General features: G+C 57.8%; 127 protein-coding genes, 5 tRNA genes and 3 pseudogenes (1 of these 135 only partly in view). 92 read left to right on the top strand and 43 right to left on the bottom strand.

The features are described from left to right. From KGB20_RS04885 to KGB20_RS04835, 11 genes are all read left to right on the top strand, one after another. Positions 1–555, top strand: partial view of a phosphoribosylanthranilate isomerase gene (locus KGB20_RS04885; protein ID WP_150812503.1) — the 3' portion only. 72 nt of this gene lie to the left of the window's left edge; the window shows 555 of its 627 coding nt (coding positions 73–627); the start codon falls outside the window, past its left edge; the stop codon is at positions 553–555. A 191-nt stretch (positions 556–746) separates the two neighbouring features. Next, positions 747–1,667, top strand: a complete 921-nt coding sequence (gene accD, locus KGB20_RS04880) for an acetyl-CoA carboxylase, carboxyltransferase subunit beta (RefSeq protein WP_008047319.1) — start codon at positions 747–749, stop codon at positions 1,665–1,667. Further along, entirely contained in the window at positions 1,664–2,971 is a 1,308-nt protein-coding gene (folC, locus tag KGB20_RS04875; RefSeq protein ID WP_150812504.1) for a bifunctional tetrahydrofolate synthase/dihydrofolate synthase, read from the top strand. Before accD ends, folC begins: the two co-directional genes overlap by 4 nt. Next, entirely contained in the window at positions 2,955–3,623 is a 669-nt protein-coding gene (locus tag KGB20_RS04870; protein ID WP_150812505.1) for an SPOR domain-containing protein, read from the top strand. The genes folC and KGB20_RS04870 overlap by 17 nt, the downstream gene beginning before the upstream one ends. A gap of 98 nt (positions 3,624–3,721) precedes the next feature. After that, positions 3,722–4,282, top strand: coding sequence for a CvpA family protein (locus KGB20_RS04865; protein WP_007975669.1), 561 nt, complete (start codon positions 3,722–3,724; stop codon positions 4,280–4,282). Between the two features lie 41 nt (positions 4,283–4,323). Then, positions 4,324–5,829 carry an amidophosphoribosyltransferase gene (gene purF / locus KGB20_RS04860; protein ID WP_007975670.1) on the top strand — a complete coding sequence of 502 codons (1,506 nt, stop codon included), beginning with the start codon at positions 4,324–4,326 and terminating at the stop codon, positions 5,827–5,829. A gap of 81 nt (positions 5,830–5,910) precedes the next feature. Then, positions 5,911–7,122, top strand: coding sequence for an O-succinylhomoserine sulfhydrylase (locus KGB20_RS04855; RefSeq protein WP_057715568.1), 1,212 nt, complete (start codon positions 5,911–5,913; stop codon positions 7,120–7,122). Next, on the top strand, positions 7,119–7,895 hold the full coding sequence (locus KGB20_RS04850) for an SDR family oxidoreductase (RefSeq protein WP_150812507.1): 777 nt from the start codon (positions 7,119–7,121) through the stop codon (positions 7,893–7,895). The genes KGB20_RS04855 and KGB20_RS04850 overlap by 4 nt, the downstream gene beginning before the upstream one ends. 256 nt (positions 7,896–8,151) lie before the next feature. Then, positions 8,152–8,227, top strand: a tRNA-Val gene (locus KGB20_RS04845). Positions 8,228–8,280: 53 nt separating this feature from the next. Further along, positions 8,281–8,357, top strand: a tRNA-Asp gene (locus KGB20_RS04840). A 105-nt stretch (positions 8,358–8,462) separates the two neighbouring features. Beyond that, positions 8,463–8,539 (top strand) — tRNA-Asp (locus KGB20_RS04835). Between the two features lie 180 nt (positions 8,540–8,719). On the opposite strand, the gene aldA is transcribed toward KGB20_RS04835, so the two are convergent. The 4 genes from aldA to KGB20_RS04815 are packed head-to-tail and all read right to left on the bottom strand — an operon-like array spanning position 8,720 to position 13,485. Beyond that, a complete protein-coding gene (gene aldA / locus KGB20_RS04830; RefSeq protein WP_154910084.1) occupies positions 8,720–10,153 on the bottom strand; it encodes an aldehyde dehydrogenase in 1,434 nt (477 codons plus the stop codon). A 19-nt stretch (positions 10,154–10,172) separates the two neighbouring features. Further along, positions 10,173–10,973, bottom strand: a complete 801-nt coding sequence (locus KGB20_RS04825) for an aldolase/citrate lyase family protein (RefSeq protein WP_154910085.1) — start codon at positions 10,971–10,973, stop codon at positions 10,173–10,175. Positions 10,974–10,987: 14 nt separating this feature from the next. Next, on the bottom strand, positions 10,988–12,172 hold the full coding sequence (gene rhmD / locus KGB20_RS04820; RefSeq protein ID WP_154910086.1) for an L-rhamnonate dehydratase: 1,185 nt from the start codon (positions 12,170–12,172) through the stop codon (positions 10,988–10,990). Positions 12,173–12,189: 17 nt separating this feature from the next. After that, positions 12,190–13,485 (bottom strand): MFS transporter, encoded by a 1,296-nt coding sequence (locus KGB20_RS04815; protein WP_090454238.1) that lies wholly within the window; start codon positions 13,483–13,485, stop codon positions 12,190–12,192. 125 nt (positions 13,486–13,610) lie between these two features. On the opposite strand from KGB20_RS04815, the gene KGB20_RS04810 reads away from it, so the two are divergent. The 5 genes from KGB20_RS04810 (at position 13,611) to KGB20_RS04790 (ending at position 20,306) form a co-directional block, all read left to right on the top strand. Next, positions 13,611–14,552 (top strand): LysR family transcriptional regulator, encoded by a 942-nt coding sequence (locus KGB20_RS04810; protein WP_154910087.1) that lies wholly within the window; start codon positions 13,611–13,613, stop codon positions 14,550–14,552. Positions 14,553–14,728: 176 nt separating this feature from the next. Continuing rightward, positions 14,729–17,560: a xanthine dehydrogenase family protein molybdopterin-binding subunit gene (locus KGB20_RS04805; protein WP_090454239.1), complete on the top strand. Its 2,832-nt coding sequence runs from the start codon at positions 14,729–14,731 to the stop codon at positions 17,558–17,560. After that, positions 17,553–18,092 carry a (2Fe-2S)-binding protein gene (locus KGB20_RS04800; RefSeq protein ID WP_015095868.1) on the top strand — a complete coding sequence of 180 codons (540 nt, stop codon included), beginning with the start codon at positions 17,553–17,555 and terminating at the stop codon, positions 18,090–18,092. The genes KGB20_RS04805 and KGB20_RS04800 overlap by 8 nt, the downstream gene beginning before the upstream one ends. A 2-nt stretch (positions 18,093–18,094) precedes the next feature. Next, positions 18,095–19,333: a cytochrome c gene (locus KGB20_RS04795; RefSeq protein WP_154910088.1), complete on the top strand. Its 1,239-nt coding sequence runs from the start codon at positions 18,095–18,097 to the stop codon at positions 19,331–19,333. 1 nt (position 19,334) lies between these two features. Beyond that, positions 19,335–20,306: an XdhC family protein gene (locus tag KGB20_RS04790; protein WP_154910089.1), complete on the top strand. Its 972-nt coding sequence runs from the start codon at positions 19,335–19,337 to the stop codon at positions 20,304–20,306. A 117-nt stretch (positions 20,307–20,423) separates the two neighbouring features. Here the strand turns inward: KGB20_RS04790 and KGB20_RS04785 are convergent, their stop codons facing one another. Continuing rightward, positions 20,424–21,707: an NAD(P)/FAD-dependent oxidoreductase gene (locus tag KGB20_RS04785; protein ID WP_154860604.1), complete on the bottom strand. Its 1,284-nt coding sequence runs from the start codon at positions 21,705–21,707 to the stop codon at positions 20,424–20,426. Positions 21,708–21,890: 183 nt separating this feature from the next. Between KGB20_RS04785 and KGB20_RS04780 the strand changes: the two genes are divergently transcribed. Continuing rightward, positions 21,891–21,967 (top strand) — tRNA-Val (locus KGB20_RS04780). Between the two features lie 113 nt (positions 21,968–22,080). Here the strand turns inward: KGB20_RS04780 and KGB20_RS04775 are convergent. After that, positions 22,081–22,629 carry a tyrosine-type recombinase/integrase gene (locus KGB20_RS04775; protein ID WP_223518142.1) on the bottom strand — a complete coding sequence of 183 codons (549 nt, stop codon included), beginning with the start codon at positions 22,627–22,629 and terminating at the stop codon, positions 22,081–22,083. Here KGB20_RS04775 and KGB20_RS04770 point away from each other — a divergent pair. From KGB20_RS04770 to KGB20_RS04745, 6 genes and pseudogenes are all read left to right on the top strand, one after another. Further along, positions 22,553–23,110 (top strand): annotated as a pseudogene (locus tag KGB20_RS04770) (hypothetical protein); the annotation flags it as partial. The gene KGB20_RS04775 and the pseudogene KGB20_RS04770 overlap by 77 nt on opposite strands. Positions 23,111–23,167: 57 nt before the next feature. Next, positions 23,168–23,674, top strand: a complete 507-nt coding sequence (locus KGB20_RS04765) for a hypothetical protein (protein WP_154910091.1) — start codon at positions 23,168–23,170, stop codon at positions 23,672–23,674. A gap of 2 nt (positions 23,675–23,676) precedes the next feature. Next, complete coding sequence (locus KGB20_RS04760; protein WP_154910092.1) at positions 23,677–24,054, top strand: hypothetical protein; 378 nt, start codon at positions 23,677–23,679, stop codon at positions 24,052–24,054. A 486-nt stretch (positions 24,055–24,540) separates the two neighbouring features. Then, positions 24,541–24,987 carry a cell wall hydrolase gene (locus KGB20_RS04755; RefSeq protein WP_154910093.1) on the top strand — a complete coding sequence of 149 codons (447 nt, stop codon included), beginning with the start codon at positions 24,541–24,543 and terminating at the stop codon, positions 24,985–24,987. Then, a complete protein-coding gene (locus KGB20_RS04750; protein WP_154910094.1) occupies positions 24,963–25,280 on the top strand; it encodes a DUF6527 family protein in 318 nt (105 codons plus the stop codon). The genes KGB20_RS04755 and KGB20_RS04750 overlap by 25 nt, the downstream gene beginning before the upstream one ends. A 36-nt stretch (positions 25,281–25,316) precedes the next feature. Further along, complete coding sequence (locus KGB20_RS04745; protein WP_154910095.1) at positions 25,317–25,769, top strand: DUF2514 family protein; 453 nt, start codon at positions 25,317–25,319, stop codon at positions 25,767–25,769. Between the two features lie 479 nt (positions 25,770–26,248). Here the strand turns inward: KGB20_RS04745 and KGB20_RS04740 are convergent, their stop codons facing one another. The 4 genes and pseudogenes from KGB20_RS04740 to KGB20_RS04725 all read right to left on the bottom strand — a co-directional run bounded on the left by KGB20_RS04740 (position 26,249) and on the right by KGB20_RS04725 (position 28,484). Next, entirely contained in the window at positions 26,249–26,686 is a 438-nt protein-coding gene (locus KGB20_RS04740) for a glycine zipper domain-containing protein (RefSeq protein ID WP_150812517.1), read from the bottom strand. Between the two features lie 348 nt (positions 26,687–27,034). Next, a pseudogene (locus KGB20_RS04735) lies at positions 27,035–27,243 on the bottom strand (hypothetical protein). Between the two features lie 343 nt (positions 27,244–27,586). Then, complete coding sequence (locus tag KGB20_RS04730; protein ID WP_223473717.1) at positions 27,587–27,859, bottom strand: integrase; 273 nt, start codon at positions 27,857–27,859, stop codon at positions 27,587–27,589. A 484-nt stretch (positions 27,860–28,343) separates the two neighbouring features. Then, positions 28,344–28,484 carry a hypothetical protein gene (locus tag KGB20_RS04725; protein WP_159389615.1) on the bottom strand — a complete coding sequence of 47 codons (141 nt, stop codon included), beginning with the start codon at positions 28,482–28,484 and terminating at the stop codon, positions 28,344–28,346. Between the two features lie 547 nt (positions 28,485–29,031). Here KGB20_RS04725 and KGB20_RS04720 point away from each other — a divergent pair. Next, positions 29,032–29,688: a trypsin-like peptidase domain-containing protein gene (locus tag KGB20_RS04720; RefSeq protein ID WP_150812518.1), complete on the top strand. Its 657-nt coding sequence runs from the start codon at positions 29,032–29,034 to the stop codon at positions 29,686–29,688. A 250-nt stretch (positions 29,689–29,938) separates the two neighbouring features. Here the strand turns inward: KGB20_RS04720 and KGB20_RS04715 are convergent, their stop codons facing one another. Next, positions 29,939–30,145, bottom strand: coding sequence for a hypothetical protein (locus KGB20_RS04715; protein ID WP_150812519.1), 207 nt, complete (start codon positions 30,143–30,145; stop codon positions 29,939–29,941). A gap of 251 nt (positions 30,146–30,396) precedes the next feature. Here KGB20_RS04715 and KGB20_RS04710 point away from each other — a divergent pair, with 251 nt between their 5' ends. Next, entirely contained in the window at positions 30,397–30,591 is a 195-nt protein-coding gene (locus tag KGB20_RS04710; protein WP_056722222.1) for a hypothetical protein, read from the top strand. Positions 30,592–30,665: 74 nt separating this feature from the next. Here the strand turns inward: KGB20_RS04710 and KGB20_RS04705 are convergent, their stop codons facing one another. Then, positions 30,666–31,418 (bottom strand): carbonic anhydrase, encoded by a 753-nt coding sequence (locus KGB20_RS04705; protein WP_154860600.1) that lies wholly within the window; start codon positions 31,416–31,418, stop codon positions 30,666–30,668. A 203-nt stretch (positions 31,419–31,621) separates the two neighbouring features. Between KGB20_RS04705 and KGB20_RS04700 the strand changes: the two genes are divergently transcribed. Then, the gene (locus tag KGB20_RS04700) at positions 31,622–32,077 is read left to right on the top strand and encodes a DUF2214 family protein (RefSeq protein ID WP_150812521.1); all 456 of its coding nucleotides are present in this window, start codon (positions 31,622–31,624) and stop codon (positions 32,075–32,077) included. 185 nt (positions 32,078–32,262) lie between these two features. On the opposite strand, the gene csrA is transcribed toward KGB20_RS04700, so the two are convergent. Continuing rightward, positions 32,263–32,454 carry a carbon storage regulator CsrA gene (csrA, locus tag KGB20_RS04695; protein ID WP_007975691.1) on the bottom strand — a complete coding sequence of 64 codons (192 nt, stop codon included), beginning with the start codon at positions 32,452–32,454 and terminating at the stop codon, positions 32,263–32,265. 250 nt (positions 32,455–32,704) lie between these two features. Between csrA and KGB20_RS04690 the strand changes: the two genes are divergently transcribed. Continuing rightward, positions 32,705–33,070, top strand: coding sequence for an SPOR domain-containing protein (locus KGB20_RS04690; protein ID WP_150812522.1), 366 nt, complete (start codon positions 32,705–32,707; stop codon positions 33,068–33,070). Between the two features lie 84 nt (positions 33,071–33,154). Here the strand turns inward: KGB20_RS04690 and KGB20_RS04685 are convergent, their stop codons facing one another. The 3 genes from KGB20_RS04685 to KGB20_RS04675 form a co-directional block, all read right to left on the bottom strand. After that, complete coding sequence (locus KGB20_RS04685; protein WP_154860599.1) at positions 33,155–33,844, bottom strand: endonuclease; 690 nt, start codon at positions 33,842–33,844, stop codon at positions 33,155–33,157. A gap of 4 nt (positions 33,845–33,848) precedes the next feature. Continuing rightward, complete coding sequence (locus KGB20_RS04680) at positions 33,849–34,118, bottom strand: DUF1654 domain-containing protein (protein WP_046041595.1); 270 nt, start codon at positions 34,116–34,118, stop codon at positions 33,849–33,851. A gap of 181 nt (positions 34,119–34,299) precedes the next feature. Next, entirely contained in the window at positions 34,300–35,388 is a 1,089-nt protein-coding gene (locus tag KGB20_RS04675) for an asparaginase (protein WP_057715549.1), read from the bottom strand. A 350-nt stretch (positions 35,389–35,738) separates the two neighbouring features. On the opposite strand from KGB20_RS04675, the gene KGB20_RS04670 reads away from it, so the two are divergent. From KGB20_RS04670 to KGB20_RS04635, 8 genes are all read left to right on the top strand, one after another. Beyond that, the gene (locus tag KGB20_RS04670) at positions 35,739–36,200 is read left to right on the top strand and encodes a hypothetical protein (RefSeq protein WP_154910097.1); all 462 of its coding nucleotides are present in this window, start codon (positions 35,739–35,741) and stop codon (positions 36,198–36,200) included. Between the two features lie 191 nt (positions 36,201–36,391). After that, positions 36,392–37,348, top strand: a complete 957-nt coding sequence (locus KGB20_RS04665) for a sugar ABC transporter substrate-binding protein (protein ID WP_154910098.1) — start codon at positions 36,392–36,394, stop codon at positions 37,346–37,348. Positions 37,349–37,403: 55 nt separating this feature from the next. After that, positions 37,404–38,957: a sugar ABC transporter ATP-binding protein gene (locus tag KGB20_RS04660; protein ID WP_154910099.1), complete on the top strand. Its 1,554-nt coding sequence runs from the start codon at positions 37,404–37,406 to the stop codon at positions 38,955–38,957. After that, positions 38,954–39,931: an ABC transporter permease gene (locus tag KGB20_RS04655; RefSeq protein WP_154910100.1), complete on the top strand. Its 978-nt coding sequence runs from the start codon at positions 38,954–38,956 to the stop codon at positions 39,929–39,931. Before KGB20_RS04660 ends, KGB20_RS04655 begins: the two co-directional genes overlap by 4 nt. A 3-nt stretch (positions 39,932–39,934) precedes the next feature. Next, on the top strand, positions 39,935–40,954 hold the full coding sequence (locus KGB20_RS04650; protein WP_150812527.1) for a LacI family DNA-binding transcriptional regulator: 1,020 nt from the start codon (positions 39,935–39,937) through the stop codon (positions 40,952–40,954). Between the two features lie 91 nt (positions 40,955–41,045). Beyond that, positions 41,046–41,963: a ribokinase gene (gene rbsK / locus KGB20_RS04645; RefSeq protein ID WP_057715543.1), complete on the top strand. Its 918-nt coding sequence runs from the start codon at positions 41,046–41,048 to the stop codon at positions 41,961–41,963. Then, entirely contained in the window at positions 41,960–42,364 is a 405-nt protein-coding gene (gene rbsD, locus KGB20_RS04640; protein WP_150812528.1) for a D-ribose pyranase, read from the top strand. The genes rbsK and rbsD overlap by 4 nt, the downstream gene beginning before the upstream one ends. A gap of 64 nt (positions 42,365–42,428) precedes the next feature. Beyond that, positions 42,429–43,436 carry a nucleoside hydrolase gene (locus tag KGB20_RS04635; RefSeq protein ID WP_154910101.1) on the top strand — a complete coding sequence of 336 codons (1,008 nt, stop codon included), beginning with the start codon at positions 42,429–42,431 and terminating at the stop codon, positions 43,434–43,436. Positions 43,437–43,469: 33 nt separating this feature from the next. On the opposite strand, the gene KGB20_RS04630 is transcribed toward KGB20_RS04635, so the two are convergent. Continuing rightward, positions 43,470–43,682, bottom strand: coding sequence for a hypothetical protein (locus KGB20_RS04630; protein WP_057715541.1), 213 nt, complete (start codon positions 43,680–43,682; stop codon positions 43,470–43,472). Positions 43,683–43,814: 132 nt separating this feature from the next. On the opposite strand from KGB20_RS04630, the gene KGB20_RS04625 reads away from it, so the two are divergent. Next, positions 43,815–44,120: a hypothetical protein gene (locus tag KGB20_RS04625; protein WP_007975706.1), complete on the top strand. Its 306-nt coding sequence runs from the start codon at positions 43,815–43,817 to the stop codon at positions 44,118–44,120. A gap of 165 nt (positions 44,121–44,285) precedes the next feature. Beyond that, entirely contained in the window at positions 44,286–44,606 is a 321-nt protein-coding gene (locus KGB20_RS04620; protein ID WP_008047240.1) for an I78 family peptidase inhibitor, read from the top strand. A gap of 70 nt (positions 44,607–44,676) precedes the next feature. On the opposite strand, the gene KGB20_RS04615 is transcribed toward KGB20_RS04620, so the two are convergent. Together KGB20_RS04615 and KGB20_RS04610 are read right to left on the bottom strand one after the other, a co-directional pair. Continuing rightward, on the bottom strand, positions 44,677–44,889 hold the full coding sequence (locus KGB20_RS04615; RefSeq protein ID WP_003179963.1) for a cold-shock protein: 213 nt from the start codon (positions 44,887–44,889) through the stop codon (positions 44,677–44,679). Between the two features lie 292 nt (positions 44,890–45,181). Next, entirely contained in the window at positions 45,182–45,484 is a 303-nt protein-coding gene (locus KGB20_RS04610) for a hypothetical protein (RefSeq protein ID WP_057715540.1), read from the bottom strand. A gap of 375 nt (positions 45,485–45,859) precedes the next feature. On the opposite strand from KGB20_RS04610, the gene thrS reads away from it, so the two are divergent. From thrS to KGB20_RS04565, 9 genes are all read left to right on the top strand, one after another. Continuing rightward, the gene (thrS, locus tag KGB20_RS04605; protein ID WP_090454263.1) at positions 45,860–47,782 is read left to right on the top strand and encodes a threonine--tRNA ligase; all 1,923 of its coding nucleotides are present in this window, start codon (positions 45,860–45,862) and stop codon (positions 47,780–47,782) included. Next, positions 47,782–48,333, top strand: coding sequence for a translation initiation factor IF-3 (gene infC / locus KGB20_RS04600; protein WP_172435703.1), 552 nt, complete (start codon positions 47,782–47,784; stop codon positions 48,331–48,333). Before thrS ends, infC begins: the two co-directional genes overlap by 1 nt. Before the next feature lie 60 nt (positions 48,334–48,393). Next, entirely contained in the window at positions 48,394–48,588 is a 195-nt protein-coding gene (gene rpmI / locus KGB20_RS04595; protein WP_002553160.1) for a 50S ribosomal protein L35, read from the top strand. Positions 48,589–48,616: 28 nt separating this feature from the next. After that, positions 48,617–48,973: a 50S ribosomal protein L20 gene (gene rplT, locus KGB20_RS04590; RefSeq protein WP_007905879.1), complete on the top strand. Its 357-nt coding sequence runs from the start codon at positions 48,617–48,619 to the stop codon at positions 48,971–48,973. Positions 48,974–49,082: 109 nt separating this feature from the next. Further along, positions 49,083–50,099 carry a phenylalanine--tRNA ligase subunit alpha gene (gene pheS / locus KGB20_RS04585; protein WP_007975711.1) on the top strand — a complete coding sequence of 339 codons (1,017 nt, stop codon included), beginning with the start codon at positions 49,083–49,085 and terminating at the stop codon, positions 50,097–50,099. Positions 50,100–50,125: 26 nt separating this feature from the next. Further along, a complete protein-coding gene (gene pheT / locus KGB20_RS04580) occupies positions 50,126–52,504 on the top strand; it encodes a phenylalanine--tRNA ligase subunit beta (RefSeq protein WP_154910102.1) in 2,379 nt (792 codons plus the stop codon). A 3-nt stretch (positions 52,505–52,507) separates the two neighbouring features. Then, positions 52,508–52,810, top strand: coding sequence for an integration host factor subunit alpha (ihfA, locus tag KGB20_RS04575; protein WP_002553164.1), 303 nt, complete (start codon positions 52,508–52,510; stop codon positions 52,808–52,810). Next, positions 52,791–53,147, top strand: a complete 357-nt coding sequence (locus tag KGB20_RS04570) for a MerR family transcriptional regulator (protein WP_003179985.1) — start codon at positions 52,791–52,793, stop codon at positions 53,145–53,147. The genes ihfA and KGB20_RS04570 overlap by 20 nt, the downstream gene beginning before the upstream one ends. An 89-nt stretch (positions 53,148–53,236) precedes the next feature. Beyond that, a tRNA-Pro gene (locus KGB20_RS04565) sits at positions 53,237–53,313 on the top strand. 89 nt (positions 53,314–53,402) lie between these two features. Here KGB20_RS04565 and KGB20_RS04560 read toward each other — a convergent pair. The 5 genes from KGB20_RS04560 to KGB20_RS04540 all read right to left on the bottom strand — a co-directional run bounded on the left by KGB20_RS04560 (position 53,403) and on the right by KGB20_RS04540 (position 56,221). Beyond that, positions 53,403–54,515, bottom strand: coding sequence for a tyrosine-type recombinase/integrase (locus KGB20_RS04560; protein WP_223532135.1), 1,113 nt, complete (start codon positions 54,513–54,515; stop codon positions 53,403–53,405). Further along, on the bottom strand, positions 54,515–54,727 hold the full coding sequence (locus KGB20_RS04555) for a hypothetical protein (protein WP_150715352.1): 213 nt from the start codon (positions 54,725–54,727) through the stop codon (positions 54,515–54,517). Before KGB20_RS04555 ends, KGB20_RS04560 begins: the two co-directional genes overlap by 1 nt. Positions 54,728–54,771: 44 nt before the next feature. Beyond that, positions 54,772–55,518 carry a hypothetical protein gene (locus KGB20_RS04550; RefSeq protein ID WP_223532132.1) on the bottom strand — a complete coding sequence of 249 codons (747 nt, stop codon included), beginning with the start codon at positions 55,516–55,518 and terminating at the stop codon, positions 54,772–54,774. Continuing rightward, positions 55,515–55,760: a hypothetical protein gene (locus tag KGB20_RS04545; protein ID WP_223532130.1), complete on the bottom strand. Its 246-nt coding sequence runs from the start codon at positions 55,758–55,760 to the stop codon at positions 55,515–55,517. The genes KGB20_RS04550 and KGB20_RS04545 overlap by 4 nt, the downstream gene beginning before the upstream one ends. 212 nt (positions 55,761–55,972) lie before the next feature. After that, on the bottom strand, positions 55,973–56,221 hold the full coding sequence (locus KGB20_RS04540) for a hypothetical protein (RefSeq protein ID WP_223532128.1): 249 nt from the start codon (positions 56,219–56,221) through the stop codon (positions 55,973–55,975). A 109-nt stretch (positions 56,222–56,330) separates the two neighbouring features. Here KGB20_RS04540 and KGB20_RS04535 point away from each other — a divergent pair, with 109 nt between their 5' ends. Together KGB20_RS04535 and KGB20_RS04530 are read left to right on the top strand one after the other, a co-directional pair. Beyond that, entirely contained in the window at positions 56,331–57,026 is a 696-nt protein-coding gene (locus KGB20_RS04535; protein WP_223532126.1) for a hypothetical protein, read from the top strand. A 329-nt stretch (positions 57,027–57,355) separates the two neighbouring features. After that, positions 57,356–57,997 carry a hypothetical protein gene (locus tag KGB20_RS04530; RefSeq protein WP_223532124.1) on the top strand — a complete coding sequence of 214 codons (642 nt, stop codon included), beginning with the start codon at positions 57,356–57,358 and terminating at the stop codon, positions 57,995–57,997. A 42-nt stretch (positions 57,998–58,039) separates the two neighbouring features. On the opposite strand, the gene KGB20_RS04525 is transcribed toward KGB20_RS04530, so the two are convergent. Further along, positions 58,040–58,963 (bottom strand): DNA cytosine methyltransferase, encoded by a 924-nt coding sequence (locus KGB20_RS04525; protein WP_223532122.1) that lies wholly within the window; start codon positions 58,961–58,963, stop codon positions 58,040–58,042. Positions 58,964–59,029: 66 nt separating this feature from the next. Here KGB20_RS04525 and KGB20_RS04520 point away from each other — a divergent pair, with 66 nt between their 5' ends. Together KGB20_RS04520 and KGB20_RS04515 are read left to right on the top strand one after the other, a co-directional pair. Beyond that, positions 59,030–59,725 (top strand): hypothetical protein, encoded by a 696-nt coding sequence (locus KGB20_RS04520; protein WP_223532121.1) that lies wholly within the window; start codon positions 59,030–59,032, stop codon positions 59,723–59,725. Between the two features lie 130 nt (positions 59,726–59,855). Further along, complete coding sequence (locus KGB20_RS04515; protein ID WP_223532119.1) at positions 59,856–60,683, top strand: hypothetical protein; 828 nt, start codon at positions 59,856–59,858, stop codon at positions 60,681–60,683. A gap of 30 nt (positions 60,684–60,713) precedes the next feature. Here the strand turns inward: KGB20_RS04515 and KGB20_RS04510 are convergent, their stop codons facing one another. The 7 genes from KGB20_RS04510 to KGB20_RS04480 all read right to left on the bottom strand — a co-directional run bounded on the left by KGB20_RS04510 (position 60,714) and on the right by KGB20_RS04480 (position 64,894). Then, complete coding sequence (locus tag KGB20_RS04510; RefSeq protein WP_223532117.1) at positions 60,714–61,022, bottom strand: hypothetical protein; 309 nt, start codon at positions 61,020–61,022, stop codon at positions 60,714–60,716. An 81-nt stretch (positions 61,023–61,103) separates the two neighbouring features. Then, a complete protein-coding gene (locus tag KGB20_RS04505) occupies positions 61,104–61,418 on the bottom strand; it encodes a hypothetical protein (protein WP_223532115.1) in 315 nt (104 codons plus the stop codon). Further along, positions 61,415–61,696, bottom strand: coding sequence for a hypothetical protein (locus tag KGB20_RS04500; protein WP_223532113.1), 282 nt, complete (start codon positions 61,694–61,696; stop codon positions 61,415–61,417). The genes KGB20_RS04505 and KGB20_RS04500 overlap by 4 nt, the downstream gene beginning before the upstream one ends. A 313-nt stretch (positions 61,697–62,009) precedes the next feature. Continuing rightward, complete coding sequence (locus tag KGB20_RS04495; protein ID WP_223532112.1) at positions 62,010–62,171, bottom strand: hypothetical protein; 162 nt, start codon at positions 62,169–62,171, stop codon at positions 62,010–62,012. 420 nt (positions 62,172–62,591) lie between these two features. Next, the gene (locus KGB20_RS04490) at positions 62,592–63,470 is read right to left on the bottom strand and encodes a hypothetical protein (RefSeq protein WP_223532110.1); all 879 of its coding nucleotides are present in this window, start codon (positions 63,468–63,470) and stop codon (positions 62,592–62,594) included. Next, a complete protein-coding gene (locus KGB20_RS04485) occupies positions 63,451–64,266 on the bottom strand; it encodes a hypothetical protein (RefSeq protein ID WP_223532109.1) in 816 nt (271 codons plus the stop codon). The genes KGB20_RS04490 and KGB20_RS04485 overlap by 20 nt, the downstream gene beginning before the upstream one ends. Continuing rightward, positions 64,223–64,894 (bottom strand): hypothetical protein, encoded by a 672-nt coding sequence (locus tag KGB20_RS04480; protein ID WP_223532107.1) that lies wholly within the window; start codon positions 64,892–64,894, stop codon positions 64,223–64,225. Before KGB20_RS04480 ends, KGB20_RS04485 begins: the two co-directional genes overlap by 44 nt. A 106-nt stretch (positions 64,895–65,000) precedes the next feature. Here KGB20_RS04480 and KGB20_RS04475 point away from each other — a divergent pair, with 106 nt between their 5' ends. The 38 genes from KGB20_RS04475 to KGB20_RS04300 all read left to right on the top strand — a co-directional run bounded on the left by KGB20_RS04475 (position 65,001) and on the right by KGB20_RS04300 (position 92,346). Next, complete coding sequence (locus KGB20_RS04475; RefSeq protein ID WP_223532105.1) at positions 65,001–65,204, top strand: Cro/CI family transcriptional regulator; 204 nt, start codon at positions 65,001–65,003, stop codon at positions 65,202–65,204. Positions 65,205–65,272: 68 nt separating this feature from the next. Continuing rightward, a complete protein-coding gene (locus KGB20_RS04470) occupies positions 65,273–65,695 on the top strand; it encodes a phage regulatory CII family protein (protein ID WP_223532103.1) in 423 nt (140 codons plus the stop codon). Positions 65,696–65,972: 277 nt separating this feature from the next. Beyond that, a complete protein-coding gene (locus KGB20_RS04465; RefSeq protein WP_223532101.1) occupies positions 65,973–66,674 on the top strand; it encodes a phage antirepressor KilAC domain-containing protein in 702 nt (233 codons plus the stop codon). 11 nt (positions 66,675–66,685) lie between these two features. After that, complete coding sequence (locus tag KGB20_RS04460; RefSeq protein ID WP_223532133.1) at positions 66,686–67,456, top strand: helix-turn-helix domain-containing protein; 771 nt, start codon at positions 66,686–66,688, stop codon at positions 67,454–67,456. Continuing rightward, the gene (locus KGB20_RS04455) at positions 67,453–68,124 is read left to right on the top strand and encodes a replication protein P (RefSeq protein WP_223532100.1); all 672 of its coding nucleotides are present in this window, start codon (positions 67,453–67,455) and stop codon (positions 68,122–68,124) included. Before KGB20_RS04460 ends, KGB20_RS04455 begins: the two co-directional genes overlap by 4 nt. Next, the gene (locus KGB20_RS04450; protein ID WP_223532098.1) at positions 68,117–68,326 is read left to right on the top strand and encodes a hypothetical protein; all 210 of its coding nucleotides are present in this window, start codon (positions 68,117–68,119) and stop codon (positions 68,324–68,326) included. Before KGB20_RS04455 ends, KGB20_RS04450 begins: the two co-directional genes overlap by 8 nt. Beyond that, positions 68,317–68,619, top strand: a complete 303-nt coding sequence (locus tag KGB20_RS04445; RefSeq protein ID WP_223532096.1) for a nuclease domain-containing protein — start codon at positions 68,317–68,319, stop codon at positions 68,617–68,619. The genes KGB20_RS04450 and KGB20_RS04445 overlap by 10 nt, the downstream gene beginning before the upstream one ends. Then, positions 68,616–68,990 carry an endodeoxyribonuclease RusA gene (locus KGB20_RS04440; RefSeq protein WP_223532094.1) on the top strand — a complete coding sequence of 125 codons (375 nt, stop codon included), beginning with the start codon at positions 68,616–68,618 and terminating at the stop codon, positions 68,988–68,990. The genes KGB20_RS04445 and KGB20_RS04440 overlap by 4 nt, the downstream gene beginning before the upstream one ends. Then, positions 68,987–70,267 carry a tyrosine-type recombinase/integrase gene (locus KGB20_RS04435; protein WP_223532092.1) on the top strand — a complete coding sequence of 427 codons (1,281 nt, stop codon included), beginning with the start codon at positions 68,987–68,989 and terminating at the stop codon, positions 70,265–70,267. The genes KGB20_RS04440 and KGB20_RS04435 overlap by 4 nt, the downstream gene beginning before the upstream one ends. Before the next feature lie 2 nt (positions 70,268–70,269). Further along, positions 70,270–70,584, top strand: a complete 315-nt coding sequence (locus KGB20_RS04430) for a hypothetical protein (protein WP_223532090.1) — start codon at positions 70,270–70,272, stop codon at positions 70,582–70,584. 3 nt (positions 70,585–70,587) lie between these two features. Further along, positions 70,588–71,151: a hypothetical protein gene (locus KGB20_RS04425; RefSeq protein WP_223532089.1), complete on the top strand. Its 564-nt coding sequence runs from the start codon at positions 70,588–70,590 to the stop codon at positions 71,149–71,151. 140 nt (positions 71,152–71,291) lie between these two features. After that, the gene (locus tag KGB20_RS04420) at positions 71,292–71,789 is read left to right on the top strand and encodes a hypothetical protein (protein WP_223532087.1); all 498 of its coding nucleotides are present in this window, start codon (positions 71,292–71,294) and stop codon (positions 71,787–71,789) included. Continuing rightward, on the top strand, positions 71,776–71,910 hold the full coding sequence (locus KGB20_RS29015; protein ID WP_263293050.1) for a hypothetical protein: 135 nt from the start codon (positions 71,776–71,778) through the stop codon (positions 71,908–71,910). Before KGB20_RS04420 ends, KGB20_RS29015 begins: the two co-directional genes overlap by 14 nt. Before the next feature lie 169 nt (positions 71,911–72,079). Continuing rightward, entirely contained in the window at positions 72,080–72,409 is a 330-nt protein-coding gene (locus KGB20_RS04415) for a phage holin, lambda family (RefSeq protein WP_223532085.1), read from the top strand. Between the two features lie 3 nt (positions 72,410–72,412). Beyond that, positions 72,413–72,607, top strand: coding sequence for a hypothetical protein (locus tag KGB20_RS04410; protein ID WP_223532083.1), 195 nt, complete (start codon positions 72,413–72,415; stop codon positions 72,605–72,607). Positions 72,608–72,677: 70 nt separating this feature from the next. Beyond that, positions 72,678–72,857, top strand: coding sequence for a YebO family protein (locus KGB20_RS04405; protein WP_223532081.1), 180 nt, complete (start codon positions 72,678–72,680; stop codon positions 72,855–72,857). Beyond that, complete coding sequence (locus tag KGB20_RS04400) at positions 72,848–73,222, top strand: HNH endonuclease (RefSeq protein WP_223532079.1); 375 nt, start codon at positions 72,848–72,850, stop codon at positions 73,220–73,222. The genes KGB20_RS04405 and KGB20_RS04400 overlap by 10 nt, the downstream gene beginning before the upstream one ends. A 159-nt stretch (positions 73,223–73,381) precedes the next feature. Continuing rightward, entirely contained in the window at positions 73,382–73,867 is a 486-nt protein-coding gene (locus KGB20_RS04395) for a phage terminase small subunit P27 family (protein ID WP_223532077.1), read from the top strand. Continuing rightward, complete coding sequence (locus KGB20_RS04390; RefSeq protein WP_223532075.1) at positions 73,867–75,594, top strand: terminase large subunit; 1,728 nt, start codon at positions 73,867–73,869, stop codon at positions 75,592–75,594. The genes KGB20_RS04395 and KGB20_RS04390 overlap by 1 nt, the downstream gene beginning before the upstream one ends. A 7-nt stretch (positions 75,595–75,601) precedes the next feature. Further along, complete coding sequence (locus tag KGB20_RS04385) at positions 75,602–75,766, top strand: hypothetical protein (RefSeq protein ID WP_223532073.1); 165 nt, start codon at positions 75,602–75,604, stop codon at positions 75,764–75,766. Next, positions 75,759–77,096 (top strand): phage portal protein, encoded by a 1,338-nt coding sequence (locus KGB20_RS04380; RefSeq protein WP_223532071.1) that lies wholly within the window; start codon positions 75,759–75,761, stop codon positions 77,094–77,096. The genes KGB20_RS04385 and KGB20_RS04380 overlap by 8 nt, the downstream gene beginning before the upstream one ends. Beyond that, positions 77,093–77,794, top strand: coding sequence for an HK97 family phage prohead protease (locus KGB20_RS04375; RefSeq protein ID WP_223532069.1), 702 nt, complete (start codon positions 77,093–77,095; stop codon positions 77,792–77,794). Before KGB20_RS04380 ends, KGB20_RS04375 begins: the two co-directional genes overlap by 4 nt. A gap of 9 nt (positions 77,795–77,803) precedes the next feature. Continuing rightward, positions 77,804–79,063, top strand: a complete 1,260-nt coding sequence (locus KGB20_RS04370) for a phage major capsid protein (protein WP_223532067.1) — start codon at positions 77,804–77,806, stop codon at positions 79,061–79,063. Between the two features lie 59 nt (positions 79,064–79,122). After that, positions 79,123–79,350 (top strand): hypothetical protein, encoded by a 228-nt coding sequence (locus tag KGB20_RS04365; protein ID WP_223532065.1) that lies wholly within the window; start codon positions 79,123–79,125, stop codon positions 79,348–79,350. A gap of 2 nt (positions 79,351–79,352) precedes the next feature. Then, complete coding sequence (locus KGB20_RS04360; RefSeq protein WP_223532063.1) at positions 79,353–79,829, top strand: head-tail connector protein; 477 nt, start codon at positions 79,353–79,355, stop codon at positions 79,827–79,829. Further along, complete coding sequence (locus KGB20_RS04355; protein ID WP_223532061.1) at positions 79,829–80,167, top strand: phage head closure protein; 339 nt, start codon at positions 79,829–79,831, stop codon at positions 80,165–80,167. Before KGB20_RS04360 ends, KGB20_RS04355 begins: the two co-directional genes overlap by 1 nt. After that, positions 80,160–80,645: an HK97-gp10 family putative phage morphogenesis protein gene (locus tag KGB20_RS04350; RefSeq protein WP_223532059.1), complete on the top strand. Its 486-nt coding sequence runs from the start codon at positions 80,160–80,162 to the stop codon at positions 80,643–80,645. Before KGB20_RS04355 ends, KGB20_RS04350 begins: the two co-directional genes overlap by 8 nt. Further along, a complete protein-coding gene (locus KGB20_RS04345; protein WP_223532058.1) occupies positions 80,645–81,010 on the top strand; it encodes a DUF3168 domain-containing protein in 366 nt (121 codons plus the stop codon). Before KGB20_RS04350 ends, KGB20_RS04345 begins: the two co-directional genes overlap by 1 nt. A gap of 56 nt (positions 81,011–81,066) precedes the next feature. Continuing rightward, positions 81,067–81,564, top strand: a complete 498-nt coding sequence (locus KGB20_RS04340; RefSeq protein ID WP_223532056.1) for a phage tail tube protein — start codon at positions 81,067–81,069, stop codon at positions 81,562–81,564. A 9-nt stretch (positions 81,565–81,573) separates the two neighbouring features. Then, complete coding sequence (locus tag KGB20_RS04335) at positions 81,574–81,999, top strand: phage tail assembly chaperone family protein, TAC (RefSeq protein WP_223532054.1); 426 nt, start codon at positions 81,574–81,576, stop codon at positions 81,997–81,999. An 80-nt stretch (positions 82,000–82,079) separates the two neighbouring features. After that, positions 82,080–82,208 (top strand): hypothetical protein, encoded by a 129-nt coding sequence (locus tag KGB20_RS29010; protein ID WP_263293054.1) that lies wholly within the window; start codon positions 82,080–82,082, stop codon positions 82,206–82,208. Between the two features lie 50 nt (positions 82,209–82,258). Further along, on the top strand, positions 82,259–85,150 hold the full coding sequence (locus KGB20_RS04330) for a phage tail tape measure protein (RefSeq protein WP_223532052.1): 2,892 nt from the start codon (positions 82,259–82,261) through the stop codon (positions 85,148–85,150). Further along, positions 85,147–85,626: a DUF1833 family protein gene (locus KGB20_RS04325; protein ID WP_223532050.1), complete on the top strand. Its 480-nt coding sequence runs from the start codon at positions 85,147–85,149 to the stop codon at positions 85,624–85,626. The genes KGB20_RS04330 and KGB20_RS04325 overlap by 4 nt, the downstream gene beginning before the upstream one ends. Further along, complete coding sequence (locus tag KGB20_RS04320; RefSeq protein WP_223532048.1) at positions 85,623–86,003, top strand: nitrite transporter; 381 nt, start codon at positions 85,623–85,625, stop codon at positions 86,001–86,003. The genes KGB20_RS04325 and KGB20_RS04320 overlap by 4 nt, the downstream gene beginning before the upstream one ends. Further along, positions 86,000–89,002 (top strand): host specificity factor TipJ family phage tail protein, encoded by a 3,003-nt coding sequence (locus KGB20_RS04315; RefSeq protein WP_223532046.1) that lies wholly within the window; start codon positions 86,000–86,002, stop codon positions 89,000–89,002. The genes KGB20_RS04320 and KGB20_RS04315 overlap by 4 nt, the downstream gene beginning before the upstream one ends. Before the next feature lie 9 nt (positions 89,003–89,011). Further along, positions 89,012–89,476 carry a hypothetical protein gene (locus tag KGB20_RS04310; protein ID WP_223532044.1) on the top strand — a complete coding sequence of 155 codons (465 nt, stop codon included), beginning with the start codon at positions 89,012–89,014 and terminating at the stop codon, positions 89,474–89,476. A gap of 87 nt (positions 89,477–89,563) precedes the next feature. Further along, on the top strand, positions 89,564–91,648 hold the full coding sequence (locus tag KGB20_RS04305; RefSeq protein ID WP_223532042.1) for a hypothetical protein: 2,085 nt from the start codon (positions 89,564–89,566) through the stop codon (positions 91,646–91,648). Between the two features lie 59 nt (positions 91,649–91,707). After that, on the top strand, positions 91,708–92,346 hold the full coding sequence (locus KGB20_RS04300) for a glycoside hydrolase family 19 protein (protein WP_223532040.1): 639 nt from the start codon (positions 91,708–91,710) through the stop codon (positions 92,344–92,346). 35 nt (positions 92,347–92,381) lie between these two features. Here KGB20_RS04300 and KGB20_RS04295 read toward each other — a convergent pair whose 3' ends face one another. Beyond that, positions 92,382–93,158, bottom strand: coding sequence for a hypothetical protein (locus KGB20_RS04295; protein WP_223532038.1), 777 nt, complete (start codon positions 93,156–93,158; stop codon positions 92,382–92,384). Between the two features lie 820 nt (positions 93,159–93,978). Here KGB20_RS04295 and KGB20_RS04290 point away from each other — a divergent pair. Beyond that, positions 93,979–95,313 (top strand): PIN-like domain-containing protein, encoded by a 1,335-nt coding sequence (locus tag KGB20_RS04290; RefSeq protein WP_223532036.1) that lies wholly within the window; start codon positions 93,979–93,981, stop codon positions 95,311–95,313. A gap of 232 nt (positions 95,314–95,545) precedes the next feature. Here KGB20_RS04290 and KGB20_RS04285 read toward each other — a convergent pair whose 3' ends face one another. The 3 genes from KGB20_RS04285 to KGB20_RS04275 all read right to left on the bottom strand — a co-directional run bounded on the left by KGB20_RS04285 (position 95,546) and on the right by KGB20_RS04275 (position 96,605). After that, positions 95,546–95,755 (bottom strand): hypothetical protein, encoded by a 210-nt coding sequence (locus KGB20_RS04285; RefSeq protein ID WP_223532034.1) that lies wholly within the window; start codon positions 95,753–95,755, stop codon positions 95,546–95,548. Positions 95,756–95,963: 208 nt separating this feature from the next. After that, on the bottom strand, positions 95,964–96,251 hold the full coding sequence (locus tag KGB20_RS04280) for a hypothetical protein (protein WP_223532032.1): 288 nt from the start codon (positions 96,249–96,251) through the stop codon (positions 95,964–95,966). A gap of 12 nt (positions 96,252–96,263) precedes the next feature. Further along, entirely contained in the window at positions 96,264–96,605 is a 342-nt protein-coding gene (locus KGB20_RS04275) for a hypothetical protein (RefSeq protein ID WP_223532030.1), read from the bottom strand. A gap of 348 nt (positions 96,606–96,953) precedes the next feature. On the opposite strand from KGB20_RS04275, the pseudogene KGB20_RS04270 reads away from it, so the two are divergent. After that, positions 96,954–97,336, top strand: a pseudogene (locus KGB20_RS04270) (IS66 family transposase); the annotation flags it as partial. On the opposite strand, the gene KGB20_RS04265 reads toward KGB20_RS04270, so the two are convergent. From KGB20_RS04265 to KGB20_RS04235, 7 genes are all read right to left on the bottom strand, one after another. Continuing rightward, positions 97,337–97,726, bottom strand: a complete 390-nt coding sequence (locus tag KGB20_RS04265; RefSeq protein ID WP_077182741.1) for a hypothetical protein — start codon at positions 97,724–97,726, stop codon at positions 97,337–97,339. A 64-nt stretch (positions 97,727–97,790) separates the two neighbouring features. Continuing rightward, the gene (locus KGB20_RS04260; RefSeq protein WP_082240446.1) at positions 97,791–98,585 is read right to left on the bottom strand and encodes an SDR family NAD(P)-dependent oxidoreductase; all 795 of its coding nucleotides are present in this window, start codon (positions 98,583–98,585) and stop codon (positions 97,791–97,793) included. A gap of 57 nt (positions 98,586–98,642) precedes the next feature. Continuing rightward, positions 98,643–99,881 (bottom strand): thiolase family protein, encoded by a 1,239-nt coding sequence (locus KGB20_RS04255; protein ID WP_077182742.1) that lies wholly within the window; start codon positions 99,879–99,881, stop codon positions 98,643–98,645. 172 nt (positions 99,882–100,053) lie between these two features. Continuing rightward, on the bottom strand, positions 100,054–101,610 hold the full coding sequence (locus KGB20_RS04250; protein ID WP_077182743.1) for a class I adenylate-forming enzyme family protein: 1,557 nt from the start codon (positions 101,608–101,610) through the stop codon (positions 100,054–100,056). 21 nt (positions 101,611–101,631) lie between these two features. Then, positions 101,632–102,762 carry a saccharopine dehydrogenase family protein gene (locus KGB20_RS04245; protein ID WP_077182744.1) on the bottom strand — a complete coding sequence of 377 codons (1,131 nt, stop codon included), beginning with the start codon at positions 102,760–102,762 and terminating at the stop codon, positions 101,632–101,634. A 40-nt stretch (positions 102,763–102,802) separates the two neighbouring features. After that, entirely contained in the window at positions 102,803–104,083 is a 1,281-nt protein-coding gene (locus KGB20_RS04240; protein WP_223532028.1) for an acyl-CoA dehydrogenase family protein, read from the bottom strand. Positions 104,084–104,144: 61 nt separating this feature from the next. Further along, positions 104,145–105,119, bottom strand: a complete 975-nt coding sequence (locus KGB20_RS04235) for an NmrA family NAD(P)-binding protein (protein WP_077182746.1) — start codon at positions 105,117–105,119, stop codon at positions 104,145–104,147. A gap of 161 nt (positions 105,120–105,280) precedes the next feature. Between KGB20_RS04235 and KGB20_RS04230 the strand changes: the two genes are divergently transcribed. Continuing rightward, positions 105,281–106,135: a helix-turn-helix domain-containing protein gene (locus KGB20_RS04230; RefSeq protein ID WP_056723182.1), complete on the top strand. Its 855-nt coding sequence runs from the start codon at positions 105,281–105,283 to the stop codon at positions 106,133–106,135. 249 nt (positions 106,136–106,384) lie between these two features. Then, positions 106,385–108,985: a helix-turn-helix transcriptional regulator gene (locus KGB20_RS04225; protein WP_223532026.1), complete on the top strand. Its 2,601-nt coding sequence runs from the start codon at positions 106,385–106,387 to the stop codon at positions 108,983–108,985. Positions 108,986–109,038: the final 53 nt, after the last annotated feature.

Raw genomic sequence — 109,038 nt, 5'->3', positions numbered from 1 at the left:
GCGGATGCCATCGGATTCGTGTTCTACGCCAAAAGCCCCCGTGCGGTGACGGTCCAGCAGGCGCGCTCGATCATCAAGGCGCTGCCGCCGTTCGTGACCACCGTGGGCTTGTTCGTCAATGCCAGCCGTTGCGAGCTGGGGGAAATCCTCGACGCCGTGCCGCTGGACCTGTTGCAGTTCCATGGCGACGAAACCGCCGCTGAGTGCGAAGGCTGGCACCGGCCGTACATCAAGGCATTGCGGGTCAAGGCCGGTGATGACATCGCAGCGGCCTGCGATGCTTATGCCAGCGCCAGCGGAATCTTGCTCGATACCTATGTCGAAGGCGTTCCCGGAGGAACCGGGGAGGCGTTTGACTGGTCACTGATACCGCAAGGCCTGAGCAAGCCGGTCATTCTGGCGGGCGGTCTGACGCCGGATAACGTCGCCGAGGCGGTTGCGCGCGTTCGGCCTTACGCCGTGGATGTCAGTGGCGGGGTGGAGGCGAGCAAGGGCATCAAGGATCACGCAAAGATTCAGGCATTTATCAAAGCGGTACGTGGTAGCACCCGTTGATGTGACGGCTGGCAGTCTGCCGCCGTCCACTGCACTGTACAAAACGGCTGAGGGTCATGGGGTGGTACGCAGGTCACGTTTCGCTGACCCGGCCATTCACTGATCATCGCCGCACACATGAATTTAGCGCTAGGGCATACACGGGGCCGCGAACCAGAGCGTTCGGGCCGCCGGTACTGGAGAAAGAAAGCATGAGCAACTGGTTAGTAGACAAACTGATCCCTTCGATCATGCGTTCCGAGGTCAAGAAGAGCTCGGTGCCTGAAGGTCTTTGGCACAAATGCCCGTCTTGCGAGGCTGTGCTGTATCGTCCGGAGCTGGAAAAGACCCTGGACGTTTGCCCCAAGTGCAACCATCACATGCGTATCGGCGCCCGCGCCCGTATCGACATCTTCCTCGATGTTGAAGGCCGTGCCGAGCTGGGTGCAGACCTGGAACCGGTTGACCGTCTGAAATTCCGCGACGGCAAGAAGTACAAGGACCGCCTGACCGCTGCACAAAAGCAGACTGGCGAAAAAGACGCACTGGTTTCCATGAGCGGCACTTTGCTGGGCATGCCGGTTGTGGTTTCGGCGTTCGAATTTTCCTTCATGGGCGGTTCGATGGGCGCCATCGTCGGTGAGCGTTTCGTTCGCGCCGCCAACTACGCCCTGGAAAAACGTTGCCCGATGATCTGCTTCGCCGCTTCCGGCGGTGCGCGGATGCAGGAAGCGCTGATTTCCCTGATGCAAATGGCCAAGACCTCCGCGGTGCTGGCCCGTCTGCGTGAAGAAGGCATCCCGTTCATCTCCGTGTTGACCGATCCGGTCTACGGCGGCGTTTCCGCCAGTCTGGCGATGCTGGGCGACGTGATTGTCGGCGAGCCGAAGGCGTTGATCGGTTTTGCCGGTCCGCGTGTGATCGAGCAAACCGTGCGCGAGAAACTGCCGGAAGGCTTCCAGCGCAGCGAATTCCTGCTGGAGCACGGTGCCATCGACATGATCATCGACCGTCAGGAGCTGCGTCCGCGTCTGGGCAACCTGCTGGCGCAAATGATGGGCCTGCCGACGCCGAAGTTCGTTGCTGCCCCTATCGAGCCGATCGTGGTTCCACCGGTACCCGCCAGCCTATGACCCAACGTACCCTTGGCGAATGGCTCGCCTACCTTGAACAGTTGCACCCTTCGGCCATCGACATGGGCCTGGAGCGGTCGCAGCAGGTAGCGTCCCGTATGGGACTGGGCAAGCCGGCGCCTCGGGTGATCACGGTCACCGGGACCAACGGCAAGGGTTCCACCTGTGCGTTCGTGGCGTCCTTGCTACGGGCCCAGGGCTTGAAAGTGGGGGTGTACAACTCCCCACACCTGCTGCGTTACAACGAGCGGGTAACCGTCAATGGCGTCGAAGCCACGGATGCCGAGCTGTGCGAGGCCTTTGCCGCGGTAGAGGCCGGGCGCGGCGACACGTCCCTGACTTACTTCGAAATGGGCACCCTGGCGGCATTCTGGCTGTTCCAGCGCTCCGGGCTCGATGCAGTGGTGCTGGAAGTCGGTCTGGGCGGTCGTCTGGACACGGTCAACGTGGTGGACGCCGACATGGCGCTGGTCACCAGTATCGGCGTCGATCATGCGGATTACCTCGGTGATACCCGGGAGTCCGTGGCCTTCGAGAAGGCCGGTATTTTCCGTCAGGGCGCGCCTGCGCTCTGCGGCGATCTGAATCCTCCACAACCTCTGCTGGACAAGGCGCGCGAGCTCAATTGCCCGTTTTTCCTGCGTGGGCGCGATTTTGACCTTGGTGTGACCGATCACAACTGGCAATGGCGCGGTGTCGATGGGCAAGGGCGCGCGGTGGAGCTGCGCGACCTGCCACTGCTCGATCTACCGATGGAAAACGCCGCGCTGGCGTTGCAGGCTTACCTGGTGCTCGGCTTGCCTTGGGCGGATGCGCAGATTATCGAGGCGCTACGGGCCACCCGGGTGGTCGGTCGCCTGGATCGCCGTGAGTTCGAGTGGCAAGGCAAGCGCTTGAATCTATTGCTGGATGTGGGGCATAACCCCCATGCGGCGGAGTATCTGGCTCGTCGCCTGGCCAGTCGCCCGCCGGTCGGCAAGCGTCTGGCGGTGTTCGGGTTGCTGGCGGACAAAGACCTGGGTGGTGTTGTCGGTGAATTGAATGCTAGTGTCCAGCACTGGGCCGTCGCACCTCTGGATTCGCCTCGGGCACGTTCGGTTGCGGATTTGCACGCCGCGTTGCAGGGTCTTGGTGCGTCGGTCACGTCATACGACAGTGTCGCGGCCGCCCTGGAAGGGCAGTGCGCGCAGGCCACGAGCGACGACGAAATCCTGTTGTTCGGATCATTTTATTGTGTCGCCGAGGCCCTTGAGTGGTTGGCCCGGCGCTCCACGGAGGAAGCGGCAAATGGCATTGCTGGATAAGGCATACAAACAGCGCATGGTTGGCGCCCTGGTGTTGGTCGCGCTGGCGGTGATTTTTCTGCCGATGCTGTTTTCCCGCCAGGACGAACAACGCCAGGTGACGGTCGAAGCGCCCGCGGCTCCGCAGGCGCCGGCGATGCCCCAGGTACAGGTCGAGCCCGTTGCGGTGCCTGAGCCGCAAGCCCTGCCTCAGGAACCCGTGCCGAGCGATGACGAAATCGCCCAGCAGGAATCGGCGGTGCCAGCTGTTCCGGTGGCTCCAGCGCCTGCGGTTCCAGCGCCAGCAGTCAAGCCGGCTGCACCCGCGCCGGTCCCGGCTTTGGCGGCTAAGCCTGCAACGGCGCCTGCCCAGCCGATCACCGCGGCACCGGGCAAGCCGGACACCACGCAAAGCCGTGTCGATGCCAATGGTTTGTCTGTCAGCTGGTCGGTGCAACTGGCCAGCCTGTCGAACCGTGAAAGCGCGGAAAAACTGCAGAAAACCCTGCGCAGCCAGGGTTACAACGCCTACATCCGTACCGCCGACGGCAAAAATCGGGTGTTTGTCGGGCCGCTGATCGAGCGTGCCGAAGCCGACCGGCTGCGTGACTTGCTTAACCGCCAACAGAACCTCAAGGGGTTTGTGGTGCGCTTTCAACCGGAACGTGGCTAAAACTATCGCCCCGATATGAAATGCACTGACAATCGCAGCTTACCGATAAGCATGGGCTCTGCTAAAATGCGCCGCCTTATCCGTCTGTAGGCTGCACTGTGCCATTTACCTGGGTTGACTGGGCGATCGTTGCAATCGTCGCCATCTCCGCATTGATCAGTCTGAGCCGCGGCTTCGTCAAGGAAGCGCTGTCGCTGCTGACCTGGATCATCGCAGGAGTCGTAGCCTGGATGTTCGGTGGCTCACTGTCCGAGTACCTCGGCGGGTACATTCAAACGCCATCGGCACGTATAATAACGGGCTGTGCCATCATGTTTGTCGCCACTTTAATCGTAGGCGCAATGATCAATTATCTTATCGGCGAACTGGTTCGCGTCACCGGGCTCTCCGGGACCGACCGATTCCTCGGCATGGCCTTCGGCGCCGCCCGTGGCGGGTTGCTGGTGGTTATCGCCGTCGGGCTGTTGAGCCTGGGGCCGGTACAGCAGGACGGGTGGTGGAAAGAGTCACAGCTCGTGCCAAAATTTCTATTGGTTGCAGACTGGTCCAAAAACCTGATCCTCGGGTGGAGCAGTCAGTGGCTTGCCAGCGGAATCAGCGTACCCGCTGATATTCCGTTCAAGGAGCAACTCTTGCCGATGGCCAAAACGCCTCAGTGAGTAGTGCTCAGTTCAGATCCATTAAGTAGGGGTTGCGTCGCATGTGTGGCATCGTCGGTATCGTCGGTAAGTCGAACGTCAATCAGGCGCTGTATGACGCGCTAACCGTCCTCCAGCACCGCGGCCAGGACGCTGCCGGTATCGTGACCAGCCATGATGGCCGGTTATTCCTGCGCAAGGACAACGGCCTGGTGCGTGACGTGTTCCAGCAACGTCACATGCAGCGCCTGGTCGGTCACATGGGTATTGGCCATGTGCGTTATCCAACCGCGGGCAGCTCGACGTCGGCTGAAGCTCAACCGTTTTACGTCAACTCGCCTTACGGCATCACCCTGGCGCACAACGGTAACCTGACCAATGTTGAACAACTGGCCAAGGAGATTTACGAATCTGACCTGCGCCACGTCAACACCAGTTCCGATTCGGAAGTACTGCTCAACGTGTTCGCGCACGAACTGGCCCAGCGCGGCAAGTTGCAGCCGACCGAAGAAGACGTTTTCGCCGCCGTCACCGACGTGCACAACCGTTGCGTCGGTGGTTATGCCGTCGTAGCGATGATCACCGGCTACGGCATCGTCGGTTTCCGCGACCCGCACGGCATCCGCCCGATCGTTTTCGGCCAGCGTCACACCGACGAAGGCGTCGAGTACATGATCGCCTCGGAAAGCGTTTCCCTGGACGTGCTCGGCTTCACCCTGATTCGCGACCTGGCACCGGGCGAAGCGGTCTACATCACTGAAGAGGGCAAGCTGTACACCCGTCAGTGCGCGACCAACCCGTCCCTGACCCCGTGCATCTTCGAACACGTCTACCTGGCGCGTCCGGACTCGATCATCGATGGCGTTTCGGTCTACAAGGCCCGTCTGCGCATGGGCGAGAAACTCGCCGAGAAGATCCTGCGCGAGCGTCCGGATCACGACATCGACGTGGTCATCCCGATTCCGGACACCAGCCGCACCGCGGCCCTGGAGCTGGCGAACCACCTGGGCGTGAAGTTCCGCGAAGGCTTCGTGAAGAACCGCTACATCGGCCGGACCTTCATCATGCCGGGCCAGGCCGCGCGGAAAAAATCCGTACGCCAGAAGCTCAACGCCATCGAGCTGGAATTCCGCGGCAAGAACGTGATGCTGGTGGACGATTCCATCGTTCGCGGTACCACTTGCAAGCAGATCATCCAGATGGCTCGCGAAGCCGGCGCCAAGAACGTTTACTTCTGCTCCGCGGCGCCAGCGGTTCGCTACCCGAACGTCTACGGCATCGACATGCCGAGCGCTCACGAGCTGATCGCCCACAACCGTTCGACCCAGGACGTGGCAGACCTGATCGGTGCCGACTGGCTGATCTATCAGGACTTGCCTGACTTGATCGAAGCGGTCGGGGGCGGCAAGATCAAGATCGACAAGTTCGATTGCGCGGTGTTCGACGGCCAGTACGTCACCGGCGACGTCGACGAGGCTTATCTGAACAAGATCGAGCAGGCACGCAACGATGCCTCCAAGGTCAAGACGCAGGCGGTCAGTGCGATCATCGATCTGTACAACAACTGAGTAACTACCGGCCCTTAGGGGCCGGTTTTGTATCTGACAAAAAGACTTTTATCTATCAAGAGCAAGGCAAGGAGTGACAGCATGAGTCAGGATTGGGATGCCGGTCGGCTGGACAGCGACCTCGAAGGCGTAGCGTTCGATACCCTGGCCGTACGTGCCGGTCAGCACCGTACGCCGGAAGGTGAACACGGTGATCCGATGTTCTTCACTTCCAGCTATGTATTCCGTACCGCCGCCGATGCCGCCGCGCGTTTTGCCGGCGAAGTGCCGGGCAACGTCTACTCGCGCTACACCAACCCGACTGTGCGTGCCTTTGAAGAGCGCATTGCCGCGCTGGAAAGCGCCGAGCAGGCCGTGGCCACCGCGACCGGCATGGCCGCGATCATGGCGGTGGTGATGAGCCTTTGCAGCGCCGGCGATCACGTGCTGGTGTCGCGCAGCGTGTTTGGCTCGACCATCAGCCTGTTCGAGAAGTACTTCAAGCGTTTCGGTATCGAAGTCGATTACGTGCCCTTGGCGGACTTGTCCGGCTGGGACGCGGCAATCAAGGCCAACACCAAATTGCTGTTCGTCGAATCGCCGTCCAACCCGCTGGCCGAGCTGGTGGACATTGCTGAACTGGCGAAAATCGCTCACGCCAAAGGCGCGATGCTGGTGGTCGATAACTGCTTCTGCACCCCTGCATTGCAGCAACCGCTGAAAATGGGCGCGGACATCGTCGTGCACTCGGCCACCAAATTCATCGACGGCCAGGGTCGTTGCATGGGCGGCGTCGTGGCCGGTCGCGGCGAGCAGATGAAAGAGGTGGTTGGTTTCTTGCGCACCGCCGGGCCGACCCTGAGCCCGTTCAACGCCTGGATCTTCCTCAAGGGCCTGGAAACGTTGAACCTGCGGATGAAGGCCCATTGCGCCAACGCCCAGCAACTGGCCGAGTGGCTGGAGCAGCAGGACGGTATCGAGAAAGTCCATTACGCCGGCCTCAAGAGCCATCCGCAGCACGAATTGGCGCTGCGCCAGCAGAAGGGGTTCGGTGCGGTCGTCAGTTTTGAGGTCAAGGGCGGCAAAGAGGGCGCCTGGCGCTTTATCGACGCCACGCGCCTGATTTCGATCACCGCCAACCTGGGTGACAGCAAAACCACCATCACCCATCCGAGCACCACCTCCCATGGTCGCCTGGCGCCGCAAGAGCGTGAAGCGGCGGGTATTCGTGACAGCCTGATTCGCGTTGCGGTCGGCCTGGAAGACGTGGCGGACCTGCAAGCCGATCTGGCACGCGGCCTGGCTGCGTTGTGATCGAGTTGTCTGCGCCGGCCACCGGCTCAAATGGCCGCGTAGCGCTGGTGACCGGTGCTGCGCGGGGCATTGGCCTGGGGATTTCGGCCTGGCTGATCAGCGAAGGCTGGCAAGTCGTGCTGACGGATCTGGATCGGGAGCGGGGTTCGAAAGTGGCGAAAGTGCTGGGCGACAGCGCCTGGTTCATCGCCATGGATGTCTCCAACGAGGGGCAAGTCGCGCTGGGCGTAGCCGAGGTGCTCGGTCAGTTCGGGCGCCTGGATGCGCTGGTATGCAATGCAGCGGTTGCCGATCCGCACAACATCACCCTGGAAAGCCTCGACCTGGCTCACTGGAATCGGGTGTTGGCGGTGAACCTCAGTGGGCCGATGTTGCTGGCCAAGCACTGTGCACCGTACCTGCGCGCTCACAGCGGCGCCATCGTCAATCTGGCCTCGACCCGCGCCGGGCAGTCGGAGCCCGACACAGAGGCCTATGCGGCGAGCAAGGGCGGTTTGTTGGCCCTGACGCATGCGTTGGCCATCAGCCTTGGCCCGGAGATCCGGGTCAATGCCGTCAGTCCTGGCTGGATCGATGCGCGCGACCCCTCGGTGCAACGTGCCGAACCCTTGACCGAGGCCGATCATGCCCAGCATCCGGCGGGCAGGGTGGGGAAGGTCGAGGATGTCGCGGCGATGGTGGCCTGGCTGCTGTCGAGGAATGCCGGATTTGTCACCGGCCAGGAATTCGTGGTCGATGGCGGCATGACCAAGAAGATGATTTACAGCGAGTAATCGGACAAGGAAGCTGTCTTCAGCATTGATGTTGAAAGTGCCGCCGTCTTCGCGAGCAAGCCCGCTCCCACATTGGATCGTGTTGTGTCTGAAAGAGCGCGGTCCAATGTGGGAGCGGGCTTGCTCGCGAAAGCGGTCTGACTGCTGTAGGTGCCCTCCCGATTGAAAGAATTTTGTCTTTTTCAGAAAAACTTCAAGCAGGGTATTGACTTAGGTTCGTTACCTGCGTAAATTTCGCGGCCTCGGAGATGCAAACGGGTGATTAGCTCAGCTGGGAGAGCGTCTGCCTTACAAGCAGAATGTCGGCGGTTCGATCCCGTCATCACCCACCACTTCCGAGATACTTGCGAAAGCAAGAGGTAGGCTGAAATGCCTCCACCGACGCGCAGCGGTAGTTCAGTCGGTTAGAATACCGGCCTGTCACGCCGGGGGTCGCGGGTTCGAGTCCCGTCCGCTGCGCCATATTTTCCGAGTCAGGCATGCCTTGATTCGAGATTGAAAGAGAGATTGAAAAGTCTCGGAGCTTTCAGTCAGACAAGTTACTTGAGCATCAGCTCAAAGCGATACGCAGCGGTAGTTCAGTCGGTTAGAATACCGGCCTGTCACGCCGGGGGTCGCGGGTTCGAGTCCCGTCCGCTGCGCCATATCTGCCCCGAGGCCCACTGAACGCCTTGGAGCTACGAAGAAGCCACTGGTTACTTCGAGTCGATAGCAAAGACCCTGGTCGAAAGACCGGGGTTTTTTGTTTCTGCGATTTAAGTTTTTGCGACCCATTCTGCAGGAGCGAGCAAGCACGCTCCTGCTCGGTTGTTGGTTTTCGGCAATCAGCCTTGCAAATACACCGCATGAGTATGGGTGTACTCATACAGCCCATGCTTGCCATCCGCGCCACCAATACCCGATTTACGCACGCCGGCGTGGAAGCCCTGCATCGCTTCGAAGTTCTCGCGATTGACGTAGGTTTCGCCAAAATCCAGCTCACGCATGGCCTGCAGGGTTTTGTTCAGGTCGCGGGTGTAGATAGACGAAGTCAGGCCGTAGTCGCAGTCGTTGGCCAGGGCGATGGCTTCGTCCAGGTCGTCGATTATCTGGATCGGCAGCACTGGGCCGAAAATCTCTTCGCGCATGATCTCCATGTCCGCGCGGCAACCCGCCAGTACCGTTGGCTGGAAATGGAAGCCATTGGGCAGGTCGGCCATCTGCCCGCCGCTGATCAGGCTTGCGCCCTGGCTCAGCGCGGTGCGGACTTTGCGGTTGACGCTTTCCAGCCCCTGGCGGTTGATCAGTGGGCCCATCTCGACGTCGGGCTGGGCAATCGGGTCGCCATAACGGGTCGCGCTCATGGCCGCTGCGATGCGTTCGATAAATTGATCCGCCACCTTGCGTTCGACGTACACCCGCTCGGCACAGTTGCACACCTGCCCGCTGTTTATGATGCGCGAATCGCGGATCGCCCTGACCGCCAGGTCGAGGTCCGCATCCGCCAGCACAATGGCCGGTGCCTTGCCGCCCAGTTCCAGGTTGAGCTTGGTGATGTTCGGTGCGGCGGCAGCCATGATCCGCGAGCCGGTGTCGACGCTGCCGGTGAAGCTGATCATGTCCACGCCCTTGTGCGAGCTCAAGGCGGCGCCGACCTGGCCGTCACCGCAGACCACGTTGAACACGCCGGGCGGCAGGTCGGTTTCGGCCACCAGCCGGGCGAATTCGAAGCAGTTGTTCGGGGTTTCTTCACTGGGCTTGATGACGATGGTGTTGCCGGTCAGCAGGGCCGGGGCCATCTTGCGAGCGATCAGAAAGAACGGGAAATTCCACGGCAGGATCCCGGCCACCACGCCCAGTGGTTTGCGGAACAGGAAGATGTTTTCGTTCTGGCGGTCGCTGGTGATGATTTCACCTTCTATGCGCCGGGCCCATTCGGCCATGTAGTCGAGGTAGTCGGCGGTGAAATTGACTTCGACTTCCGCCAGTCCGCTGATCTTGCCTTGTTCCAAAGTGATGGTGCGCGCCAGGTGCGCGACGTTTTCCCGCAGTTTGGCAGCGATCCGGCGCAAGTAACCGGCGCGATCATTGGCCGGTTTGCGCGCCCAGCCTTTCTGGGCGGCACGGGCGGCGGCGAGGGCGCGCTCGACGTCTTCGGCGGTCGAGGCCGGGACTTTCGACAGCACGGCGCCGGTGGCCGGGTTGATCACATCGAGATGGGCAGCGCTGGCCACGAACTGGCCGTCGATGAAGTTTTCGTAAACAGGCACGGATGACATGGTGCGACTCCTTGGCGGATCAGTAAGTGCGCGACGGCGCTTGAGTGGTGGCGGGTTCACGGTAGTGGGCGAGGGTGGCCATGGCGCCTTGGCGCAGCAGGCTGATGTCGATGGCCACTGCAATGAACTGGCAGCCCCAGCGCTGGTAGCGGCGGGCGTCTTCTTCGTTGGGGGCAAGAATCCCGCAGGCCTTGCCGGCCGCCAGTGTGGCGTTCACCGCGTGTTGAATCCGCTCCTGGACTTCCGGGTGACCGGGGTTGCCGGCATGACCCAGGCCGATCGACAAATCCGCCGGGCCGATAAACACCGCATCCACGCCCTCGACGGCGGCAATCGCTGCGACGTTTTCCACACCGGTGCGCGATTCCACCTGCACGATCAGGCACAGTTGTTCATGGGCGGTATTCAGGTAGTCCGGCACACCGTCCCAGCGGGTGGCGCGGGTCAGGCCGCCGCCGACACCGCGAATGCCGTGGGGCGGGTAGCGCATGGCGCGCACCAGTGCCTGTGCCTGCTCGGCGGTTTCGACCATCGGGATCATCAGCGTCTGTGCGCCGATGTCCAGCAGTTGCTTGATCAGGTTGGCATCGCCATTCACTGCGCGCACCACTGGCGCGGTCGAGTAAGGCGCCACGGCCTGCAACTGAGCGAGTACCCCGGGCACGGTGTTGGGCGCGTGCTCGCCATCGATCAGCATCCAGTCGTAACCGGTGGTGGCGACGATCTCGGCGGCGTAGCCGGTGGCGAACCCGGCCCAGATGCCATATTGGGTCGCTGAGCTGTTCAGCGCGGCCTTGAACGCGTTGTGCGGCATGTTCATGTCGAACTCCTTTCTCAGCGGTTATACGGCCGATGCAGTTGGCATTCGGGGTTGAGGGTCACGCCGAAACCTGGCTGGTCGAGCGCGGACAGGCGCATGCGGCCATTGACCGGCACCGGTTCGCCGAGCAATTGCGGGTGGAACATCGGCACCACTTCGTCGGCCTTCGGCGCCATCATCAGGAACTCGGCGAACGGGCTGTTATGCCGGGTGGCGACGAAGTGGTAGCTGTACACCGAAGAGCCGTGGGGGATGACCAGCGCGTTGTGGGCGTCGGCCAAGGCCGAGATCTTCACCAGTTCAGTGAGGCCGCCGCACCAGCCGACATCCGGCTGGATGATGTCGCAGCAGCCCATCTCCAACAGCATGCGGAAACCCCAGCGCGTGGCTTCGTGTTCGCCGGTGGTCACCAGCATGCCTTTAGGCACGTTGTTGCGCAGGGCCGCGTAGCCCCAGTAGTCGTCCGGCGGCAGGGCTTCTTCGATCCATTTCAAGCCGTATTCGTGGGCGCCGACCGCCAGTTTGGTGGCGTAGTTGAGGTCCAGGCTCATCCAGCAGTCGAGCATCAGCCAGAAGTCAGGGCCGACGCGTTCGCGCATGGTGGCCACTTCTTCGAGGTTCTTGCGCAGGCCTTCCTCGCCCTCGGCCGGGCCGTGGTGCAGCGGCATCTTGCCGCCGATGAAGCCCATTTTCTGCGCCAGGTCCGGACGGGCGCCGGTGGCGTAGAACTGCAACTCGTCGCGCACCGCACCGCCGAGCAACTGATGCACGGGCTCCTGGCGGATCTTGCCGAGCAAGTCCCACAGCGCCAGGTCGACGCCGGAGATCGTGTTGATGACGATGCCCTTGCGCCCGTAATACAGGGTCGACTGGTACATCTGATCCCAGATTTTTTCGATGTCGGTGACCCGGGCGCCTTCAAGGAAGCGCGCCAGGTGTTTCTCGACGATGTACGCGGCAGGCTCGCCGCCAGTGGTCACGGCAAAACCGACGGTGCCGTCGCTGGCTTCGATTTCCACTACCAGGGTGCCGAGTACGTTGATGCCGAAGGTGCGGCGGCTCTGACGGTACTCGGGGTATTTGCTCATCGGCGTGGCGATGTGATCGTCGATCCAGTGACCGTCGGCCTGGTCGTGATAATCCGCGCCGCCGCCTCGCAGAGTGAAAGCGCGGACGTGTTTGATGGTTGGAATGCCCATGGTGTGACTCCTCAGGTTTAAACGGTGGCCGGTTTGTTCGAGGCTTTATGGCCGGGCGCGCGTATGCCCAGCACCAGCAACGCGGCGATGACGGTGGTAGCGGCCAGCACGTACAAGCCTGCTGCCGGTGAGTGGAAGGCGCCTTCGGCCCAGTTCTTCAGCACCGGGGCGATGAAGCCACCGAGAGCGCCGAACGAGTTGATCAGGGCGATCCCGGCCGCAGCGGCGCTACCGGCGAGATAGCTGGAGGGGAAGGTCCAGAACACCGGTTGCACGGCGATGAAGCCGGAGGCGGCAAAGCACAGGGCGATGATCCCCAGCAGCGGGTTGCTGAAGGTCACCGAGCAGGCGATCCCGGCGGCGGCCATGAGCAAGGTCAGGCAGGCAGTGCGGCGGCGTTCGCCGGTGCGGTCGCTGTAGCCGGGAATCAGGTAGGCGGCGATCAATGCGCAGATCCAGGGGATCGCCGTGACCAGGCCGACCATCAGCCCGACCTTGGTCCCCAGCAGTCCGCCAACCTGGCTCGGTAGGTAAAACACCACGCCGTAGACGCTGGCCTGGATCAACAGGTAGATCAGGCACAGGTACAGCACCGAGGGTTGGCAGATCACGTTGAGCAGGCTGCGGCCGTGGTTCTGTTTATGGCTGTCTTCCTGATCGAGCAGGCTTTGCACTTGCTGGCGTTCTTCGACAGTCAGCCACTTGGCATCGGCCGGGCGATTGTCCAGATACCAGTAGGCCCAGATGCCCACAGCCGTCGCCATCAGGCCTTCAACGGCAAACAGCCATTGCCAGCCGTGGAAGCCGGCGAAGCCGTCCAGTTCCAGCAGCAGGCCGGACAGCGGGCTGCCGAAGATGAAGGCCAGCGGGGCACCGAAATAGAAGAAACCCATGGCCTTGCCGCGCACGGCGCTGGGGAACCAGTAGGTGAGGTAGAGGATCACGCCGGGGAAGAAGCCGGCTTCGGCCACGCCCAGCAGAAAGCGCAGGATGTAGAAGCTGGTTTCTGTGTGGGCGAAGACCATGGCGGCGGAGACCAGCCCCCAGGTGACCATGATCCGGCACATCCACAGGCGGGCGCCGACGCGGTGCAGGATCAGGTTGCTCGGCACTTCAAGCAACGCGTAACCCACGAAAAACACCCCGGCGCCGAAGGCGAAGGCGGCATCGCTGATATTGGTGTCGGCTTGAAAGGCTTGTTTGGCGAACCCGACGTTGGCGCGGTCGAGGAAGGCCATGATGTACATCAGCAGGAGAAACGGGAGTAGCCGCCAGGAAATTTTGGCGAGCAGAGGCGCGGGTAGAGTCTTCATCGCAGTTTTCCTTTGGTAGGGCATTTGTTCTTATGGGGAAGACTGTACGGCCGCTGATCGATGCGTTACAAATCGAATCTAGCTCACAACTGATACCTTCAGGGTATCGATAAAAAAGGCCCGTCATGACCACGCCGATCATCTCCCGCAGCCTGCTCAATCGCCTGCGTTACAAGCATCTGCACATGTTGGTGACGCTCAGCAGCAGCCAGAACCTGCACCGCGCTTCGCAAAGCCTGAACATGTCGCAACCGGCGGCGACCCGCATGCTCCATGAAATTGAAGACATGTTCGGCTGCGATCTGTTCGAACGCCTGCCGCGGGGGATGCGCCCGACAGCGTTGGGCCAGGAGCTGATTCGCTTTGCCGAATCGGCCCTCAGTGGCCTCGACCGTTGTGCCGAGGACCTGATGGCGCGGCAGCTGGGCGGCTACGGCTATCTGTCGATCGGTACCATCATGGGCGCGGCGCCGGGCCTGGTCATGGATTCGATTGCTGAAATCAAGTCGCTCAATCCGCAGCTGCGGATCCGCATCATGGGCGACACCAGCGACCAGGTGATCCAGTTGCTGGAGCAGGGGCGCATCGACCTGGCCATCGCCCGGCGCAATGCCGCCACCGACAGTGAGCATTACGTCTTCGAGCAACTGGGTAACGAACGCTTGCTGGTGGTGGTGCACGCCGGCCACCCGCTGGCCCGGCGCAAAAAACTGGAGATGGCGGAGCTGGTCGGCGGTTGGCCGTGGATCCTGCAACCGGAGACCAGTCCGGCGCGCATCGGTCTGGATCAGGCGTTGCAGCGCCTGGCGTTGCCGTTGCCGGCAGACATCATCGAATGCAGTTCGGTGTACTCCATGCAGCAACTGATTCAACTGACCGACGCGATCATGGTGCTGTCGGAAACCGCATTGCGCGACTATCTTAAAATGGGCCTGGTGGTGGCGTTGCCGGTGGAACTGGATGTGCAGATGGCGCCATTCGGGCTGTTGTTGCGCAAGGGCGAGCACATCAGCCGGGAGTTGGGGTTGTTCATCGATCTGCTGCGACGAAAAGCCGCGGTTTTTTGATTTCTTGGTCAGTTTTTAGTTTTCCGCGAAGGCATAAGCCTATAAACTTAACCTTTCGGTCAGCTTTGCACTGTCAACAACAGCCCTTTGCATCGTCGAAAAGGGCTTCTGCAAGACTCGAGATTTCCAGAACATAACCAGAAGGGCGGACCCCATAACCGCCCAGAGGATGATCCATGTCCAACCGTGATATATCCCGGCGCTCGTTCCTTCAGGGCGGGCTGGTAGCGGGTGTGAGCGTGACGCTCACGCCATTGAGCAGCCAGGCGCTGGCCGCCTTGATGGAAAACAGCGTGACCGTGCCGTCCGAGCAGTGGCTTGGCAACAATGGCAAGGCGCGCGCCCGTAACGATGCCTTGTCCAAGGTCTGCGGCAGCAAGGTCTTTGCCCGCGACATCCGCGCCAAGGACATGCCGGGCTGGCCGCAGCAGCAAGGCCACGCCATGCTGCTCAAAACCATCAAGGCCGACCACATCTTTGCAGGCATCGACCTGTCGTGGCTCGGTGCCGAGTTGCAACCTGACCGCATCGTCACCGCCGAAGACCTGGTCAAGGACGGTATCGTGTTCCCCGAGGAGCACGCCCCGGATCCGCTGTTGCCGGCCGGCAAGGTGCCGATGTTCATCGGGCACCCGGTGGCGATCCTGATCTGGAACGACTTCGAGCGCTTCCGTCAGGCCAAGAACCAACTCAAATTCAATGATAAGGCGATTCGTTACGGTGCCCAGGTGCCGTTCTACGAAGGCGATCCGTACGGCAGCTTCCGCTACGTGCGCGTCGGCGGCGCGACCTCGGCGGACGAAGACGAATTCGCCAGCCTCAAGGATTCGATTCTGTTCCCGATGCTGAAAAACCGTCGTCCGGTGTGGAACTCCCAGCCGAACCTGCACGGCAACCTGACCGAGCGCGGGCTGTTCTACGCCGAGCGCATGAAGCAGCAAATCGATACGCCGCCGGACAACTGGCTGGTGTTCGACGAACGCTACAAGACCCCGTCGATCGAACCGGCCGCCCTGGAGCCTGACAACGGCAACGGCTGGTACGACCCGGCCACCAAGACCCTGCATTTCGTCGTCGCCACCCAGTGTCCGCTGGAAGCCGCGACCGAAACCGCGAAGATGATCGCGCCGTCGCGTTTCGGCCTGGCCAACCTGAACATGCACCCAGGTTACACCGTCGGTTACGGCTCCAAGGACCACAACATTTTCGTCTACTACGCAGCCCTCGCAGCGTTGTACGGCGCCGGTGTACCGGTACGCCTGGCCAACGACCGCTACGAGCAGTTCCAGAGTGGCATCAAGCGTCACCCGTTCGACATTCGCTACCAATTGGCGGTGGACAAGAACGACCACAGCTTCAAGATTTTCCGCTCCGAGATGAGCGTCGACGGTGGCGGACGAATCAACTACAGCCCGTCGGTGGCTGCGGTGGGCGCCACGGCCGCACAGTCGATCTACTACATGCCGCAGAACGATCTGCAGGTCACGGCTTATCACTCCCGCGCCGTTGAAGCCGGGTCGATGCGTGGCTACGGCACCCTGCAAAGCATGGCGGCGACCGAGATGATGGTCGACGAAATCGCCGATCGCCTCGGTGTCGATGCCATTGAGTTGCGTCGCAAGAACGCACTGCGCTCGGGCATGAAAAACACCCAGGGCGCGATCCCGGCCGGTGCCTTGCGCCTGCACGAGATTCTCGACAAGGCGGCGGTCCACGACACCTGGAAAAACCGCGACGCGATCAAGAAACAACGCGAAGCCGCCGATCCGGACAACTGGTACGGGGTGGGTTTCGCCATCTGCCAGAAAGACTTCGGCACCGGTTCCGAAGCGCCGATGGCCAGCATTGAATTCACCGCCGAAGGTCGCATCAGCCTGCGCCACATCGGTATCGAAATCGGCACCGGCATGTCCACCTCCCAGGCCATGGTCGTGGCCGATTTCCTCGGTGTTCCGGCGCACGAAGTGAAGACCGGCGAAACCGAATGGAAAGAGTTGCAGCTGGTCAGTGGCGGCAACCCGTACATCATGAGCCAGGCCGAGCAGGACAACTTCCTGCGCAATCCGCGCTGGGTCGGCAAGGTCGCTTCGGCTTCGTCGGCCACCAACTCGGCGTACTACTTCAGCCACGCGACCCGTGAAGCGGCGCGCGTGCTGTTCAACCACGGCCTGTGGCCGGCGGCGCTGGAAATCTGGCGACAAGGCCCTTACGGCGGTCAGGCCAACCCTTACGTGGTGCGTCGCGAAGACGCCCATTGGGTCGACGGCAAGCTAACGGCCAACGGCATGGAGCCACTGCCTTTCGCCATGCTGGCCAAGCGTGTTCACGAACGTGGCCTGGTGAGCGGCGCCACTGTACACGGTTTCAACCGCTGGAGCTGGGCCGAGGCCGAGTTCAGCATCGACGGCGTGCGTGAGCGCTTGCCGCTCGACGGTCTGGCCGTGAAGTACGGCGACGGTGCACCGAAGGCGAAGAAGGCGCAGATGAACAGCGCCGGTTTCCATCTGCTGGATCGGCAGGGTATCGCTTACCCGGCGACCCAGCTGAACAACGCGGCGGTGACTTACTACAGCCCGGTCGCGACGCTGGTGGAAGTGAAGGTCAACAAGGGTTCGAACGAAGTGTCGGTACTCAACCATCACTCGTGGGTCGAGTGCGGTCGGGTGCTAGTGGAAGAACTCGTCAGAGGTCAGCTCGAAGGCGGGATCGCCATGGGCATCGGCCATGCGCTGATGGAAGAGATGCCGTTGTACGAAGGCGGGCCGGGGGAGGGTGACTGGAACTTCAACCGTTACCGCTTGCCGATGGCGCGTCACGTCGCGGTGTGGAAACAGACCGCGGAAATCCTGCCGCCATTGTCGCCGAGCGACCCGTCCAAGGGCATCGCCGAGGTGGTGATGATCCCGGTGGTCGGTGCCATCGGTAACGCCGTGGCCCATGCCATCGGTAAACGTGTCCGCGACCTGCCTATCACTTCTGCACGCATCAAGGAGGCCCTCAATGGCTAACCGTCCGCTTCAACTGACCCTCAACGGTCAATCCGTCGGCCCGGTGGACATCCCTGATGACCTGCCGATGATCGACTACCTGCACGAATACAAGAACCTCACCGGTTCGCGCCTGGGCTGCGGCCAGGGCATCTGCCACGCCTGCGTGGTGATCGTCGACAACCCGGACGGTACCAGTGAAGAAGTGCGCACCTGCATCACCGGCGCGCACTATTTCGAAGGCAAGAAGGTTCGGACCATCGAAGGCCATGCGACCTGCGACGAGCAGGGCAAGGTCACCGAGCTGAACCCGATCCAGCAGCGTTTCGTCGACGAGTTCGCCTTCCAGTGCAGCTACTGCGCGCCGGGCTTCGTGAATGCCGCGACCGTGCTGGTGGAAAAGCTGCAGCGTCAGCCCATCGTCAAAAGCCAGCTGGAAAAAGTCATCGAGGACAGCCTCGGTCATCACATCTGCCGTTGCACCGGGTACGTGCGCTACTACAGCGCCACCCGCAACGTGCTGACCGATCTCGGCCTGGTCAAGGAGGGTTAAGCATGAAGCTTCTACTTAGCCGCCTGGCGTTGGCGGTTGGTCTGGCTGCGCCTGTGGTGGCAGCTCACGCCGATGATGCGCAGGTCAAGCAAGGCGAATACCTCGCCCGCGCCGCCGACTGCATGGCGTGCCACACCGCACCGGGTGGGGCGCCGTACGCGGGCGGCCTGCCGATCGTGTCGCCGTTCGGCACGATCTACGGCACCAACATCACCCCGAGCAAAGAGCACGGTATCGGTCTGTACAACGATGACGAGTTCTTCGCCGCGCTGACCGAAGGCAAGCGCCGTGATGGCGCGAACCTGTATCCGGCGATGCCCTACACCTCGTATCACCTGATCCCGCGTGCAGATTCCGACGCGATTCATGCCTACCTGAAAACCGTCGCGCCGATCGAGCGCGCAGCACCGGTCACCAGCCTGAGCTTCCCGTTCAACGTGCGCCTGGGCCTGATGGGCTGGAACATGATGTACGGCAAGGACGTGAAGCTGGAACCGGCTGAAGGCAAAAGCGAAGCCTGGAAGCGCGGCCAGTACATGGTCGACGTGCTGGGGCACTGTGGCGAGTGCCACACCCCACGTGGCTTGCCTGGCGCGATGCAGCAGGACAAGCGCATGACCGGCGGCATTCTCAATGGTTATCTGGCGCCGAGCCTGCTGGCCACTGACCTGGCGGCCCGTGGCTGGAATCATCAGGACCTGAGCTCGTTCCTCAAGCACGGCATGAGCGCCCAGGGCACGATGTTCAACGAGATGTTCCCGGTGTTCCACAACAGCACCCAGGGCCTCAGCGATCCGGATCTGGCGGCGATGGCGACTTTCCTGCTCGGCGATCAGCCGCCTGCGGCGAAAGTGCTCGTCGAAGTGCCGTTGGACAAACTGAGCCCGAGTGCCCAGCGTGGCCGTCAGGAATATTTGAATGTCTGCGCCGGTTGCCATGCACCGGGCGGTGAGGGCAAACCGCACATCGCCGTGGCCATGCGCGGCAACACCACGCTGCGCCTGGAAGATCCACGCAACCTGGTGCGGGTGATCGACGACGGTATCGGCGAGCAGAAGTTCTCCGGTTTCGAACATATGCAGCCGATGCCAGGGTTTGTCGACAAGCTGAATGACGAACAACTCACGGACCTGCTGAACTACCTGCGTCAGGGCTGGGGTGGTCAGCCGAATGATCTGGCTGTAAACGACGTGCAGAAGTTGCGGGCCGATGCGCCGCCGCTCGAGCACAAGGCCCACTGATATGCAGCATCTGGATTTGCAAGTGGTGCGCCGGGCGCTGGAGTGGTCTACGGCCGGTCAGCGCATCTGGCTGTGTACGGTGCTGGCCACTTACGGCTCGGCACCGCGCGCACCGGGTTCGCTGCTGGCGGTGAACACGCAGGGGCACTGGATTGGCTCGCTGTCCGGTGGCTGTGTCGAGGAAGACTTTCTCGAGCGAGTCGCCGAGGGCGCGTTTCTGGAGCCAGTTTGTGTTGTTCGTTACGGCGAAGGCGACGATCCACGCTCACGCGTCAGCCTGCCCTGTGGCGGGGTGCTGGACGTGCTGGTCGAGAAGCTTGATGCCGATTGCGAGGTGCAAGCGCATCTGCGGGAACTGGAGTCGGCGCTGTTGGGCCGACGTCGGTTGATCCGCGAAGTGGATCTGCAAAGCGGTGCGCGCAGCCTGTTCGATGATCGTGAACAGGGTGTGCGTATCGAGCGTGAAATCGACCGGGTGCGTGTACGCGTCGGCGCGGCCCAGCGCTTGCTGCTGGCGGGGTATTCCAGTGTCGCCCAGGCCTGTGCGGAGTTTGCCGTGGGGCTTGGGTTCGAGGTGATTCTGTGTGACCCGCGGGACGAAGTGCTCGAAGGCGTCGTGCTGGAAAACGTGGAGATTCGCCGCCAACTGCCGTCGGTGTTCATCGCTGACGGCGGTTGCCACAGCGACACGGCGGTGGTGGCGTTGACCCATGATCCACGTATCGATGACCTGGCAATGATGGAGGCTGTTCGCACCGAGGCGTTCTACATCGGTGTGATGGGCTCCATGCAGACCTCGCAAAAGCGCTTCGAGCGGTTGCGGCGTATTGGTGGCTTGGGCGATGCCGAACTGGCGCGGATTCATGCGCCGATCGGCTTGAACCTGGGCAGCAAGACGCCAGCCGAGATTGCCCTGGCGGTACTGGCGGACATCCTGCGGATTCGCAGCGGTATCCCACGAGATCGTCTCTAACCCCCAAAACCTGTGGGAGCGAGCTTGCTCGCGATGAGGTCGTACCATCCAACACATCCGTTGGCTGCCAGACCGATATCGCGAGCAGGCTCGCTCCTACAATGTATTGCGTGTCGCTTAGTACCCGAACTTGTCCCGCAATCCGTAATACCACGCACCCAATGCCGCAAACGGTGTGCGCAGCAACTGGCCGCCGGGGAACGGGTAGTGGGGCAGGTCGGCAAAGGCGTCAAAACGCTCGGCCTGGCCGCGCAGGGCTTCGGCCAGCACCTTGCCCGCCAGGTGCGTGTAGGTCACGCCATGGCCGCTGCAGCCCTGGGAATAGTAGATGTTGTCGCCCAGGCGTCCGACCTGGGGCAGGCGCGACAGGGTCAGCAGGAAGTTGCCCGTCCACGCGTAATCGATCTTCACGTCCTTGAGCTGCGGGAAGGCCTTGAGCATCTTCGGCCGGATGATCGCTTCGATGTTCGCCGGATCCCGCGCGCCATACACCACGCCACCACCGAAAATCAGACGCTTGTCGCCGCTCAGGCGGTAGTAGTCGAGCAGGTAATTGCAGTCTTCGACACAGTAATCCTGGGGCAGCAGGGTCTTGGCCAGTTCTTCGCCCAATGGCTCGGTGGTAATCACCTGCGTTCCGCAAGGCATCGACTTGGCGGCCAGTTCCGGCACCAGATTGCCCAGATAAGCGTTGCCGGCGACGATGATGAATTTGGCCCGGACCTTACCCTGCGGCGTATGCACTACCGGGCTGGCGCCGCGCTCGATGCGTATGGCCGGCGACTGCTCATAGATCGTCCCGCCCAGGGACTCGACCGCCGCCGCTTCACCCAGCGCCAGGTTAAGCGGATGGATGTGGCCGCCACTCATGTCGAGCATCCCGCCGACGTATTGATCGCAAGCCACCACTTCGCGGATGCGGCGTTGATCCATCAACTCAAGCTGGGTGTGCCCGAAACGCTCCCACAGGCGCTTCTGGGATTCGAGATGGCCCATCTGCTTGGCGGTCATCGCGGCGAACACGCCACCGTCCTTCAAGTCGCACTGGATGTTGTACCTGGTGACCCGATCACGAATGATTCGTCCACCCTCGAACGCCATCTGCCCCAGCAACTGGGCCTGCTTGGGACCGACCGTGCGCTCGATGACATCGATATCGCGGCTATAGCTGTTAACGATCTGGCCGCCATTACGCCCGGACGCCCCGAAACCCACTCTGGCAGCCTCGAGCACGGTGACCTTGAAACCGTTCTCCAGCAGAAACAGGGCAGCGGACAGCCCCGTATAACCGGCGCCAATCACACAGACATCGGTCTCCACGTCATCCTGCAACGCCGGGCGCGGCGGAACCGCATTGGCCGATGCGGCGTAATAGGATTCTGGGTAGGGAGTGTTAGCCATCCGGCAGCCTCTGTTTAATATATTTTACGAGTGCGTTGATCCTACCCGAGTTGAAAATCGCCCGCCAGCACCCGAAAAATCTTCTTTGTCCCGGCAAAATTAAATATTTTGCATATTCATAGGGTTAGCGCGAAAAAAGGTGTTGACACCCCTCCGGAATTCCGTAGAATGCCGCCTCACAGCAGGCACGTAGCTCAGTTGGTTAGAGCACCACCTTGACATGGTGGGGGTCGTTGGTTCGAGTCCAATCGCGCCTACCAAACAAAATCCGCTCTGCTGGGCGGTCTAGAAGGGCTCACCGAAAGGTGGGCCCTTTTTTGTTGTCTGGTGTTTGAGCAAACTTTGGGAATACTTTGGGCAAACGACCACCGCGCTATACCTTCAGGTCGGCTTTCACCTTCATGTAAACCACCGCTTCATCACCGTGCCCCGCCTGGTAGTGCTCGGTCATCTTCACGTCGGCGTGCCCCATCAAACCTTGGATGTATTCCTGCTCGAAGCCCTGTTGCTCATAAATCCAGGCGCCGAGAGCGCGGATCTCGTGGAAAGTGGGGCGCTCGCCGGCTGGCATGTCCTCATAGGCCTTCGAATCGTCCCGAGCCTGGGCAAATGATTTGGTCAGGTAGTCCGCCGTCACCGCGTTCCAGTGTAGCTTGGCGTCCAACTGGGTGCGTTTGCGCGCCTTCGGCGAGTAGTGGATGAGGTACGGGCAGACGACCGGCGACTTCATACACTCCAACACCACGTCCCGCAGTGCCTGGCCCATGACAATCTCCAGGTGCACGGGCTTTCCGTAGTTCTGCGTTTTCCCGGGTGACACCTTGATGGTGTTTTGCTCGAGGTCCACAACCACGTACTTTCCCCGGGTGATTACCTGTGCTGAGCCGCCGCTAGTGTTCTGCCGGCCCGACACCGGCGGCATCGCCGGGCTGGCGTCCATGCAGGTGATCGGCTCGGCCGGAAACTGGACCGGGTTTTATGTGCGGGCCTATGACGACAACACCAACCAACCGAACGGGCGCTACTTCGCCGCCACGTTCGGCACGCAACCGGTGTCACAGTTCGGTTTTCGCCTATGGGATGGGACGAGCAAGCTGTTGTTTGATTCGGGCACGCCGACGGCGCTGTTTACCCGGTCGTTCCAGAACTGGAACTATTTGCGCTATGAAATTACGGCAACGGGCAGCTCGCGTAATTTTTACAGTGTGCCGTTTAACTTTCCAGAAAACGAATACCTGCTGATTAATCCTTTCGGCATGAACATGCTGACGGGTTCGGGTTCCGGGCGCAGTGTTAAAACACTGTGGGACTTTAATGCCGGCGTGCTGTACGCCTTGACCGACGGCTTTAGTAACCCGTTCGCATTTTTCATGCCTGCGGTATTCGCCAGGATCAGTGTTTAAACCAACGTTTGCATCCCGCCCCAGTGCGGGCTTTCACTTAAAATTGAGGACGATCAAATGGCTAAGCAGACGATACTGCTCGGTACTTCACCGAGCGGAGTCGGCGGGGATACGCCGCGGAGTGCATTTGCTAAAACCGAGAGCAATTTTGTTGAGTTGTACGCGCGCCAGGCATTACTTGGCACTGCATCCAACGTAAATCTCGGCACTGCCGCCGGCAATGCAATGCCAGTTGGCGGATTCGGTGTGGGGACCCAATTCAATCCTGGGCTACCACTCTTGAGTGATGCTTCGGGCGTAGAAATTTATTCTACTGGTTTCTATCGATACGCAAGCACAACGCAGGGGCGCCCGACGTTTGGTACAGGGTTTGGGGCGCTTATCGAGTTATCGGCATTGTTTAGCGGTGGCGCTAACTACGGCGGCCAAATCGCTGTTGATTACGCTACTTCGGAAATGGGATTTCGTTGTCTGTCTGGTGCAGCTGGTTTTTCTGCTTGGCGCAAGAACTACCACGACGGCAACACCACGCGCGCCGCTGACGGCACATTGAAGGCGATCTGATTATGACAAGAGCTGCGATCAACATTCTGGGCCCTACTGGCGCCACTTACGACTTTGTTACTCAGGGCGACACTCCAGTGTCTTCTTCGCGAATCTCGAAGGGCGTTTACAAAGTTATCGGGTGCCTGGGCATGGTGCCTTTCCCCCCCGTCGACGAGGGCTGGGGCTTAACGGTCAATCAGGTCGATAACCGTGCTGATGTCGAGACCGTTTTTACCGATGGGGAACTAATGGTGACTGTAACAAAGGACGGTCTGCCATACGACCTGAAGCACATGATCACCTTGCACATCCTGGTACCGCCCCCTGACTCCGTGAGCGTTTCTGAGATTCCCGTCGAGGCGTCTCCATCTGGTGAAGAGCCTACCGTCGAAGCCTGAATCAATAGATCCAAACGCACCCGCCATCGAGCGGGATTTTTTTGCCTGAAAAAAAGGAATGTCCTTCACATCGCAGCAACCGCTGCAGATCCCCCCGAACGCCGGCGCTATTCGCGTCGAAGGCGGATCTTCTCCCAGCTGCGATCGACATAAAACGATCCTGTATCGCCTCGGACGGAATAAATCGTCGCTCTATAGGCTGCTGTCCAGCGCGAGCAGCCTAAGGCAAGTAGTTTTTTGTAGGCCCACTTCCATCCGTTCTTAGGTGCGATGCTCATATTTTTCCTTAGGTCCGTACCAGCCATTCCCTGATGGTAGCTAGGAGCTCCAGGATATCCAGCGATTGATTTCAGGCGTCAAAAATTCGCCCAAGAACGATTACATTCGTTTTCCTCTGAAAGCGAATGCCAAGCACACGGCAGCAGTAGCTGCTATTGACCCGCCATAAGCCCGCCCTGAGCGGGTTTTTTACGTCTGGAGAAAAGCATGACCGTCACAGAAAAAGACCGCGATATCCTCGCCCGCACGTTGTGGGGCGAGGCCCGCGGCGAATCCTTGGCCGGCCAGATCGCCGTGGCTTGGACTATCCGCAACCGCGTGAAAGACGGCAAGGACAAATCGTGGTGGGGGGAGGGCTATGTCGGCGTGTGCCAGAAGCCTTACCAGTTCAGCTGCTGGAACAGGAACGACCCGAACTTCGCCTCCCTGAGTGGCGCGAAGCCGATTCCGTTCCGCGAGTTGGCGCAGGCACGGATCGCCGCTGACCAGGTGATCGATGGAAAGGTGCCGGATCCCACCGGTGGTGCCACCCATAACTACGCGACCACCATGCCCAAGCCGCCGGCCTGGGTGAAAGGTGCCAAGCAGACGCTGGCGCTCGGTCACCATGTGTTCTTCAAGGATGTGCCATGGGTCGCCTATCGAAAGTTCTGAGAGACAGCAATGACAATGGTCTGACGTTCTGGTGTCCTGGCTGCGATGGCGCACATGCCATTCAGCATGGCGCCGGGACCGGTCCACGCTGGGGCTGGAATGGTAGTGCGGAAAGTCCGACGTTCACGCCTTCGATCTTAGTCAGGTATCCGGCTAACCCTGACGCCATTGAAGAATTCAAGGAGTGGCGTACGGAGCGTGTATGTCATTCGTTCGTCACCGATGGCCGTATCCAGTTCCTGGGCGATTGCACCCACGCGCTAGCCGGACAAACGGTCGATCTGCCGGAGTAGGAGGACTGAGCATGACGACCTACCTGAAAGCAGGCGCTGTTCGGCGCCTATCACCACGGCGTGACGGTCACGGATGAAAAGTGGCAGTCAGAATGGAATGACCGCGACACCCGGGACGCCGAGGCGAGGGCACTCAATGAGGCCACCGAGCGCACCAAAGAGCAGGCCTACCAACAATCAATCAACAAGGCGGCTCAAGATGGGCAACGAAACATCGATCAAGCAATGGCTGATGCTGCTGCCGCTCGCGCTGCTGCTGACGGCGTGCAGCTCGTCGCCGACAACCTTGCCCGTCGACTCGCAGCCAGTGAAGCCAGCGGCAATTCCTGTACTGCCGCCGCAAGCCAGACAGCTACCCACGCCGCAATGGTGCTTGCCAACGTGTTCAAGCGCGCTGACCAGAGAACGGGCGACCTGGCTGCAATTGCCGACCAAGCCCGAACCCGGGGATTGACTTGCGAACAAGTGCATGAAGGTTTTTCGAGGTAGGAATTGTATGCGGTCGGCAGAACGCCGGAGGCAGGAAAAAATCCCCGATCTGCTGGAGAGCAGTTCGGGGCAAGTCATGAGACATCATTGAGGGAAGGGAATCTCTCCATGAACTACCGTCCCGATAACCCTCTCCTCCGGGGGAGTTAAACATCGGCGAGAAGTGGGTGGGAAGTTAAATAATTGTCACAAAAATATTTATAGATTGGTCCACGTTCTATTAAAGACCAGGTGAAATTTACTTCAGTGGAAGGCGCTGATAGGGGGGAGGTGTAATGGTCGTTTGTGGCGCTGCCGGCGCAGATTGAGCTGCCGCTGGAGGGCAGGATGAAGAATAAGGGATTTCCCTGCATGGCGTTTCGTCAGTGCAGAAAGGCGCACCAATGAGTGCCCAGTTTGAAATACGACCAAAAGGGAGAGAGCCACGTCCACTCCCTTTTGAAACAAAGCTTCCAATTGCTCAATCTCGGAATCCGAGATCAGTCGTCATGTTTGTGTTTATGTTTGTTCTTGTACTTCTTTTTATGCTTGTGGTCGTAGTGGTCGTTATCGTGATCGTTATCGTTGGCCAGATTGTTGCCGATAGCACCACCTGCTGCGCCGCCCAGTCCAGCGCCGATCAGGCCACCAGTGGAACCACCAACACTGTTGCCGATTACCTGACCACCCGCTGCACCGAGCCCGCCGCCGATGGCTGATTCGGTCTTGTTGCCACTCTTCGCGGTCATTGCGCCCCCAGCTGCGCCACCTACGCCGGCTCCGATCGCAGCGCCGGTGCTACCCCCCACAGCCTGACCGACGACGCTTCCAAGGGCTCCACCGACACCGCCACCGATAGCTGTGTTGGTGGCTTCGCCAGCGAGGGAGTACTGCGATACAAGAAGGCTTAATGCAACGACAGTGAATGATTTACGCATCAGACAAACCTATAGAAATACCCAAGGAAAGAAAGTTTGTTGGTACGAATCAGTCAGGTCAACAGGTATTTGACGGTGCATAAATTTGGATCAACCAATCTGTGATTAGCGCAGCCGCTTGTTGATCAATTATGACCTGTGGGCACTCCCCCATAGGCCCTTTGCATGTCGCCGATGGCTCGGCTGGTTCATGCCTGATGGCGGCGGCCACATGATCTAAGAGGCGTGCAGCAGCTACATCGACCGTGTCTTTGGTTATCTTTATACCGAGAATATTGGCGAGGTCTTTTTGAGCCTGTGACGAGCGAGAACGGGTCATACTTACTGGACTCCATTAATCTATTGCAGTCACTCCGGCGCCATCATCACCGCGAGCGTCATCTTGATGAACTCCTCATTCTTGTCGATGGCTTCTAGGGAGCAGCGTACGTTATCGGCGACATAGGCCGACCCGCGCTGCTCGACCCAGTTCGAAAGCTCCATGATGACTGTTCCAGGGCGAGTTGGTTTTCAATGATCTTGAAGAGCAGGGAAGGGAGCAGGTCAGAGTTTGGCATCGCGAATTCTCCTTGGAGTTTTCAGCGTAGCAGGGGCGGCCTGTGGGCTTGGGGTGTAGGTCGACAGAACGCCGCAGAAAGGTGGCACTACTGTAGGAATATACAACGCTAAGTTATTGATTCTTATAGGGAGATGTGGCGGTTTTGAGGGGGTTGAAAAAGTCTTATTTTCTCTTATAGATCAAAGCGTTATGACTGTTTACCGGTCACCTTGACATGGTGGGGGGCGTTGGTTCGAGTCCAATCGCGCCTACCAAACAAAATCCGCTCTGCTGGGCGGTCTGGAAGGGCTCACCGAAAGGTGGGCCCTTTTTTGTTGTCTGCAATTTGCACCCCCCCCCACTCAAAACGCCAACTTGGCGCCCAACTCCACATACTCGATCTTCTTTTCGTCGTGCCCCTCCTGATAGTGCTTCGTCACCTTCTCATCTGCATGCCCCGTCAACGCTTGGAAGGACTCCTGTGGGAATTTCTTCCGTTCGTACAGCCATGTCCCCAGGGCTCGGATCTCATGAAAAGTGGGGCGCTCGCCGGCCGGTACGTGGTCGTAGGCGTGCGCGGCGCCCCGGGCTTGTAGTGGATCAGGCGCGGTGACGCCAGTGGCGACCGCAGGCATTCACCGACAACCTCACGTAGCGTGGCCCTCATAGCGATTTATCGCCTGCCGTTCACCGGCAGGCTCAATGTCAATTTTTTTCAGGGTTGTGTTCGGGACACTTGGCGCTGCTCTGGGTAAAGTCATTACCGCTTGCCCGGCCTGGTGTGTTTCAGATGGATTACTGAATGGCCAGCAACTGGTCAGGGTAAACGCCATTCAAGTGATGATTAATGCACATGATCAAGCAGTAACCACGGCTTCTTACTGAACGGAGGAGGTTGTCGCCTTTAGTGAACTTCTTGGATTTCGCTTGCAGTCTACTGTGGCGCATGGACAATCCTTTGTAATTATAAGGCTCCTTATTTAACTTCATAAGGATTTCCTCGTTGCCAATAACACGTTCCCCGCTGCTTGTTAGTAAGTCAAACACTACACATTCCATGCGAGTTAATTTGATAATCGTCAGATTGTTAGAAGGCAGGCGTTGGGGGTTGTTAAATACTCAAGTTTGTAGCATCGGCCTGTTGATGCGATCAGATACACACTTATAGCCGCGCTGGTCGATCCAGGCAGCAACTTCATCGAAGGCAATAAAATCTTCGTCGGAAGGATTGAGCGGGGCGGCGATAAGACATTCTGGCATCGCGCTTCCTCCATGCACAAAAAAAGCGTAGCCCAAGAGGTGCGCACACTGTAGGTAGCAGGCGAACTGTAGGTAGCAGGCGAACAAACCCCGTATGGGCGGGCTTAACGGGAGAGAAAAAAAGGATGGGTGCTGATCCGTCGGCAGTCATTGAGTTTCGTTAGTGAGTTACGGCGCCGCTGTAGTGCAGGACAACTGGATTGCCTTCAGCCTTCTTGTTGCTTTTGTGGGTAACGGGCATGGCGAATGATTCAGGTAGGTGCTACTTCCCATGACCGTTGGCGCCATTAGCGAGGGAGTCTATAGCAACTCTTGATTTTTATTCTCGTCTTTAACGTTTTTCAGGCGCCAAATATTTGAACTTTTAAAGTTGTTAGAAAAGCGATTGGTCTTAGCGCGATTTATTCATACGGCCCATTACAAACTCAGCCATAAGTAAGAAAGCGTCAAACTAGAACAGGCGGCGAGGAGTATTGCAACCCGATAAAAGACAAAATATTGACAACAAAAAACAGTCACATTCTCCCTATTAAGTCGGTGGTATATCATGATCAAGATCATGGCCTACTTTTTAATTGGAGCTGTAACTGCAGGATGCAACGGCATCGTAAAACCCGACTTTTCGGGATCTGCGAGTGATTCATATTTTTCAGTCTACTCGGGCTTTCCTGCACCGTATCTATACATGGCCTCGGCCGTGCAGTGGAACGATGACTACGCCGTAACCACCCGTCACACTCCGTTCATCCCCAACGTGAAGTACAGCTGCAGCACAGGTTGTGATCTCGTCTTCATCCTGCACAAGGCCAACGGCCGCTACCCGTCATGGCGCGCACCGCGTGTGGGCGAGAGCATAACTGCCGTTGGGGCGAGTCCTTACCTCATGACCACTTCCGGGAAGGGCAAGGTATATCAAACGCCTTTCGTCAATACCGCCGAACACAGCGGTGATCTCTATGCCATCCATGATGCCCCACTGATCAAGGGCATGTCGGGTGGGCCGGTCATCACAAGTGACGGCTGTATTGTCGGCATCAATATTGGTTTCTATTCAACCACCCTGAACGATGTGAGCAATCACTCCGGCGTAAAGGGGGCTGAGAGGATCAGCATCTTTATTCCTTACTCGATCATTCAGCGCGAGTGGGGGATATTGCAGGCAAAACTTGACGACCCGCACGGCGCGAAGTATGTCGCGAAATAACTTTTAGCTTTCAACCCATTGGCCATCGCGCGTACCCGACAAAGTCCCCTCTGATGGGCGGCCTGGAAGGGCTCACCGAAAGGTGGGCCCTTTTTGTTGTCCTGGATTTCTTCAGGGTGTTCACAAAGTATCTGGCTCGTTCACGCTGGACAACGTGAACGTTGATGCACGCGCGACGATTGCTGAGCGGATACCGGGCCACCAGTGATTGCCAGGTAATCGTTCAGATCGTCGCCAGCCTCAGTAGGCGTCAGAGGGCAAAGGTCGCTGCAAGGCCGTGGTGGCCTTCCTGTGCTCCCGCGATCAGGTGCATTGGGATGTTCTGTTGTACTTCAATGGACGGTACTTCGAAGTTCCCTACGATCTGGAGGTGGCGCTCGCTCAGTTCGGTCGACTTTCCTGCTTTTTCCTTGGCCATTCTCGCGTGGTTCATTGCGATTTCGTTGAGCGTTGACACGTTACATCTCCCGGTGACTGACCAAGCGTATCGCTGGCGTCCTTAAGCATTGATTGAATGGCTGCGGCGTCAGAATCCTGTCGTTCCGGCGCTGCTACGGGCGATCTTAGCAAGCCTCAAGCCACGGATACGGGCGAATTCCTCGTTGTGTTCCGGTAGGCGACGAATGGCGGGTACCTGTGAATGATGGTCCGGATTTTTTGTTATTCAGGCGTAAACTAGCAAGGCGACCTTATCAAAAGGAGCCGCCTATGAACGCCGATCAAATGAGCAAGCAGGCACCTGTGGACACGGCTGTCTGGGATCGATATTTCTGCGCTGCATTGATTGCCGAAAGCAATCTGACTGCCCCGATAGTGGGCGAGGCTACTCACGAGGACAGGCAGAACCTGTTGATCGAGAGGGCCAGAGTCCTCGCGGATAAAATGATGCAAAACCGAAGATAACCAGAGCCCAGCCGTCGCGCTGGGCTCTTTGCATGCGGGGTCATGCACCGATGCTGGGGGCGTGGCATTGCGGATCAGGCGATCAACTCCACCTTGCCGCTCGCCAGGCGATAGATACCGCCCACGATCTTGAGCGCGCCTTTACTCTGCGCATCAGTCAGCAATGGCGAGGCCTGTTTCAGGCTGTTGACCGAATTTTTGACGTTTTGCGCGGTGGCGTTTTCCATCAAGTTCCCGGGCTGCTTGAGTACTGCCTCGACTGCCGACTTGAGTGCGTCAGTCAGTTTCGGGATATGACCGGGAAAAATAGTCTGATCCTTGACCGCCTTGATACCGGCCTCGATGGCACCGCAACTCTCATGTCCGAGTACGAGAATCAGCGGGGCGCCCAGTACGGCAACCCCGTATTCAAGACTGGCCAAGCCTTCCGGCGTAACGAAGTTGCCCGCGACGCGGATGGAGAAAAGATCGCCGCGCGCGGTGTCGAACGCATATTCCGGGGCGATCCTCGAGTCAGAGCAACTCAGCACGGCCACGAACGGATTTTGGCCGGACACCAAGGCCTCTCGCTCTGCCTTGAAATCGTGCGTCGTGGAAGTGCCGCCTACATATCGTGCATTGCCCTCCATCAGTCTTTTCAACGCCAAGTCGGGACTGATTACGTTTTGAGGTTTGGGTGGGGCTGACGCTTTTTCAGCTGCCTGGATGATCTTGCCGGGCAGTGTGCCGGTCAGCAGCAGGGCGCCTGCGCTCAATCCGGCAAATTGAAGAAAACGACGACGGCCTGTTGTGTTTGAAGCAGAGCTTGAATCACATGATTTACACATGATTTTGTTTACTCAGTTCAATGGGGTGAGAGTGAGTTGCTGTTGGGGCGGGTACTGCCATGGACGCTCAATACCGGCGCAGTGGAGTCTAGTAGGTCTGTCATATTGTGTTCCGGGCATTGTCTGCGGATGGCGTGCACGCAGCCACTTCATGGGCTACTACTGACAGGCTCATACAACTTCGACCTGGCAGGAGTTTCTCGATGCTGACTCAATGGTTTCTGGCGGCGGTTCATCTTCTGGCATTTGCCTTGGGATTCTGGGCGGTATTGGTTCGAGGTACGGCTTTTCGGCGTTTGGCAGATGGCGCCACAGAGGTGCGCAGTGTTTTGATGGCGGACAATATCTGGGGTATTTCAGCTGTCGTTTTATTGATCAGTGGCGGGGTGCGAGCCTTTGGCGGGTACGAGAAGGGCGCGGACTATTACCTGCATCAGCCGCTGTTTCATCTGAAGATGACGCTGTTCGTCCTGATCTTGTTGCTGGAGATTGCGCCGATGGTGACGCTGATCAAATGGCGGATAGCGCTTGCCCGTAAAGTGGCGATCGATACCGGCCGTGCGAAGCTGTTTGCACGGATCAGTCATATCGAGGCGCTGCTGGTGTTGCTGATGGTGGTGGCAGCGACTGGTATGGCGCGAGGCGTGATGCTTGGTTGACTGCGCAGTGAACGCATCCTTCCCTGGGGTAAACCAGAAAAGTCTGACAGCAAAGGAGTGGAGCTTGCCGCTAGTATCGACCCTTGGGGGTTGAGTGGGGGCGAAAGCACGGGGCGATGGAGTGCTGAATCTTTAGCCAGCCGTGATTCCGGACTGAACGGGCTGGCTACTGACTGCAACGGGATTCAGGATTGCGGCTTTTCCGGGGCGGTCAGGCCGGCCTGAATGCGCTGGTAAATTTCTTCACGATGCACTGCAACGTCCTTCGGAGCGTTGATGCCGATCCTGACTTGCTGGCCGCTTACGCCCAGGATGGTGATCGTAATGTCATCACCAATGTTTATGCTTTCACCGACTTTGCGGGTGAGTATCAGCATGGTCTTCTCCTTGATTGCTTTGTGGGGCACCTGATTCGGACAGTGCAGAGGTCGGTGGTATGTATAGATTAGTGCGAAGTCTCGTGGTTTGGGTGCCTCTTTCTGACGCGCAGATGCGGCATTAATTCCCAAGACGTAACTATACAGAGGCCGCAATCATCAATCTCGTTGTTTTGAGCCCATTTTACGGCACTCGTGAAGTATTCATGGGTGTTAAAATCGCCGCTTTATGCATTTGGAGGGAAGCGTCGTGCGCAAAATGGTTTTGATCATCGCGATATTGGCACTGGCGGGATGTGGCGAAGGCAGTCGTGTGGATGCGCCGAAGCCCAAGCCGGCCATGGCTGCCGTACCCGCGCCAGTGTCCGGTCCGCAATGGGATCTTGAAGTGCGAGGTGAAACCCCTCAGGCGGTCAGTGATCTGAGTGGCTGGCTGATCGAGCACAGTTTCATGTCCAGTGTCGTCAAGGAGAATGGCAATACCCGAATCCTGGTGGGGCCATTCAATTCGAAAGCCGAAGCCGAAGCCAAACAGGATGAAGTTCGCGCGGCGCTCACTCGCTCGAAGAAACAGAACATCGAATTGCTGGTGCTTGAGCGTCCAGCCGCTCAATAACGTAGCGCAGACGTTGAAGAAACAAAAAAGGCCTCGGGCGTTTAGCACCGGGGCCTTTTTTTGTTTCAGTGTCCCGTCCTGGATTCAGCCGCAGGCCTTCATGTCTACCGGGCCGACGAACTCGTTGCCGCGCCCCATGACGCACCCCACGCTCTGATTGCGTTGGCGTTCCCAGGCCTGTACCGGATAGGTCTTGTCCCAGGCTTCGTACAGTTGTCGATCCTGTTTCGACAGGCGCAAGCCATACTGCTTGCTCATGTAGAAGTAGGTCCGGGCGATCATGCCGCGAATGGAAGGGCGGGGCATGACTTTCTTGGCCTTGAAGTCGACCTGGGTCAGGCAGGAACCATATTGCCCCGACTGCTCGGGCAGCCAGCCAAAGCTGAAGTTGCTGCGATCGCCATTGACTTCGCCAATGCTGGGCACCAGGTTGTGCAAATCAGCCTCGGCCTTCTGGTAAACCGGGTCGTAGCGGGTGCAGTTCTTGCGACCGCCCTCTTGCCAGCACTGGCGTTGATGGCCGATTTGCCAGGCCGGAACAATATGCTCCCACTCGATGCGGGATGCGCGTTTGGCATTTTTACGTGGCACATAACCGCAGGCTGCAAGGTCCACCCGGTTACCGGTGTACTTGCAGCCACAGTAAAACTCGGTGGACTGGGGCGCGTAGAGTTTCCAGGCGACCTTTTTCGCTTCGGTAAAAGTGCGCGGCGCGTCGGCTTGCGCCCCCATGACAAAAAACAGAAACAGCAAAGCAAACCAGCGAACACTCATCGACTCAATCTTCCTTCGGCACAACCCAGAAAATCTGCACACCGCCATCGTCGCGATAGGCGAGGGTGACGTTGTCGTTTTCGTCTATTTCTTCCAGTAAGCGTTCCCATTCATCCACCGGCTCGTCGGGAAGGCGGAAGATCAACGCTGCCCTGGCTTTTTGTGCGGTGGGGGAGTTGATGATTTTCTGAACGCGCAGGCCCATGCGTACATAGGTGTCGGGAGAGGCTGAGGTGGTGTCCACGGAATTATCCTTATTAAGCTGTACGTGCATACAGTATTTAACTGTAGGCCATTTCGCAACTGCTTAAAAACCAAGAAAATCCTCTGACAGCGATTTGTTCCGTTTGGCGTAAGGCGAAGGGATTTTTTTTGTAAGATCCGCGGCAGCCACTCGCCAAGGCTGGCGAATGGCGCACGGGGTGCCCGACCGGATCCGGTCGGGCGAGGGCGAATCAGTATTCCCAGAACATCCGTTGCAGCTCTTTGCTGTCATTGGTTTTGGTCAACGCGACCATCGCCAGGACCCGGGCTTTTTGCGGATTCAGGTCGTTGGCCACGACCCAGTCGTATTTATCGTCAGGCTGTTCGGCGTTGCGCAGTACAAAACCGCCGGCGTTGACATGGGAGGAACGAATGATCTGCACGCCATCCTTGCGCAGGGCTTGCAGGGCGGGCACCACTCGCGACGATACCGAGCCATTGCCGGTGCCGGCGTGGATGATGGCTTTGGCGCCGGACTGAGCCAGGGCCTTGTAGGCGGTGTCGCTGACGTTGCCATAGGAATAGGCGATCTCGACGTCAGGCAGGCTCTTGATGGTCTTGATGTCGAATTCGGAATCCATGGTGTGACGCTTGGCTGGCAGGCGGTACCAGTAGGATTTGCCTTCTACCACCATGCCCAGCGGACCCCAGGCGCTTTTAAACGCTTCGGTCTTGATGTTGATCATTTTGCTGACGTCGCGACCCGACTGGATTTCATCATTCATGGTCACCAGCACGCCTTTGCCTCGCGCGTCTTTGCTGCTGGCCACGGCCACCGCGTTGTACAGGTTCAGCATGCCATCGGCGGACATCGCGGTGCCTGGGCGCATGGAGCCTACGACGATGATCGGCTTCTCGGTTTTTTCCACCAGGTTGAGGAAGTACGCCGTTTCTTCCAGGGTGTCGGTGCCGTGGGTGATCACGATGCCATCGACGTCTTTGCTGTCGGCCAGCTCGGCTACGCGGCGACCCAGTTGCAGCAGGTTTTCGTTGGTGATGCTTTCGGAGGCGATTTGCATGACCTGTTCGCCGCGAACGTTAGCCAGTTGGCTCAGTTCAGGAACGCCGGCGATCAACTGTTCAATGCCGACTTTCGCTGCTTGATAGGTTGCGCTGTTGGCGGCGCTGGCGCCAGCGCCGGCAATGGTGCCGCCGGTGGCCAGGATCACCACGTTGGCCAGTTTCTGTTGGGTTTCGGCTTCTTTGGCCTGAAGGGCGGTGGGCAGGAGCAGCAGCAGGGCCAAGGCGCCCGGAACAAAGGTCTTGAGTGCAGATGTCATTATTTTTCTCTTCTAGTTGTGAGACGGTGCTATGCAGGTTCATCTAGATACGCCCCGGGCGAATCTGAACGCCGGGGGTGCGAGGGGAAGAGCAGGATCTGTACCAGTAATGCGCTGAATTGAAAAACACACCTAAGTTAATGATTTGTAACGGTATTGCTGTTTGTGTCCAGAGCGGTTTCGGGGCTGGGCGTCCGGAATGCCGAACATGTTTAACTTTCGCGTTCGGCTCTCCGAAACGGATTGCGGTCTTGTTTAGGATTTAAACAGGTCAAATCATCCGTCATGACTAAAGAAACGCCCGAGCCGGTCGATGCTCCTTCAAGGGATCTTTTTCTTCGGGAGTTCACATGTCGTTATCTGTTGGCATTCCCAATGCCGCCGGCATCACCATCGCTGGCAAATCGGCCACTACCCCTCGTGCCTTGAGCGACGCAGCCGCTGATTCGGCTGCTCAAGCGCTGGCTGCAAAGGAAAGCGACGGCAACCAGGTCAAGACGGGTCCGGTAGGTCTGGGGGAGAGTGCCGGCGTACAGGCCGAATCGGAAACCAGCGATAACACCAGCATCGCGGTGAAGGTCTTGCTCAAGCGTCTGAAGGAATTGCAGCAGCAATTGCGCGAGCAACAGCAGCAACTGGCACAAGCCCAGGCAGCGTCCTATCCAACCCCGGAAGCCAAGACCACAGCAGTAGCAGCCATACAGGGGCAAGTTGCCGACACCAACGGCGCCATCCTGCAAGTGAGTGCGAGCCTGATAAAGGAAATGACCAAGGGTTCTGGCACGGGATCGGTGGTCAATACCACGGCATAGCTGAATGCCGTTTTTCGCCAAACATAGCTGAAAGCGCTTTTCAGGTCGTTGACAAATACCGGCAGGGTTCGCATAGTTTGGTTCACGCAAACGTTTGCGCGGCTCCAATGATGGCTTTTCATCGCAGCGGGCCGTGAAGCTTACGCCAGCGCAAGCGTTGCTCACAATAATCATAAGATCGGAGTGAACCCATGAAGCTGCCATTCGCTGGACGTCTTCTCGCTGTCGCTATGTTGGCTGCTGCATCCGCTGCATTGCCTGTCTCTTCGGCTTTTGCTGAAACCACTGAAAAACCGAAAGTCGCACTGGTCATGAAATCCCTGGCCAACGAGTTCTTCCTGACAATGGAAGACGGCGCCAAGGCCTACCAGAAAGATCACTCCGGCGAATTCGACCTCATCTCCAACGGCATCAAGGATGAAACCGACACCGCAGGCCAGACGCGTATCGTCGAGCAGATGATCCTGGCCAAGGTCAATGCACTGGTGATTGCGCCGGCAGACTCCAAGGCCATGGTCCCGGTGATCAAGAAAGCCATCGATGCCGGTATCACCGTGATCAACATCGACAACCAGCTGGACCCTGCCGTCGTCAAAAGCAAAAACATCAATGTTCCGTTCGTAGGCCCGGACAATCGCAAGGGCGCACGGCTGGTGGGGGACTACCTGGCCAAACAGCTGAAGGCCGGTGACGAAGTCGGCATCATCGAAGGTGTGTCCACCACCACCAATGCCCAGCAGCGAACCGCAGGTTTCAAGGATGCGATGGAGGCGGCGCAGATCAAGGTCGTGTCCCTGCAATCCGGAGACTGGGAGATCGACAAGGGCAACAAGGTAGCCGCGTCGATTCTCAGCGAATACCCGCAAACCAAGGCCCTGTTGGCCGGCAACGACAGCATGGCGGTCGGTGCGGTGTCTGCGGTGCGCGCCGCGGGCAAGGCCAGCAAGGTGCAGGTGGTCGGCTATGACAACATCAATGCCATCCAGCCGATGCTCAAGGATGGTCGCGTGCTGGCCACTGCGGACCAGTTCGCGGCTAAACAGGCGGTGTTCGGCATCGAGACTGCATTGAAGATTCTCAAGGGCGAGAAGGTCGACGGCGGCGCCAATGGCGTGATCGAAACGCCGGTAGAACTGGTGACCAAGTAGCCTTCTGGCGACGTAACGGCGCTCGTCCAGCCGGACGGGCGCATGGAGAGTTTTTATGTCAGTTTGCGCTCCGAACGCTGTCCTTTCGGTCAGTGGTATCGGCAAGACTTACGCCCAACCGGTCCTGGCCGGCATCGACCTGACGCTCATGCGCGGGGAAGTGCTGGCGCTGACCGGTGAGAACGGTGCGGGCAAAAGCACGCTTTCGAAGATTATTGGCGGGTTGGTCACGCCGACCACTGGCCAGATGCAGTATCAGGGGCAGGACTATCGTCCGGGTAGCCGGGCTCAGGCTGAAGCGCTGGGTATCCGCATGGTCATGCAGGAACTCAATCTGCTGCCGACCCTGTCGGTGGCGGAAAACCTGTTTCTCGACAACCTGCCCAGCAAGGGCGGCTGGATCAGTCGCAAGCAGTTGCGCAAGGCCGCCATCGAGGCCATGGCCCATGTCGGGCTAGACGCCATTGACCCGGACACCCTGGTCGGCGAGCTGGGCATCGGCCACCAGCAAATGGTGGAGATCGCGCGCAACCTGATTGGCGATTGTCATGTGCTGATTCTCGACGAGCCGACCGCGATGCTCACTGCCCGCGAAGTCGAAATGCTGTTCGAGCAGATCACCCGCCTGCAGGCTCGCGGCGTATCGATCATCTACATCTCCCATCGCCTCGAAGAGTTGGCGCGAGTCGCGCAACGCATTGCCGTGCTGCGCGACGGCAACCTGGTCTGTGTCGAGCCGATGGCCAACTACAACAGCGAGCAACTGGTCACGCTGATGGTCGGCCGCGAGCTCGGCGAACATATCGATATGGGGGCGCGCAAGATCGGCGCTCCGGTGTTGACGGTCAAGGGCCTGAGCCGGTCCGACAAGGTTCGCGACGTGTCGTTCGAAGTCCGTGCCGGAGAGATTTTCGGGATATCCGGTTTGATCGGCGCGGGGCGCACCGAATTGCTGCGTCTGATCTTCGGTGCGGATATCGCCGACAGCGGCACGATTGCCCTGGGGGCGCCGGCGCGGGTCATCAATGTGCGTTCGCCAGTGGATGCGGTCGGGCATGGCATCGCGTTGATCACTGAAGATCGCAAGGGCGAAGGCCTTTTGTTGACGCAGTCGATCGGCGCCAATATCGCCTTGGGCAACATGCCCGGCATCTCCGGCGCGGGCTTTGTCGACAACGATAAGGAGCGCGCTTTGGCCCAACGTCAGATCGACGCCATGCGCATTCGCAGTTCCGGTCCGGCACAACTGGTGTCCGAGCTGTCCGGCGGCAATCAGCAGAAAGTCGTCATCGGCCGTTGGCTGGAGCGCGATTGCTCGGTAATGCTGTTCGACGAGCCGACCCGCGGCATCGACGTCGGCGCCAAGTTCGATATCTACAACCTTCTCGGTGAATTGACCCGCCAGGGCAAGGCGCTGGTGGTGGTCTCCAGCGACTTGCGCGAGCTGATGCTGATCTGCGACCGGATCGGCGTGCTGTCGGCAGGAAGCCTGATCGATACCTTCGATCGCGACAGCTGGACCCAGGATGAGTTGCTCGCCGCTGCTTTCGCCGGCTACCAAAAACGTGATGCGCAGCTCGTTGAAGCCGCGCCTAGGGATCTTCCATGAATACCGCTTCTTACGCCGGAAAACGCAGTGGCAACTTCTACGGCCTGGGCACCTATCTGGGGCTGGCGGGTGCCTTGTTGGCGATGATCGTTCTGTTCTCGGTGCTGAGCAGTCACTTCCTGTCGTACGATACTTTCAGCACCCTGGCCAACCAGATTCCGGACCTGATGGTGCTGGCGGTCGGCATGACCTTTGTGTTGATCATCGGTGGCATCGACCTGTCGGTCGGCTCGGTGCTGGCGCTGGCGGCCTCGACCGTGAGCGTGGCGATTCTTGGGTGGGGCTGGGGCGTGCTGCCGGCGGCCCTGCTGGGCATGGCCGTCGCGGCGCTTGCCGGTACCATCACCGGCTCGATCACTGTGGCGTGGCGGATACCATCATTCATCGTGTCCCTGGGCGTGCTGGAAATGGCTCGCGGTGTGGCGTACCAGATGACCGGTTCGCGTACGGCCTACATCGGCGATGCGTTCGCCTGGCTGTCCAATCCGATTGCCTTCGGCATTTCGCCGTCGTTCGTCATTGCGTTGCTGATCATTTTCGTCGCCCAGGCCGTGTTGACCCGCACGGTGTTCGGTCGCTACCTGATCGGTATCGGCACCAACGAAGAGGCCGTGCGACTGGCGGGGATCAACCCGAAGCCTTACAAGGTCCTGGTCTTCAGCCTGATGGGGTTGCTGGCCGGCGTTGCCGCGTTGTTCCAGATTTCTCGCCTGGAAGCCGCCGACCCGAATGCTGGCTCCGGTCTTGAATTGCAGGTGATCGCGGCCGTCGTGATCGGCGGGACCAGCCTGATGGGCGGGCGCGGCTCGGTGATCAGCACGTTTTTTGGCGTCCTGATTATTTCCGTGCTGGCCGCGGGGCTGGCGCAGATCGGGGCAACCGAACCGACCAAGCGCATCATTACCGGCGCGGTGATCGTGGTGGCGGTGGTGCTGGATACTTATCGCAGTCAACGCGCAAGCCGGCGGACCTGAGTCATGGCGACTATCAAAGATGTGGCAGCCCTTGCCGGCATTTCCTACACCACGGTTTCCCATGTGGTGAACAAGACCCGCCCGGTCAGTGAAGAGGTGCGGATCAAGGTCGAGGCGGCGATCCAGACCCTCGACTACGTTCCCAGCGCCGTGGCCCGTTCACTCAAGGCCAAGACCACGGCCACCATCGGCCTGTTGGTCCCCAACAGCCTCAACCCGTATTTCGCCGAGCTGGCCCGGGGTATCGAGGATTACTGCGAGCGAAACGGTTACTGCGTCATCCTGTGCAACTCCGACGACAATCCGGACAAGCAGCGCAGCTACCTGCGTGTGCTGCTGGAAAAACGCATCGACGGCCTGATCGTCGCCTCGGCCGGCGGCGACAGTGGCCTGGCACAAGGCCTGAAAGGCGTCCGCACGCCCATGGTGATCGTCGACCGCGGACTGGACGGTGTCGATGCGGACCTGGTGCGCATCGACCATGAATACGGCGCGTATCTGGCGACCCGGCACCTGTTGGAGTTGGGGCACCGGGATATCGCCACGATCAGCGGGCCGCAAAGCACCAGTGTGGCGCAGATGCGTCTGGCGGGTTATCGCAGGGCCTTGAAGGAGGCGGGTGTCGAAGTCTCTCCCGGGCGCATGCTGGAAAGCGATTTCACCAGCACCGGCGGTTACAGCGCTGCCGCGTTTCTGCTGGAAAGCAATCCGCCTACCGCCGTTTTTGCGGCCAACGACATGATCGGCATCGGTGTGCTGAGGGCCGCCGCCGAGCGCAATATTCGCGTACCGAGCGAGTTGTCGGTGATCGGCTTCGACGATATCCAGATGAGTCGGTATGTCTACCCGTCGCTGACCACGGTCGGGCAATCGATCCTGCAGCTCGGCGAAATGGCTGCCGAAGTGCTTTTGCGCCGAATCGCCACGCCGGGCCTGGCGACCGATCAGCGGATCGTGACGCCGAGTATCGTCATGCGTGAATCGACGGCGCCGCTGGCCGGCGTGTTTGCCCAATTCCGTTGAAACAAAAAGCCGTTGAAAGCAGAGAGCCGTTGAAAACAGAAAGCCGCTGAATCAAAAGCGCCGCCGAAACAGAATCGATGAGTAGCAATGTATGTCAGCAAAAGTAGTGGTAATTGGCAGTTTGAACATGGACCTGGTGACCCGGGCCCCGCGCTTGCCCAAGGGCGGTGAAACGCTGATTGGTCAATCGTTTACCACCGTCTCCGGTGGCAAGGGCGCCAATCAGGCCGTGGCTGCGGCGCGGCTGGGAGCCCAGGTGTCGATGATCGGCTGCGTGGGCAATGACGCTTATGGTGAGGCACTGCGCGGGGCGCTGTTGGCCGAGCAGATCGATTGTCGGGCGGTGAGCACCGTTGACGGTTCCAGCGGCGTGGCGTTGATTGTGGTCGACGACAGTAGTCAGAACTCCATCGTGATCGTCCCCGGTGCCAACGGTGCATTGACCGCAGAAACCATTGACCGTTTTGATTCGGTGATACGTGCGGCGGACGTGCTCATCTGTCAGCTGGAAGTGCCCGATGCGTCTGTTGGCCATGCGCTCAAGCGCGGCCGCGAGCTGGGCAAGACAGTCATCCTCAACCCGGCTCCGGCCAGCCGTCCGCTGCCATCGGACTGGTACGCGTCCATCGATTACCTGATTCCCAACGAAAGCGAAGCGTCGGCCCTGAGCGGACTGTCAGTGGACTCCCTGGACACCGCACAAGCCGCGGCAACCCGCCTGATTGCCCTGGGCGCCGGCAAGGTGATCATCACTCTCGGTGCGCAAGGTTCGCTGTTTGCCGATGGCCAACGCTTCGAACATTTCCCCGCGCCCGTGGTAAAGGCTGTGGATACCACGGCGGCCGGCGATACGTTCGTCGGCGGTTTCGCTGCGGCACTGGCGGCGGGAAACGATGAGGCGCAGGCGATCCGCTTCGGACAGGTGGCCGCGGCGCTGTCGGTCACCCGTGCCGGCGCGCAGCCTTCAATTCCCGCCTTGAGCGATGTACAGGCGTTTAAAACCCCATGAAAAAGACACCCCTGCTCAACATTGCGCTGTCGCGACTGATCGCTTCATTGGGACATGGCGACAGGGTCGTCATCGGGGATGCGGGGCTGCCGGTTCCTCCGGGCGTTGAATTGATCGACCTGGCCCTGACCCATGGCATTCCGGACTTTGTCAGCACCTTGAAGATCGTGCTCAGTGAGATGCAGGTCGAAAGCCATGTGCTGGCTCAGGAAATCTTCGATAAAAAGCCGTCGGCCCTGGTCACGCTGGAAACGCTGGATGGCGAAGGCGCGTTGGGTCGGCGTGAGTTGCTCACCCATGAACAATTCAAGGTCTTGAGCCGACAAGCCAGGGCGATTGTTCGTACAGGCGAATGCCAGCCGTACTGCAACATTGTGCTGGTCGCCGGGGTTACGTTTTGACTGGCTGTCCGCGTTTTGATGTCCCTGGCACAAGGCGTGCGCCCCGCATCGCTATGCTCAGTAACTGCACCCACTGCTCCGGAGCCTGCTGCTTTTGACCCTGACGACCGCAACCAACGCCCAGGCGGCACCAAAGATCGACCTGATCATCGACACCGATCCGGGGGCTGACGACGTCGTTGCCCTGTTGTTCGCCCTGGCATCGCCGGACGAACTGAATGTCCGGGCATTGACCACCGTTGCCGGCAACGTTCGCCTGGACAAGACCTCACGCAATGCGCGGCTGGCCCGGGAGTGGGCGGGGCGCGAAGAGGTGCCGGTCTATGCGGGGGCGCCCAGACCCCTGATGCGCACACCCATCTACGCCGAGGACATTCATGGCAAGGAAGGGTTGTCGGGCATTGACGTGCATGAGCCCATGAAGGGGCTGGCCAAGGGCAGCGCCATCACCTATCTGATCGATACCTTGAAATCTGCCGAGCCCCACAGCATTACCATCGCCATGCTTGGCCCGCAGACCAACCTGGCCCTGGCGTTGATCCAGGAGCCGGGTATCGTTCAGGGGATCAAGGAAGTGGTGGTCATGGGCGGTGCGCACTTCAACGGCGGCAACATCACGCCGGTGGCCGAGTTCAACCTGTTCGCCGATCCGCAAGCCGCCGAAGTGGTGCTCAACAGTGGCGTGAAGCTGACCTACCTGCCGCTGGATGTGACCCACAAGATCCTTACCAGCGAAGCGCGCCTGAACCAGATTGCCGCGCTGAACAACAACGCCAGTCGTCTGGTGGGCAGTATTCTCAATGAGTACATCAAGGGCGACATGGAACACTACGGCCTTCCGGGCGGCCCGGTGCATGACGCCACGGTTGTCGCTTATCTGCTCAAGCCGCAATTGTTCAGCGGTCGTTCGGTCAACGTGGTGGTCGACAGCCGCGAAGGACCGACCTTTGGACAAACCATCGTCGACTGGTATGACGGCTTGAAAGCGCCAAAGAACGCCTTCTGGGTAGAAAGCGGCGACGCCCAGGGCTTCTTCGATCTGCTGGCCGAGCGCCTGGCCCGCCTGAAGTAAGCATCGTCTCCCGCAGGTGCTTGCCTGCGGGTTTTACTCCCTCGTACTAACCGCTTCGGTCTTTTGGTCCGATAGATGTTTCTCGAAAATCTGCTCGATGAACGATTGGGCGGCTTCGGTTCCAAGGTCCCTGACCAGAAGGTCGATACCGATAATGGCGAGCTCTTCCGTGCTGCTTGGGCTGTAGGAGCTGTGGCCGTCTTGCCACTTGGCCTTGATGGCAGCGTCGATGCTTACGGTGGTCATGATGGCACTCGGGAGGTCGGGGAAGTCTGAGTACCGAGTTAACCATTTTGCGGGGCTTTTGACACGTCGACTTAGGCATGAAAGGAGGGCTGTGCGACACTTGGTCTCTGACGAATATTCAAGGAACGCGCTGTGCAGATCGATTTGAACTCCCCGGATGGCCTGACCCTCGAGGCGGTGCGTCAGTTGCTGGCCGGCGCCAGTGACGATGAGCACACCCAGTTGCGGGTCACCAAGGGAGGCATTGCCTACATCTCCTCGGGTGTCGTGGGTGGTACCGATATCGACGGGTTGTTGTTCCGGCTCGAAACCTGGGCCAAGGGCTCCGGTTATGTCGGGCGGGTTGCGGCCAGCGATGAAGTCTGGGTCATGCAAATCTTCAATGCCTTGAAAGAGAACTGGCCCAATCCTCCTTACGACTACATCGACGTTTATTGAGCGTCGTTCATATTCAGTCACGATTCAGTGATTAAGGGCAGGGCGACGCTCAGGCAGAATCGCGGCTCGTCCGGATCATGGGCAGGGTGCCAGTGTTCCCTGTGAAACCAAACGCCAGTCTGGTTGTCGCACGATCTCAGCTTAATCATTGAATAAGGAGGCTTCATGCCTTGGAAGCTCGCGTCATTGGGTACTTTGTTGGCCGTTGCCACGCTGGCCGGTTGCAGCACTCCCTCTACGGAGTCGGCAACAACGGATGTTGCGACGACTGACACGGGTCACAGTCGCTGTGAGGCAAAGGCTGCCGAGTTCACCATCGGCAAACAGGCATCGCCGCAGCTGCTCGAGCAGGCGCGTACCCGTGCCGGGGCGCAAAGTGCACGGTTCCTGCTGCCAACCGATATGGTGACGCTGGAGTACCGTTCTGATCGCCTGAACCTGAACACCGATGCCAGCCGGGTAGTGACCCGCGTCAACTGCGGCTGATCGCTCGGCTTTTGTTTCACCCATAAAAAACCCCGTCACATGGACGGGGTTTTTTTAGTGCGCCTGGAAATTACTCTGGGCGAACTTGAGCAGCTTGCATACCCTTTTGGCCTTTCTCAGCCACGAAGGAAACAGTCTGGCCTTCTTTCAGGCTTTTGAAACCGTCGCTTTCGATAGCTTTGAAGTGTACGAACAGGTCGTCACCGCCACCTTGAGGAGTGATGAAGCCGAAGCCTTTTTCATCGTTGAACCATTTAACGGTGCCGGTTTGGCGATTAGACATGGTGTATCTCCAAGAAACATATATTTTCAGTAGTACTGTGCTGCTCAGGCCAACTGGGCACACCCGAGTATCATAGTCGAAATGTTCGGTTTGGGAGCCCCCCGGACGCACTGTTTGCCAATCAGACGTTTTTTCTTTGTATCCTTTAGCGGCTGAAAGCCCCGTTCTATAAGGCTTTCGGTCGAAAGTTAAGGCGATAAAAAAAGCTGAAAAACCTGAATAAATTGTACGAAAGGTCCTGTTTCAGCGGCTTTTTAACAGTGTTTCAGGGGCTGAAAGCATGGGGGCGGGCTTATTTTTGCTCTGTTTTGGTGGCCTTGCAGGCTGCAATTTTGCTCAGTGCCTGCTGCTTCAATGTGTCGCTGGCCGTGTTGTTCATCAGGGCCTGAATGTCGGCGGCAGGGTACGATTTGATGGCATCGGCACCGCAGGCGCAGTGGGATTTTGCTGCCGGCGTACCAATCTTCTCGGCAGCGGCAGGAACGCACTGAGCCATGTATTTCTGTCGTTCGCCTTTTGGCCATTCTGCATGGGCGGCCAGTGGCAGGAGGAGAATGACGGGGGCGACTACGGCGAATAAACGATTCAGACGCATGCTGAGATACTCCTTGTGGGTCAGATATCTTGTTATCTGAGGGCGATAGTGCGCTTCAAGTTCAGCACTCTGGCATAAAAACAGCCAATTTACCCTGCTGCAAAACCTGCGCACCGTGGCAACCGTTCATCTGTGCTAGCATGCGTGGCTCGGGCGTTTGCAGGCTCCGACGGACCTTCAGTCCCGGTGGCGGCAGATGCACGATTAACCCTGATTTGAATCCCAGTCACTCTGGTTCGGTTTCCCGGTTGGCCGCAAGGCTCCTGCCGCTGTAAGGCAGGCGTTCGTCATTGAACGGCCTGGACCGGATCTTGTACTGGCTCATCCCAACCCACGTGACCTTTGGTAGGGGTCACCACTAGGAGAGGAGGCGCCATGCCAACTATTACTCTTCCCGACGGCAGTCAACGTTCATTCGATCACCCGGTTTCCGTAGCCGAGGTCGCCGCATCCATCGGTGCAGGCCTGGCCAAGGCCACCGTTGCCGGCAAGGTCGATGGCAAGCTGGTCGACGCCAGCGACATCATCGACAGCGACGCGTCGCTGCAAATCATCACGCCAAAGGATGAAGAGGGGCTGGAGATCATTCGCCACTCTTGCGCCCACCTGGTTGGCCACGCGGTCAAGCAGTTGTACCCGACCGCCAAAATGGTCATCGGTCCGGTCATCGATGAAGGTTTCTATTACGACATCGCCTTCGAGCGTCCTTTCACTCCGGACGACCTGGCGGCCATCGAACAGCGCATGCAGCAGCTGATCGAGAAAGATTACGACGTGATCAAGAAAGTCACTCCGCGCGCCGAAGTGATCGAAGTGTTCAAGGCCCGTGGCGAAGACTACAAGTTGCGCCTGGTCGAAGACATGCCGAACGAGCAGGCCATGGGCCTGTACTATCACGAAGAATACGTCGACATGTGCCGCGGTCCGCACGTGCCGAACACCCGCTTCCTGAAATCCTTCAAGCTGACCAAGCTGTCCGGTGCCTACTGGCGCGGCGATGCCAAGAACGAGCAATTGCAGCGCGTCTACGGCACCGCATGGGCGGACAAGAAGCAGCTGGCGGCTTACATCCAGCGCATTGAAGAAGCCGAAAAGCGCGACCACCGCAAGATCGGCAAGCGCCTGGGCCTGTTCCACACCCAGGAAGAGTCGCCGGGCATGGTGTTCTGGCATCCGAACGGCTGGACTTTGTACCAGGTGCTCGAGCAGTACATGCGCAAGGTTCAGCGCGACAATGGCTACCTGGAAATCAAGACGCCGCAAGTCGTTGACCGCAGCCTGTGGGAGAAATCCGGGCACTGGGCCAACTACGCCGACAACATGTTCACCACCCAGTCGGAAAACCGCGACTACGCGATCAAGCCAATGAACTGCCCTTGCCACGTGCAGGTGTTCAACCAGGGCCTGAAAAGCTACCGCGAGCTGCCAATGCGCCTGGCCGAGTTTGGCGCGTGCCACCGTAACGAGCCATCGGGTGCCTTGCACGGCATCATGCGCGTGCGCGCGTTCACTCAGGACGACGCTCACATCTTCTGCACCGAAGAGCAGATGCAGGCCGAGTCCGCCGCGTTTATCAAGCTGACCATGGACGTCTACGCCGATTTCGGCTTTAAAGATGTCGAGATGAAGCTGTCCACTCGTCCGGAAAAACGCGTCGGGTCCGACGAGCTTTGGGATCGCGCCGAAGCTGCGCTGGCCGCAGCCCTTGATAGCGCGGGCCTGCCGTACGATCTGCAACCGGGCGAGGGTGCGTTCTACGGTCCGAAGATCGAATTCTCGTTGAAAGATTGTCTCGGTCGCGTCTGGCAGTGTGGTACCCTGCAGCTCGATTTTAACCTGCCGGTCCGTCTGGGAGCCGAATTCGTCTCCGAAGACAACAGTCGCAAGCACCCGGTGATGTTGCACCGGGCGATCCTGGGGTCCTTCGAGCGTTTCGTCGGAATCCTGATCGAGCACTACGAGGGTGCATTCCCGGCGTGGCTTGCTCCGACCCAGGCAGTGGTGATGAATATCACTGACAAACAGGCTGATTTCGCCGCCGAGGTTGAAAAAACCCTCAACGAAAGCGGATTTCGTGCCAAGTCTGACTTGAGAAATGAAAAAATCGGCTTTAAAATCCGCGAGCATACTTTGCTCAAGGTTCCTTATCTCTTGGTTATCGGAGATCGGGAAGTCGAGATGCAGACTGTCGCTGTGCGTACTCGTGAAGGTGCTGACCTGGGCTCGATGCCCGTCGCCCAGTTCGCTGAGTTCCTCGCGCAAGCGGTTTCCCGGCGTGGTCGCCAAGATTCGGAGTAATTATTATTAAGCGTGAAATGAGACAAGATAAACGAACTGCACCGAAAGCCCCGATCAACGAGAATATCTCGGCACGCGAGGTTCGGTTAATTGGGGCTGAAGGTGAACAGCTCGGGATTGTGTCAATTGAAGACGCGCTTCTTAAGGCTGAAGAGGCCAAGCTGGATCTGGTGGAGATTTCCGCCGATGCAGTACCACCTGTTTGCAAACTGATGGACTACGGCAAATCGATCTTCGAAAAGAAGAAGCAGATTGCTGCGGCCAAGAAAAACCAGAAGCAGATTCAGGTTAAAGAAATCAAGTTTCGTCCAGGGACGGAGGAAGGGGATTACCAGGTAAAACTGCGCAACCTGGTACGTTTCCTGAGTGACGGGGACAGGGCCAAGGTATCCTTGCGATTCCGCGGCCGTGAGATGGCCCACCAGGAGCTGGGGATGGAACTCCTCAAGCGAGTTGAAGGTGACTTGCTCGAGTACGGTTCGGTCGAACAGCATCCTAAGATGGAAGGACGCCAGCTGATCATGGTCATCGCCCCGAAAAAGAAGAAGTAATCAACAGGGCACGGCAGGCCTTCTGATTATGTTTATCAACTGAATGCGGAGTATCCGAACATGCCAAAAATGAAGACCAAAAGTGGTGCTGCTAAGCGGTTTCTGAAAACTGCTAACGGTATCAAGCACAAGCACGCTTTCAAGAGCCACATCCTGACCAAAATGTCGACCAAGCGTAAGCGTCAACTGCGCGGTAGCAGCTTGCTGCATCCGTCTGACGTGGCAAAAGTCGAGCGCATGCTGCGCCTTCGTTAATTTTAGTCAAGAATAGAGGAAGTAACTCATGGCTCGTGTAAAGCGTGGCGTCATTGCCCGTAAGCGTCACAAAAAAATTCTGAAACTTGCTAAAGGCTACTACGGCGCACGCTCCCGCGTATTCCGTGTTGCCAAGCAAGCGGTAATCAAGGCAGGCCAATACGCCTACCGTGACCGTCGTCAGAAAAAACGTCAGTTCCGCGCTCTGTGGATCGCTCGTATCAACGCTGGTGCTCGTATCAACGGTCTGTCCTACAGCCGTTTCATCGCCGGCCTGAAAAAAGCGTCCATCGAGATCGACCGTAAGGTTCTGGCTGATCTGGCAGTGAACGAAAAAGCGGCGTTTGCTGCGATTGTCGAGAAAGCTAAAGCCACCTTGGCTTAAGTACCCCCGACAGTCACCCGGCCTCGCATCTGTGGGGTCAGGTGTTAAACGTCATAAATAGGGGAAGAGCCTTCAAGCTCTTCCCCTATTTTGTATCTGGAGTCTGTACATGGAAAACCTGGATGCGCTCGTCTCTCAAGCTCTAGAGGCTGTGCAAAGCGCTGAAGATATCAATGCCCTGGAGCAAATCCGGGTTCACTACCTTGGCAAGAAGGGTGAATTGACTCAGGTGATGAAGACCCTGGGGAATTTGCCGGCAGAAGAGCGTCCGCAGGTCGGTGCGCTGATCAACGTTGCCAAGGAGCGTGTCACAGAGGTCCTTAATGCGCGCAAGGCATTGTTTGAAGAAGCCGATCTGGCTGCCAAACTCTCTGCCGAGTCCATTGACGTGACCCTGCCTGGCCGTGGTCAGACCTCCGGTGGTCTGCATCCGGTTACCCGTACTCTGGAACGCGTCGAACAGTTCTTCACCCGTATTGGCTACGGCATCGCCGAAGGCCCTGAGGTCGAAGACGACTATCATAACTTCGAAGCGCTCAACATCCCCGGCCACCACCCGGCCCGGTCGATGCATGACACCTTCTATTTCAATGCGAACATGTTGTTGCGCACCCATACCTCGCCGGTACAGGTCCGCACCATGGAGTCGAAACAGCCGCCGATCCGCATCGTCTGCCCAGGCCGTGTATACCGCAGCGACTCCGATATCACCCACTCGCCGATGTTCCACCAGGTCGAAGGCCTGCTGATCGATCGCGACATCAATTTCGCCGACCTCAAAGGCACCATCGAAGAGTTCCTGCGGGTGTTCTTCGAAAAGGAACTGGCGGTGCGTTTCCGTCCTTCGTACTTCCCGTTCACCGAGCCATCCGCAGAAGTCGACATGGAATGCGTGATGTGCAGCGGCAAAGGCTGCCGCGTCTGCAAGCAGACCGGCTGGCTGGAAGTGATGGGTTGCGGCATGGTTCACCCGAACGTGCTGCGCATGTCCGGGATCGACCCGGAAGAGTTCTCGGGCTTTGCCTTCGGCATGGGCGTAGAGCGTCTGGCCATGCTGCGTTACGGCGTGAACGACTTGCGTCTGTTCTTCGACAACGACTTGCGGTTCCTCGCGCAATTTCGCTAGTCGTAACGAATTCTTAGGAGAGCAGGATGAAATTCAGTGAACAATGGCTGCGTGGCTGGGTTAGCCCGCAGGTAAGTCGCGACGAGCTGGTTGCTCGTCTGTCGATGGCCGGTCTTGAGGTCGATAGCGTTACGCCGGCCGCCGGTGTTTTCAGTGGCGTGGTCGTTGGCGAGGTGCTGAGCACCGAGCAGCACCCGGACGCCGACAAACTGCGCGTGTGCCAGGTCAGCAACGGTTCGGAAACCTTCCAGGTTGTTTGCGGTGCGCCAAACGTGCGCCCGGGCTTGAAGATTCCTTTCGCCATGATCGGCGCCGAGCTGCCAGGCGACTTCAAGATCAAGAAGGCCAAGCTGCGTGGCGTCGAGTCCAACGGCATGCTGTGCTCGCAAACCGAGCTGCAGGTTGGTGAAGGCAATGACGGCCTGATGGAGCTGCCGGCCGATGCGCCGGTGGGCGAGGATTTCCGCGTTTACCTGGACCTGGAAGACGCCAGCATCGAGGTCGATCTGACCCCGAACCGTGGTGACTGCCTGTCCCTGGCCGGTCTGGCCCGTGAAGTGGGTGCCCTGTACGCCGCTGCGGTGGTCCGTCCGGTGGTGGCTTCGGTTCCTGCCGCCCACGATGAAGTGCGCTCGGTAGAAGTGCTGGCGCCCGCCGCGTGCCCACGTTACCTGGGGCGTGTGATCCGTAACGTCGACCTGTCCAAAGCAACGCCGCTGTGGATGGTCGAGCGTCTGCGTCGTGCCGACGTGCGCAGCATCGACGCTGCCGTCGACATCACCAACTATGTGATGCTGGAGCTGGGTCAGCCGCTGCACGCCTTCGATCTCGCCGAAATCAACGGTGGCATCCGTGTGCGCATGGCTGAAGAGGGCGAGAGGCTGGTGCTGCTCGACGGCCAGGAAGTCAGCCTGCGTAGCGATACGCTGGTGATTGCCGACCACTCCCGCGCACTGGCAATTGCCGGCGTCATGGGTGGCGAGCACAGCGGTGTTTCCGCGACCACACGTGATGTGTTCCTGGAAAGCGCCTTCTTCGACCAGATCGCCGTAGCAGGCAAGGCCCGTTCCTATGGCCTGCACACCGATGCATCCCATCGCTATGAGCGTGGCGTGGACTGGCAGCTGGCCCGCGAAGCCATGGAGCGCGCGACTGGTTTGCTGCTGGAAATCACCGGTGGTGAAGCGGGTCCGATCATCGAGACCGTCAGCGAACAGCACCTGCCGAAAATTGCTCCGATCACCCTGCGTGCCCAGCGTATTACCCAGATGCTGGGTATGGAAATGGATTCGGCCGAGGTGGAGCGTCTGCTCAACGCCTTGGGCCTGACCATTACTGCCGACGGGGCAGGGCAGTGGCGTGTAGAAGTTCCAAGCCATCGCTTCGATATCAGCCTGGAAGTGGACCTGATCGAAGAACTGGCACGCCTGTATGGCTACAACCGTTTGCCGGTTCGTTATCCGCAAGCGCGTCTGGCGCCGCAAGCCAAGGCAGAAGCTCGTAGCGACCTGCCTGAACTGCGCCGCCTGCTGGTTGCCCGTGGATATCAGGAAGCAATTACCTATAGCTTCATCGATCCGAAACAGTTCGAACTGTTTAATCCGGGTGTGGAGCCGTTGCTGCTGGCCAATCCGATCTCCAATGACATGGCTGCCATGCGTTCGTCGCTGTGGCCGGGTCTGGTCAAGGCGCTTCAGCACAACCTGAACCGTCAGCAGGATCGCGTGCGTCTGTTCGAAAGCGGCCTGCGTTTCGTTGGCCAGCTTGAAGGTCTGAAGCAAGAGCCGATGTTGGCGGGTGTTGTTTGCGGTAGTCGCCTGCCGGAAGGCTGGGCGCAGGGTCGCGATACCGTCGACTTCTTCGACGTCAAGGCAGACGTGGAAGCGGTGCTGGGTTTTGCCGGTGCTCTGGATTCGTTCACTTTCGTGCCGGGCAAACACCCAGCGCTGCACCCGGGTCAAACCGCGCGCATCGAACGTGACGGTCGTCTGGTCGGCTTCATTGGCGCGATCCACCCTGAATTGTCGAAAACCCTCGGTCTCGACCGTCCGGTCTTCGTCTTCGAGCTGGTTCTGGCGGAAGTGGCGTCGGGCAAAATGCCAAAATTCCACGAGTTATCGCGCTTTCCTGAAGTGCGTCGTGACCTTGCACTGATTGCGCACAAAGACGTTGCAGCCACGGCTGTACTGGACGTAATCCGTGAAAATGCAGGCGAATGGCTGACAGACCTCAGGCTATTTGACGTGTATCAGGGTAAAGGCATTGATCCTGATAGAAAAAGCCTCGCAGTCGGCTTGACCTGGCAGCATCCATCGCGCACTCTTAATGACGATGAGGTGAATACCGCAACGCAAAACATCCTCACCTCGCTCGAACAAAGGTTGAACGCCACGTTAAGGAAGTGACGTATGGGGGCTCTGACGAAAGCTGAGATGGCGGAACGTCTGTATGAAGAGCTGGGCCTGAACAAACGGGAGGCCAAGGAATTGGTCGAACTGTTTTTTGAAGAAATCAGGCACGCTCTCGAAGACAACGAACAAGTCAAATTGTCCGGTTTCGGCAATTTCGACCTTCGGGACAAACGCCAGCGGCCTGGCCGCAATCCGAAAACGGGGGAAGAAATCCCGATCACGGCTCGCCGTGTGGTCACCTTTCGTCCAGGGCAGAAGTTGAAGGCCCGAGTTGAGGCTTATGCTGGAACCAAGTCATAACGACGAGCTCCCCGTCATCCCGGGCAAACGCTACTTCACCATTGGTGAAGTCAGCGAGCTGTGTGCGGTAAAACCACACGTGCTGCGCTACTGGGAGCAGGAGTTTCCTCAACTCAACCCTGTCAAACGCCGCGGAAACCGCCGGTATTATCAGCGCCAGGACGTGCTGATGATCCGGCAGATCCGTGCGCTCCTTTACGATCAGGGGTTCACCATCGGCGGAGCGCGCCTGCGTTTGTCCGGTGATGAGGCCAAAGACGACACCACCCAATACAAGCAAATGATCCGCCAGATGATCGCCGAGCTCGAAGATGTTCTGGTGGTACTCAAGAAATAAATTCTCGCTTTTAAATACTTTCAGTTTTCAAAAGCTTGCGATATATTCTTGAGCGTTCCTCGAGATGAGGAATGGGTTTCACGCCTAGTCGGGGCGTAGCGCAGTCCGGTAGCGCACTAGCATGGGGTGCTAGGGGTCGAGTGTTCGAATCACTCCGTCCCGACCATTATTCCTGAGTAAAATCAGACACTTAAGCCGATCACATAGATCGGCTTTTTTGTGCCTGCGCAAAACCCGCGCAAAACTGGCGCAAAACTACCCCGTGATTTCGCTGATATTCAGGTCCGGAATCGCCTCGGACCAGACGATTTCGGCGTGGTTCTTCTGGTAGTTTTTGGTCATGCTCTCGCTGGCATGACCGGCGATTTTCTGCCCGTCCTTTCCGGCTTTCTGGTACAGGTGCAGCGACAGCGCTCGCACTTCGTGGAAGCCCGGCATTTCCTCCTCTTTCCATCCCTTGTAACAATCCGCCGCTTCGCGGGCCTCTTTAAAGGCTCGCGTCAAATATCGTTCTTCTACCTGCGTCCAGTGGTCTTTGGTTTGCGCCTGTTTCTGTTTCTTGCGATCAGGCCGGCGGTGGACCAGGTAAGGCGAAACGATGTCATCCCGGCACCGGCTGATCACGGCCTGGAGTTCTTCGGTCACTTTGAACCGGATCCACGCCGCGTCACTGGCCTTGGCCGTCTTCTGCTGCACCACATACAAATAACCTTCCCGAACACCATCGAACCGCATGTTCAAAATGTCGGTACGACGTTGCGCAGTGATCAGCGCGAGGTCGATCGCATTCTGCAGCCAGAACGGCGACTTCTCCCGGATGGCCTTCAGGCCTTCAATTGTGTGCCGCTTGCGCTGCTTCTTCTCGATACGATTGATCGTGCTGGCTGCCGGGTTGTCCGGGCACAGGCCTTTGGCCGCTGCGTGATTGAAGATATCAACCAGCAAGGCGCGGCATTGATTGGCGGTTCGCGGGGTGAGTACGTCGAGCATCTCCGCAATCATGCGGATTGTGATCTGGTCGACTGCTTTTCCTTCGAACTGCTTCCGGAAGCGACGGAAGTGCACGGCGTATAGGCCAAGAGTCCCTTTAGCCAGTTCGCGCGGAGGCAGCACGTCGCGCTCATACGTGTCCAGGAAACCGGTGAACGATTCGGATGTGCTGCCCATCACGGCGCCGATCAGATCAGCACCGCGCATGAACTCCAGATTCAACTGTTTTGCCGCGTCGATGGCCTTGATCCGGTCGGCGCCGAACTGAAACCACTTACCGTCGGTAGGCCGGCGGTAGCGATAGGTCGAACGCCGCGAATCGAAGTACAGGTTCTGCGGTAGGCTCTTGTTCGCCTTGTTACGCGGCCGTGGGACCATCATGCAGCTCCTTTCAATACCATCGCCACCAGGTCGTTGCCGTCCGAGCGGGTGAATGCGGTCCAATCAACGTACCAGAGTTTTCCGATCTGCTCGCCCGGCACAACGCCGTTACGGATGTGGTTGCGAATCGCCTGAGGGCATTGCGGTGTACCGTTCTCGCCCCAGCGCCGGCGCTGAAACTCACTGATCTTGATCAGTTCTTTTCTCATAGGGTGCTCCAAGCCGCCCGGGGCGGCAGAAGGTTGGGATGGAGTTAAAGCAGTGCGCCTTGAGTTGGTGCGATCTCTGGGATGCTGTAAGTCCAGCGCGGTGGTGAGTTGTGCGACTCGATGCGGCAGCGCATCACCGCTGCTCGTGCTTCCTTGGTGGGCGGCGAGTAGGTGCCGCGCCACGCCTGGTCGATACCGATGTTTCGGCCGATGTTCGTGCTATCGGCGCTTGAGAGCGGCAGGTGGCCGAAGATCGCGGGATCAAGCATTCGCAAACCGTGAAGCTTGCACATGGGGCGGCCATCATCGTCGCAAACAACCCGCATGGCCTTTCCCATCTGCACCCACCAAGCAGCGCTGCCTGGCTGTGAGAAGTCACCCGAACTGCCGATGCAGACTCTTGGCCACCCGCTGGCAAGGCGTTCCAACCGTTCGAGACTTTCATGCATGTGCCAAACCGGAGCGCCAAACCATCGAGGCAGCGGCCACTCTTCAAGCAGCGCGTCGTTCGCCCTTTCATCACCGTCAATTACGTCGGGTATAACGGCGAAGTCGCACGCCGGAATCAGCTTGGCGTCCGCCGCCCAGCGGTAGAACGGTTGCCAGTCGGTGACGGGCGTTCCTTGTTTCCAAGCGGAGAACGCTCCGTTGTCGATGGCAAACGACTGGCAAACTTGGGCTGCAAGTGCGAGTTGCCGAGGATCACTGAAGCTTACGAAGGCATGGCCGCCGCCAATCGCCGCAGCTGCCGCTGTCTCTGGTGTGATCGGCAAGCCGTGGTAGTGAATCATCCGCTTAGCCTCACTGTTTCGATTTCGACGCCCTGGTGCGTGGCGATGATCGTTTGATCGCCGCCCAGTGCTTCGGCGAGTCGGTCGGCGATCTGCTCATGCCAACCTTTCTTGATGGCTGCGGTTTCCTCCCCGATGCGCTCGACGCGGATCATCACAGGCGAACGGACTTCCAGGCGGTAGATGATCAGTTCGCCGTCGGACGGGCAAACGGCTGCGAAGGTGTGTCGATAAATATTCACGCGCAGTCCTCGCCCGCCGTTCATCGGCAGGCTGATAGGTGGATTGTGAAATCAGATGAGGGGCGTCAGGCGAGCTGAGCGGGTGAGCTACGGTTTATTGGTTCACTTCGCCAGTTGCGTACACGCTTTCTCCCCTGAGGTGACTGGAGGGGTGAACCCTTACCGCCGCGGCCCCTTGTAGATGAGCCAGAGCATGTAGAGCGGGGCGAAGATCATGGGGCCACCTCACTGGGCTTTTCGGTCAGCTTCCATTTGGTGTTGTTGCTCTGGCTGTGATCGGCCTCGACCAACCCGTCACGCTTCATCCTCTCCAGTTTCCGGCGAATCTCGGGAGTGTCGCTGGCGCCGGAGACGTGAAACTTGAACCACCAGGTGGGAAACCAGCCGCGAACATTTTTTTCGTTCTTTCGCATGTACTGGATGATCCGCTCTCGCAAGGTCGCGGCAATTTCTTCAGGCATGACTTCGTCCTTGCCGCTATAGCGGCTGACTTTGAAGGGGGAAGGAGTTACCACTTAGTGCTTGATATTTTGTTACAGTGCCCGGCTATATTCGCCAAGGACGAAAGCTATGAAACATTATCGAGACTACTGGGCGCACCAAGCGAAGTGGTGGTGCAGCAGAAACTTGGAGTGGTGGGCAGTTCATTTCACGGCCCTATATATAGGCGGCGCTATTTTGATAATGGGAGCGAGATTCGATGAGCTAATTACACTGGAGTTGAATGCAATCGGGGATTTGTCAGCTGGGGTTTTTGGTCCTGTCGCTTTTCTATGGTTAGTTCTAGGTTACATACAGCAGGGGCGCGAGTTAAAAATAAGCTCTGATGCGCTCCAAATGCAGGCTGCGGAATTAAAAGAGTCGGTCGAGCAGCAGAAAGCACTTGTTGAAGCGCAGCAAGAGAATTTACGCCATTATGAACGATCACTCGAGCCTCTCCTGGAGCTTAAATATATGGGCGCTCAGGAGATAGAAGGGGAGTGGTTAGAGAACTTTGAAATTAGAAATTTTGGCACTTATTGTGATGGTGTAGTGGTCCGCCTTAGTAGTGACGAAGTTGAGAAACCTCCTATGCCTCTAGAGCCGCTGCATAAAGACGTCGTTCGAGGTTTTTTCTTAAGTGATATGAGTGGGGTTTTTCAAAAATTCGAACTAACAGTTCAATATAGAAAGCTTAGTGGCTTGGCAAGTTTTCAGATATTCGACATCTTCGTTACTGAAGATTATGAAGGTCAGAATGTTCGAATAAAAAAGCAACCGTTTTAGTTGCAGTGTTAACTATCGCCGGGGCATGCCCGGGCGGTGGAGGGGTGGATAGCGGAGACAAACGGTCGGTTTCAATTAATTGCGAAGTCGTTTGCGAGCGGATGTAGCGTTCCGCATCCTTTGGCTATCGACAGGCCGGAGAGCGATCGCATGAAACGACTGACTGAGTGGCTAAACCTGATTGCTGCTGTGATTCGATTGATCAATGTGCTCAGTCGTATGGGCTGGTTTTGATTCCGCTGCAAACGCTTCCGTAAGTGATGGGCATGAAACGGACTCGCCGGTATATTGCGATTTGACTTTTTGGGGAGATAGGGATGTCAATTTGTTTGGCTATTACCGATGCGGACTGGTCGCTCACTAAAGATGTGTTCACCATAGTGGGGACGCTAGTTAGTGCCGCTGGCGTTGGGTTGGCTTTTTATGTTGGTCTCGCCGGCCTCGCAACGTGGAGAAAGCAACTTAGAGGGACAGCGCATCATGAGCTAGCCAGAAAAGCTCTGGTCGAACTGTATAGGTTTCGTGAGTCCGTAGAGCGCGCTCGCTCGCCAGTGATGATGCGCGCTGAGATGGATCTCGATCCCCAAGAAGATGTTGATTTGTCTTCCAGGGAGAGAGGCTATCTGCGCCATTACGCCGGTTATCAAAGGCGGTTCGAAACGGTTTTCGCCGCGCGAGCGCCTATTGAAGCAACCTTGCTTGAAAGTGAAGCTCTGTGGGATAAGGAGTTGCATGAGCTTTTTGAGCCGTTATTCAAACTTCAGCACGAACTCAAAAATTATGTTGAGTTCTGGTTTATGGCGTCAGATCCACGCGAAGATGATGCTTATAAGGCAGCTCATTGGGACGCCATTAAAGACAAACCAAACTTGCGTTATGACAATATGAGCGAAGAAGGTGATGAATTTCGTCAAAAATTCAATCGCTGTGTCACAGCTATTGAGCAATATTTAAAGCCAAAACTCGCATGACCTTTTTGGTCCTTCCACTTCAACGCAATAGTTGAGGGTAGGTCAGGCAGCTGCTTTGAGCGCTTCGATTATTCGCTGCCCTGCCAGCGGAGGTACCGCGTTGCCGGCCATGTGCATAGTCAGTCGATGATTATCCGGCCGCTTTGTGTCCGTCGGAAACGACATAGCAGCAAGCGCTTCGTTGGCCGAGAGCATCCGCATCTCATCACCGCGCACCAGAGCCCACCGGTCAAGCGTGGTGATGGTCCCGATCGGGCGCTCCAAACTGCGGCCAGTCAGGCCCGAGCCTGATCCGTAATAGGGCATGATGAAACGATCACCGAAGCGCTCCCGGCCATTCTTCACGCGGAGCAGGGTCGATTCAGCCCGGCCCGGCTTCACAACCGGGCTCCACTTGCCCGCTTCGAAATCGATGAAGGATGAGGCTGGCACATGCCGGCGCTGGTGAAGTTGAAGGTTCAGCGGTGCCTTGCTCCGGGTGCAAACCAGAAACAGGCGCACGCGGTGTTGTGGTACGCCGAGATCTGCGCAATCAACGACATGCGGCGCGATCATGTAGCCCAACGCTGTTATTGCCTGCGACCAGGCAGGGTACAAGGCCCAGTCCGTAAATTCTTCGACGTTCTCGACCAGCACCACTTCTGGCCGGTGGAACTCGGCAGCCGACACAACCGCCCAGGCCGTGGACCGCGATGCGTCGTGCTGAGCGTTCCCGGACTTCTTGCCTCGCGCCTTCGAATGTCCCTGGCAGCAAGGAGAGGCCAGCATAATGTCGTGAGCGGGGACCTTCGACCAATCTGCCTGATGCAGGTCCTGGCAGATGTGAATGGCGTCCGGGTGGTTGGCGCTGTGCCACTCAACCGCTACCGGCCAGTGGTTAGCGGCCCAAAGAACGTCGATGCCGGCATTGCGGGCACCGGTTGACCATCCGCCGAGACCGGCGAACAAATCTATTGCAGTAGGCATTGTGATACCTCGCGCTAACGGTTGCGGGCCTGATAACATCAGGCGACCGGTTAGGATGAATAATTTATGAAAGATAAAGTTGTTTGGTTGGTTTGCTTTTTGTTGTTTTTGGCAGGGGTTGTATGGGGAAAACTCACTTTTTCGAGCGATTTTTATAAAGTCGCAAATATTCACGATTTGTTTGAAATATTCGGCGCAGCATCAACCGTTGGCGCAGTATTTGTAGCGTTAATAGGGTTGAGTACATGGAGGAAGCAAGTAAAGGCCTCATCGGATCATGAGCTTGCTTCCGAATTAATAGTTGCAATGCGGAGATATCAACAGGAGTTGGTAAAGTGCTGGTACTTGGCTGAGTCTTCTGTTGAGCACATTAAAAATAACACTTGGATAGGAAATGGTGGCAGGGAAAACCATCTCGTACGGCTTTACGAGGGAAGACTGGAAGACGTGCAAGCCTCAAGAGCAACCCTTGAAACCATTGAGCTGAAGGCTGCTGAGTTGTGGGGTCTAAAATTCGAATTGGGATTCTTTATGGCGTATAAAGCTGAATCTGTTTTTTGCGCTTACATACATGACTATTTGTCGTTGTTAATAGACGGGGGATTTAATCCTGTTGCGGAAGAAAGATCTGATAAAACACTAACCCGGTGGGAGCATTTAGTTGAACAGGGACTGGTTGATGGCCAGTCAGTATCGGATTATGTTGATGGTCTTTATTCTGAAATTCGGCGACAGCTCCGGCGGAAGCTGATCATGGTTTAATTGGATAGGGTTTGGTAGGCGTTCATCGCTGGGCTGGCGTGATTCGTTGAAGTGGGCTATTGATTGATGTCTTGGCGTAACGCTGACGACGGCAAGTAGGCGGCCCCACTACAACCAAAAGGAATTTTTTGTGACTATTTCTCAGCAAGTAGATGATGCTAAATTTCTAATTGCACAAGGGCGACATATTGGGGCTTTGACGATTTTGTCATTGGCCGTTGCTGCATCATCAAGAAAAGTCTTTCCAGCAAAAGTAACGAAATCCCTCAGAAATAATGACGTAATGCGTGATGAGGAAGCGTTTACATTATTTCTAGGTGGGAGGATTAGGCGGATAGTTCAAAATGTAAACATAGGCCCCGAATTTTGTGCCTCTGGCTTTACTGTAATGTTCAAGGGGGAACCGAAAGCTGTCGAGTACTTAATATACAAGTATTACAGAAACGGATTGGTCCATGAGGCTGATTTGCCAGAAGACGTCGAGTTTGTAGAGTCGCAGCCAGGGGGCGCTACATTTGCCAATAATGGTGTGAGTGTTGGGATCAGCTGTGGGGATAAACTTATTCTCGATTATGGATGGCTTGATGTATTGGTTAAGGCGGTAGTTGAGGCGCCGTGCAACGGCGAGGAGTTCGGAATAAAGCATTACAAGCTAGTCGCAAATGACGGAATAGATGAAGTTGAGTTCGAGAGTGAAATTATTGCTAAATACAATGCCTCGCAAGCGCGGGTTAATACTTTTAAGAATTCAGTCAGGTTGCTTTCTCATGACTCAATCCTGAGTTCAAATGATAATGAACTTATAGGTCTTTTCCTTGCTAGGGTCAGAGCCGGAGAAATTAGCGGTGTTGCTCGCTTGGCCTCTAGAGGTCTTGCTGATACTGAAGGTCGGTTGCAACCTTCTGGTTTGGCAATGCTGCGAGACATCGCGGGAGCTTATTCCTTAGTTGAGTATTGACTACCAGCTATAGTCGTTTTAGTTGTATGGCTATTGTTCAACGCCCGTCTTACGGAACTTTTCAAGCTGTCGCGACCACTTTTCAGAAACTGAAATTTCAGGTCGCGACATGCTTGCGAAGCGGGCCGACTCTTCGGCCGGCGATGCGGCCAGGTTGATCAGGAACGTCGACACCGTCTCCTGCCATTCCTCGAAGTCGTGGCGCTCGCCCAGCACCTGAAGCGCGTCAGCGAGCGCTTTCGACACAATCAGCGACCGCTTTTCGGCGCCGATTCGGTCCAGCAAAGCTTTCTCCTTGGCGCGCTTGTCCCGCTGAATCTGCGCATTGTCTTTGGCCATGGCCTGCCTCTTCAATTCCGTGGGCCGGTAGATCCAGCCATGTCTGTCGTCGGCGCTGGCGCACCTGGTTGTTGATGCGTCTCACGGCGGCCCCGGGAAGTTGATGTTGTTCTCGCGGGCGATGAGCCTGGCGCGTTTGGTTTCCATACCCATTTCCTTGGCCGCCTCGATCACCGTCTTGCCGGAGTCGGCCAGCGCCTTCAGCTGCGGGGCGAGTTTGTCGCGCTCGACCCGCAGCTTGTTGCTGTGGGAAGTGCCGAAGATCACTTCCCGTTCGCCACTGACACCGGCGGCGATTTCCTGCACTGACCGGCCGGCACCGAAGAACTGATCCAGTTGCTGGTTCAGGTTCGCGATGAGCGAGTCTCGCGGGTTGGGCATTGGTACGCCGATCATTTCCGATCACCTGACAGCGAGAGCTTGATGCCGTCGTCGCGCGCTTCCAGATGCTGGGCGAAGTTCACGGCTTCTTTCCAAGTCCAGCGAAAGCCCTTCACCTTGCGGGTGGCCAGCTCAATGATGTGATACGCCTTGCCCTTAGTGACGACCTGGTAGCGAATCTTTTGCACGGGCAGCTCTTGGCCAATCATGGCGTAGAACGCGGCGGTGGCGATGCTTGCACGAGCACGCAGGGCGGCAACCCCGTCGACTCGCTGTTGAAGTGATGGATGCATGGCGACTCCTCGGTGGGGTTGCGTGTATTCGTCAGCACTCGGGCCTCCTGCTGGATGCCGTTGGGCGCAGGGGAGAGTGCTGACGGATAAAGGCAGGCGTAAAAAAGCCCGATCGGAACCGGGCTTTTGTTTGCGTCACGAAGACCTCCCTACGTGATCGCAGGTGCCGCCATTGGGCGGGCCTGGATATCTATCGGTTACATGGCTGCCAATCCTCCGTGCTGGGTTGGTTGATATGCGGGAGGGCCGCGTTGCGCAGTGCAGAGTCATCCGCATCCCGATGCACCCTGTCGCCAAGGTGCAGCAGTGATGCTTAGTCAGCCTGGAGCGCTTCGATTGCCTGCCGGTAATCGGCAGCGTTGGTGCGGTTGTTCGCCGCGTCTTCGAGCTGACCTTCAGCCTCCTGGATCGCAGCGTTGTTCTCGCAGTTGGAAGCGTGGATTTCGAGCGGGGCGATTACTGTTGCGTGCTTCATGGTTGATTACCTGTCGGTTGTCATCCCAAGCAGCCTTCGGTGGAAGGCTGCTCAGTGATGCTGTCCGTCCTATTACCGCTGGAGGAGCGGGGCGCATCGCTTGCCGGGTCATTCACACGGTTAAGGCGTTTCACCATCGAGCAGCCGTCCAGGTTGTTCCTGCCGTTGGCAGGCTTTCGGGCCTGTCTGCTCGCCGGTCGCCGGTAGAGGCAATGCGGTCTGTTGTTTGTTGCGCTGGCTGTTAAAGAGCTGCGGGTCTTTTTAGGCCCTGCCGAGTCGCTGTGGCGTCTCGATGGATTAAATATATCCACAGGATATACATTGGTCAACTCTAATGGATATAAATAATTTCCAAGGCGCAAAAAAGCCCGCGTTAGGCGGGCTTAGGGATTGGAGATCGAGACGGGTGAGGCGGGGCGGCTACGCGGCGGATCGTTCCAGGCGCTGTATTTCTTTGGCGCCGTCGAAGGCGGAGTGAACGATCACAAGATCAAAGTCTTTTTTCTCCGCCATATCCTGAAGCATCAGGATTCGCTCGTTGTAGCTCTTCTTGGCGGAGGGCTTTGCAATTTCGACCGTAGAGTCATACGGGACCACCAGCATCATGGCGGCTCTATGATCGTGAGCGATCATGGCGTCATGGCTCTTCAGTTGCTCCAAGCGGAAGACTTTAGCTGTAGCGGTCTCGAAGAGGGATCCGAGTCGATAGTTGGGCGATATGCTGCAAACGTTGACCGCTATCCGTGATGAGAAATAGTCACACTGTAAGGATATGCCTGACCCCCTGATAGTGACGTCCACCATTCGGTTGAAGTGTGGCATTAGGGTTTTGTCCACCCGCTCCATGGCCTTTTGAACTCGCTTCCAGTACGAAGATCGGTCGTGAACCGACCTGGACTCATCCGCGTGTATATGGCTCAAGCTTGAGCAAAGGTCGGCCCCTTGAGAAATTATATCCTCTAAGTCGTAACCAATCCCTTCGCGCGCTTCCCCCAAAATCACACCGTGGATCCCGGAAGAGAAGCCTTTTATGAAGCCCCCTTTCGCGTAGTGCATGGCCTTTTTTAGAGCCAGCTCCATCGTTGTCTTCATCCCTACAGAAGCATCTCCGTATAGGCACTGGATAGCCTTGTCAGTGATGGTCAGCGCGCCCGCGACTTCGCCGCCAGCTGCCGCCACCACCCCAATGGTGATCCGCTCGCCAGACTCAACGACAGGCTCAAGATAAACGGGGGCCCACTGCGCTTCGCAGTTTGGAAAATCTGGTATCCCGTCGATTTCAGGCGCGTGGGCGTTCATTGGATAGGTCTAAGTGAGCTTGACGAAGGCCTAAGCCGCTTTCGAGGAGCTTAGGCACGTGGCTGATCCTGTCTTCCAGGAACTGTATTATAGCTTCTACGTGGCCGGCAGATACCTTGCACGGGCCAGGCAATGCAGCTTCTGCGTGAGCGCCGATACCGATTCCACCCAGAGCGAATGCTTCATCCTTAAGGCGCTGATGGGTCCGACGAATCTCGAAGTTGCTGAGGTCTTCAGACAGGCGCGCCAAGAGGTAGTTCTGGATTTTTTCATGCGCCCTTACCAAAGGGTGACGTAGAGCCTCTTCATGGTCAATGAGCCAAATCTTACCATCAGCCCCCATTAGGATATTTCTGAGATTTCTATCGCCGTTGGCGATCAACTCGTCAAAAACAATCGCCATCCGGGCATGACCCCATTTGTTCAGGAGGTCATTCACATCGTCTAGCCGGGCTATGCGAGATATCGGGGTCGCGCCGCAATCAAGACTGGCGACACACAGCTCGAATTCTGAGGCGGTACCGACAGTTTGACCCTTGGCCCATACAGGGATTGTAACCGGCACAGGAAGACCCAGGGACTGTCCCAGCAGAGAACTGAGCACTTCAGCATAAATCAGGCGAGCAGGGAGCATCTTCACGTATGCGTTCAGGCGCTCTCTGCCTTTGATTTGCACAGTCCCGTAGAAGAGGGGGTGCTGGCCGCAAACAGCTGGGTCTGATACCCGTTTGCCGGTCAGGAACAGGCCTAAATCAATCTGACTTGGAACTCGACTTTTTGGGTCTTGCACGGACATTACTGCTCTGTTCCTTCAGATGTTCTTTATCGGCTCCATGTTTGATCATAGAGAGTAGGTCGTCGGGATTTTCGTCGGTTTCAGCGGTCTTGAAGGCAGCTCCGATTAGTCCAGACATGTGCTTAGACATGTCGGTACCTGGCTCAACGCGCATGTGGACTATGTCGTCTCGAAGCTTGAGTAGCGTATCCACCTGGTGCTTCGTAAGGCTTTGGGCTGATGCGTGGGCGGCGATTACCGATATGGCAGATGTAATCTCTAGCAGCAGGGAATCTGTCGCCCTGACCCACTGAGACTTGGCCTCTGGTTCAGGCTTCAAGGACTCAGGAAAGACGGAAGCAGCGAAGGCCGTTATCTCTTTCGCGAGCCTTTCGCTGTAAGCCTTCGGCGGTATGCCAGTCAGCGCATAAATCTTGGCGGCCATCTCCTTGTTGAGTGGACGCCTCCCATTCAGGTGTCCGTTCAAGTTCCCCTGAGCCATGCCGAGTTCGGCAGCAAGCCTGTCTTGGGTGAATTTTTCAGCCCTGGAGACGGATGCGTTGTATCGCGCAAGCGCGTCCTTGAGTGCAAAGCACTCAGCCTTTTCCCAGTCCTCCAGCGGGCGCCGGTCAGTGTTTTCGGTATTCATCCGTCAATCCTATTGCCATTGGGAATATTTTGCTATTTCCAATGGGCTTGATAAAAATATCCCGTGGATATAATCTTTGCCTGAAGTCAATACGGAGGGCTAAGACATGCCCCGAATCACACTCAGTCAATTTGCCGCCGAGAAGGGCCAAACCAAAGCCGCGTCGCTACTCGGCATGAGCCAAGGCGCGCTCAACAAAGCGTTGCGTGTTGGCCGCGATATCTACGTTACAGAGCACGCTGACGGCTCCTTTGCGGCAGAAGAGATCCGGCCTTTCCCGTGCCAGGTTCAGCTCAAAAAATCCGCTTAACCCCCACGAGAAACAGTTTGCGATTCGTGATGGCACGCAGCCACTGAAACAAAAACGAGGATTTACGAATGGACGAGTTTTTAAGGGCCTGCCAAAGCGCGGTCCTAGACAACGAAGCGAAGGTGCTGGCCGGCCAGATGGGCGTCCCGCACGTGAGCCTGTTGCAACGTGCGAACCCAGATAACGACGCCCACCACCTCACCATCGAGCATCTGTTCGGGATTTTGCTGCATACCGGTGACATGCGCCCTCTGATGACCCTGGCTGATCAGTTCGGTTTTGAGTTGGTCGCCAAGGTAGCGCCGGAGCCGAAGGCGCTGACTGCATCGCTGATCAACGTTGGCAAAGAGGTCGCGGATCTGACCATCGCAGTGCACGAAGCCCTGGATGACAACCACGTTTCACCGCTCGAGAAAGCGGCGATCCGTAAAGAGTTAGGGCATGTCCGGCAAAGCCTGGATGTGATGGAGCAGTCGGTCAAGGTCGCCTGAGCAGTAGGCGCGCGACCGAAATGAAACAGTACCGGCGGGGGCCGGTGAGCAAGGAACGCGTAGTCGGCACTTAATCCGTTCGCACCAGGAAGACCATTAGGGGAAAGGAAATGGACGGCAAGACATCAGGACGTGTGGGGACATTGAACGCTGAGGGCGGTAGCTCAGTCGGCGGGATTGGTCGCGTCTTCGGAAAAGTAATCACCTGAATCGCAGACACAAAAAAGCCGGGCTGCAACCCGGCTCTTTAAAAACGCTAAACACTTGAGGGACCATTATGAACACGATCGTCGCTCCAAGCAATACGGTCACCATGTCGAGCCGGGAGATTGCCGAGCTTACCGGGAAGCAGCACCAACATGTCGGCCGCGACATCAAACGCATGCTCGGCGACCTCGGGTTTGATGCGTCCACTTCTGGACGCATCTATCTGGACAGCTTGAACCGTCAGCAAACCGAGTATGTGCTTGGCCAGGATCTGGTCATTACCTTGCTTGCCGGATACAGCGCACCGCTTCGCTATCGTGTCGTGACACGTTTGCAAGAACTCGAAAACGTGTCGCGACAGGTTGTCACGATCCCGAAAACTCTTCCCGAAGCACTACGGTTTGCCGCCCTGCAGGCTGAACAGAATCTTCAACTCCAACAAGTCATCGACAAACAGGCGCCAAAGGTCGAAGCGCTGCATCGCCTGGCCAAAACCCAAGGCGACGTCTGCATCACCACCGCTGCACAGATTCTCGGCGTTCGCCCCACCAAGCTTTTTGCCTGGCTGAACCAGAACCGCTGGATTCATCGCCGCACCACTCACTCAAGCTGGGTTGCGTATCAGCCGCGCCTGAACACCGGCTGGCTCAAGCACAAGCTGGTCAAGGTCGGCGGCGGGGAAGGGCAAGACATCAAGGTCGTCGAGCAGGTGATGGTGACCCGCTCGGGCATCGTCACGCTCGCGGAACAACTTCAAGGAATCACGCTGTGAGTGTTCAAGCAATGTCCTGGGCGCTCTCTCTGCCTACCGAATCCCTGAAAGACTCCAGTGCGCGTCACGTGCTGTTGTGTCTGGCCAACTACGCCGGTTCGAACGGCGCTGGCGCCTTTCCATCAGCCTCGACTCTGGCTCAGGACACCGGCCTGTCCGAGCGCACCGTGCGCTACAAGCTGGACGATTTGGAGAAGGTCGGGCTCATCCAGAAGGGTAATCAGGCCATTGCCGCCGTACACATTGATCGCCATGACCGCCGCCCAGTTGTTTACGACCTTCAACTATCGCGGGGTGCAAATCCTGCACCCCGTGCAAAACGGGGTGCAGATGACACAACGGGGTGCAACTCACAACAGAACGGGGTGCAGCCTGAGACAGAACGGGGTGCAGCGGTTGCACCCAATACATCAATTAACCATCAAGTAACCGAAGAGCAGCAGCGCGAGATTGACGAAGTTCTGGCCGAACAAAATTTCGCCGCCATCCAATCGCAGGATGAGCGCCAACGCTTCGCCATGTTCGCCACCTGGGTGCCGAACGAGAAAGCTATGTCAGATCAGCTCGCGATTGCCGGCTTGCCTGATGACTCGGTGACTACCGAGCTGCTGGCTGGTTTCAAGGGCTTCTTCGTGGCCAAGTCTGGCGTTGTCGACAGTGGGGCAGGGTGGTGTTTCAAACTGATCGGATGGGTGAAGCGTGAGCGCGCCGTGAAAGCCGGTGAAGTCGAAAACGGAACAGACGCAACCGAAGACTGGACAGCCAAGGGAGTTCGAGTATGAAGTCCGCACGTGATCTCATCGCTACACGTCGCACAGATCCTGCCTACCTGCCGCCTGCCGACCCAGTCGTGGCTGAGGTTGACCCGTCGACCAAGACTGTCATCGACGACTTGTTCCTGCGGCTTCGCGGGGCCTGCGGTGCCTGGCGTCAATCTTGGCCGACCGAGGCTGTGATGAACGCATCGAAGCTGGAGTGGCTGGGCGAGTTCATGCGTTCGGGCATCAATCGAATGGAGCAAATCGACCACGGCGTGAGGGTTTTGAGCGCGAGCAAATCCGCATTCGTTCCCGCACCTGGAGTCTTCGTGAGCTGGTGCTTTGCGCCAGAGGGGCTGGGCTTGCCGAGTGTCGAAAAGGCATACGCCCAAGGCCTGCGAAATTGCCACCCAGCAATGCGTGCGTCGGCAAAGTGGATGCACGCCGCGGTGTACCACGCTACAGCCGCCGCAGGTTTTCACAGCCTTCCGCTTCTTTCGCGCGAATTGGGGCTGGCGAGCTTCGAGCGTCACTACCAGGCGCAGTGCCGGAAGATTTGGAAAGGCGAGCCTCTCGGAGCAATACCCGCCGCCGAGCTTTCTGCGCCAAAACCAGAGCGCAATCCCGAAGTGGGCAATGCCGCCCTGTCCAACTTGCGCGCCATGCGTGCGGGGAGGGCGGATCGTGTCTGATCGCCGCTTGGCTGTACCCGAGATCGATACCTATCGCTTCGCGGTGTTCTGCTGCTCGTTCAAGGTCGACCTGAGTTCCACGCCGGACCATGCCTTGGCGCTGTTCGTCGATGCGGCCATGGCCAAGCGTTATGGCGCGTGGATGTGGCCGGGAACATTCGAGGTCGTTGATGTCGTCACGGGGAAGCCGGTATGCGAGTGACCTCGAAGAAACTCCGTGCTTCGGCCAACGGCCAGGACTGCACCGTCCGGATTCCGGACACCTGCAATCACAACCCAGAAACAACTGTGCTTGCGCATCTGCCGTGCGGGCAAAAAGGCATGGGCATGAAGGGCTTCGACACTGTCGCGGTGTACGCGTGCAGCGGCTGCCATGACGTCATCGACGGCCGCGCTGCCGGCGAAGTTGATTGGCACGACATGCCGCGCGCTATCGCTGAAACACATGAGGCCCTGATCCGGGCCGGCATTCTCACCGTGAAGGGGGCTGCATGATCGACATGACGCTGCCGTGGCCGCCGAAGGAATTGAGTCCGAACGCCCGCGTGCACTGGAAACAAAAACACAGGCACGCGAAGGCCTACCGACGCACTTGCGGACTGATTGCGCTTGCACTCAACGCACCGCACCTGACCGGGAAAAAATACTTCTGGGTGACGTTCTGCCCGCCGAACCGCCGGGCCTATGACGACGACAACCTGTTGGCGCGCTTCAAGGCTGGCCGCGACGGCATTGCCGACGGGTTGGGCATCGACGACAAGAACTTCGTGACCACCATCAACGTTGGTGACCCGTTACCAGGCGGCGAAGTGCGCGTGCACATCCGTGATTACCCGATCGTTGAGCCAATCGCGGTGGCCGAATGAGTACCGCCGCCGTGAAGATCACCCAGGCCGAAATCAAACGGCAGGCCGCCGGCACTGTGCAGGACCTGCGCGACCTCGAGAACAAGGGCCTGTACCTGCGATTCAACAAGGCCCGTAACGGCGGTTCGTGGTTCCTGGTGCTCAAGGGCAAATGGAACCCTATCGGGAAATACCCTGAGCTCTTTCACACGCAGGTGGTCGCGGCGCTGCCTTCGATCCGCTTGCGGCTGGCGGCCGGCGAAGGTGCGAGCCTTTCGAAGTGGGACACCGTAGGCGAGCTGCTGGACTGGTACGCCGATCGCATGTCGCGTGACCGCAACCTGTCGGCCAAGCGCAAGAAGACCGGCGCTTCGATGATCAAGTGCCACCTGACGCCGCGCCTTGGCGACCTGCCGCTGATCAGTCTCGACAAGGCCACGCTGGACAACCAGCTCATGTGGCCGTTGCAGGAAAGCATTTCCATCGACTACGTGCGCTCGGTGTTCCAGCTGCTGGCCCTGGCTTTCCGTCAGGCCTTCAAGTTGGGCCTGATCATGGCCAACCCAATGGCGGCAATCAAGTTCAACGACTTCTCCAAAGCGAAGGTCGGGATCAAGCCGTCCCGCCTGCGTGGCGTTCAACTGGAAGGCCTGCTGGCGCAATTGGCTGAGGTCATGCCTGCTGCGCCGCTGGATTCGATGCTGGCCCTGATGATGCTGTGCCACGGCACGCGGATCGGCGAAACCCGCATGGCGCGCTGGGCGCACATCAGCCTGGCCGAGCGCGAGTGGTTCATTCCGGCCGAGCACACCAAGACCGGTGTCGAGCATCACCTGCCACTGACCGAGCAAATCTGCACGCTGCTGATCAAGTACCGCGACGGTCAGTACGCCCGAGGCTATGACGGCCAATTCCTGTTCCCGGCGCGCAATGGCAAGGCGCTCGGTGAAGCCCAGGGCTGCGCCGTGTTCCGTCGGTTGGGCAACGGTGAGTGGACCAGCCACGACTTGCGCAAGGTGGCCCGCACTGGCTGGGCAGACCTCGGCATCGATCATCTGATTGGCGAGCTGCTGATCAACCACGCCATGGGCCACAACGTGAAGGTGTACATCCAGTCCGACGTCATGGCTCGCAAGCGTGATGCGCTGGAGCAGTGGCACGCGCATCTAGATCAGAAAGGGTTTGCAGTCATTCACGGATTGACCGGCTTTAGATTTGAAGATTCCGGTAATGCGCTGGAAGCCATAGATCATAAGGCCTGCAAGGCCATTCAAGAATCAACCATAGGCGAGGTTTAAAAATGATCAAAAAGCAGCATGGACCCGCCCTGGTGCGCAGTTTGATACCGATGACCGAGTGCCCGTCATGCGCCGGGAAGGGGGTAATCAAGGGGGTGTTTCATGAACTCGACTGTATCGGCTGTCATTCATCCGGCTTCGTTCATGCCCAGACCATGGAGCCGCTGTTGATTGAAGACTTGGTGGTCCAGCTTGGTCGGTTGGTTCGTCGGGAGCGCAGTCAGTTGGTCGACAAGAACCCAACACGCTGCATCGGTGATGAATACCAGCAGAGCAATAGCCGCGGCGCCGGCCGTTCGACTTACAAAGGGGATTGAGTCATGAGCATCTATAAAGACGTGATGAGCACTCTGGTCCGGGTACTGGCCGCCGACAACATCGACAACAGCACGAAGCAGTCCTGGCAGAAGCTGATCGATGCTGATCTTCGCTCGGGCGGTACCGGCAGTTCGCTCTCAGTGCGCGACAAGTTCGATTATGACTGCTGCCTGTATGCGCTCCTGCACCGTCAGCTCGAGCCAGCTCAGTGGGACGTGCTGGTCGCAAAGTACTCGACGCACAAAGCCAACAAGGTTGCCGCCATTGGCCGACTGGTATCTCGCATGGTCTCACCGGCGCCGGAGCTGTTCATTTATAAGGCGCTCACTGCCTGGGCCATTCCGAAGCTGAAGGGGGTCCAGACCGGGAAGCGTTCCACCGACATGATCGTGCTGCCCGCCGAGTTCTACGACATGAACACCTGGGATTTGGCCGGCTCGCCAGAGCGCACTCGCCGTAATTGGCGTGGAGGCATCCACAAGCGCCTGGAGCAGTTGGAAGAAGGAGCTGTGATCCGAGCCACCGAGATTTTCGATCTGGAAGAAATCTTCGTAGACGCCGCTTGACCATGATGGCCAATTGGCCGTAAATTAACCCCATCATGTCGATCTTGCGCGTTATGAGAGAAGACACCAAAAGCCCGGCCACAGTGTCGGGCTTTGTTTCGTAGGCGTATCGCCTCCATATGGAAAGAAGAGGCGAATGGGTGGTTGAAGTACGCTTGCTGGACGAATACGAAGAGATTCCTTTGCTGATCGATGAAGGACAACACGCCATTCTGCATACGTTCCTTGTAGATCATTACGAGTATGGTGTGTGGTATCTGCCGTTGTCCGCGGGCTTATTCGCGCAACAGGACCAGGTGGAAAGGGAGCTAGGCCGTAGCTTTCCCGAAGGTTGCTACGAGATTAAATTCGCGTTACGTCGTGATTTCGACGCTGGCGCACCCGACTACACAACTCCGAAAAGCTGGCCGGACCTTGGCCCACTGAGCTATAAACAAGCGATGGGTGTTGGCAAAGGGCTTCTGCAATCGCAATGGTTATTGCGAAGAACGCGAGATGTACGTGGTTTCGTCGCAGTAGCGCTTGAAGATAGGCCGAAGCTTGGTTCATACTACGGCCGCATGCTGAAAAAGTATGAAGCGCAATTGGGTTACAACGTTCATCCAGTACTCGAGGGATCCGGATATGCGATCTTCTGAAGCGAAAGACACCGTTCAAGCAAGCAAAGTAGAGCGTTTGAACGCCGCATTGGTTGCTTATAAAGCCGCTAAGGATGCAGGCAAGGTTCGTCGCGTTGTAGCTGCTTATCAGCCTGCTTAAGCAATAATTCAGTCAGAAAAGCCCAGCCTAATTCGCTGGGCTTTTTGCATTCTGAGCCCCGCCATCGTGCGGGGCTTTTTCGTTTTCGGCTCCACCACACCCATCGCACCGAGCTGGGCGTGCTGTTGGAGCCGAATCTACTTCACTCCCCAAGAGGGAGGAATCCGAGATGCCGAACATGCCCGACAAACCAGACACCTGGCTCATCGTCATGGCCTGGCTTAGCCAGCATGCCCCGATGTTCTATGCCGCGGCGCTGTCGTGCTGGATTGCCTTCCTCCGCGTCATTTACGGCGGTGGAGGACGGCGGCAGGCCCTGCTCGAGTCCTGCCTGTGCGGCGCCATCACGGCTGGTGCGTTCCCGCTGCTCGAATACTTCAACCTTCCATCAAGTCTGGCGGCAGCCCTCGGCGCAGTTATCGGCACTCTGGGGGTGAAGAAGGTGGCCGACCTGGCCGACCGATTCACTGACTTCAAATTACCCAAGCGGCAGGAGTGACCCATGAAACTGATCGACAACTGGAAACAAGCGCTGAGCATGACCAGCGTTCAGGCTGGTGGTGCAGTCGCTGCCCTTGGCGTGGCTGAGCAACTGATGCCATCGCTTCAGGCAGTGTTGCCGCCGATTGCCTATGGCGTGCTGGGCCTCCTGGTGATGATTGCCCGGGTTGTGCTGCAACCGAAGCTGACCAAGTAGGGGCTAGTGATGGCGTGCACTGGATGCGCTGCCCGGCGTGAATGGATTAAGAAGTGGAGTGCAGTTGCGTATGAGCGGGCAAGCGATCTCCTATCTCGCCGAGATACTGAGCGAACAGAAGAAGCAGACAGCGATCCTCGAACGGATGGCAGAGCAGCAGACCCTGCTGATCCAAGCGATGGCCGAGGACGAGCGTGAAGACTCTGATGCACAGCCCCTCACCTACATGGATGGCACGCCATGCCGCTGAGGCCGCAGAAGCCGTGCAATGCCCAGGGATGCAACACGCTCACGCGCAACCCACGCTACTGTGACGATCATGCTCATCTACTGAAGAGCGCGGCCAGGGCCAAGCCCAGAGAGAGCAGCACCAAACGCCACTACAACTACAAGTGGCAGCAGGCCCGTGCTGGCTTTCTTGCCAAGTACCCACTGTGTCGTCACTGCTCGGCTCGTGGCTTGGTGGTGGTGGCCACCGATGTCGACCACATCATCCCGCACAAGAGCGATATGGCCCTGTTCTGGGACAAGACCAACTGGCAGAGCCTGTGCGGACCGTGCCACTCGGCCAAGACGGCCGCGGAGGACGGCGGATTCGGCAATGCGAGGCGCTGAAAGCAGAAAAACCCCGAAAAAACAGTGAAATTCGACCAAATGAGAGCGATTCGCGCTCACGGGGAGGGGGAGGGTCGAAAGTCTGGACCTTTTCGCTTCTAGACCGCGCCCTCAATCGTTTTCTTACGCCCGCGAAATTAAAAAATCAGGAGTTGCGCGATGGGAGGCACCGCCACGGTCGCCGGCCGTGGTCGCAAACCCAAGCCGACGGCTCAGAAGAAACTTGCTGGGAACCCCGGAAAGCGGGCGCTGAACAACGATGAGCCTCAGTTCACCACCGTCACAAATATTGATCCGCCGGAGTGGTTGAGCGAGCGCGCAGCCACCATGTGGAAGATGATTATCCCTGAATTACTCCGGGAAAAAGTTGTCGCGCTGACTGATCTGCACAACGTCGAAGCGTTCTGCACCGCCTATGACAAGTGGCGGATGTCCGAAGAAGCGGTCCAGAAGTTCGGAATCGTTGTCGAGTCGTCCCAGGGCAGCCCGATGAAGAACCCCGCACTCACCGCGGCGAATGAGTCCATGCGCCAGTTGGTCACCTTCGGCTCACTGCTGGGCCTCGATCCGGCCAGCCGGACGCGGATCATCGGCGGCAACAAACAATCGTCCACCAACGAATTCGCCAAACTACTGAGTTCCTGATGACTAAAGCCCTGCACGCCAATGTCGATAAGGCAATGGCTTGGGGGCGTTCCGTTTTGCGCGGGAAGGTGCCCGCGTGCCGCTACATCCATCAGGCAGTGCAGCGTCACTTCGACGACCTGGCCGCAAGTCGCAAACGCGGCTTTCGTTTCAAGTTCGACCCGGTCAAAGCCGAGAAAAAGTTAAAGCTGATCCAATTGCTGCCGCACACAAAAGGTGAGTGGGCCTTTAAACGTCAGCTCATCACCTTGGAACCGTGGCAGTTGTTCGGCCTCGCCGTCACCTTTGGTTGGGTCAAGAAGAAGGGCGGGCACCGCCGGTTCCGCGAAAGCTACTGGGAAGTGCCGCGCAAGAACGGTAAGTCCGTGGTCGCGGGCGGTGTGGGCATCAGCATGTTCGTTGCCGACGGTGAGTTCGGCGCCGAGGTCTATTCCGGCGCGACCACCGAGAAACAGGCGTGGGAGGTTTTCCGCCCGGCGAAGCTGATGGTCAGCAAGTCGCCTCACCTCATTCAGGCGGCTGGCATCGAGGTCAATGCCTCGAACATGAACATCCCGTCCGACTTCAGCCGCTTCGAGCCGCTGATAGGTAACCCGGGCGACGGCGCGTCACCGAGTTGCGCGATAGTCGATGAATATCACGAGCACCCAACCTCAGCTCAGTACGACACCATGCTGACCGGTATGGGCGCCCGGCGTCAGCCGTTGATGTTTATCATCACCACCGCCGGTGCCGACATCGAGGGCCCTTGCTACGACAAGCGCCGTCAGGTGATCGAGATGCTCGAGGGCACCGTGCCCGACGAGGAATTGTTCGGCTGGATCTGGACGCTCGATGAAGGTGACGACTGGACAGATCCGAAGATGTTGGCCAAGGCCAACCCGAACCACGGGGTCTCAGTATTTCAGGAGTACCTGGAAAGCCAGCAGGCCCGGGCGATTCGCTCGGCCAGGTTCACCAACACATTCAAAACGAAGCACTTGAACCTGTGGGTGAGCGCCAAGTCCGGCTTCTTCAACATGGAAGACTGGAAATCGTGCGAGGACACCACGCTGACCCTGGAACAGTTCGAGGGTCAGGAGTGGATCGCCGGATTCGACTTGGCGCGCAAGCTTGACATGAACTCAAGAGCGCGGCTGTTCTGGCGCATGATCGATGGGAAAACCCACTACTACAGTGTCGCGCCGAAGTTCTGGGTGCCCTATGACACCGCGTATGACAGTGACAACAAGCGCATGTCAGAACGGTTCCAGGCCTGGATTAACTCCAAACATCTGGAGATAACTGAAGGTGCCGAGATCGATTACCGGGAGATTTTCGAAGACACCAAGGAAGCAAACCACCAGGCACCAGTTCGCGAGTGCCCGATTGACCCGCACGGCGCCACGGGGTTGAGCCACGACCTTGACGACGAGGGTTTCAATCCGATCACGATCACGCAGAACTATACCAACATGTCAGATCCGATGAAGGAGCTCGAGGCGGCCATAACCGCCGGCCGGTTCCATCATGACGGCAATCCGATCATGACCTGGTGCATCGCCAATGTGATCGGTAAAAACATGCCCGGCAACGACGATGTCGTGCGGCCCATCAAGCAGGGCGACGACAACAAGATCGACGGCGCCGTCGCGCTGATCATGGCTATCGGCAGGGCGCTAATTCTGGTCAACGACAACAGCGGCAACATCAGCGACTTCTTTTCGAAACCAATCATTGTTGGATAACTCACCCATGGATACAGGCCTGATCCTCTTCATCGTGTCGGCCGTGGCCGCGCTGTGCCTGTTTGTCGCCGGCGTATTTGTCCTGGCTGGTCTCGGATGGTCCCTGATCGCAGGCGCGGCATCTTTTTTGGCCGCCGCTGGATTCATTCGCAAGGGGCTGACCGGTGAATAAACCTCTCAAGTCAGTGTTGCGTCAGGCACTGTTTAAATCGGCAGAGCCTGGGCTGGTCAAATCGTCGTTGGCTGGCTGGGTGGGCCGGCGCATAGGCCTGGGTGATGCGGCGTTTTGGAACGGTTTTTATGGTACCGATTCCGCGTCAGGCAAAACGGTGAGCCAGCAGACAGCGCTTCAGCTTTCGACGGTGTGGGCCTGCGTTCGACTCATCGCTGAGACCTTGGCCACGCTTCCGATCGCGCTTTATGAAGACAAGAACGGTGTGCCAGAGGTGGCCACCTCGCACCCTGTACACAGGGTAATCAGCCAGCAACCGAACGCAGACCAAACACCTGTCGAGTTCTGGGAATGCGTGGTTGCCAGCCTGCTGCTCAGCGGCAACAGCTTCAATGAACCCCACCTGGTGGGACGCGATTTATCGTCGCTGGAGTTTATCCTGCCGCAGGCAGTTTCACCTCCCCGGCGCACAACCAGCGGCGCGATTGAATACCGGTTCATCGACAGCGAAGGGAAATATCACACCCTGCTTGACGAGCAGATGATGCACACGCGGGGCTTCGGAACGGACCCTGTGTGCGGATTGAGCCCGATTGCTCTGGGTCGGAATGTGTTAGGCGCCGCGATGGCAGCCGATGAGTCGGCCAGCAAGATGTTCGCCAATGGGATGAAACTCGGCGGCGTGCTTTCCACCGATCAGATTCTGAACAAGGCCCAACGCGAGGACATTCGCGAGGACATGGCGGCCAAGTTCGCTGGCGCGGTGAACACCGGCAAGACGATGGTGCTGGAAGCCGGGATGAAATATCAGCAGGTGTCCATGACTCCTGAGGATGCCCAAATGCTTCAAACCCGGGCCTTCAACGTTGAAGAGATTTGCCGGTGGTTTCGTGTTCCGCCTTGGATGGTCGGTCACACGTCGAACAGCACCAGCTGGGGTACGGGCATGGAGCAGCAAATGCTCGGGTTCCTGAGCTTCACGCTGCTGCCCTGGATGAAGCGGATCGAGCAAAGCATCAATCGCCGCCTGCTTCGCCCTGATGAACGCCGCCGCTTCTACGCCAAGTTCAACGTAGAAGGTCTGCTCCGTGCTGATAGTGCGGCCCGCGCGTCGTTCTACAGCTCGATGACCCAGAACGGTATCTACACCCGCGACGAGTGCCGGATCAAAGAGAACCTCGCACCGAAAGGCGGCAACGCCGCTCAGCTCACAGTTCAGTCAAACATGCTGCCGATCGACAAGCTCGGCGGTAATGCCGGTGATGCGCAGCAGGCGCGCTCAGCCCTGATTGATTGGCTCAACGACAAGCCCAAAGGTAATTCTGAATGAACCGAAAAGACCAATCGGTGGCGGTGAAGTACCGCTCATTCGACTACGACGTGAAGGCTGTCAGCGATGACGGCCTTTTTTCTGGCTACGGTTCCGTGTTTGGCGTCATAGACAGCTACAACGAGGTCGTCGCTCCGGGCGCTTTTCTGGAATCCATCGCCGATCTGAAGGCGAAGGGCCGGTCGCTGCCGGTTCTGTGGCAGCACCGCACTGCCGAGCCCATTGGCTCTTGGTCAATGGACACCTTGAAGGAGGATGCCAAGGGTCTGTTCGGTGATGGCGAACTCTGGCTGGCTGACGCGCCGTATGCGCGCATCGCCATGCGAGGCATGAAGTCCCGTTCCATCACCGGGCTTTCAATTGGCTACTACGTTCGGGAATCCAGCTTCGACGAGAAGACCAGGATCCGGACCCTGACCAAGCTCGACCTGGTCGAAATTTCCATTGTGACGGTACCGGCCAACGACGAAGCCCGCACCGACACCATCAAGTCGAAGCTGGCCCATGGCGGCCTACCTTCGCTTCCTGAATTTGAGCTGCTCCTGCGCGAGGCAGGCTTCTCGAAAACTCAGTCTGCGGTGATTGCCAACCGTGGATTGCAGCACCTGCTCCGGAGCGAGTCCGCGGGCGACCTGGCAGCAATTGAAGTCGTTGAGGCGCTTAAGTCGCGCCCCGCACTGTCACTCCCTTCGTTTTGAGGAACCACCATGCATAACGCCATGAGCAACCAGGCTCGCGCCGAAAACCGTCAGCTTGAACGAAAAGAGCACGCCGACGATAAAGTCCAGTTGAAAGCGGTCAATGACCTGCTTGACCAGCGAGACCAAGAAATCAAAGCGTTCGCCGAAAAAGCGAACAAGGAAATCAAGGAACACGGGACCATCCTGACCGAGACCAAGACCATTCTGGATGGCTTGGTGAAGGATGGCCTGGCCTTGCAGGATCGCTTTCAGGACATCGAACAGAAGCTCGCACGACGCTTTGCCGCGAATGATCCGAATGAGCAAAAATCTGTTGGCGAGCAGTTGTCTGGCTCGGAAGACTTCCAGGCGCTGACCACCCGAGGGCGAGGTATCGCTCGCCTGAATTTGAAAGCGGTCACCAACATCACCAGCGCCACTACCGGCACCGGCGGCGTTGGTGTCGGCATCCAGCCGACCCGCGTTGCTGGGATCATTACCGATCCAGAGCGCCAGTTCACGATCCGCGACCTCATCATGCCGGGCCGTACGGCTTCCAATGCTGTCGAGTTCGTCCAAGAGACCGGCTTCCAGAACATGGCGGCCCCTCAGGCCGGTGAGGGTGCGCTCAAGGCACAGTCCGACCTTTCGTTTGGCCTAGTCACCACCACTGTCAAAACCATCGCTCACTGGTTCCGCGCGTCGAAGCAGGTCCTGTCGGACATCCCGCTGCTTCAGAGCTACATCAACGGCCGTGCGATCTACGGCCTGAAGTACAAAGAAGAAGAGCAACTTCTCGCCGGCGACGGCACCGGCCAAAACCTTCTGGGCCTGATCCCGCAGGCCACAGCGTTCAACGAATCGCTGCGCAAGGCTGGCGACACCAAGATCGACACCCTGCGCCGTGCAATTCTGCAAGTACGCGTTGCTGAATACCGCGCCTCCGCCATCGCTCTGAACCCGGTGGACTGGGCCGATATCGAGCTGACCAAGGACAGCACCGGCTCGTACATCTGGGTCAACGTTCAGGAAGGCGGCGTCCAGCGCCTGTGGAAGTTGCCGGTGGTGGACAGCAACGCTGTCCCTGAAGGTGAGTTCCTGGTGGGGGCGATGAACATCGCGGCCCAGGTCTTCGACCGCGAAGACGCCGCAGTCGAGGTTTCTACCGAAGACGGCGACAACTTCCGCACCAACATGGTGACCATCCGTGCTGAAGAGCGTTTGGCTCTGGCGGTTTATCGTCCGGAATCGTTCGTGCACGGCGAATTCGAAGACCCAACCCCGTAATTTCGGCCCATTCACCTCACTGACCAGGAGCGCGCCCGGGTAACTGGGCTCGATTCGCCATGCCAGAGATTCAACTGAAAACCAAAAAAGGGTTCCTCAATGGGCATGTGTATGCCAAGCGAGGTTCCACCATCACTGCTGATGAATTCCGGGCTGCTGATCTTCACCGCCTGGGCCTCGTCGAGGATTACGAAGTGAAGGAAGCTGAAAACGCTGAGAACAAGAAAGCGCCGGAAGCAGAAAACAAAGCTGCTCCGAAGCCCGATACCAAGAAAAAGGCCGAATAACCATGAGCGTGATCGACATCGAACTCGCCATGAAGCATCTGCTCGCGGAGCCTGAGGACAAGGACCTGGTGCAGTCGCAACTGGACGGTGCGGAGATGGCTGCGGTGGCCTATCTAAATCGCGCGTTCTTTGTCGATCAGGCTGCTCTGGACTCGGCCCGCGCTTCTGTTCCTGCTGCTCGTAACCAGGCGCGCGTTGCTTACGACACGTCAATGGTTCTTGCAGCCGCAATTGAGGATCGCTTTCAAAGCTGTGAGGCGATGGCCGATGCGCAGTTTGTTTTTTCAGAGGCGTTGACCGCCGCCACCCGCAACGCTCGTGGGATGGTGATCAATAAAGCGATCGAGGCCGCGTGCCTTTTGAAGCTTGGCCATCTGTTCGCAAATCGGGAAGAAGTGGTAACCGGCACTATTGCAACCGAGTTGCCTCAGAGTTCCAAGGCATTGCTGGCGCCGTACCGCATCGGGATGGGTGTGTGATGCGCGCCGGTCTTCTGCGTCAACGGATTACATTTCAGGAGCCAGGTCTCGTTCAAGATCGCGAAACCGGGGAGATGCTGGCAGGTTGGCAGACCACTTGGGAGAAAGTCCCTGCTTCAATTGAGTCGCTCAGTGCGAGAGACCTGATTGCGGCACAGGCTGGGCAGTCGGAAGTCACCGCCCGAATTGTTATCCGATACCGTCCTGGCGTACAGCCAACGATGCGCATCCTTCACCGAGGCACGATCTACAACATTCAAGGTCAGCCGTTGCCGGACAAGAAGGCAGGTTTGGAGTATCTGACCCTGTTGGTGTCAGCGGGGGTAAACGATGGCTGAGACAGTGGAGTTCAGCATCCTTGGCCTTGACTCACTGACGGCAAAGCTTGAGTCGGTCATCTATGACATGAAGCGAAAAGGTGGTCGCTCGGCGTTGCGCCGTGCTGCTGCCGTAATTGCAGAGAATGCAAAGGCCCGCGCCATGCTTCTGGACGACGCTGAGACGGGGCGCTCGATCGCGGACAACATTGTGTTGCGATGGAATGGTCGGCTGTTCAAACGAACTGGTGACCTCGGGTTTCGCATTGGTGTTAAACACGGCGCGGTCCTCAAGGATGGCGGTGAATTATCGGCCAACTCCCCAACGCCTCACTGGCGCCTGCTGGAATTCGGCACCCAGTACATGGCCGCTGATCCGTTCATGCGTCCAGCGTTGGAAGAAAGCATCAGCGAAGCGACCAACGTTTTCGTCACCGAGTACGAAAAAACTATTGATCGTGCGATCAAGCGTGCAGCCCGCGCTTCCGGAGGTGGTTGATGTTTGCACCCATTTTCGCTGTATGTGCTGCTGACGCGGGAGTCGTCGCGCTGCTCGGCACGAACCCGACCAGGCTTTATCCGTTTGGCGAAGCCCCGCAGGACACGGTCAAGCCATACGCGGTTTGGCAGATGATCACCGGAAGTCCTGAGAACTACTTGGCAGGGCGCCCGGATGTGGATGGATTCACGCTGCAGGTCGACGTTTACGCGCCGACGGGTACGGCCGTGCGGGACATCGCCAAGGCTCTGCGTAACGCGATTGAGCTAAAGGCGAACATCGTGCGCTGGGGCGGTGAGTCGAAAGACCCAACCACCAAGATCTACCGCTACAGCTTCGACGTTGACTGGATAGTCCAGCGCTGATTCACCCCCGCCCGCCTTGTGCGGGCTTTCTTTTTCCCGAAACTTGGAGACATGCCATGTCGATTTTGACCCAAGGCACGCAGATCTTTGCGCTGGTGCCAACTGTTGCTGACCCAACTGATCTCGAAGTAATCGAGATCCAGTGCGCGACAGCGTTCAGCCCGGGCGGTAACCCTGCTGACCAGATTGAAGATACCTGTCTCAGCGACAAGGTTCGCAAGTACTTGCGCGGCTTGCGTACTCCGGGCCAGGCAACCGTGACGCTGAATGCCGATCCGCGCAACGCTTCTCACGTGCGCCTGCATCAGCTGTCGGAAGACGACGACATCGGCAATGTGAGTTGGGTGGTCGGCTGGTCTGATGGCACCGCACCACCGACGCTCAACGTAGCTGGTGATGATTTCCAACTGCCTACCACGCGCACCTGGTTTTTGTTCGACGGCTATGTCAGCGACTTCCCGTTCGACTTCGCGGCAAACGCGGTGGTGGTTACCTCGGCAACCATTCAGCGTTCGGGCGGTTCCGCCTGGATCCGCAAGACCATCACTCCGTAAGGATCAATCATGCAGCTGAGTATCAAATCTCTGATGGAGCAAGGCTCGTTCACGGGCCGTCCCGTCATGAAGGAAATCACCTGGATGCAGGGTAATGCCGAGCATACGGCCACCGTGTATGTCCGGCCGCTGGGCTATCAATCTGCCGTAAGCGATCTGATGTCGGGCGTTGGCAAGCAGGATGGTGTGGCCGGCCGCATCGCTGTCAGCATCTGTGACGAGGCAGGCAATCCGGTCTTCACCGTTGGCGACATCACCGGAGAAGCTGACCCTGAGCGCGGCGCGCTGGATGGCAACCTTTCCATGGCCCTGCTCACTGTGATCGGCCAGGTAAACCAGCTGGGAAAGACGACGAGCTCTCCGACACCGACGAGCTCTGGCACGAGCTCGCGATCTCGATCGGCGCCACGATCGCGGAAGCCAAAGAGCGTCTGAGTCTTTCCGAGTTCCGCAGCTGGGTGAGATACCGCGACAAGCGCGGCTCACTCAATTGGGGAATGCGCATCGAGCGAGGGGTGGCCACTCTGGCTGTCCTGTATGCAAATGCGCACAGCAAGAATGGCGGCTACACCCTCTACGACTTTATGCCGCATGACTCGGAGCCGGAAATCTCGCTCGAGCAGGCGATGGAAAGCTGGGCATAAACATAGGTCATGTCGCCATTCCGAAAGGTCGGTGTCGCTTGGAGTAATAGATGGCTAATTCACTTGGCACGCTGACGCTTGATCTGATCGCGCGCATCGGCGGTTTTACTGGGCCTCTTGATAAAGCCGAGGTGGCGGCTCGGAAGTCAGGCAAAGGAATTGCCGACTCCGCGAACATGGCCTCGCTCGCCTGGACCGCTCTGGGCGAAGTGGTTGCAGGTGCTGTCGCCGGCTTCTCGGTGGGCGCTGTTCTGACCAGTTTCATCACCGAGACTCGTGATGCTGAGAAAGAGCAGGCACAACTTGCCGCCGTACTGAATTCCACTGGGGAGTCGGCGGGCTTCAGTCGCGATCAGCTCAACGAAATGGCAGACGCCATGGAGAAAGCCACCACCTTTTCCGGTGGTGATATCAACCAGGCGCAGACAGCGCTTCTTGCCTTCACTGGCGTTGTGGGCACTCAGTTCACGCGAGCGCTTCAGGCTGCTTCCGATATGGCTGCCCGCACAGGCACCACCGTGCAGCAGGCTGTCGAAACTATTGGTCGCGCACTGGACGTTCCAACAGACGGCCTGAGTTCGCTGAGCAAGCAAGGTTTCAGATTTACCGAAGATCAAAAGAAGCTCGCCGAGTCGCTTGAATCCGTGGGTGACGTGGCTGGTGCCCAAGGCATCATCCTGAATGCTCTGGAAGAGTCGTATAGCGGGGCGGCGGCTGCCGCTCGTGACACCTTTGGTGGTTCGCTCGATGCGCTACGCAACACCGTCGCTAGTTTACTTACCGGGGAGGGCGGTCTTAGCAGTGCTCGCGCTGCGATTGAGGGAGTTAATAGCGCCCTCGGCTCTCCGGAGGCCCGCACGGCTCTGGGCTTAACCGCTCAGGCCGCGACCGCCTTGGCTGTGGTTTTAACCACCCGTCTTGCTGCAAGCGCCGTTGGCACCGCGATAGCTTTTGCCGCCGCTCAGGTCGAGGCTGTTCGCTACCAACTGGCGCTGGCGCGTATGGCTGGTGTGGCTCCGGCAACTGCTGCCGGGCTTGTAGGAATAGGCGTAGCCGCTCGTGGTGCTTCGGCAGCCATGGCGCTGCTTGGTGGTCCAGTAGGAGTGGTCCTGCTCGCGGCCAGCGCACTGGCCTACTTCGCGCTGAGCGGCGATGACGCGGACGAGTCGGCCACGTCACTCACCAACAAGATCGACTTCCTGAACAAGTCGTTCGACGGGTTTACCAAGAATCAAGCTGCGGCCGCTCTGCAAGACATCAATCAGGATCTGATGGATGCGCAGCTACGCGCCATCGACGCAGAGAGCGCGGTTTCGCAGTACCAGCGATTGCTGCGCGATCATCCGAATGACGCCCGTCAGCGTGAGTGGAACGAATCGCTGGTCACCGCTCAGGGCGAGCTTGATACAGCACGCCAAAAGGTTGAGGCCTTCGGTGCGCAGATCAATGTGCTGAACGGAATCCTTGCCGCTCCTGTGGTGGTTGAGCAGTCGAAGGCATTCAAGGACCTGGCCAAGACACTCGATGAGCAGATATTGCTCTCGGGCAAAAAGACGAACGCCGACAAGCTTGCGGCCCGCATAGGTGCAGGTCTTGTAACCGGCCTGAAAGAGGGAGAGGGCGAGTTGCTGGTAGCCAAGGCGAAAACCTTGGATGCAAGCGAAGCGGCTATTGAAGCAGAGAAGAAAAGCGCAGCGGCTTCGAAGCAGGCCGCAACGGCCGCAGCCACCGCCGCGACAGCACTGACCAAGCGGGGTGAGGATGCTGTCACCGACTACCAGCGCCAGATCGCGCTGATCAATACTTCTGCAGATGCGCAGAAGAAAGCCACGGAAGCAGACAAGCTCAGGTTTGAATTGGCTTCCGGTAAGTTGGTTGGCATCAACGCAACCCAGCAGAAGCGATTAGAGGGCCTGGCTGCAGAGCTGGATGTGCTCCAGAAGCTCAAGGTTGCTAACGAGGAGTCGGTCAAGTCAGCTGCCTTTGCAGCAAATCTTCGCGCGGAAAACGATACCGTGCGTACAGGTTTCGATATGGATCTTGCTGGCGCCGCCATGGGGGAACAAACCCGGGATCGGATGCGACAGGATCTAGCACTTCAGCAAGATTACAACCGGCAGGTGGCCGATCTTCAGAAGCAATTGAACGCCGGCGATATCACCCAAAGCTTGTACGACACCGAAACTGAAATGCTCCGGGAAGCTCTGGCCGAGCGGGTGCTCCTGCAGGAGGACTATTACAGCAGGGTGGACAGTCTTCAGAATCAAGGGGTGACGGGGTTCATCAGCGGCGTGGCCACTCAAGCCGAAGCCAGCATGGATCTTTACAGCACCATGCAGAGCGTAGGTGCCGAGACGTTCCACAATCTCACCGATGCCATTACGGAGTGGGCGGAAACTGGCAAGCTCGATGCCCAGGGATTGGCAGCCAGTTTTATCCAGTCAGTGGGCCATGCGCTGCTTTCCTATGCTGCTGCACAGGTGGCCATGGCCGGCCTAAGTGCATTCACTGCGATGATCGGTATTCCCTTCGTTGGTCCGGCAGTGGCACCAGGTGCGGCTATCGCTGCAACCGCGGCGGCCGGCGTGATGATGACTGCAGTAGGCGCCTCCCTTGATGGCCAGGCGCATGACGGTATCGACTCCGTGCCGGCTGACGGTACCTGGAACCTGAAGAAAGGCGAGCGCGTAACCACTGCCGAGACGAGCGCCAAGCTCGATCGGACTCTTGATCGTTTCTCGCGGGACGGTAGCGGCGGGAAAATGGATGTCGCTGTCCACAACTACGCCGGCGCCCAGGTGGAGACGCAGCGAGACGGCGATCAGATGAAGATCATCATCAAACAGGCCAAGCGCGAAATCGCTCGCGATCTGGCTCAGGGTAACGGCGAGGTCACCCGCGCGCTCACCAGTGGTTACGGGTTGAGGAGGACGGCGCGATGAGCATCCTCAAAAGACTGTATGCCAGTGCTGGCCCTGAAATCATCCATGAGGTGCTGCAGATATCAGACGGCCTCACAACCTACTACCTGACCAGGGGCTGGGATCCCCTGATGGTGATGCTGGAGAGCGGCGGCATTGTGACGTGTACGCCGTGCGGAATGGACTTGGCCATCCCGGCGCGCAATGACGATGGCACGCAGGATCTGAAATTTGCCTTGAGCAACATCGATGGCATCGCCTCTGCGTTTATCCGCTCAGCCTTGGCCGCTAGACGCAGCATGTCGTTGGTCTATCGGGTCTATACCTCCGACGACCTCGGGGCCCCGGCCCACGCGCCCAATCGCTTCAAGATCAAGTCAGGCACCGTAACCGCTACTCAGGCATCGATCACCGCCGGCTACTTCGACCTGCTCGATACAGGCTGGCCACGCAACACCTACAACCTGAACAAATTCCCAGGGCTTCGCTACCTATGAACCTCGAAAAATACACCCTCGGCCAGTACGTCGAGGGCGGTCGACTGTGGCCGCAGGTTGACTGTTATGGGTTGGTGCTGGAGGTGCGGCGCGACTTGGGTCTTCCGGATTGGCCGGAGTGGTCCGAGATGCGCAAGGCGGATGGCGGCTTTGCCCGGGCGTGCGATGACATGATCCAGCGCACGGTCACACCGTGCGCGCTGGGGCATGGCGCGGTTGTCGCTGCTTACCGCGGGAGCGTTCAGGACCACGTCGGCATCGTCGTCGAGATCAATGGTGCGCTTGAGGTGCTGGAGATCAACCCTCGCCGCAACGTCAGCTTCACCCCTATCCGTCGTTTCGAGCGCCGGTTTGTCCGCGTGGAGTACTACCGATGATTCGTATCTATCCAAGCCGTCTGGAAGGCGAGCCGCTGGAAAGTCACGTCATCCCCGCGCCGATTCTGCTCGTGGAGTGGCTGAAGGTTCAGGCTCCTGAGTTCGAATTGGACCGCGAACATCCGATCTGCACCGAAGTGGATGGCGTGACCCTGCCGGTGGATCAGTGGGCGAGTTTTGTAGTGCTCCCTGACACCGACCTGCGCATTTACCCTGAAGCGCGCGGCGTAGGTGCTGCGGTGATCGCCGCTTGGGCGGCCGTGGCGATTGCCGCAGTGGCGTTGGTGCTGGTCTTGACCACGAAGACCCCGGACCTGTCGCAGCCGGGCCAGGGTGAGGCGATCGACACCAACCCGGCCAAGGCCAATCGGGCCAAAGTCAATGAACCTGTGCGCGAGATCCTTGGTCGCAGCAAGGTCTACCCGGATTACGTGGTGCAGCCGGTGTCTCGCTTCGTCAACAAGCGCGAAATGCACACCACGTTGTGCCTGTGTGTCGGCGCCGGAGAACATTCAATTTTGGCCAGCAGCATCAAGATCGGTGACACCCCGCTGGCAGCCTTCGGTTCGGATGTGTCCTACTCCATTTATCCACCTGGTGCGGATCTGTCAGGCGATCGCCGAGTGGAGAACTGGTATCCGGTCGGAGAGGTGGGCGGTACCGACGCTGGCACTTCGGGCTTGGACACTGCCTCAACAGCCTCGGGCGGATCCTCTGTCGTAGCGGATGCTCTGGTTTTGGCAGGTCTGAGCGTTAGTTTGGCTGGCGACACCCCAGAGTTCCCAGAGACCTGGGCCGTCGGCACCACCGTCACGCTGAAGGCGCCCAATACCTTTGTGGTGACCAGCGTGGGTGCCTATGATCAGATCAGCGGGCCGCTGGCTGATCTGGCTCCCTTTGTCGGAATGAAGGTCACGCTGTCCAATGACGCAGACTACGACCTGGTCGTTGCTGGCTACTCTCCGTACGTCCCACCGGTAGCCGGGGCGGGGGGCAGTCCCTCTTCGGTACTGGCGGCGTCCTCTCCGACCACTTACGATTTCAGCACTTCGCCGATTGTTTGGACTGTCACCTACCAGGGTGACAGCCGCACCATATCCCTCGCTTCCAACTACGTGAACATGAGTGGTGTGGTCTCGGCGATCAGCGCCCAGCTCGAGGGTATGGGCCTAACCGCTCAGGATAGCTCGGGTCGTTTACTGATCGCCGAGCCCTCAAGCCCATTTAAAGGCGGCGTCCTGTCACAGTCGAACGCGCCGGTTGCACTGTTCGGCGTAGGCCCGGTCTACACAGTAGGTTCTGCATCGTCTGGCGGCGTTCCGGAACAGGCCGCTTACATCACCTTGCGTTACGAAAATGGCGACCCGTTTGCAGGCCTCAATGATGGTGCGCAGCGGATTGCCATCGGTTACCGCGGCCACCATTACCAGATAACCGGTCTGGATGCGTTGACGATGGCGGTGAAGCGCCTGACAGATGTTGGCGTAGTTGATGCCACTTGGGTTGGCTTTACGGCTCGTACGCTGCTTGATTTCGCACTGGGCTCCGATGATGCCGGGTCGCTCAACTGGCTGGGGCCATTCATGGCCACGCCGGAGCAAGAGCTGACCGACACCGTCGAGTACGATATCTACATTCCGTCCGGCTTGGCTTGGTACAAAAGCAACGGTCACCGCCGGGCAGGCACGGTGAACATCCACGTGAACTGGCGCGATGCGGCACTGGGCGGGGCATGGAACACCATCTTGCACACGATCACCGAAAGCACAGAGGACGGCCTCGGTTTCACATTCTCATTGAGCCTGCCATATCGGATGCGGCCCCAGTTTCGCGTCCGACGTGGTGAGCCGCAGGCAGGGGGCAGCACTCGCGACACTGCTTACTGGTACGGGCTGCGCTCCAAACTGGAGACTCCTGCGTCCTATGAGGGAGTCACGATCTTCACGGCGGATATCCGGACGGGCGATCGCTTGGGCGCACAGTCGGATCGGCGCATTAGCATGGTGGCCGAGCGGCTGTATGACGGCGGGGTAGGGCGGTCAATCAGTCACGCAGCGCTTCACGTGCTCGACAGCCTGGGCATTGACCGCAGCGAAATAGGTGTGGATCAGCTCAATGAGCTGGAGGCAGGCTACTGGACGCCGCGCGGTGAGACGTTCGACTTCGACTTTACCGAGCAATCAACGGTGCGCGAAGTCCTGCAAAAGATCTTTGCTGCCGGCATGAGTCACCTGACATTGACCGATGGCCTGATCAGCTCGATCCGCGAAGGCGTGCAGACGTTCCGAGGAACGATCACCAACCACGAAATGAACACCGAGCTTAATGCCAGCTTCACGGCGCCTGGGCCGGATGATTTCGACGGCGTCGACGTGAAGTATGTCGACCCACAGACCTGGTCAATCGAGACGGTTCAATGTCGGATGCCTGGAAGCCTCGGCCTGAAGGTGGAAACACTGGACCTCGACGGCGTGCTTGATCGTAACCGCGCTTGGCGCATTGGCATGCGCAAGTTGCGCAAGCACCTCAATCAGCGATGGGCCTATTCGGGTAACACGGACTTAGAAGCGCTGTGCTACGAGCGCCTGGATCATATCGTGCTGGCTGACGACATCCCCGGCACCAGTCAATCAGCGCTGATCATCGATGCACAAGAGGTGGGCAGCGTGGTTATTCTTGAGGTGACCGAGCCTCTTGACTGGAGCGTGGCAAACCCACGCATTCTGATACGCCGGCACGATGGCTCAGCCACGCCACTGATCGCACCGACTCAGCTGTCGGAATACACGATGAGTATCCCGGCCGGCGCTCTGGACTTTGACCTGATCACCGACCTGTCGATCGAGCCGGCGCGCGTGCTGTTCGCCGCATCCACGCAAGTGGGATACAACGCAATGCTCAGCGAGATCGCCCCCGACAGCGACGGCACCTGCAGCTTTACAGCGATCGAGTATCGCGACGACTACTACGCCGACGACAACGGCCTCGCGCCCAATTAAGGACTGCACATGATTGCATATCCGGAGGGATTGCCCCTGCCGCTGCGGGACGGTTACGGCTTCGAGCCGGTCAGCCCACTGCTACGGTCGCAAAAAATGAGTGGGCGCACTGTCCAGCGGCGCTTGTACCGCAGTGTTCCCACTGAAGCGTCCGTGTCTTGGCTGCTCAGCGACGAGCAGACTCAGCTGTTTGAGGGATGGTTCGACCACGTTTTGATCTCGGGATCCATGTGGTTTGAGTGCCGCCTCAAAACGCCGCTCGGGATGGAAACATACGAGGCCCGGTTCAAGGATATTTACTCGGGCCCGACGCTTGTTGGCGTTAGTCATTGGCGATTCACTGCGGTACTCGAGCTGTTCCAGCGTCCAGTTGTCGATGCCGAGTGGGTGCTGATTGCGCCTGAGTACATTCTCATGTCGAGCATCTTTGATCGGGTGATGAATCAGGAGTGGCCTCAGCACTACGACCAGTAGGGCTGAGGCGTGTTAGTCAGCCTTCATGAACGCGCGACATCATCACCGGTATACTGCCGCCCGATTCCGTTTTTAGGTTTGGTCGTCATGGTTAATCGCCGGCAATTATTAAAACTCAGCGCCCTCGGTACCGCCTCCTTTGCGGCGCCGCTGGCGTACTCTGCGAGCAACATAACCATGGCCTACAACACCGGCAGCTCGGTTGGTTCAACCTCACCCAAAGATCTATCCGATAACGCGCGGAATCTGGACTTTCTGGTCAACGGCGGAGATGCGTCTTACCTCGACCGTAAGGGAGTGCCACGTAAATCGTGGAAGGGAATGGAGCTTGAGCACGGCACCGCCCAGGGCCGCCGTGAGTCCGAGTTTGATGAGGCTCAGGACTATCGAAAGGATCAGTTCGCCACGCTTTTGGATGCCAGTGGATATGAGGAGGCTATCGCTTACGCTCCCGGAATCCTCTTGGATCGTACAACTAAGACCGTCAGATACCTCGGCGACGAGTACCGGGTGAAAAGTCAGTTCCTGCCGCTGACCACTTCCGACTGGGCTACGGATAGCGCTAAGCTGAAGTTGATCGGCGACGACTCGCTGCGGCAGGATCTTTTGAAACCTGGCGGTCCGCTGAATGCGCCTTATATCATCACCGGCCGCGCTAACATCCGTAACCCGTATTGGGGTGCGCCCACAATCGATCCGAACGATCCCGATGCCGGTGCCGCAAACTCCGCAGCGATCAACTTCATGCTGTCGAGCGTGAATTCTAGGGCTGAGCTGGATGACGTCACGCGCGCGATCAACAGTTCACTTTTGCTCCCTGACACCCTGGAGTTGTTCGGGCCGGGGCGCGGGGCCGAAGGCGTGCTATGGACTGGTGGTGATATACCAATCATTGCCAGGGCGAACTACACGGACCTGAATGCGGCCGGCCCCAGCAATCTTCGTATCCGGGATTTACGGATCACCGACTTGGTGGCCAACCGCTCAGCTAACTGGGCAATTGACCTGACCAACGGCAACTCCAATGGATTGTTTAACTGCCACTTGGATTTCTCGGTGGGTTCGGTACGCCCTGCAAAAAATGGCGTGGCGTTCGGCAAGGCCCGAGGCGGCACCTATGACGGCACGACCTTTGTAGCGGCCTTAATAGATACCCGGATCGTTAACGGCACGGTGCTGTTGAACACCACCGATTGGACCATTGGTGGTGACACGCAGATTTGGTCGCTTGGTCGGGACTACTCCGTGATGGCCAGCGGCGGTGGCACCATTGCACCGGGCGTCCAAATCGTACCAGGGCGAGATGGCGGCCTGTACCTGTTCAACGATTTAGGGCACAACATTGGGACGCTGAGCGTCCAGGGCGTGTTCTTTGATGGCAACAATGATTCGGCAAACTTCACGGGCTGGGGGATTCGCTCTGCTCCCGGAATCGGCATTGTTCAAAGCATTATCTCAAACAACCGCTTCTGGCGCCTGAACCTTGGCGGGGTCAATGTATCCAAGCTGTACTCCTCGCAATTAGCAGGAAACATGTTTGACAACTGCGATTCCGACGATACCGGAGAATCTGACATTGATATCCCAGATATCTACGGCTGCAATGTCAATAACACCCACTTCCGTGATGCAGTCGCGCCGAAGACGGGGGTTGCAAGGACTCATACGACACAGCCTCCGGTAGTCCTCATTGGGAAGGCCGGATTCCCCACATCCACCATCGCGGGAGAGGTTGGATTTGACACCGTATACGGCAACGCCGATATCACTAACAGGGATTCGTTCCATGAAATGCTCGGATCTTTCAAGATGGAGTTGTCGCTAACCACATTGCCCAATACCGCCAGCTTCAAAAATAAGGTCGTCACTGTAGCGGGGGTGCAGTGGTTCAGTGATGGCGCGGTGTGGCACCAAGTGAGTGCGAATAGGCCGTCGGTCTCAACGGGCGATTTTACGGCGGAGACTACCAAATCCCGAAAAGTGTATATCCCCGACATTGCCAACTGGCTAAACCCTCCGCCCGGTGTGGCCGGGACCTGTACGCTCGACACCGAATTTGTCGCCAGCGCTTACACCGTATTAACTGTGCGGCAACTAAGCACGGGCTCGGTGCATACCTGCTGGTTCAATGCTGGTGTATGGCAGCCATGGAGAACCAATAGCCCGACATAAGACTGTTTACATTTGTATTGCCCGCCATCGAGCGGGCTTTTTTTCGCTTGGAGAAAAGTATGTTGATCACTCGCCAGCAGTTGCTGCTGATCCTCCCGAACGCCCGCTCGGTCGCGGGAGTTTTTGTTCCAGCGCTAAATGCGGCCATGGCCCGGTATCGGATCGACTCAGCTGTGCGCATGGCGGCGTTCATCGCTCAAATTGGTCATGAGTCTGGTCAGTTGCGGCGATTGGTCGAAAACCTCAACTACGACGCGAAGGGTCTAGCAACCATTTGGCCGAGTCGGTATCGGGCAGCTAACGGTAACCCGAATGCCAAGGCCGTCACCCTAGCCAGGCGCCCCGAAGCAATTGCCAATGATGCGTATTCCGGCCGCAACGGGAACACCCAGGCTGATGACGGCTGGCGGTATCGTGGTCGTGGCCTGATCCAGCTGACCGGGCGAAATAACTACCGCACCGCCGGTGAGGGTCTAGGTGTTCCGCTGGAAGACGAACCGGATTTGCTCGAGCAACCGGAGCATGCCGCGCTCTCGGCTGCATGGTACTGGTCGACCAATAAACTGAGCGAGCTCGCTGACGACGGCCGCTTCCAGGACATTGGCAGTCTGATCAACACTGGAAAGCTGGGTCGCATGCCGCACGGTGCCATCGAGCGTCACGCACTATATCAACTTGGGTTGAAGGTCTTGGTTTGAGTGTTATTCGTGCACACTGTCTACATTAATTAAGTTTAGCTAATTACGTTTGGGAAGGACGAGATGGATTCTTCAGATGTGGGGGCGTAGTAAATCAAGGTTTCATTTTGATCAGATTTCTTTGCTGTAAATCTTAAGTCGAAATTATACCCATGATCTCTAGTAATTGAGCCTATCTGGACGCCGCGTAGATTTAGTTTTTGCTTTTCTTCAGGCTTGAAGCAAACGTTATATGCGCCTTTATTTGCAATTGAAGGGTAGCACCATGCGTCGTGAAGAACCGGAGGTAAATCAAACCAGTTTTTTGCTATTGATTCTGAAATCTGATATAGAAATTCAGTGCCTATTCCCACATCTCTTATGAATTCATGTCGTAAAAAATCTTGGATCATGCGCAGCTTCAGCTGATTTTCTTTTGAGAAGTCCTCCAGAGGAGGGGTGGCGCCGATAACTGTTACATTAATTTGTTCGGTGGCTTCGTAGATGATTAATGAAAATAATTCGTCATCATTTATTTTCATTTCATCAAAAGCAACAGTTGGGTTTATTGGAGAGGTATAGAGTAACGCTTCTCCTTTTTTGTTGAGGCGTCCTACGTCGACGATATGGCTTGGTGGCTCCCAGCAATCGCTTTCTTTGCTCATGGATTTTAAGGGGAGGTTTGTATCATCAATAGGTATTTTCCTGACTCTGTAAAATAAAGTACCTGCTGGGTAGTGTGCTGAAATTGGTCTGAGCATGGTGCGTTTGCCCGTTGGTGTTTCAAAGCATATAACTTTAATTATCGCTTCCCGTATGTCCGAGTAAGACATCCTCTTGAAATCCAGATCTCTGAATTCGCAAATTTTGTTGTGGAGATCTGCGATGTCTATGTTTTCTAGGAATTGTTGCATCATGGCGTCCAAAGTAAGTAAAAGTCGTCATCCAGTGACATCCCTGTGGGGAAATGCCGACCTTTGTCCGGTTCGGTACGCCAACGCAGTGATTCAAATAATATGGCGGTGGAATCCGATTTATGGCAAAGCACACAGCTGACGCTACTGTTTTGACATTATGTTGTCTAGCGTTTGCTCACAGCCGAAGGCTTCCCCTTCGTAGTCCATAATTGCACCGCTGCGAAAACTGGTGTTATATACAGTATTTTGGCTTGATCGATTCGGCCAGTAGTTCGACGAATTGCAGCGATGGGGGGCATTGTGTTCGGTCGGCAGGACGCCAGAGGAGGGTGAAACGCTGTCTAAAACTACCTCGCGCTTGCTCGGTTTCATTGGCCCGAAAGGCGCTTATGTCGAGCTAGGGTTTTAGACAATCACCAATGCATACCCTTGAACCACAAGCCCTGTAGCCCATTCCCGATAGTACTGCTACATCATCGGGGGGGTGGCTGGATAAGTCACAACTTGCTTTATTCATCAGCGGCTTAGCGCTATCTGCTCAAAAGCGTGGGGCAAAAATGGGGCATTTCATCGTGAGAATGTTGATGAGCGCCATGGTGCCTGCACGGTTGGAAATGTGCCGTGAGGTTACCATACGGTGTCGCTGCGCTCACTTCTGGATGGTGGGCAGACGATGGCGAAAAGTATGGCTGTGTGCTATCTAGGTTGAAATCTATTGATCCAGCCAGGCGTAAAAATGAGAGAAGCTTTTTCAGAGCATTTTGTAGGGGAACCGGAGCGCCAACAAAAGCTTTGGGCGGATTGCATTTTTGTGCTGGATACGAATGTGTTGCTTGACCTCTATAGATTTTCCGATTCTGCAAGGGAAGCTCTATTTAAGGTTATGGAATCTTTGGGGGAGCGCCTTTGGATTCCATATCAGGTGGCGGCGGAGTACTTTGAAAATCGCTTAACGGTAATCGAGGCTCAGTCCAAGGCCTATGCTGAATCAATCTCTGGATTGAAAGTCGCGAAAGAAAAATTTAATTCTGGATCGAGACATCCTTTTGTTTCTGATGTGGTTTTTAATCAGTTTATTTCTTCCTATGATCTAATGATAAAGGAATTAGAAACTAAGCAGGAAACATACCTTTCGTACGTTGGTAATGACGTTATAAAGACAAAAATTGGTACTCTTTTGAATGGGCGGGTGGGTCAGCCATATTCCGAAGAGCGATTGCTGGAAGTCGCTGTCGAGGGCGAAAAAAGATATCTGGAAAATATACCGCCTGGATTCCAGGATTGCGGAAAAATGCCTGAGGCTACTACAAATAAACTTCGGCTAAAAAAATTTGGCGATCTCATCCTCTGGAAGCAGGTAATTGAAAAGGCAGTTGCCGCTAATAAATCGGTTATTTTAGTCACTGGTGAGAAAAAGGATGATTGGTGGCTAAAGTCTAACAAAGGGTTGGTGAGCGCTTTGCCTGCGTTAACTAAAGAATTTATGGATGCGGCAAAGCAAGATTTTTATCTTTATGCAACAGATAGGTTTTTGCTTAAGGCTAATGATTATCTGGCGCAGAGCACTTCAGCTGTCGTTGTAGAGGAAGTTAGAGCAATTAATAAGGCAGATGCAGATCTGAATGATAATTTGGAAAGCGCGCTGCTGGATCAGGCAATAAATGTCGTATGGCCTGAGATCCCTCCTGGCTCTTCGTGGATCAGTGCTAAGTCGTGGGCTGATAGAGCAGCAATGTCTCCGTGGCATCAGCGTCCGACAACCTTGTCGCGAAACTCGGCATTGAGCTTTGCAATGAAAAAGCGGGAATTTATTCGGGGAAAAATTCATGCTTTGCGAGCTAGGTTGGATGCCCTGAGAGCCGAGCGTGATGAATTAATGGATCTTCGAGAAAGTTTGTTTGCTTCCGGCGTTACACTCGAAGATGAAAGATTCGAAAGATGTAAGGCTCAGATGTTGACAATAGATACTATGATTTCCGCGCATGAGGTGGAGTTTGCGGGATTGCGCGATGAACTGCACTCTGTGAACGCTCATTATAATGTCTTATTAAGTGATGATGCGGATGAGTAATGCTAGGGTCGCGTTTTTTTCTGTTAGTTCTGTCCAGATTTTTTCTAACTCTGCGACGGACTCATCCTCCATCAATTTTGTATATACATCGACTAACATCAAGCCAGGAATTAATGATTTACTGGCTTTCGGTGTAAAAAATCCGAGATCTCTGCTTCATCTGCAACACTCCTCCTGCCTACACAGAATCTAATGTGTTACATCGACCGGTTGAATCCAAGGCTGATAGCCGTCACTCCGGCGCCATCATCACCGCGAGCGTCATCTTGATGAACTCTTCGTTCTTGTCGATGGATTCCAGGGCTCCACGCACATTGTCGGCAACCTCGGCGGATCCGTGCTGCTCGACCCAGTTCGACAGTTCCATGATTGCGGCTTCGAGAGCCAGTTGGTTTTCGTTGAGCTTGAACAGCAGGGAAGGGAGCAGGTCAGAGTTTGGCATCGCGAATCCTCCGTGGAGTTTTCAGCGTAGCAGGGGGGGGAGCTATGGGCTGGGAGTTCAGGTCGGCAGAACGCCGGAGCAGGGTGGCACTACTGTAGGAATATACAACACTAAGTTATTGATTCTTATAGGGTGATGTAGCGGTTTTGAGGTGGCTGTAAAGTGCCTGTTTTCTCTTGTAGATCAAGGCGTTATGAACGTTTCCCGGTCACCTTGACATGATGGTGGGCAGCTGGAGTATCCATTGATCGAGAACAATGCCGCGCCCCGCCAAACTAGCTCGACAAGAGTCGATAGCCAATTTGAAATTGTTGGCATCAGCAAACTGTTTTTTCAGCAATTCCTCTACGGTAAGCACTGGCTGATCTGAGTTATCAAACACCCGAAATCTCACGCGCTCGCCGTAGTCCCAGGGTTCAGCTACGCAACGCAGCGGAGAGAATGCTGATTCGATGATTTGCGCAGCCACTTCTGCGGTGATGTATGAACGAGTCATAAGATGCTCCATCTATAGCTTCTTAGGCGCTGGGCCAAACTGATCCAGCAAGCTACGAACTTCTGCCTCATCAGGCGAGGTCCAGAGCAACTCATTCGTTTCTTTGAGAGGCGCGCCGGCGGCGGGTATGAGCTGGCGATGTTTGACGCTCATGACGCAATCAGTGGGAGCGTCCTTTTTCTTGGTACCTGCAACGTCTTCCTTTTCTGAGCCTCTCTCCCATCCTCGTGGAGTGAGGTGCCATTCAGTCCATTCGTCGCTTGCTGACATATTAATATACTCAAGAGGTGGCTCCCCAAAATGAACGCTTGGTTGAATCTTGGCAAGACCGTCACCAATGTTTTTAGCCGGCATCGCTTGCGCAAAACCGCCTCTGGAGGCCGCATGTTTTCGTTTGCATAACCACAAAAAAGCGTGTGTTTTGCCACCCTTTAAACGGGCTGTATCCGTTTCAAATCAATAGGTTAGCGCCGCACAGTCCCCAGCATGGGGTGCTAGGGGTAGAGTGTTCGAATCACTCCGTCCCGACCATATAATTCAAGGGGTTGCGAGATTTTATCTCGCGACCCCTTTTTATTTTACGGCGTTTTTACCCCTACAAAACGACTGGCTTTCAGTGAAGTCCTCACTGCGTTCGCGTGAATTGATGCCTTATCTGGCAGTCGTCTCATGAACAAGGCTGGAGAAAATTTACGCTATTTAGCCGTACCGGCGATGGATATGCTGCATGCATGGATGATCGCCCAGCGTCATCTGACGCCCGGAGGCACGGCCATCAATAAGGCGCTCAATTACAGCCTGAAACGGTGGGCAGCGCTGTCACACTACCTCAATGGCGGGGCCGGCCCAATTGACAACAATTGGGCCAAGAACCAGATCCGCCCTTGGGTTCTTGGACATAAAACTGGCTCTTCGCAGTTCGTTTTGCAGCGGTAAACGCGCGGCCCTGATCATAAATATGATCCAGTTTGCGCGGCTGAATGGTTATGATCCGTATGCCTCTGAAGGATGTTCTCACACACCTACCATCGCAGCGGGCGAGTGAAATCGATCAGTTACTGCCGCATAACTGGCACCCGGTTTAGTTAAGCAAGGCGTGATGGCCGGACGCATACGTAATAACGCCAGAACAGTAATGCATAGACGATGTCACCCGATGCCGCTACTGGCAATGGCCAGGGGATGCTGCCCGCCAGCCAGTGACCATAAACCACCACAACAAACAGTACTTTCAGGATTATCCCGAGCAGGATATAGGGACGATACTGCAGCGGATCGCGAGCGATCATCCAATAGGCCCAGCCGAATATGATAACCAGGCACGTGGTGAGTTGAATGAAGAGGGTTGAGGTAGGGGTAATTTGCAGCCCCAACAGTGCAGCTACGGGGTGTAGGGCTACGAGTAATGGAAGACCTGCGAATACGTTGAAGCAGGCGGCAGAAATAAACAGCTTGCGTGTATAACTGTCGGTCATGGAGTTATTCCTGAGAGGTGTTGACGCCTCGCACCATGCAGAGACATCTTGTAACTTTTAGGTCTCAGCCAAGCAGCTTGAGTAATGCCGGATAGCTATTGGGGAACAGCCTGCTTATCCAGAACAAGGTGCTCGACTTGTTCCCTGTAATGATGCGTTTGGTTCCTTTGCGCAGCCCCTTGATGATGTCGCCGGCACAATCTGCCGCTGGCGTCAGTAGCATTTTGTCGGCAAGCGCTTTGAACTTTTCTTCTGTACTACCGGCAGCTTTACAGCGTCGTCCGGCCTTTTCAATATTGGTTTTGATTCCGCCAGGGTGCACACACACGGCGCGCACGCCGCTGCCCTCAAGTTCCGACCATAGTGCTTCGGTCAGACCACGTACGGCGAACTTCGACATGTTGTAAGCGCTTTGCATCGGGAAACCTACCAGGCCAAATACGCTGGAAATGTTGACGATGCAGCCTTCCCGCTGGGCCTGCATCATCGGCAGGAACGCTTTGGTACCGTACAGTACGCCCCACAGGTTGATACCGAGTTGCCACTCGTACTCATCGATTGAGGTGTTGGCAACTGTCCCGATGACTGCGGCACCTGCGTTATTGATGACGAAGTGCGCCGTGCCAAAATCTCGCTTTACCTCGTCGGCATGGGCCTGGAAGGCGTCCCAGGACGATACGTCCAGGAGGTAACCTTTCGCTTTGCTGGCGTCAGGCAATAGCTTCATGGTTTTGTCGAGACCAACCTGGTTGATGTCCGACAGGGCGACATGCGCGCCAGCTTCCACCATCTGGATAGCCAACTCCCGACCAATGCCTGATCCTGCGCCGGTGATGACAACTACTTTGTTTTGGAACATGTTTTTTATCCTTCTTGTTTTGATTGGTTTGGCCACTACAAATTTTTCTGACAAGAACTATTTGCTGAGAATGTGGATCGCGACGGCTGCCTCCTCAATACCCTGCAAACCGCCGCCGTTCTCCTGGATTGCATGGCGTGCGCCATATACCTGGCGTGCGCCAGCCTCTCCGCGCAGTTGGGTCACAAGTTCGTAGAGTTGTCCGATCCCGGTAGCGCCGAGTGGATGGCCTTTGGATTCCAGGCCACCTGAGGTATTGACCGGGATGCGCCCGCCCAGCGTGAATTCGCCACGTTCAGCCGCAGGTCCGCCCTGACCGAACGGGACCAGGCCCAGGTTTTCGACCTGAATGATTTCGCCCATCGCCGAGGCGTCATGGACTTCGGCGACATGCATGTCTTGCGGCCCGAGGCCCGCCTGTTCATAGGCCAGGTTAGCTGCCAGGTGACCGACGCTCAGTTCCGGCTGATCGAGCCGGCGATGGCTGAAGCTACGGATGACGCTGGCCGCTATCTTGATGCAGCGGCTTCTGTCGGCACCGATGCGTGCGAGTCCTTCCTCGGTGCACAGGATGGCTGCTGCTGCGCCGTCCGACAGCGGCGCGCACATTGGCAGGGTGAGCGGGTAGGTGATCGGAGGGGCGGCAAGGATTTCGTCGATACCGAAGGCTGTGCGAAATTGCGAGTAGGGGTTGTGGACCGAGTGAGTGTGGTTTTTTGCCGAGACGGCTGCGATCTGCCGCTGCGTGGTGCCATAGGTTTTCATATGCTGGCGGCATAATGCGGCATAGATGGCCATGAACTTACTGTAAGGCTTGTCCGATTCCGACCCGGCGGGCGGCACCACACCTTCGCCCATTTTTATTAGCGTCTGATAATTCTCTTCGGCGCGAGATACGTCCCAACCAGCCTCGAACAGCGAGAGGGCCTTCAGTTTATCCGGGATGTTCATCTTTTCCGCACCCAACGCCAGCGCGATACTGGCTGTACCGGCCTTGAGACTTTGCACGGCCAAATTGAAGGCTGAGCTACCCGAAGCGCAGGCATTCTCGATGTTATAGATAGGAATGCCTTCAATACCGATCTTGCTGAACACGACCTGACCTGGGATCGAGAGCTGACCTTGCAATGGGCCATTGGTCATGCCGGCATAAAACGCGATATCGAGATCGGCGGCAGTGCAGTGGGCGTCCTTCAATGCGCCCTGGAAAGCCTCACGTGCCAAGTCGTCGAGGCTGCGTTCGATGTGGCGACCGAAGACGGTCATGGCGATGCCGGCGATATAGATATTGCTCATTGAAAATTCCTTATATTCAGTGGGTCCGTGTCCAGTTCGCACCCCACGGCGTGGTTGACGTTGGGTGCGCCTGGGCAGCGGCTTACTGAAGTTGCTGGTCGTTACCAGGTTCAGTCAGGCGTATCTCGGCCACGTGCAGACCGAGGTTGAGATCGACCTCGATTTTTTCCCGTCAGATCTTCCGAGCTGATTTTTCCCAATAAGGCTGGCGCAGATCTTTCTTCAGCACCTTGCCCACCGGACTACGTGGCAGGCTGGTAGTGAAGTCGATAGACTTCGGTGCCATCACGCTGCCCAGCCTGGCTTTGCACAGCTCGATAAGCTCCTGCTCGGTGGTTTCCTGGCCTGGGTTTAGCTCGACGACGGCCTTGACGGCCTCACCCCATTTCTCATCGGGCACGCCGATCACGGCGCAGTCCTGAACGGCCGGATGTCCCCACAGCACTTGCTCGACCTGGCTGGGATAGACGTTGAAGCCGCCGGAAATAATCATGTCTTTCTTGCGATCGGTGAGGTGCAGATAGCCTTCGGCATCGATATGGCCGATGTCACCGGTATGCAGCCAACCGTCGACGATGGTCTCGGCGGTTTTCTCCGGCTGCTTGTAGTAACCCTTCATGATCAGGTCGCCGCGCACGCATATTTCACCGGTTTCACCGCGCGGCAGGATCTGGTGGGTGTCGCTCATCACTTCGACGCGGACCAGCGGGTTAGGGCGGCCGACCGAGGACAGGCGTTCGTCGTCGGCGAATTGGTCACCCACCAGATGCTCGTCAGGACGAAAGTTGGCGATGCTGGCTGGTGCTTCGGTCTGACCATAGCCGCCGGTCATGACCGGGCCGAAAATCTCGATAGCTTTCTTCAGCTTGTCTACCGACATGGGAGCCGCGCCGTACATCAGGTACTTCACCGAGGAGAAGTCCAGCTTCTCGATACCGGGAATTTCCAACAGCCTGTAGATCACCGTTGGCGGCAGAAAGAGCTCGCTGACCCTGTGCTGTGCAATGGCGTTCAACATCAATGCTGGATCGGGTTTGGTAATGACCACTACCGTGCCACCTTGCGCCGTGCAGGGTACGGACAACAGGCCGGCAGTGTGGGTCATCGGTGCGGCGGCCATATTCACCGGCTTTTCACCATTGCGATAAGCACAGGTCAGCATGAAGTGGGCGATGAACGTCTGCACGCTGCGGTGGGTGTTCATCACACCCTTTGGCGTGCCCGTTGTGCCACCAGTGGGTGAGACCGCCACCACGTCGTCCATGTCATGGGCGACTTCGGGACGGCTTGCCGGCTGACCGGCGCTCCATAGCTCCAACGAAGGTGCATCGACAGCGTCGGCATCGATGCAGATCCAGTGTTTGATCTTCGGCAACCCGGGCCGCAGCTCGGCGATGATTTGCGCGAAATCGTTCTGGTAGAACATCACCTCGCAGTCGAATGCGTCGAGGATGTAGTGATTCTCTTCGCTGGAGTTGCGCGCGTTGACTGGAATCCAGGTCATGTTGGCGCGCCATAGACCCAGTGTGCAGGCCCAGGCGGTGACGTCGTTACCTGACCAGACGGCACCCTTGGTTTCCTTCGGCAAGCCCAGTGCGAGCAGCTTGTTGGCTATGCGACACGAGAGCTCGCCGATTTCGTTGAAGGTGTAAGAGCGCTCGCCCTGGATGTAGGCGACCCCGGCAGGGTTGATGCCCCAGCCGCGATCGTAAAAGTCGATGATGGCCATAAGTGGTTCCTGTGCCGGTAATCAGAGTTTGGTAACGGTGGCACGGGCCAGGCCGCGTTCTTCCAGGAAACCGAGCAGATAGCGGTGTCCAAAAGCCTTGGAACCGGAAGCGAAGCCGACCTTGTTGGTGTCGTTGTCGAGCAGCCTGATCGCGGCTGCGGCCTGTAGGGCACCGGTGGAAATATAGGGTGTGACGCCATGCACGGTAGCGCGCACGGCGGCCAGGTGACCGCGGCCGATAGCGATGTCGACGCTGCGTTGCAAGGTGGTGCGTTCGCGGGGCGGCATGCTCGGCGTGGTGGCCTCTACCAGGCTCTTCACCACCGCGTCCTGCTGCTCCTTGGACAGGTGCTTGTATTCCGCTTCCCACTTCTGGCTCAGGCCATGCACCATCGGCATCACATTGTTGTCGTAGAAACCGACCGCGGAGGTGCAGGCGCGCACGCGAGGATCATGCTCGAAGTAAATTGGCAGCGAGGTTCCCCCCCAAGGCAGGCAGAAAACCGGCTGCATGAAGTTGGGGTCGACAATGTTGAACGACGCGGTGGCTGGGTGCTGTACCAGCTTGTTCTCCCACAGGTAGAACTGCTCCCGGTGGAACAATTCGAAAATCGAGGCCGCCGAGCCCAGGCTGACCCCGGCGACATCACGCGGGCCGCGGCACAGGGCGGCGGTTTCCAGCACGTCGATGCCGGGGGTTTCCAGCGCCAGTTCGGCGGCGATCTCGGAGAAGCTGAACATGTAGGACAGCGATGGCGAAACCAGCAGGCCAGCCTGGCGATAGAGCTCGCCAAATTGCTCGCGAACCTGACGGACGTAGCTTTGCTCGCCGGTGGTATCTATGTGGTGGCAGCCGGACTTGAGCGCGGCCTCGACGGTGGTCAGACCGAAGTTGACGAAGGGGCCAACGGTGTTGCAGACCACTTTGGCTCCCTTGAAGGCGGCGCTCAGCGACTCGACGTTGTGCTCGGCCTCGATGATTTCATAGGTCGCGGACTCCAGGCGTACCACACGTTGCGCCATCATTTCCTGCGCGCGCTTGGCATCGCGCGCCACAGCGGTGAAGGGGATGTTCTGGTCGATCAGCCAGTCCATGGTCAGCATGCCGGTGTAGCCACTGGCGCCATAGACAACTACGGGATACTTAGCCATTTCTATTGTCTCCAAAGTTTATTGTTAGTCGGGTTTGGGATCAGTACTGGGGCCAGCCGTCTTCGTAGAGCTCCTGGACAAGGAACCCAAGGCGGGTGGTTAGCATCATGTTCTCGCCGTCTTCGATCAGCGCGGCGCGGGCATCGCGGAACAACTTCTCCATGGGGTACTCGCGGGTCAGGCCGTTGCCGCCGAACAGTTGCAAGGCATCGCTGACTACGCGCATGGCCTCTTCGGTCACGGTGACCTTGCTGGAAGCCGTGGCACAGGGGTGCCCCTGCGGGGACAGGCGCGCATAGGCCAGGGAGCGGCGGGCGACAGCCCGGCAAAGCTCGACACGACGCATCATGTCGCCGATGCGGTAGCGGGTAAGCTGGTGGTTGATCAGCAATTGGCCACCCTGCTTGCGCTCATGGCAGTAAGCCAGGGCCAGTTCGAAGGCGGAACGTGCCACGCCGGTGAACCATTGCGCCATGTGGGTGCCAGCGAACGACCAGGTCGAAACGACGTTGCCGTAGTACTCGTCCTGCAGGGCCACGGCGAAGCGCTTGGGAATCCGCACGTTGTCGAAATACACCTCGCCCTGCGGCAACGCGCGTTGGCCGATCTTCTCCAGTGGCTTGCCCTTGCTGACACCGGGCAAGTCCAGGGGCACGATTACAGAGATGCCATAGGGCAAGCCATTGGCATCGTAGAAGCCGTTGCCATAGTCGGCGGTCATGTAGGCCAAGGCCACCTGGGCCACCGCGCCGTTGGACACCCAGGCCGAGCACTGGCCGTTAATGACGATCTCGTGCTCGCCAACCTTGGCGAAGAGATTGCCCTTGTTGCCCAACTGCCCTGGCACCCAGTCGCGCTGCAAGTCGAAGGCGCTGACATCAGTGCCCTTGTCGGGATGGGTAATCATCCAGCAGCCGATTTTCCCGGCACTCAGATCGATCAGCTCCTGGTTCCCTACGGCTTTGGCCATCTCGTTCGGGAAGGTGCTGACGCCCAGGGAAACCGCCAGACCGGCATCGCCCCAGCCCATTTCCTCGCCGATCATAGACTCGACGCGTACAGCCGTTTCCGGCGGCAGTTCGGCCAGCAGATCGGAGCTCAGGCCCAGCTTGGCGGCTTCGCTGAACAGGCTGTAGTACGGCGAGCCGGGGGCGACCGCCTGCTCTGCGGTCATCTTGTCGAGTTCCTGACCAAGAGGCCGCATGAAATCCTTGGCAAAGCGATGCACGCTGTCCTGGATGCCGCGCTCGACCTCGTTCAGGGGTGTTTCAAAGCCGGTTATTGAAATGTCAGGCAGGTTGATCCGGTTGCTTAGTTTCATCATGGGCCTCGTCATATCACTCGGTTTTTCTTATGGCCTGCACGCTAGGTGTCGAGACGCGTCAGGCGTCGGCCGGCAGTTCGCCGGCGGCGATCAGCGTGGCGCGCGTGGCCTCGACGAAAGGCTCTACGGTGTCGACGAATAGTTCTTGCAGCGGCGTCCCCTTGAATTCGGGGAGGAAGGTCTTGTTCCAGTGGCCGCACAGCGACATGCCTGCTGGGGTATCGACCATGGCGACGCCGATCGCCAGCAGGGTCTGGATGGCGCCGGGACGGGAAGCCGCGTAGGCTGCGCGCCACTGCTCGGGCGTCAACTCGTTACGCTCGATCGGGCGACCCACGGCCTGTTCGCGCGCGGCCAGCAGCTCGTTCCACGAACACCAGGCCGTGGCCGCGACTGGGCAGATCGCATTGCGCGAGGCCGGGTGGGCCAGCACATGTGGAATGATGCGGCCGACATCCGCGCCGGTCGACCAGGCCAGCCTGGCGTCGGGATCACCCATCACCATCACCGGCTCGAGCATGTAGTACTCGATCCAGGCACCGGCCGGAATGATGGTGTAGTCCATGCCGGCCAGTTCGATCATGCGCCGGATGAACGCTTTCTGCCGGGCCATCAAGCGGTGCGTGGTGTCGGTCTGCCAGAACTGTTCGAATTCATAGATCGCGCCGTACTCGGATGGCACGAAGCGTTCGACCCCGGCTTCCTTGGCGGCAAAAATCAGCGGCATCTGCGATTCGGTGGCGTAGAGCGGCACGCAGGACACCAGGTAGTCGGTGCCGCGCAGCGCCGGGACCAGCGTTTCGGCAATGGTGACGTCGACCTCCTTGATGGTCACGCCCTGACGCGCCCATTCGGCGTACTGCTGCTGTTTTTGCGCCTCGCTCTTGCTGATGCCCGACGATGAGCGTTCCATCTGGCCGGAGCGGCGCGCGAGCACATTGATATTGACCAGGCCCTGGCGAATGAACTCATTGACGCAGGCGACACCGGCAGTCCCGGTGGCGCCGAATACAGTGACGGTCTTCTTGCTCATGCTGTTCTCCTGGCTGTGATCAGTCATGCGGGGGAGCGGTTGTGCCTGCCTCGCATTGAGGCGAGTGACGCAATATTTGGCCGATTATTGTTCTTCCCGACATCGACAACTCACCTGAAAAGCGGTCATATTTGTCAAAATATGCTCATCCCGAGATGCCCATGAATCCGCAACAACAGGTCCATGAAACACTGGGATTGCCCTTGCTGGGCGGCCTGGTGTGCAGTGAAATCCCCTTGTATGCGGAGCGCTACTTCCTGCATACGACTGACCTATCCGTCCCGCCGGTTGACTTCATGGCCCTCTTGACCCAGTTCGGTGGCTCGCGGGCGGATGAGGGGGCAGGGGGCGAGTTGCGCTCAACCTCGATGCCCCGCTTGTCAATGCTGCTGCCTGCAGGTTGTGCCACTCAATGGCACTATTCCGGCAGCATTGATTTCGCGGTTTTTTATCTGCCCGAGCGCACGGATGGCGTGTTTCGACAATTGCGTGAGCTATGCGCTGGCGCGCAGGCACCATTGCCCGTCAGTGATGGATTGGTGAGCGCGGCGGCCCGGCAATTGATGGATGAGCTAAGTCTTGGGAAAGGGGCTGATCAGGGGTTCATGGCAAGATTGGCCATGGTCATGCTTGAGCAGGTGTATCGTGCGCTACGAGTTGACGCGAGCAGAGGTATTTATCCGCCGCATATTCATCTGGCGCGCCTGCATACGGTACTGGTCTTCATTCGCGAGCATCTGGGGCAGGAACTGTCGATCAGCACGCTGGCTGGCCAGGCGGGTGTCAGCCCGGCTCATTTTCGACGGCTGTTTCAGCGCGCCATGGGTATGCCGCCCCATCGCTATGTAATGAATGTACGACTGGAACATGCGCGTGATCTGCTCATGCAGACCGATCTCCCTATTTTGCATGTGGCGCTGGAGTGTGGCTTCAGCTCTCAGAGCCACCTGACTGCAGCGTTCAAGGTTGCACACGCCAGTACACCGGCTGAATACAGAGCCCTGGCTGGAAGGTAGCGGATTCTTTGGCGTGGCGAGCAGGTCACGACACCGAAAGAACACAAGCGGCTTGCGTTGGATTGCACCGGGGTTCAAACCTCCTGACCATTCCATGGTAGTGTTCGACCGTTTGGAACTGTATCCAGCGACCTTCAGACGCTCCTTGGGTAGGCGTCTCTTAACCACCAGGGTCTGAAAGAAATGGATTGCATAGAGCCCCAACTGATCCTCAAAACGACACCGCCGCGCAGTCAGAAGTCAGCACGGATGCGAAACCGCCTGGGTATCCAGACCCAGGAACTGACAGACAAAGTGGTGATCGCCGTTCAAGCGCCGGCAGGCTTCGGCAAAACCTTTCTGCTGACCCAATGGCGCCGTGAGTGTTTGTCTCACGGCGCCGTGGTGGCCTGGATGACGCTGGATGCACAGGATGATGGTGCTCGTTTTGTCCAAGGGCTGGGAGCTGCGATGGCAATTGGCAGCGGTCGGCCGTCGTTTGCCCGCGCATTCGAGCCTATTGCGGGACTGGGGCGTGACGAACAGGAAGGGCTGACGCAGTGGTTGGCGGAAGTGGCCGATCTGGGTAGCGAAACCGTATTGATTCTGGATGAAGTGGATGCCCTTCCCGAGTTGACGATCCGTTACTCCCTGACGTACCTGTTGCACAACGCACCGGCCAATTTGCGCATCATCATGGCCTCTCGCACACGGTTGAATCTGCAGGTGGCGGACCTCGCGGCAAGCGGGCTTTTCACGACGATCATGACAGCGGCTTTACGGCTGAATGTGGAAGAGGCGGTCGCCATCCTCAATGACCGTTTCGGCGCAAGGGTTGATGCCGACCTCTGCGTACGGCTGCACGAGATAACCGAAGGCTGGCCGCTCGGCCTGCAATTAGCGATTTCGGCGTTGGAGAAGAGCTCGAATCGAAGTGCGGCAGTCGAAGAGTTGTCGACTTGCCTGGGTGATATCCAGCGTTATTTCGTCGACAGTTTGCTCGCACATCTTCGGGAGGAGCAGGTTCGCTTTCTGACCGGCATTGCAGTGTTGGAAATGGTCCAGCCCTTGTTATGCGAGGCGCTGACGGGCAACGCTCGCTCGGGTGAATTGCTGAAGGAATTGTGTGCCTCGACACCGATTTTTGTTGAAAGTATCGACAGTGACTGGGTGCGCATCCATCCATTGGCGCGGGAATTTCTGCTCGGCCGTTTTGCCGACTTGCCGTTGGAGGAGCGTCAGGGTTATCACCGGCGCGGCGCTGTGTGGCTGGAACACCACGGTTTCCTGGAGCAGGCCGCCCGGCAATATCTGTTGGCCGGCATGCCCCAACCGGCCTATACGTTGATCGGCAAATGCCTGTACGAAGTCGCGTTGCAGGGGCAATTCAGCCGGGTGCTGGAGTGGGTCGAGGAGCTTGGCCCCGCTGACGTGTTGTCGCATCCGCGCATCTGCCTGGCGGCGGCCTGGACATTGGCAATGGGAGCGCGTCAGGCAGAAGCGGCGCAATTGATTGCGGCAATTGAACAGCATCCGTCCGCCGACGAGGCGACACGTTGTGAAGCGGCCGCCATCGCCGCCGCCGCCGCCTTCTTTGCGGACCGTCCGGATCAATCGCATCAACTCATCATGCCTTGGGTCGATCGATTGCCCTCATTCTCAATCACGGTGCAAGCCTTGGTCGCGAATCTGATCGCCCGGCTGACGCTGTTGCAGGGGCAACCGGAGAAAGCCCGACGAATCCTTCAGCGAGCACCGCGTTACGCGGGTAGTACTGGCCTTGATGCCATACGCGGGTATGGCGAGTGGGTGGTCGGTCTTGCTTATTTATACGAGGGTCGAATGGTGTCGGCGCGTACTGCGTTGCACGACAGCCTGTTGCATGCCGAACGGGACATCGGTCGGCGCAGTCCGGTGGCGGTCATGTTAGCGAGCGCTCTGGCGACGGTGTTGCTGGAACAGGGGGAAGTCCAGGAGACCGCTACGGTGCTGGCGAACAGGCTGGATATCGTTGAGCGATTGGCCTCTCCCGATGCGATTGTGCAGGGTTTCCTCGCCGCCTCTCGACTGGCCTCACTCCAGGGGCAGGGGCATCGCGGGCAGGATCTGCTCGAGGCGTTATTCGCCCTTGGAGAAGAGCGAAATATTCCACGATTCTGCATTGCCTCCCTGGGAGAGCAAATACGCCTGCATGCCTTGCAGGGACGCAGCGATACCTGCCACGCATTATGGCGCCGGCTGGACAGTTTCACGCCGGTTATTGCCCGTGAGCGAGCAGGGTTGCTGGGGCCGGAGCTGGACTTGCTGGCCGGGGTAGCCAACGCTTATGCCTTACTGGCCCAACGTGACTGGGAGGCGATGCTGGCGGTGCTGGGCAGGGTTGGCGAAACAGCCGAATACCTGCGTCGTGGGCGAGATATCGTGCAGATCAAGCTGCTCAGGGCACTGGCACTTCGGGCGACCGGACAGGGCGGTACTGACTATTTGCTGGAGGCTGTCAGCCTCGCGCAAGAAAACGGTATGTTGCGTGTGGTGCAGGACACCCATCCGGACCTGATCAAATGGGAGCGGACGCTCCAGGGTGAAACGGTCCCGTTGCTTGCGACGCCCTCTACGCCCGCATCTGTTGCGCGACCGGAATCCACCCCATTGAGCGTGTCCGCGAGTCGTCTCTTGACGCCCAAGGAACGTGAGGTGTTGCAGCTATTGGCTCGCAACCTGTCCAACAAGCAAATCGCCCTGGCGCTGAATGTCGGCGAGGAAACCGTGAAGTGGCACCTGAAAAACCTGTTTGGAAAATTCCAGGCCGGCACCAGACAGCATGTAGTCGCGCGTGCATATATGCTGGGAATTCTCGAGACAGCGAGCTAATGCGAACTCACCACCCGAGGTGATCCGTTCGGATCATCCTTCAATCCCCCCCG

This window comes from Pseudomonas sp. BF-R-30, assembly GCF_019956175.1.
In the GTDB taxonomy this organism is placed as follows: Bacteria; Pseudomonadota; Gammaproteobacteria; order Pseudomonadales; family Pseudomonadaceae; genus Aquipseudomonas; species Aquipseudomonas jessenii.
The sequence above is the reverse complement of the archived record's forward strand: the minus strand, read 5'-3'. Positions and strand labels throughout refer to the sequence as shown.

Bases quoted from the DNA above. Each gene is read 5' to 3' on its own strand.
- KGB20_RS04340 (WP_223532056.1), top strand. From the start codon at position 81,067: ATGTCGATTTTGACCCAAGGCACGCAGATCTTTGCGCTGGTGCCAACT.
- KGB20_RS04365 (WP_223532065.1), top strand. From the start codon at position 79,123: ATGCCAGAGATTCAACTGAAAACCAAAAAAGGGTTCCTCAATGGGCAT.
- KGB20_RS04710 (WP_056722222.1), top strand. From the start codon at position 30,397: ATGAACGCCGATCAAATGAGCAAGCAGGCACCTGTGGACACGGCTGTC.
- KGB20_RS04455 (WP_223532100.1), top strand. From the start codon at position 67,453: ATGAAGTCCGCACGTGATCTCATCGCTACACGTCGCACAGATCCTGCC.
- KGB20_RS04255 (WP_077182742.1), bottom strand. From the start codon at position 99,881: ATGAGCAATATCTATATCGCCGGCATCGCCATGACCGTCTTCGGTCGC.
- thrS (WP_090454263.1), top strand. From the start codon at position 45,860: ATGCCAACTATTACTCTTCCCGACGGCAGTCAACGTTCATTCGATCAC.
- KGB20_RS04430 (WP_223532090.1), top strand. From the start codon at position 70,270: ATGATCAAAAAGCAGCATGGACCCGCCCTGGTGCGCAGTTTGATACCG.
- KGB20_RS04240 (WP_223532028.1), bottom strand. From the start codon at position 104,083: ATGAAACTAAGCAACCGGATCAACCTGCCTGACATTTCAATAACCGGC.
- KGB20_RS04265 (WP_077182741.1), bottom strand. From the start codon at position 97,726: ATGACCGACAGTTATACACGCAAGCTGTTTATTTCTGCCGCCTGCTTC.
- KGB20_RS04480 (WP_223532107.1), bottom strand. From the start codon at position 64,894: ATGAATACCGAAAACACTGACCGGCGCCCGCTGGAGGACTGGGAAAAG.
- KGB20_RS04670 (WP_154910097.1), top strand. From the start codon at position 35,739: ATGTCGTTATCTGTTGGCATTCCCAATGCCGCCGGCATCACCATCGCT.
- KGB20_RS04355 (WP_223532061.1), top strand. From the start codon at position 79,829: ATGCGCGCCGGTCTTCTGCGTCAACGGATTACATTTCAGGAGCCAGGT.
- KGB20_RS04775 (WP_223518142.1), bottom strand. From the start codon at position 22,629: ATGCCGCCGGTGTCGGGCCGGCAGAACACTAGCGGCGGCTCAGCACAG.
- purF (WP_007975670.1), top strand. From the start codon at position 4,324: ATGTGTGGCATCGTCGGTATCGTCGGTAAGTCGAACGTCAATCAGGCG.
- KGB20_RS04400 (WP_223532079.1), top strand. From the start codon at position 72,848: ATGCCGCTGAGGCCGCAGAAGCCGTGCAATGCCCAGGGATGCAACACG.
- KGB20_RS04435 (WP_223532092.1), top strand. From the start codon at position 68,987: ATGAGTACCGCCGCCGTGAAGATCACCCAGGCCGAAATCAAACGGCAG.
- KGB20_RS04610 (WP_057715540.1), bottom strand. From the start codon at position 45,484: ATGCGTCTGAATCGTTTATTCGCCGTAGTCGCCCCCGTCATTCTCCTC.
- KGB20_RS04275 (WP_223532030.1), bottom strand. From the start codon at position 96,605: ATGCCGGCTAAAAACATTGGTGACGGTCTTGCCAAGATTCAACCAAGC.
- rhmD (WP_154910086.1), bottom strand. From the start codon at position 12,172: ATGGGCATTCCAACCATCAAACACGTCCGCGCTTTCACTCTGCGAGGC.
- KGB20_RS04825 (WP_154910085.1), bottom strand. From the start codon at position 10,973: ATGAACATGCCGCACAACGCGTTCAAGGCCGCGCTGAACAGCTCAGCG.
- KGB20_RS04440 (WP_223532094.1), top strand. From the start codon at position 68,616: ATGATCGACATGACGCTGCCGTGGCCGCCGAAGGAATTGAGTCCGAAC.
- KGB20_RS04795 (WP_154910088.1), top strand. From the start codon at position 18,095: ATGAAGCTTCTACTTAGCCGCCTGGCGTTGGCGGTTGGTCTGGCTGCG.
- KGB20_RS04300 (WP_223532040.1), top strand. From the start codon at position 91,708: ATGTTGATCACTCGCCAGCAGTTGCTGCTGATCCTCCCGAACGCCCGC.
- rplT (WP_007905879.1), top strand. From the start codon at position 48,617: ATGGCTCGTGTAAAGCGTGGCGTCATTGCCCGTAAGCGTCACAAAAAA.
- KGB20_RS04225 (WP_223532026.1), top strand. From the start codon at position 106,385: ATGCGAAACCGCCTGGGTATCCAGACCCAGGAACTGACAGACAAAGTG.
- KGB20_RS04315 (WP_223532046.1), top strand. From the start codon at position 86,000: ATGATTCGTATCTATCCAAGCCGTCTGGAAGGCGAGCCGCTGGAAAGT.
- KGB20_RS04760 (WP_154910092.1), top strand. From the start codon at position 23,677: ATGACAAGAGCTGCGATCAACATTCTGGGCCCTACTGGCGCCACTTAC.
- pheS (WP_007975711.1), top strand. From the start codon at position 49,083: ATGGAAAACCTGGATGCGCTCGTCTCTCAAGCTCTAGAGGCTGTGCAA.
- KGB20_RS04535 (WP_223532126.1), top strand. From the start codon at position 56,331: ATGAAACATTATCGAGACTACTGGGCGCACCAAGCGAAGTGGTGGTGC.
- KGB20_RS04755 (WP_154910093.1), top strand. From the start codon at position 24,541: ATGACCGTCACAGAAAAAGACCGCGATATCCTCGCCCGCACGTTGTGG.
- KGB20_RS04335 (WP_223532054.1), top strand. From the start codon at position 81,574: ATGCAGCTGAGTATCAAATCTCTGATGGAGCAAGGCTCGTTCACGGGC.
- KGB20_RS29015 (WP_263293050.1), top strand. From the start codon at position 71,776: ATGCGATCTTCTGAAGCGAAAGACACCGTTCAAGCAAGCAAAGTAGAG.
- KGB20_RS04750 (WP_154910094.1), top strand. From the start codon at position 24,963: ATGGGTCGCCTATCGAAAGTTCTGAGAGACAGCAATGACAATGGTCTG.
- KGB20_RS04555 (WP_150715352.1), bottom strand. From the start codon at position 54,727: ATGAGAAAAGAACTGATCAAGATCAGTGAGTTTCAGCGCCGGCGCTGG.
- KGB20_RS04370 (WP_223532067.1), top strand. From the start codon at position 77,804: ATGCATAACGCCATGAGCAACCAGGCTCGCGCCGAAAACCGTCAGCTT.
- KGB20_RS04350 (WP_223532059.1), top strand. From the start codon at position 80,160: ATGGCTGAGACAGTGGAGTTCAGCATCCTTGGCCTTGACTCACTGACG.
- rbsK (WP_057715543.1), top strand. From the start codon at position 41,046: ATGTCAGCAAAAGTAGTGGTAATTGGCAGTTTGAACATGGACCTGGTG.
- KGB20_RS04540 (WP_223532128.1), bottom strand. From the start codon at position 56,221: ATGCCTGAAGAAATTGCCGCGACCTTGCGAGAGCGGATCATCCAGTAC.
- KGB20_RS04375 (WP_223532069.1), top strand. From the start codon at position 77,093: ATGAACCGAAAAGACCAATCGGTGGCGGTGAAGTACCGCTCATTCGAC.
- KGB20_RS04385 (WP_223532073.1), top strand. From the start codon at position 75,602: ATGGATACAGGCCTGATCCTCTTCATCGTGTCGGCCGTGGCCGCGCTG.
- KGB20_RS04485 (WP_223532109.1), bottom strand. From the start codon at position 64,266: ATGTCCGTGCAAGACCCAAAAAGTCGAGTTCCAAGTCAGATTGATTTA.
- KGB20_RS04245 (WP_077182744.1), bottom strand. From the start codon at position 102,762: ATGGCTAAGTATCCCGTAGTTGTCTATGGCGCCAGTGGCTACACCGGC.
- KGB20_RS04325 (WP_223532050.1), top strand. From the start codon at position 85,147: ATGAGCATCCTCAAAAGACTGTATGCCAGTGCTGGCCCTGAAATCATC.
- KGB20_RS04665 (WP_154910098.1), top strand. From the start codon at position 36,392: ATGAAGCTGCCATTCGCTGGACGTCTTCTCGCTGTCGCTATGTTGGCT.
- KGB20_RS04490 (WP_223532110.1), bottom strand. From the start codon at position 63,470: ATGAACGCCCACGCGCCTGAAATCGACGGGATACCAGATTTTCCAAAC.
- KGB20_RS04285 (WP_223532034.1), bottom strand. From the start codon at position 95,755: ATGCCAAACTCTGACCTGCTCCCTTCCCTGCTGTTCAAGCTCAACGAA.
- KGB20_RS04510 (WP_223532117.1), bottom strand. From the start codon at position 61,022: ATGGCCAAAGACAATGCGCAGATTCAGCGGGACAAGCGCGCCAAGGAG.
- KGB20_RS04680 (WP_046041595.1), bottom strand. From the start codon at position 34,118: ATGCACGTACAGCTTAATAAGGATAATTCCGTGGACACCACCTCAGCC.
- KGB20_RS04855 (WP_057715568.1), top strand. From the start codon at position 5,911: ATGAGTCAGGATTGGGATGCCGGTCGGCTGGACAGCGACCTCGAAGGC.
- KGB20_RS04280 (WP_223532032.1), bottom strand. From the start codon at position 96,251: ATGACTCGTTCATACATCACCGCAGAAGTGGCTGCGCAAATCATCGAA.
- KGB20_RS04700 (WP_150812521.1), top strand. From the start codon at position 31,622: ATGCTGACTCAATGGTTTCTGGCGGCGGTTCATCTTCTGGCATTTGCC.
- KGB20_RS04740 (WP_150812517.1), bottom strand. From the start codon at position 26,686: ATGCGTAAATCATTCACTGTCGTTGCATTAAGCCTTCTTGTATCGCAG.
- KGB20_RS04405 (WP_223532081.1), top strand. From the start codon at position 72,678: ATGAGCGGGCAAGCGATCTCCTATCTCGCCGAGATACTGAGCGAACAG.
- KGB20_RS04615 (WP_003179963.1), bottom strand. From the start codon at position 44,889: ATGTCTAATCGCCAAACCGGCACCGTTAAATGGTTCAACGATGAAAAA.
- KGB20_RS04500 (WP_223532113.1), bottom strand. From the start codon at position 61,696: ATGCATCCATCACTTCAACAGCGAGTCGACGGGGTTGCCGCCCTGCGT.
- KGB20_RS04310 (WP_223532044.1), top strand. From the start codon at position 89,012: ATGATTGCATATCCGGAGGGATTGCCCCTGCCGCTGCGGGACGGTTAC.
- KGB20_RS04415 (WP_223532085.1), top strand. From the start codon at position 72,080: ATGCCGAACATGCCCGACAAACCAGACACCTGGCTCATCGTCATGGCC.
- KGB20_RS04505 (WP_223532115.1), bottom strand. From the start codon at position 61,418: ATGATCGGCGTACCAATGCCCAACCCGCGAGACTCGCTCATCGCGAAC.
- KGB20_RS04465 (WP_223532101.1), top strand. From the start codon at position 65,973: ATGAACACGATCGTCGCTCCAAGCAATACGGTCACCATGTCGAGCCGG.
- KGB20_RS04230 (WP_056723182.1), top strand. From the start codon at position 105,281: ATGAATCCGCAACAACAGGTCCATGAAACACTGGGATTGCCCTTGCTG.
- KGB20_RS04550 (WP_223532132.1), bottom strand. From the start codon at position 55,518: ATGATTCACTACCACGGCTTGCCGATCACACCAGAGACAGCGGCAGCT.
- KGB20_RS04395 (WP_223532077.1), top strand. From the start codon at position 73,382: ATGGGAGGCACCGCCACGGTCGCCGGCCGTGGTCGCAAACCCAAGCCG.
- csrA (WP_007975691.1), bottom strand. From the start codon at position 32,454: ATGCTGATACTCACCCGCAAAGTCGGTGAAAGCATAAACATTGGTGAT.
- rbsD (WP_150812528.1), top strand. From the start codon at position 41,960: ATGAAAAAGACACCCCTGCTCAACATTGCGCTGTCGCGACTGATCGCT.
- KGB20_RS04520 (WP_223532121.1), top strand. From the start codon at position 59,030: ATGAAAGATAAAGTTGTTTGGTTGGTTTGCTTTTTGTTGTTTTTGGCA.
- KGB20_RS04410 (WP_223532083.1), top strand. From the start codon at position 72,413: ATGAAACTGATCGACAACTGGAAACAAGCGCTGAGCATGACCAGCGTT.
- KGB20_RS04460 (WP_223532133.1), top strand. From the start codon at position 66,686: ATGTCCTGGGCGCTCTCTCTGCCTACCGAATCCCTGAAAGACTCCAGT.
- KGB20_RS04720 (WP_150812518.1), top strand. From the start codon at position 29,032: ATGATCAAGATCATGGCCTACTTTTTAATTGGAGCTGTAACTGCAGGA.
- KGB20_RS04295 (WP_223532038.1), bottom strand. From the start codon at position 93,158: ATGTCTTACTCGGACATACGGGAAGCGATAATTAAAGTTATATGCTTT.
- KGB20_RS04810 (WP_154910087.1), top strand. From the start codon at position 13,611: ATGACCACGCCGATCATCTCCCGCAGCCTGCTCAATCGCCTGCGTTAC.
- KGB20_RS04525 (WP_223532122.1), bottom strand. From the start codon at position 58,963: ATGCCTACTGCAATAGATTTGTTCGCCGGTCTCGGCGGATGGTCAACC.
- KGB20_RS04320 (WP_223532048.1), top strand. From the start codon at position 85,623: ATGAACCTCGAAAAATACACCCTCGGCCAGTACGTCGAGGGCGGTCGA.
- pheT (WP_154910102.1), top strand. From the start codon at position 50,126: ATGAAATTCAGTGAACAATGGCTGCGTGGCTGGGTTAGCCCGCAGGTA.
- ihfA (WP_002553164.1), top strand. From the start codon at position 52,508: ATGGGGGCTCTGACGAAAGCTGAGATGGCGGAACGTCTGTATGAAGAG.
- KGB20_RS04570 (WP_003179985.1), top strand. From the start codon at position 52,791: ATGCTGGAACCAAGTCATAACGACGAGCTCCCCGTCATCCCGGGCAAA.
- KGB20_RS04790 (WP_154910089.1), top strand. From the start codon at position 19,335: ATGCAGCATCTGGATTTGCAAGTGGTGCGCCGGGCGCTGGAGTGGTCT.
- rpmI (WP_002553160.1), top strand. From the start codon at position 48,394: ATGCCAAAAATGAAGACCAAAAGTGGTGCTGCTAAGCGGTTTCTGAAA.
- KGB20_RS04250 (WP_077182743.1), bottom strand. From the start codon at position 101,610: ATGGCCATCATCGACTTTTACGATCGCGGCTGGGGCATCAACCCTGCC.
- KGB20_RS04660 (WP_154910099.1), top strand. From the start codon at position 37,404: ATGTCAGTTTGCGCTCCGAACGCTGTCCTTTCGGTCAGTGGTATCGGC.
- KGB20_RS04805 (WP_090454239.1), top strand. From the start codon at position 14,729: ATGTCCAACCGTGATATATCCCGGCGCTCGTTCCTTCAGGGCGGGCTG.
- KGB20_RS04305 (WP_223532042.1), top strand. From the start codon at position 89,564: ATGGTTAATCGCCGGCAATTATTAAAACTCAGCGCCCTCGGTACCGCC.
- KGB20_RS04870 (WP_150812505.1), top strand. From the start codon at position 2,955: ATGGCATTGCTGGATAAGGCATACAAACAGCGCATGGTTGGCGCCCTG.
- KGB20_RS04800 (WP_015095868.1), top strand. From the start codon at position 17,553: ATGGCTAACCGTCCGCTTCAACTGACCCTCAACGGTCAATCCGTCGGC.
- KGB20_RS04685 (WP_154860599.1), bottom strand. From the start codon at position 33,844: ATGAGTGTTCGCTGGTTTGCTTTGCTGTTTCTGTTTTTTGTCATGGGG.
- KGB20_RS04235 (WP_077182746.1), bottom strand. From the start codon at position 105,119: ATGAGCAAGAAGACCGTCACTGTATTCGGCGCCACCGGGACTGCCGGT.
- KGB20_RS04360 (WP_223532063.1), top strand. From the start codon at position 79,353: ATGAGCGTGATCGACATCGAACTCGCCATGAAGCATCTGCTCGCGGAG.
- KGB20_RS04495 (WP_223532112.1), bottom strand. From the start codon at position 62,171: ATGAAGCACGCAACAGTAATCGCCCCGCTCGAAATCCACGCTTCCAAC.
- KGB20_RS04425 (WP_223532089.1), top strand. From the start codon at position 70,588: ATGAGCATCTATAAAGACGTGATGAGCACTCTGGTCCGGGTACTGGCC.
- KGB20_RS04390 (WP_223532075.1), top strand. From the start codon at position 73,867: ATGACTAAAGCCCTGCACGCCAATGTCGATAAGGCAATGGCTTGGGGG.
- KGB20_RS04445 (WP_223532096.1), top strand. From the start codon at position 68,317: ATGCGAGTGACCTCGAAGAAACTCCGTGCTTCGGCCAACGGCCAGGAC.
- KGB20_RS04725 (WP_159389615.1), bottom strand. From the start codon at position 28,484: ATGCCAGAATGTCTTATCGCCGCCCCGCTCAATCCTTCCGACGAAGAT.
- KGB20_RS04290 (WP_223532036.1), top strand. From the start codon at position 93,979: ATGAGAGAAGCTTTTTCAGAGCATTTTGTAGGGGAACCGGAGCGCCAA.
- KGB20_RS04675 (WP_057715549.1), bottom strand. From the start codon at position 35,388: ATGACATCTGCACTCAAGACCTTTGTTCCGGGCGCCTTGGCCCTGCTG.
- KGB20_RS04765 (WP_154910091.1), top strand. From the start codon at position 23,168: ATGGCTAAGCAGACGATACTGCTCGGTACTTCACCGAGCGGAGTCGGC.
- folC (WP_150812504.1), top strand. From the start codon at position 1,664: ATGACCCAACGTACCCTTGGCGAATGGCTCGCCTACCTTGAACAGTTG.
- KGB20_RS04730 (WP_223473717.1), bottom strand. From the start codon at position 27,859: ATGCCTGCGGTCGCCACTGGCGTCACCGCGCCTGATCCACTACAAGCC.
- aldA (WP_154910084.1), bottom strand. From the start codon at position 10,153: ATGTCATCCGTGCCTGTTTACGAAAACTTCATCGACGGCCAGTTCGTG.
- KGB20_RS04560 (WP_223532135.1), bottom strand. From the start codon at position 54,515: ATGGTCCCACGGCCGCGTAACAAGGCGAACAAGAGCCTACCGCAGAAC.
- KGB20_RS04470 (WP_223532103.1), top strand. From the start codon at position 65,273: ATGGACGAGTTTTTAAGGGCCTGCCAAAGCGCGGTCCTAGACAACGAA.
- KGB20_RS04260 (WP_082240446.1), bottom strand. From the start codon at position 98,585: ATGTTCCAAAACAAAGTAGTTGTCATCACCGGCGCAGGATCAGGCATT.
- KGB20_RS04655 (WP_154910100.1), top strand. From the start codon at position 38,954: ATGAATACCGCTTCTTACGCCGGAAAACGCAGTGGCAACTTCTACGGC.
- KGB20_RS04330 (WP_223532052.1), top strand. From the start codon at position 82,259: ATGGCTAATTCACTTGGCACGCTGACGCTTGATCTGATCGCGCGCATC.
- KGB20_RS04345 (WP_223532058.1), top strand. From the start codon at position 80,645: ATGTTTGCACCCATTTTCGCTGTATGTGCTGCTGACGCGGGAGTCGTC.
- KGB20_RS04785 (WP_154860604.1), bottom strand. From the start codon at position 21,707: ATGGCTAACACTCCCTACCCAGAATCCTATTACGCCGCATCGGCCAAT.
- KGB20_RS04620 (WP_008047240.1), top strand. From the start codon at position 44,286: ATGCCTTGGAAGCTCGCGTCATTGGGTACTTTGTTGGCCGTTGCCACG.
- KGB20_RS04630 (WP_057715541.1), bottom strand. From the start codon at position 43,682: ATGACCACCGTAAGCATCGACGCTGCCATCAAGGCCAAGTGGCAAGAC.
- KGB20_RS04650 (WP_150812527.1), top strand. From the start codon at position 39,935: ATGGCGACTATCAAAGATGTGGCAGCCCTTGCCGGCATTTCCTACACC.
- KGB20_RS04475 (WP_223532105.1), top strand. From the start codon at position 65,001: ATGCCCCGAATCACACTCAGTCAATTTGCCGCCGAGAAGGGCCAAACC.
- accD (WP_008047319.1), top strand. From the start codon at position 747: ATGAGCAACTGGTTAGTAGACAAACTGATCCCTTCGATCATGCGTTCC.
- KGB20_RS04815 (WP_090454238.1), bottom strand. From the start codon at position 13,485: ATGAAGACTCTACCCGCGCCTCTGCTCGCCAAAATTTCCTGGCGGCTA.
- KGB20_RS04705 (WP_154860600.1), bottom strand. From the start codon at position 31,418: ATGTGTAAATCATGTGATTCAAGCTCTGCTTCAAACACAACAGGCCGT.